This is a genomic window from Streptomyces sp. NPDC048111 (assembly GCF_043202815.1).
GTDB lineage: Bacteria > Actinomycetota > Actinomycetes > Streptomycetales > Streptomycetaceae > Streptomyces.
Map to the genome: position 1 here is coordinate 57,672 of NZ_JBIDBD010000010.1, position 115,343 is coordinate 173,014.

Below are 115,343 nucleotides of genomic sequence, written 5' to 3' on the forward strand. Positions count from 1 at the left end.
CAGGCCGCCGCCCCCGCCCCAGTCGCCCGAGATCTTCCCGATGGCCGGGAAGCGGGCGGTGCGGCCGTCCGGGGTCATGCCCACGCAGTTGATGCCCGCCCCGCACACCACCGCGACGCCGCGCGGCTCGGCGCCGCTGGGCAGCCCGGCGCGCAGGATCGCGAAGGTGTCGTTGTGGACCCGCACCGAGCCGCCCCAGCCGCGCGCCTGAAGGGCCGCCGCCAACTCCCGCTCCTCGACCGGCAGATCGGCGTTGGCCAGGCACGCCGAGACGTGCTCGACCCGCAGCGGGCCGGACCCGCGCGCGGCGAGGTGGGCCTGCTCGACGGTGGTGGCCAGCGTGTGCATGGCCACGTCCACGCCCACCGCGGGCGGCCGGAAGCCCCCGCCGCGCGCGGTGCCGAGCACGGTGCCGTCCGCGCCGATCAGGGCCACATCGGTCTTGCTGTTGCCGGCGTCGATCGCCAGCACACTCATGCCCACGCGAGGTGCTCCCGGTTGTGCGCGATCAGCCGGTCGGTAAGCCCGTCGGCGTAGTCGTACTGCCCGACCAGCGGGTGGGCGAGCAGCGCCCGGAACACCCGGTCGCGCCCGCCGCGCAGGGCGGCTTCGAGGGCCAGGTCCTCATAGGCGCTGACGTGCGCGATCAGACCGGCGTACAGCGGGTCGAGCGCGGGCACCGCGAGCGGCACCGCGCCGCTGCCGTCGACCCGGGCCGGCACCTCGATGACGGCGTCGTCCGCGAGGAAGGGCAGTGTTCCGTTGTTGTACGCGTTGACGACCTGGACCGGGCTCCCGCCCTTGCCGAGCAGCGAGGCCGCGAGGTCCACGGCGGCCTCCGAGTAGAAGGCGCCCCCGCGCCCGGCGAGCAGCTCGGGCTTCTCGTCCAGCGCCGGATCCCCGTACATCGCCAGCAACTGGCGCTCCATCTCGGCGACTTCGGCGGCGCGGGACGGCTTGGTGCCGAGCTCGCGCACCACCTCGTCGTGCGCGTAGTAGTAGCGCAGGTAGTACGAGGGGACCACGCCGAGCCGGTCGAGCACCTGGCGCGGCAGGCGCAGGTCCTCGGCGACGGCCTCGCCGTGCTCGGCGAGCAGCCGGGGCAGGACGTTCTCGCCCGCGGGCCCGCCGAGGCGCACCCCGAGCTCCCAGGTGAGGTGGTTGAGGCCCACGTGGTCGAGGTGCACCTCGGCGGGCGTGACCCCGAGCAGCGCGGCGAACTTGCGCTGGAGCCCGATGGCCACGTTGCACAGGCCGACGGCCCGGTGCCCGGCCTGGAGCAGGGCCCGGGTCACGATGCCCACCGGATTGGTGAAGTCGATGATCCAGGCGTCCGGGTTGCTGCGGCGGACCCGCTCGGCGATGTCCAGGACGACCGGCACGGTGCGCAGCGCCTTGGCGAGGCCGCCCGCGCCGGTGGTCTCCTGACCCACGCAGCCGCACTCCAGCGGCCATGTCTCGTCCTGCTGACGGGCGGCCTGGCCGCCGACGCGCAGCTGGAGCAGCACCGCGTCCGCGCCCTCGACGCCCGCGTCCAGGTCGGAGGTGGTGACGATCCTTCCCGGGTGGCCCTGCTTGGCGAAGATGCGCCGGGCGAGCCCGCCGACGAGCTCCAGACGGTCGGCGGCCGGGTCGACGAGGACCAGCTCACTGACGGGCAGCGTGTCCCGCAACCGGGCGAAACCGTCGATGAGTTCGGGGGTGTAGGTCGAGCCGCCCCCCACTACTGCGAGCTTCATGGTCGATCAGCCCTTCACTCCGGTCAGTGTGACGCCCTCGACGAAGGCCTTCTGTGCGAAGAAGAAGACGAGGATCACAGGGGCCATGACCAGTACGGTCGCGGCCATGGTCAGGTTCCAGTCGGTATGGTGCGCGCCCTTGAAGGACTCCAGGCCGTAGCTCAGCGTCCAGGAGGCGGGCGTGTCGGACGCGTAGATCTGCGGTCCGAAGTAGTCGTTCCAGGCGTAGAAGAACTGGAAGAGCGCGACGGCGGCGATGCCCGGGCGCGCCATGGGCAGCACCACCTTGATCAGCGTGCGCAGCTCCCCGCACCCGTCGACCTTCGCCGCGTCCAGGTACTCGTTGGGGATGGTCATCAGGAACTGCCGCAGCAGGAAGATGGTGAACGCGTCACCGAAGGCCAGCGGGACGATCAGCGGCCACAGCGTGCCGGACAGGTCGAGCTGCTTCGCCCAGAACAGGTACATCGGAATGATGATCACCTGCGGCGGCAGCATCATCATCGAGATCACCAGCATCAGCGACAGATTGCGCCCGCGGAAGCGGAACTTGGCGAGCGCGTACGCCACCGGCACCGAGGACACCACGCTGAGCACGGTGCCGAGCCCGGCGTACAGCAGGGTGTTCTTCCACCAGGTCAAGAAGCCAGGAGTGTCCAGCACCTTGCGGTAGTTGGACCAGGCCCAGTGGTGCGGGACCAGATCGCGGGTCAGCGTCTGCTGGTCGTCCATCAGCGAGGTGAGCAGCAGGAAGACGAACGGCAGCACGAAGAACAGCGCGGCCGCGACCCCCAGCGAGTGCACCGCGATCCACTGGAGCAGGGCCTTGCGCCGGGCCGTCCTGGCGGCCGGGGTCGCGGCCCGGGCCTTGGGTGCCTCCACGACGTAACTCATCTCACTCACCTGCCTGGACGAGTCCGCCGCGGCGCTTCATGAGGAGCGCCGTGAAGACCATGGAGAGGGCGAACAGGACCAGCGCGACCACGCACGCCGAGCCGTAGTCGAAGCGCTGGAAACCGAGGTTGTAGACGAGCTGGGGCAGGGTCAGGGTCGACTTGTCCGGGTAGCCCGGCTCGAACTGCTGGCCCGAGTTGCCGATGTGCCCCGAGGCGACCTTGCCCGCCACCAGCGGCTGGGTGTAGCTCTGCATCGCCTGGATGACGCCGGTGACCACGGCGAACATCACGATGGGCGAGATGTTCGGCAGGGTGACGAAGCGGAACTTCTGCCAGGGGGAGGCGCCGTCCAGCTCGGCGGCCTCGTACTGCTCCTTCGGCACGTCGAGCAGCGCGGCCATGAAGATGACCATGAGGTCGCCGACGCCCCACACCGCGAGCAGGGTGAGCGCGGGCTTGGACCACGCCGGGTCGGTGAACCAGTTCGGCGCCGGGATGCCCAGGTCGCCCAGGAGCGAATTGACCGGCCCGGTACCGGGGTTGAGCAGGAACACGAAGCCGAGCGTGGCCGCGACCGGCGGGGCCAGGTAGGGCAGGTAGAACAGGGTGCGGAAGACGCCCACGCCCGTCTTGATCTTGGTGATCAGCATGCCGACGCCGAGGCCGAACACCACCCGGCAGGCGACCATCACGACCACCAGCCACAGGGTGTTGCGCAGCGCCGGCCAGAACAGCGGGTAGTCCTCGAAGACGTACGACCAGTTCTGGAGGCCGTCGAAGGTGGCCGCACCGAAACCGTCGTAGTGCGTGAAGGAGAAGTAGACCGTGGAGATCAGCGGGTAGGCGAAGAAGACGCAGAACCCGATCAGCCAGGGCGACAGGAACGCCAGGGTGCGCAGGGCCGAGCGGCGGTGCTTGGCGCGCAGTGTGTACGGGGTGCTCATGGCCGGGTTACTTCGCCTGCGCGATCGCGGCGTCGATCTCCTGGGCGGTCTTGGCCAGCCCCGCCTTGATGTCGCCCTGCTTGCCGCTCTCCACGTCGTAGCCGAGGTTCTGGATCGACACCAGGTACTGGCCGCCGTTGACGGAGGCCGGGCTCGTGGTGGAGTGCGGGTTCTGCGCGATGTCCAGGAAGGTCTTGAAGCGCGGGTCGGTCTGGAGCTTCGGCGACGCGAGGGCGGCCAGGGTGGACGGCACGTTGTGGATGGCGTTGGCGAAGTTCACCACCGCGTCCGTGTCGGTGGTCAGGAACTTGACCAGCTCCCACGCGGCGTTCTGCTTCTTCGACGTCGCGGCGATGCCCGCGATGGTGCCGGTCAGATAGCCCTTGCCGTGCGTGGCCCGCTGGTCGTCGGGCACCGGCAGCGGCGCCACCCCGATGTCGAACTTCGGCTTGCCGGCCAGCGCCATGCCGAGCCGCCACTCACCGTCCATGGCCATCGCGACCTGACCGGTGTTGAACGGGTTGGTGCTGCCGTACTCCTCGCCGAAGGACGAGCGGTACTTCTCCAGCTTGGTGAACCCGCCCAGCCCGTCCACGAGTTGCTTCTGGAAGGCGAGACCCTTCTCGAACGCCGGGTCCTTGGCGATGTTCGACTTGCCGCTGGCGTCGAAGTAGGTGGGCGACCACTGTGCGAGGTAGTGCTCGGTCGTCGTCTCGTAGGCGTGGTAGTTCGGCATGAAGCCGAGCTGCTCGTAGGAGTCGCCCTTCGGCTTGGTCAGCAGCTTGGCGTCGGCCTCGAACTCCGACCAGGTGGTGGGCGGCCCGTCGATGCCGGCCGCCTTGAAGGCGTCCTTGTTGTAGTACAGCGCGTAGGAATCCCCGAGCAGCGGGAGCGCGCAACGCCTGCCCTGGAACTGGGTGTACTCGTTCATGGTCTTGGGGAACGTCTTCGCCGGGTCGATGCCGTCCTTCTTCAGGAACGGGGCGAGGTCGACGAAGGCGTTGGAGGAGCAGAACTTGCCGACGTTGTTGGTGGTGAACGACGACACCACGTCCGGGGCGTTGGAACCGCCCGCCCGCAACGCCTGGTTGATCTTGTCGTCGTTGATGTCGCCGACGACCTTGACGTGGATGTTGGGGTGCGCCTTCTGGAAGGCGTCCACATCGGCCTGGATGGCCGCGACCTCGCTGGGGGTGCTCCACCCGTGCCAGAAGGTGATCGTCGTGTCCTTGGACGCGTCGTCCGTCGCGCTGGTGCCGCTCTGGCCCGTACAGGCCGAGGCGAACAGGGCTATGGAGGCGGTCGCGGCCAGTACGGCGGCCGACTTCCGGCGGAATGCGGGCATGGCGGTGTCTCCCGGGGAGGGGGCGGGGGTGCGGGTGGATCGGGGGCGGTGCGAGGGGTTCGGCGGGTGGTGGCGCGGGTGGCTCGGGGGTTCGGCGGGTGGTGGTGCGGGGCGGTTCAGCGGGTGGTGTCGAAGACCTCGTCCCGGGTGGTGGCCAGGGCGGACTCCAACGCGCCGCGCAGCACCGGGAGTTCGGTGACGTCTCCGCTGACGAGCCGCGGCCGTGAGGCGGCCAGCTCGGCCAGTTCGTTCTGTACGAGCGCGCGCAGCGGCTCGCCGCCGGCGGCCAGCAGGGCGCCGGAGAGCACGACGAGTTCGGGATCGAGCACCGCGACCAGGGAGGCGAGACCGGTCGCGAGCGCTGTGGCGAAGGCCTCCAGGAGAGCGTGCTCGGGGCCTGCGGCGGCTGCGGCGCCCCGGGCGATCAGGGCGGCGGCCACCTCGTTGACGGGCCCCGCCGGGATGTCGGCGACGCCCAGCTCACGGGCCAGGCGCGGCAGGGCCTGTCCGCCGGCCAGCTCCTGGAAGCCGCCCGAGTTGGCCTTGGTGACATGGCGTACGAGGGGGGCGCCCGGCACCGGCAGGAAGCCGACCTCACCGGCGCCGCCGGTGAATCCGCGGTGCAGCCGCCCGCCGATCACCAGGGCGGCGCCGAGCCCGCCCTCGTTCCACAGCAGTACGAAGTCCTCGTGGCCGCGGGCGGCGCCCAGGCGCTGCTCGGCGACGGCCGCGAGGTTCACGTCGTTCTCGTACTCGACGGGCATCGGCAGGGCCGCGGCCAACTCGTCGAGCAGGGTGGGGGAGTGCCAGCCCGGCAGGTGGGAGGCGTAGCGCAGCCGCCCGGTGCCGGGGTCGAAGGCGCCGGGGGTGGCGATGACGACGCGGTGCACATCGCAGCGGGCGAGTCCGGCGGCCTTCACCGCGCCGTCGAGCGCCCCGGTCACCTGGTGCACCACGGACTCCGCGCGCCGGCCCGGGGTGGCGACCTCGAACTCCCCGACGACCCCGCCCGCCACATCGGCGACGGCGGCGCGGATCCGCTCGGGGGTCACGTCGAGCCCGGCCACGTGGGCGGCGCCCGCGTTGACCGCGTACAGCTGGGCGTTGGGGCCCGGGCGCCCCTCGGTCGTCCCGGTGGCGACGACGAGCCCGGCGGCTTCGAGCCGCGCCAGCAGCTGGGAGGCGGTCGGCTTGGAGAGCCCGGTGAGCTTGCCGATCCGGGTCCGGGACAGGGGACCGTGCGCCAGGAGCAGATCGAGCGCGGCCCGATCGTTCATGGCGCGGAGTACGCGCGGAGTTCCCGGGGTAGTACCGGCCACGACGGATCCACCTGCCCTTCGGGCGTCCGCTTCCCCACATGACTGTTAGGAAAGTTTCCTATTCGATGGGAGGAACGTAGGCGCGCGTCGGCGGTGCGTCAATGGGCGGGGGCGTGCCGTCTACCAAAGCGTTACCTGGAGTTGGGCCGGAACGCGCGCGCCGCGCGCCGGGGGTTGTGGCCTAAAACGCGATCAAGAATGCGTCCAGAGTCTGTGAGTGGAATCGCTGTGACGGCCCGGCAAGACGTCGGCTCTCTCGGGATGGAGGCACGGCTGACGTTACCGGGCGGCAATTGATAGGAAACCTTCCGGACTTCGTGCGCCCGGTTCGATCATGTATGCCGTTTAGGCGAGTGGCATATCCAGTCAATCGAACATACGTTCCTTTATGGGCGCTGCGTGTAGTCGTAAGGTCGCTCAGCGAGCTCGCTTCCACATCAAGTCCACCAGGGAGAAGACATGACCTCCAAGCACTTGTCCGCTCTGCGTGAGCCTGGCCGCCGCATAGCCACAGCCGGCCTGGGCGCAGTTGCTGTGCTCGGCATCCTCGCCGCGCCCGCACAGGCGTCGAGCTGGTCCAGCCACCTGTCGGGGGCTGCTCCGGGGTTCGAGTCCCGCCGCTGGGCTGACGACGGGGGGCCCACCAACATCAACTTCACGGGTTGCTCCGACGACTACAGCAACCGCGGCGTGGGAGTCACGCTCCGCAAGGACACCTTCGGACCTGACCCGTCCTACACACAGGCGTACTTCACGAACTGCTTCGGGGGCGGTACCTCGTCGGGCAACTGGGACGGCCACGGTTCAGGCGACTACTACTTCGCCGTCAACTATGGTCTGTCAGGCGTCCACGTCTGGGTCAACTCGCTGAGCGTCAACTACTGAAGCCCCGCCTCTCCGGCCGCACCCGCACCCTGCGGGTGCGGCCGGAAGAACGTCATTCCAGCGACGAGGTACCGCCCCATGCCCCTGCACTACCAGTCCTGCACCTTCCGCTACGCCCGCACCGCGCGCCCCGTTCTCGACGGGCTCGACCTGCGCTTCTCGCCCGGCCACACAGTCCTCCTGGGACCCAACGGAGCGGGCAAGAGCACCCTGCTCTCCCTGGGGGCCAGCGCCTCGGCGCCGCAGTCGGGGCACGTCCGCTACGGGGATCTCGATCCCGCCAGCCGCCGGCATGTGCGGGACTACCGGCACAAGGTGTCCTGGCTGCCTCAGCGCCCGGGGTTCCTGCCCGGGCTGACGTGCAGGGAGCACGTGGCCTACATCGGCTGGCTCAAAGGCATGCGGGAGCGGGAGGCTTGGCGTGCCGCGCCCGAAGCGATCGCGCGCGTCGGCCTCGGCGAGAAGCTGAACCACAGGATCAAGACGCTGTCCGGCGGTCAGCAACAGCGCATCGCGATCGCGCAGGCACTCGTGCACGACGCCGAGGTGTTGCTCCTCGATGAACCCACCGTCGGACTCGATCCCCATCAGCGGCGCAGATTCCTGGAGTTGCTGGTTTCGCTGCGCGGCACGGTCCACGCGATCGTCTCGACGCACGACATCGGAGACCTGGACGAGGCGTTCGACGAAGTGGTGGTCCTCGAAGCCGGGCGCCCCCGATTCAAGGGAACGGTAAGGGAGTTCGAGGGCCACGCCCATGCGGAAGCCGTGCCCGGCCGACGGCTGGAAAGCGCCTACGCCGCACTGCTCGAGGTGGCCGAATGATCACGTGGGGCAATCTCCGCGCCTCCGCCGCGCCCTGGCTCCTCCTGCCCGCCCTGCTGTTCGTCTACCTGTACATGGACGACGCCATCCATACCGTGCCCTCGCACTACGCGGTGGAGTCCGGCGAACTCACCGACTACGCCCTCCCCGTGATCGCCCCGGTGGTCGCCGGTGTCGCCGCATGGGAGGCCGGCCGCCACCGGCTCCTGGGCGCGCTTCGGAACATCAGTGCACGCTCCCGCGTCTCCCAGCTCATCCGGGCCGTCACACCGGTCCTGGTCCTGCACGTCCTGCTCATCGCCGCGGCACTCGTCCTGGCACGCCAGGCCGTCGGGGTGTGGCCCGGTGGTGCCGGATGGTTCGGCGTGGCGCACCTGTTCGTGCTTCCCCTGGGCTGGCTGATTGTCGGCTGGAGCCTCGGGGTCCTCATGCCCAAGAGTCTCGCGGCCCCCCTCGTCGCCATCAGCTGTTGGGCGTGGCTGGCCATGCCGCACGCGATGACCAACGCCTGGGTGCGCCACCTCGGAGGATTCATCGACGGCACATCGACCGTCACTGACGTCCGCGCCTCCACCGTGTACACCGTTCCCTGGCTCGTGACCGCAGGCTTCGCGCTCGCCGCCATGTGTCTGACCGGCGTGCGCCGACGCCCCTGGATCGCGGTGATCAGCCTCCTTGTGCCGGTGGCCTGCATCTTCGGCGGACGCGCCCTGGTCAGCGACTGGGGCTTCCAGAACCCCACGCACCCGCGCGACGTCGCCCTCGTCTGCACGGGGGAGGCGCCGACCGTGTGCGTGCCCCCCGAATACGCGCCCTATGCGCAACAGCTGCACCGCGACGCGCTCGCCCCGCTGCGCCGGTTGGAGGCCGCGGGGATACCCGCACCCGAGGTCCTGCGCATCACCTCTCCCGAGGAGCACACGAAGCCGGGCACGTGGCCGCTGTACTGGTCGCTCCCCCTGAAGGGTGCCGGTGACGACCAGGACAAGTTCACGGCGAACCTGGCGGAGTCAGCGGTGGCCGGACAAGCCGCGCGCGCGGGCGTGAGCGACTGCGGTCAGCCGGGTTCACCCGCAGCGGCGTGGGCCGCTCTGGTGGCTGGAGTCGACGAGCAGAGACTGCGGACCTCCATCCCCGCCCCCGGATGGGCGCACCTTCAGGAGATCCGTCAACTCCCCGCCAAGAAGCAGGCCGACTGGTTCGCCAACACGGCCGCCGAACAGAAGCACTGCAGGCAGGGCATCGGCTCGTGAACCTCTATCTCCTCCGTGTTCGCCGCTGGTGGACCCTTCCCCTCGCACTGGCACTGCTCCTGCTGGTGTGCTGGTCGGTAGGTTCGAGCGAGGTACCCGTACCGAATCTCTTCGGGGGCATGGCCGGCGCTCGCCTGGACTACTTCAGCCCGCTCTTCGTCGTCGTCGCGAGCATGTACTGCATGGAACGGCGGCTCCACGAGGCAGAAGCCACGGCGGTGGCCCCCGTCCGGCAGTACGATCGCGGCGCTGTCGTTCTGACCGTGGTCCTCGCGCACATCGCCGGGTTGATGGTGGGCATGGACGTCGCCCGCAACATCACCCTGCTGCTCGCCCTCGCCCTGTGCGCCCGGCGCTTCGCCAACGAGGCCGTCGCCGCGACGGCCGGGCTGATGTTCCTCATCATCAACCTCATACTGGGCCGGACCTTGCAGCCCAACGGCGGTACTGCGCACGCCTGGTGGGCCCTGGCTCTCTACCCGGCCGGAAGCGCGGCCGCCTGGTTGCTGACGATGGGCCTGTTCGCGCTCTCGCTGTGGACGGTGCAGGCGCGGCGGACGACGTAAGGGCGGCCCACACCGCGTCCGGGGTGGAACGCGCGAGGGGCGCCCGCGCGGTGTGCGGCGGGACGCCCCTCGGGGAAACGGGCGGGCCCTACTTCGACAGGTTCGCGTTCGGGTTCGGGATCGGGGTGGTGGCCAGGGACTGGGGGGACGTCGGGTTGGCCAGGGCCGAGGGGGCCGAGACGGCGGCCGACGGGTCGGAGGCGGGGGGCTCCTCCGCCAGCGGCACACCGCCGACGATACGGATGCCGGCCGCGTCCAGGGCCCGCTTGATCCGCCAGCGCAGCTCGCGCTCGACGCTCAGGGCCTTGCCCGGCATGGTCTTCGCGGAGACGCGGACCACCATCGAGTCGATCAGCACCTCGTCCAGGCCGAGGATCTCCACCGGCCCCCACAGGCGCTCGTTCCACGGCTCCTCCTTCGCCATGGACTCGGTCGCCTCGTTGATGACCGTGCGCAGCCGGTCGAGGTCCTCGCTCGCCCGGACCCGGACGTCCACCCCGGCCGTCGCCCAGCCCTGCGACAGGTTGCCGATGCGCTTGATCTCGCCGTTGCGGACGTACCAGATCTCGCCGTCCGCGCCGCGCAGCTTCGTCACGCGCAGGCCGACCTCTATCACCTCGCCGGAGGCCACCCCGGCGTCGATGGAGTCGCCGACGCCGTACTGGTCCTCAAGGATCATGAACACGCCGGACAGGAAGTCGGTGACCAGGTTGCGGGCGCCGAAACCGATCGCCACACCCGCCACACCCGCCGAGGCGAGCAGCGGGGCCAGGTCGATGTTCAGGACGCCCAGGACCATCAGGGCCGCCGTGCCCATGATCAGGAAGGACGCCACCGAGCGCAGCACGGAGCCGATGGCCTCCGAGCGCTGGCGGCGCCGCTCGGCGTTGACCAGGAGTCCGCCGAGCGCGGTGCCTTCAACAGCCTGGGCGCTGCGGTTCATCCGCTCTATGAGCTTGGTCAGGGCCCGGCGGACCAGGACTCTCAGGACCGAGGCGATGACGATGATCAGGAGGATGCGGAATCCGACGTACAGCCACGTCGACCAGTTCTGCTCCACCCAGCCGGCGGCCTCGGTGGCCGACTTCTGGGCGTCCTGGAGCGTCGCGGGTTCGGGGGGCGGCGATCCGTCGGCCAGGACGGCGGACCAGTTCACGGCAGGAACCTCCAGCGGTGCGGTGCCCGAAGGGCGCGGGCAGACCCACCACACTAACGGGGCAAGGGAGGTGCTCCGTTGACGTACGAGGGGGAGAGCGCTCCCGCGACGGGGAAAGAGGGGGGTGTGGTCGAAAACACTTCGAGCCCGTTACCCGGACGTGGTGGCGCTTCGACCAGCCAGGAGGGGAGACTGGAGAACAGATCGTCCCGGCGCGAGCCACGCGCCGCCGGCGTAAGAGGAGGCACCCGTGCCGCACGTCCTGGTCCTCAACGCGTCGTACGAGCCCCTCGGCGTCGTACCGCTCCGCCGCGCGCTCGTCCTCGTCCTCGAAAACAAGGCCGTGAGCCTTGAGGAGTCCGGCGCCTTCCTGCACAGCGCGACCCGTGCCGTAGCCGCCCCCAGTGTGGTGCGGCTCAAACGATTCGTACGGGTCCCCTACCGGGGGCCCGTTCCACTGACCCGCCGTGCCCTGTTCGCCCGGGACGGCGGTCGCTGCATGTACTGCGGTGGCGTCGCAACCAGCGTCGACCACGTCATCCCGCGCAGCCGCGGCGGCCAGCACGCCTGGGAGAACGTCGTCGCCGCCTGCCGGCGCTGCAACCACGTCAAGGCCGACCGCCACCTCCTGGAGCTCGGCTGGCGCCTTCGCCACCAGCCCGCCCCGCCCACCGGCCTCGCCTGGCGGATCATCGGCACCGGGCACCGCGACCCGCGCTGGCTGCCCTACCTCCAGCCCTTCGGCGCGGACGACGCCCTGGCCCGGATCGACGGCATCTCGGCCTGAGCGGCCGGGGCGCCTCGTTCTCCGCGGCCCGGCCTCCCGCAGGACGGGCCGGCCGGCCGAGGACGGTGCATGCCGTCCCTTTCTCACGTGACAGTACGTAATGAGTCGACGATGCTCCATAAGGGAGTGAGGAGGCCGAGTCCGTCACCCGTCTGCCGAAGGTGTCCATGCGCGTGGGCGATGTGTCTGATATGCCTGGTGCGATGGACTGGGTACGAGCTTGTGTGCGGCGATACGTCTGGGCGGCCGTCCGCTGGGTAGGGCATCCCTGTTCCTGCCCCCCATCGAAGACGGAGGCCCCCGTGGTCGCCACCGCCCCCGAGCAGCCGCTGACCAGTGAGCCGCCGATGGCCGACGCCGAGCCCCTCATCAGCGAGCCCCCGATGACCGAGACCGCCACTCCGCTGACCAGCGAGCCGACGCCGGTGGCCGCTGCCGCGGGGTTCTGACGCGATGACCCTGGCCCGGCTCGCCGCCCGGCACGGCGTGGCCACGTCCTACTCGCCGTCGGCGGGCCTCACCGTCGACGTGCCGGACACCACCGTGATCGCCGTCCTCGCCGCGCTCGGTGTGGACGCCTCGACGCCGGCCGCGCAGCGCCGGGCCCTTGCCGACGCCGACGCGGCCGACGCGGGCCGCCTGCTGCCCCCGACGCTGGTGCGCCGGGGCGCGCGGCCGGTGCCGGGCCTCTCCGACGAGCTGACGGTCATCGGCACGCCCGTGGATGAACTCCCGCTCGGCGTGCACGAGTTGACGGTACGTCACCGGGACGGCCGCACCGCGCGGGCGACGCTCGTCGTCGCGCCGGACGCCGTTCCGCAGCCCCCGGGGCGCACCCACGGCTTTCTCGTGCAGCTCTACTCGCTGCTCTCCACCCACTCCTGGGGCATGGGCGACCTCGGCGACCTCGCGGAACTCGCCTCCTGGTCGGGCCGCACGCTCGGCTCCGGGTTCGTGCAGGTCAACCCGCTGCACGCGGCGGTGCCCGGTGCGCCGTCCGACCCGTCGCCCTACCGGCCGTCCTCGCGCCGCTTCCCCGACCCGGTCCACCTGCGCGTCGAGGCCGTGCCCGAGTACGCCCACGTCGCCGAGCGCGCGGCGCTCGACGAGCTGATCGGGCGCGCCGCGAACCTGCGCCAACGAGTGCTCGGCAAGGGCGAGTTGATCGACCGGGACGCCGTGTGGGAGCTGAAGCGCGAGGCGCTGGAACTCGTCCACCGCGTCCCGCTCGGCCCCGGTCGGCGGGCCGCCTACTGCGACTTCCTCGCCGAGCAGGGCCGGGCCCTCGAAGACCACGCCACCTGGTGCGCGCTCGCCGAACGGCACGGTCCGCACTGGCGGCGCTGGCCCGAGGAGCTGCGTGACCCCCGCTCCGCCGCGACCGCCCGGGCCCGGCGCGAGCTCATCGACCGCGTCGACTTCCACTCCTGGCTCGCCTGGCTCACGGACACCCAGCTCGCCGCGGCCCAGCGTGCCGCGCGCGAGGCGGGGATGCCCGTCGGCCTCGTCCACGATCTCGCGGTCGGCGTGCACCCCGAGGGCGCCGACGCCTGGGCGCAGCAGGACGCCTTCGCACCCGGCATGTCCGTCGGGGCGCCCCCGGACGCCTTCAACGCGCACGGCCAGGACTGGGGCCTGCCGCCCTGGCGCCCCGATGTGCTCGCCGCCTCCGGCTACGCCCCCTTCCGCGGACTGCTCCAAGGCCTGCTGCGCACCGCGGGCGCCCTGCGCATCGACCACGTGATGGGCCTGTTCCGGCTGTGGTGGGTGCCCGAGGGGCATCCGCCCACCGACGGGACGTACGTCCACTACGACGCCGAGGCGATGCTCGCCGTGCTCGCCCTGGAGGCCCACCGCGCGGGCGCCGTCGTCATAGGGGAGGACCTCGGCACGGTCGAGCCCGGCGTACGGGAGGCCCTCGCGGAGCGGGGGGTGCTCGGCACCTCGGTGCTCTGGTTCGAGCGGGACTGGGCCGGTACGGGCCGGCCGCTCGCCCCCGAGGACTGGCGCTCCGGGTGCGTGGCCACCGCCACCACCCACGACCTGCCCTCCACCGCGGCTCGCCTGACCGGCGAACACGTCCAGCTGCGCCACCGCCTCGGCCTGCTGGTGAACCCCCTCGCCCAGGAGCAGGGTGCGGCCCGCGCCGAGGTGGCCGAGTGGCTCGCCCATCTGCAACGGCTCGGCCTGCTTCCCGACGCCCCCGGCGACGAGGAGGCCGAGGTGCGCGCCGTCTACCGCTTCCTGCTGCGCACGCCGGCGCGGATGGTCGGGGTGTGGCTGCCGGACGCGGTCGGCGACCGCCGTCCGCAGAACCTTCCCGGTACGTGGGACCAGTACCCCAACTGGCGCCTGCCGGTGGCCGGGCCCGACGCCCAGCCGCTCACCCTGGAGGCGATCACGGCGTCGCCGCGGCTGCACGGGCTGATGCGGGTGTTTCCGGGGGCGGGGGGTGCGGGGGTTGCCGGTGCGGGAGGCGGTGCGGAGCCTGGTGCGGGGTGTGGTGCGGCAAGTGCTGCGAGAGGTGGTGCGGGTCGTGCCGGTCCCCGTACGGCACCCCCGGGCGCGCGGCTCTCTTAGGCGTTCGCTACGTTTGCACCGTGGACAAGAAGAACGCCCTGCGCGCCGGCGCCGTAGCAGCCGGTACGACGCTGATGATGCTGCTCATGTCGTCCCCGGCGCTTGCGCTCACGCGCGATGACGGTGACGATCCGGGGTCCGGTCTGAGTGTGATGGACACGATCGGGCTGTTCGTGATCGCGCCGATCGCGCTGTTCGCGATCATCGCGGGTCTGGTCATGGTGCTGGACAAGTCTCGGAAGGCGCCGAAGAAGGCGTAGCTCGCGCGAGGCTCCTTGGCCCGTTTCGCCCTTCGCGGGCGCGGCGGGCCTGTCTCGTACCCGGGGTGCCGGGGCCCTGGGGCGCTTGCCCGCGCGGCCCCGGCTCCCTGGGGCTGTGCCCCGGGCCCCGAGGGTGCTGCCCACCCGCCCGCCCGTGCAGCGGGTTGGAAGGTGCCTGGCCCTGGGGCTCCGCCCCAGACCCCGGCGGGCTTGCCCACCCACCCGCCCGTGCAAGGGGCTGAAAAGGCTCGGCCCCTGGGGCTGCGCCCCAGACCCCCTGAGGGGCTCCGCCCCTCGGACCCCGGCGGGTTTGCCCACCCGCCCGCCCGTGCGGGGGGTTGGAGGGTTCGGCCCCTGGGGCTGCGCCCCAGACCCGCTGAGGGGCTCCGCCCCTCGGAGCCCGGCGGGGGCTGCGCCCCCTGCACCCCCCTTTCGCGCCTTAAGGGCGCTCGTCCTCAATCGCCGGACGGGCTGAGGTGGCCAGCGCGGGCCAGCACCGGTCCTGCTAGGGGCGCGGGGAACTGCGCGAGAAGCGCCCACGGCCCGCACATGACCGCGGAGTTGAGGGGCGCGGGGAACTGCGCAACCCCCAGGCCAGTCCAGTGCCGCCCAGGGGCGCGGGGAACTGCGCGAGAAGCGAGCACGGCCCGCACATGCCCATGGGGGTTGAGGGGCGCGGGGAACTGCGCAACCCGCGGGCACCCCCAGCACCCCCAGAGGCGCCGCCCGCCTCAATGGGCGGACAGCAGTTTCCTCAGCAGGGCCGACAGGTGCTCCACCTCGGACGGGTCCAGGGCCGCCCCGAGAACCTCCCCCTGCACAGCCAACCCCGCCGACACCGACGCATCCACCAACCGCAACCCCTCCTCCGTGAGGCTCACGCGAAGGCCGCGGCGGTCGTTCGGGTCGGGGCTGCGGCGCAGCAGGCCCGCCCGCTCCAGCTTGTCCAGGCGTCCCGTCATCCCGCCCGTCGTGAGCATCAGCGTGCCCGAGAGCTGGCGCGGGGACAGCGTGTACGGGTCTCCCGCGCGCCGCAGCGTCGCGATGACGTCGAACTCCCCGCGTCCGATGCCGAACCGCGCGTACTCCTTCTCCATCCGGTCGCCCATCGCGCGCGCGATCCGGTAGATCCGTCCGTACACCGCCATCGGGGCCGTTTCGAGGTCCGGGCGGACCGCCGCCCACTGGGCGGTGATGGCGTCCACCGCGTCCGGCTGGACCTCGGCGGGCTCGGGAGGGGGCGTCTTCGCGGCTGTCATGCGGTCAGTATCCGGAACCCTGACGGTCGGATGCAAGAAAGTTGCTTGATGGAAAGTAGCTTAGCTGTAAGCTACTTTCAGCGAAGTGAACCGCACTGCGCACCCCCGCCCGTACGGAGCCCTCATGCGTACGCCCCGCCGCCGCCCCCGCCCCCAGCGCATAGCCGGGGAACGCCGCATGCTCGTCGCCATGGCGGTCGACGCCACCGGCTCCGGGATGTACGTGCCCTTCAGCCTCGTCTTCTTCCACCACGTCACGGGGCTCCCGTTCGCCACCGTCGGGCTCGTGCTCACCGTCGTCGGGCTCATCGGGCTCGGTGCGCTGCCCGTCGCGGGGGCGGCCGTCGACCGGTACGGCGCTCAGCGCGTACAGCTGCTGCTCTACGGCGTGCGGGGCACCGGCTTCCTGCTCTACCCCTTCGCCCACGCGCTGCCCGCCTTCGCGCTCGTCGCGCTCGCCACCGCCTTCGGCGACCGGGCCTTTCCCGCCGTACAGCAGTCGCTGATCGGCGAGGTCGCCCAAGGGGCCGACCGGGACCGGCTCCAGGCCTCCTCGCGCGCCCTGCGCAACGGCGGGCTCGGCGCGGGTTCGCTGCTCGCCTCGCTCGTCATCGGTTTCGCGGGGGGCGCCGGGTTCACCGCGGTGGCCTGGGCCAACGCGGCCAGCTTCGCGCTCGCGGCCCTCCTGATGCGGGGCGTGCGGGGGGTGCGGGGCGAGCGGCGGGTGGCTGCCGGAACCGGCGCGGCCCCGGCCGCCGCCGGCTACCGCCAGGTCTTCGGCGACCGGCCCTTCCTCGGGCTGACCGCCGTCAACTTCCTCAACGCGCTGAGCTATTCGGCCCTCTCCGTCCTCTTCCCGCTGTACATCGCGACCTGGCTGCACGGACCGCAGGCCATCACCGGTACCGCCTTCACGCTCAACACCGTGATGTGCGCGGCGGGCGGGGTCGTGGTCGCCGCCCGGGTCCGTGCCCGCGGCGCCCGCCGCACCCGCACCACGGCGCTCGGCTCACTCCTGTTCGCCGCCTCCTTCGCCGCCCAGGTCGTGCTCGGCACGGTGCGGCCCGGCTCGGGGCTCGTGCTCGGCGGAGCGCTGCTGGTCATCGTCGCGCTGTACACGCTGGGCGAGCTCGTCCACAGCCCTGCCGCCGGCGCCCTGTCCGTCGCCGCCGCGCCCGAGGCGCTGCGCGGTCGCTACCTGGCGGCCTACCAGTTGTCCTGGTCGCTCGCCGCGGCCCTCGCGCCCTCGCTCTTCACCGCGCTGATGTCCGTCGACGGGCGGCTGCCCTGGGGCCTGCTCATCGCCACCTCGCTGCTCGCCGCGGCCGTCGTCGTGCGGCTCGAACGGACGCTGCCCGCGGTGGCGGTACGGGTCGACGCCCGTGAACCTGCCCCTGCCTCCACCTCCGTCAAGGCCCCGGACGCCTCCGCCGTATCGGCCGCCCCGTGCGCCCCGATCGTCCTGGACCGCGGAACGGCCACGACACCGGTGGCCCTGCCGACCGCCGCCCGCTGACCCGCCCGCCGGCCGAGCCGCGAGCCCGCGTCGAGCCGCGAACCCCGGCCCCCCATGCCCCGCGCGCACCGCACACGCAGCAACTCCCCTTCCCTCGACCTCCTCAGGGAGTCTCCATGAACCAGAATCAGAATCAGAACAAGCAGAACCAGAACCAGAATCAGCACCGCAACCGTCTCGCCACCGTCGCGCTCACTGCGCTCGCGCCCGTCTCCTGGGGGTCCACCTACTTCGTCACGACCCAATTCCTGCCCGCCGACCGCCCGTTGTTCACCGGCATGATGCGGGCGCTGCCCGCCGGTCTCGCCCTGCTCGCCGTGACCCGGCGCCTGCCGCGCGGGGACTGGTGGTGGAAGGCGGCGGTGCTCGGCGCGCTCAACATCGGGGCGTTCTTCCCGCTGCTCTTCCTCTCCGCGTACCGCCTGCCGGGCGGCATGGCGGCCGTGATCGGATCGGTCGGGCCGCTGTGGGTGGCAGGGCTCGCCGCCCTCTTCCTCGGCGAGAAGCCCACCCTGCGTACGCTGCTCACCGGTATCGCGGCGGCCCTCGGTGTGAGCCTCGTCGTCCTGAAGGCGGCCGGGTCCTTCGATGCCATCGGGGTGATCGCCGCCCTGGGGTCGTCGGCCTCGATGTCCGCCGGGACCGTGTTCACCAAGCGCTGGGGGCGGCCCGAGGGGGCGGGGCCACTGATCCTCACCGGCTGGCAGCTCACCGCGGGCGGGCTCCTCATCGCACCCGTCGCCTTCTTCGTGGAGGGTGCGCCGCCCGCGCTCGACGGGTCCAACGTCGCCGGTTACGTCTACCTCGCCCTGGTGAACACGGCCGTCGCGTACTGGCTCTGGTTCCGCGGCATCGGCCGGATGACCGCGACCTCGGTCACCTTCCTCGGCCCGCTCTCGCCGCTCACCGCCGCGGTCATCGGCTGGGCCGCGCTCGGTCAGGCACTCGCCCCCGCGCAGCTGCTCGGCATGGCCCTCGCCTTCGGGGCCACCCTCGCCGGACAGGTGGCCGTCGCCCCGAAGGCGCCGGTGGTGGCGGGAGGGGACGGCGCGGCGGCTACCGCTCAATCGTTTAGTTCTTCTGAAGATAGTGCGCTCAAATCTTCGATGGACGTGACTGGTGCTGCGGTGCGACGGTAGGGACACCTCCTCGGACGGGGCGCCTCACGCGCCCCGTCCGTCCCACCGCCCGAAACGGAGTCGTCGTGACCGTCCTGGACCGAGCCCGAGTGCGAGTCGGCAGCGCCCCGCGCGCCACCGCCGCCGCCACTGCCCGCACGCCGGGCGGAACGGGCGGGCTCGGTCTCGTCCTGGCGGCCGTGGCGACGGTCGTCTGGTCCGGGAGCTTCGTCGCCTCACGGGCCCTGCACGACTCGGTGCCGCCGGTGCAGGCAGCGTTCTGGCGGTGGCTCATCGCCATCGCCGCGGTCGCCCCGTTCGCGGTCCGCGAGACCTGGCGCCAACGAGCCCTGATCCGGCGGCACTTGGGCTATCTCGTACTGGCCTCGCTGCTCGGCATCACCGTGTACAACACCCTCGTCAACCAGGCCGGCACCTCCACCTCGGCCGGCAACATGGGCATGATCATGGCGGCCTCGCCGGTCCTGATGGCCGTGCACGAGCGCCTCACCGGCGGACGGCTCGGGACACGCCGCACCCTCGGTCTGCTGGTCGCCGTGGCCGGCGTGCTGTTCCTGGTCAGCAAGGGCTCGCTCGATCTCGACCTCGCACCCGGCGACCTCTGGATGGTCGCCGCCGCCCTCAGCTTCGCCTCGTACAGCGTGCTCCTGCGCCGTCGCCCCGCCGAACTGGGGCCGCTCGCCTTCCTGTTCACCACCTTCGTGCTCGGCGCGCTCCTGCTCGCGCCGGTGTACGGGATCAGCCTCGCCGCGCAGGGCGGCTTCGCCGCGACGCCCGCCACGGTCGGACCGCTCCTCTACGTCGGAGTGCTGTCCTCTGCGGTCGCCTTCTTCGCCTGGAACCGGGCGATCGCGCTCATCGGCGCCGCCCGCGCCGGAGTCGTCTACTACCTCCAGCCGGTCTGCGTGGCCCTGCTCTCCTATCCGCTGCTCGGAGAGGCGATGGGGTCCGGGCAGCTGGTGGCCATGGGGCTCATCCTCGGTGGCGTGGTCCTCGGGTCCCGACGGTGAGCCCTGCGGGTGCGGGCGCGGGTGGGGGTGCCGGCGTCGGGGTCGGTGCCGGGGTCGGCCGCACCGTGCCGGAGGGGTGCCCGTGGTCGGTGAACCCCGCCGGGAGGGCGCCGGTATGTTGCGTCCCATGAGCGAGTGGGACATCAAGAAGCTGCACATCCTGCGGACCCTGCGCGAGCAGGGCACCGTGACCGCGACCGCCGAAGTGCTCCTGATGACGCCCTCGGCGGTCTCGCAGCAGCTGTCCAACCTCGCCCGGCAGCTCGGTGTGACGCTCCTCGAGGCGCACGGCCGCCGGGTGCGGCTCACCGACGCCGCGCATCTCGTGCTGCGCCATGCCGAGGTCGTCTTCGCCCAACTGGAGCGTGCGGACGCCGAGTTGGCGGGGTACTTGCAGGGCGAGGCGGGGGAGGTGCGGATCGGGGCGTTCTCCACCGCCGTGCCCGCGCTCGTCGTGCCGGCCGTACGGGCCCTGCGCCGCAGCCATCCCGCGCTGGAGGTACGGGTGCGGGAGGCCGAGGCGGCCGAGGTGTTCGAGCTGCTGTCGGCCGGGGCGGTCGACCTCGCGCTCTCGCTCGCCGCGCACGCGCCCAGCGCCCGCGACCCGAAGTTCGCCCTCCTGCCGCTCCTCACCGACCCCCTCGACGTGGCCCTGCCCGCCGGGCACCCGCTCGCCGCGGAGCCCGGTCTGCGCCTGGCCGACCTGGCCCACGAGCCGTGGATCTTCGGGGGGAGCGGGCCGTGGTCGGAGATCACCACGGCGGCCTGCGAGGCGGCGGGGTTCGTGCCGGAACAGGCCCACAGTGCGGCGGGGTGGACCGCGATCCTGGCGATGGTCGAGGCGGGGATGGGGGTTGCGCTGGTGCCGCGGATGGCTGTGGGTGGGCGGGGTGAGGGGGTGGTCACGCGGGTCCTCAGTGCGGATCAGCCTCGGCGGCATGTGGTGGCTGCGGTGCGGCGGGGGGCTGAGGAGGGGCCGGCCGTTTCCCGTGTGCTCGGGGCGCTGCGGGATGCCGCCCGCGCTCGGCCCGCGTAGCCCCTTCCGGCGCGGGCCGGGGCCGGGGTTGCCTGTGGTTCGGTGCGGCGTTCCCCGCGCCCCTTTCGGGGGGTGGGTTGCGGTTGGGGAGTTGGGTGCCGGTTGTCTGTGGCTGGGCGCGCAGTTCCCCGCGCCCCTTGGGGGTTGGTGTGCGGGGGGTGTGGGGGCGAGGGGGTTTTGCGCCGTTCCCCGCGCCCCTTCGGGGGTGGCGGTGGGGAGTTGGGTGCCGGTTGTCTGTGGCTGGGCGCGCAGTTCCCCGCGCCCCTTGGGGGTTGGTGTGCGGGGGGTGTGGGGGCCAGGGGGTTTTGCGCCGTTCCCCGCGTCCCTTCGGGGCTCAGCTGGTCGTCAGGTGGGTCAGGTCTGCTGGGGACAGGTGCAGGGCGCCCGCTGCCACGTTGTCCGTCAGGTGGTCGAGGGCGCCCGTGCCGGGGATGGCCAGGACGTGCGGGCCGCGCCGGAGGGTCCAGGCCAGGCGTACGCGGGCGGGGCTCACGCCGTGCTCACGGGCCACCGCCAGCACCCCCTCGTGCTCGCCCCCCGCGAGGTCCGTGCCCCGTTCCCGGCCGGCCCCGGCGATCGCGTAGAACGGTACGAACGCGATGCCCCGCTCGCCGCACAGCCGCAGCATCTCCTCCTGCTCCGCCGAGGCGCCGATGCCGTACGGGTTCTGCACGCACACCACGGGCGCGACGGTCAGCGCCTCCGCCAGCTGGGCCGGGCCGACGTTCGACAGGCCCAGGTGGCGGATGAGGCCGGCCTCGCGCAACTCGGCGAGCGCGCCGAAGCGTTCGGCCACCGAATCGGAGCCGATCACCCGCAGGTTGACCACGTCCAGATGGTCGCGGCCCAGCTGGCGCAGGTTCTCCTCGACCTGCCCGCGCAGCGCCTGGGGCGACCTGGCGTGCTCGCCCCAGTGGCCGTCCGCGGTTCGGTGCGGCCCGACCTTGGTGGTGATGACCAGGTCGTCCGGGTACGGGGCGAGGGCCCGGTTGATCAGTTCGTTCGCGGACAGCAGCGGCGAGAAGTAGAAGGCCGCGGTGTCCAGGTGGTTCACGCCGAGGTCGACGGCCGCGCGCAGCACGGCGACGGCCTGCCCGCGGTCGCGCGGTACGGCGTCGGGCCGCAGCGCCGGGCCCCGCTGGGGCAGCCGCATCGTGCCGAAGCCGATCCGGTTGACGCGGAGGTCGCCGAGCGTCCAGGTGCCGGCCGCGGCGGCGTCGGGAGTCTGCTGGGTGGTGGTCATGGCCTGAGTCTGGCAGCGCGGTGCGGCTCGGCACGGAGGTGGCCACAAGCTGCCGCGGCCCGCGCAACCGTTCAGTATTGGTGAACGGACTGTGCGGAAACTTTCGATGGACGCGAGCGGTGGCCGCGGGCGAAGGTCAGGGCATGACTTCCCCCGCCGAGCACGAGAACGCATCAGCCGCCCACGCCTCCGCCACGGACCCGCACGCGAACGACGCGGCGCCCTACGCGGGCGGCGATCCGTACGCCGACTACCGGACGGGCGACTTCGCTTTCACCGAGCTCGTGGACCTCGCCGACCGCCGGCTCGGCGCGGGCGTCATCGCCGCCAACGACGAGTTCTTCGCCGAGCGCGAGAACCTCCTCGTCCGCGAGCGGGCCGTGTTCGACCCCGAGCACTTCGGCCACAAGGGCAAGATCATGGACGGCTGGGAGACCCGCCGTCGCCGCGGCGCGGACGCCGACCACGTCTTTCCCGCCCCCGAGGACCACGACTGGGCGCTCGTCCGGCTCGGCGCACCCGGGGTGATCAAGGGGATCGTCGTCGACACGGCGCACTTCCGCGGCAACTACCCGCAGCGGATCTCCGTACAGGCGACGTCGGTCGAAGGATCCCCCGGCCCCGAGCAGTTGCTCGCCGACGACGTGAAGTGGGACGAGATCGTGCCGCCCACCCCGGTGCGCGGCCACGCGGAGAACGGCTTCGAGATCACCACGGGGCGCCGCTACACCCACGTCCGGCTCTGCCAGCACCCCGACGGCGGCGTGGCCCGTCTGCGCGTGCACGGCGAGGTCGTGCCGGACCCGGAGTGGCTCGACACGCTCGGCACGATCGACCTCGTGGCGGTCGTCAACGGCGGTTCCTACGAGGACGCCTCGGACAAGTTCTACTCCTCGCCGACGCAGATCATCCTGCCCGGCACCTCGCGCAAGATGGACGACGGCTGGGAGAACCGCCGTCGCCGGGTCCGCGACACCAACGACTGGGTGCGCTTCCGGCTGGTCGCCCAGGCGGCGATCAGGGCGGTCGAGATCGACACGGCGTATCTGAAGGGGAATTCGGCGGGGTGGATCGCGCTCAGCGGGCGGGACGGCGAATCGGGGGAGTGGTTCGAGATCATCCCGCGTACGCGGCTTCAGCCCGACACCCTGCACCGGTTCCGCCTCCCGGCGCAGGCGGTCGCCACCCACGTGCGCCTGGACGCCTTCCCGGACGGCGGAGTGGCCCGGATGCGGCTGCACGGTGCGCCCACGGCGGAGGGGGCCGCCCAACTGCGGCGCCGCTACACCGAGTTGACCGGTTGATCCCGGTCGCCCTCGGGCCCTGGCCCCCGCCCGGCGGAACGGATGCGCGTATGACGCCCGTCCGTCGGGCGGTCTCCATCCCCGCCCCGCCCGTCCAGAAGGCCTGCGGCGGGCGGGGGAGGACATGCATCGTGACGGAGACGCGCCCCGGTGGGGAGAGCGCCCGCGTCGAGGTGCTACGCGGACGCCTCCGCGTCCGCCGCACGGGCCCGCAGGGCTCGCTCGACGCCCGCGCGGGACTCCGAGATCAGGCGGCGCAGGGACGCGTTCGGCCGGGCCTCGGTGAGCCAGGCGTCCGTCGCGTCCAGGGTGTCCTGGGAGACCAGGAGCGTGGGGTAGAGGCCCACGGCGATCTGTTGGGCGATCTCGTGCGAGCGGGACTCCCACACGCCCTTGACCGCGGCGAAGAACTTCTCCGAGTACGGCGCGAGCAGTTCGCGCTGGTCGGTTTGGACGAAGCCGCCGATCACCGCCTCCTGCACCGCGTTCGGCAGGGCGTCGCCCTCGACGACCGACTCCCACGCCTCGGCCTTCGCCTCCGGCGTCGGGCGGGCGGCCCGTGCGGTCGCCGCGTGGCGCTCGCCCGCCGCCGTCCTGTCGCGCTCCAGCTCCGCCGCGATCTCCGACTCGTCGAAGACGCCGGTCGCCGCGAGGCGTTCGACGAACGCCCAGCGCAGCTCGGTGTCCACGGCCAGGCCCTCGATGACCTCCGCGCCCGTCAACAGGGCCTGGAGCAGGTCGAGTTGCTGCGGGGTGCGGGCCGTCGCGGCGAACGCCCGGGCCCACGCCAGCTGGTGGTCGCTGCCCGGCTCCGCGGTGCGCAGGTGCGCCAGCGTCGCGTCCGTCCACTGGGTCAGGCCCGCGTCGCGCCACTCGGGCGCCGCGTACAGGTCGATGGCCAGCTTCACCTGGCGGTGCAGCGACTGCACCACGCCGATGTCGGACTCCTTGGTGATGCCCGACAGGACGAGCGCGAGGTAGTCGCGGGTGGCCAGCTCGCCGTCGCGGGTCATGTCCCAGGCCGAGGCCCAGCACAGGGCGCGCGGCAGCGACTCGGTGAAGTCGCCCAGGTGCTCGGTGACGACCCGCAGCGACTCCTCGTCCAGGCGGACCTTCGCGTAGGAGAGGTCGTCGTCGTTGAGCAGCACGACGGCCGGGCGGCGGGTGCCCGCGGGCAGCGTGACCTCGGTGCGCTCGGCGGCCGCGATGTCCAGCTCGATGCGGTCGGTGCGGACCAGCTTGCCCGCGCCGTCCAGGTCGTAGAAGCCGATCGCGATGCGGTGCGGACGCAGGGTCGGCTCGCCCTGGGCGCCGGCGGGCAGCGCCGGGGCCTCCTGGAGGACGGTGAACGAGGTGATGGCGCCCGCCTCGTCCGTCACGATCTCCGGGCGCAGGATGTTGATGCCGGCCGTCTCGAGCCACGCGCGCGACCAGGTCTTCAGGTCGCGGCCCGAGGTCTTCTCCAGGGCGCCGAGCAGGTCGGAGAGCCGGGTGTTGCCGAAGGCGTGCGCCTTGAAGTAGGCCTGCACGCCCTGGAAGAACTCGTCCATGCCGACGTAGGCGACGAGCTGCTTGAGGACCGAGGCGCCCTTGGCGTAGGTGATGCCGTCGAAGTTGACCAGGACGTCGTCCAGGTCACGGATGTCGGCCATGATCGGGTGCGTCGAGGGAAGCTGGTCCTGGCGGTAGGCCCAGGTCTTCATCGAGTTGGCGAACGTGGTCCACGCGTGCGGCCACTTCGAGCCGTCCGCGTACGCCTGGCAGGCGATGGAGGTGTAGGTGGCGAACGACTCGTTCAGCCACAGGTCGTTCCACCACTCCATGGTCACCAGGTCGCCGAACCACATGTGGGCGAGCTCGTGCAGGATGGTCTCGGCGCGGACCTCGTAGGCGGCGTCCGTCACCTTCGAGCGGAAGACGTACTGGTCGCGGATGGTGACCGCGCCCGCGTTCTCCATCGCGCCCGCGTTGAACTCCGGCACGAAGAGCTGGTCGTACTTGGCGAAGGGGTACGCGAAGTCGAACTTCTCCTGGAACCAGTCGAAGCCCTGCCGGGTCACCGCGAAGATCTCGTCCGCGTCGAGGAACTCGGCGAGCGAGGGACGGCAGTAGATGCCCAGCGGCACCGACTGGCCCTCGGGGCCCTCGTACGAGGAGTGCACCGAGTGGTACGGGCCCACGATCAGCGCGGTGATGTACGAGGAGATGCGCGGCGTCGGCTCGAAGACCCAGACGTCGTCCTTGGGCTCCGGCGTCGGCGAGTTGGAGATGACCGTCCAGCCGCTCGGTGCCTTGACGGTGAACTGGAAGGTCGCCTTCAGGTCGGGCTGCTCGAACGAGGCGAAGACGCGGCGGGCGTCCGGCACCTCGAACTGCGTGTACAGATAAGCCTGTTGGTCCACCGGGTCCACGAAGCGGTGCAGGCCCTCGCCGGTATTGGTGTAGGCGCAGTCGGCGACGACCCGCAGTTCGTTCGGGCCCTCCAGCAGACCGGACAGCGCGATCCGGCTGTCGTCGAACACGGCCGCCGCGTCCAGCGCGGTGCCGTTCAGGACGACCTCGCGCACGGTCGGTGCGACGAGGTCGATGAAGGTCTCCGCCCCGGCCTCGGCGGACGCGAAGCGCACGGTGGTCGCGGACCGGTAGGTGCCGCCTTCCTGCGCGCCGCTCAGGTCGAGCTCGATCTCGTACGAGTCGACGCTGAGCAGGGCCGCGCGCCGCTGCGCCTCTTCACGGGTCAGATTCGTGCCAGGCACCCGGTCATCTCCTTCAGATGCTTCAGTTCCATCAGATCGTGACGTTCCGGCCATCCTTGCACGCGGTGTGCGGGCAGCGCGATGTCCCTTTTTCACCTGCGGAGAGCTGCACCTGGTGCCGGGACGGAGCCCCGCCGACCTCACTGTCACCTGCGGTCCGTGCCCGCTTCTCGCGTGGTTCCCCGCGCCCCTGGAGGGCGCCCCGCGGGTGCGGAGAACCACGCGCCGGGAGGTCAGGCCTTGAGTTCGGCCGCGACCAGTTCCGCGATCTGCACGGCGTTCAGCGCGGCGCCCTTGCGCAGGTTGTCGTTGGACAGGAAGAGCGCGAGCCCGTGCTCCACCGTCTCGTCCACCCGGATGCGGCCCACGTACGAGGCGTCCTTGCCCGCGGCCTGGAGCGGCGTCGGGATCTCGGAGAGCTCGACCCCGGGGGCGTCCTTCAGCAGTTCGTACGCGCGCTCCACGCTGATCGGACGCGCGAAGCGGGCGTTGACCTGGAGCGAGTGGCCCGAGAAGACCGGCACGCGGACGCAGGTGCCGGACACCTTGAGGTCCGGGATCTCCAGGATCTTGCGGGACTCGTTGCGGAGCTTCTGCTCCTCGTCGGTCTCGAAGGACCCGTCGTCCACCAGGTTGCCCGCGAGCGGCAGCACGTTGAAGGCGATGGGACGCTTGTAGACGCCGGGCTCGGGGAACTCCACGGCGTCGCCGTCGAAGGTCAGCCCGTCGGCCTCGGCGACGACCTTCCGCGCCTGGTCGTGCAGCTCGGCCACGCCGGCCAGGCCCGATCCCGAGACGGCCTGGTAGGTGGTGGCGACCAGCGCGGTCAGCCCGGCCTCGTCGTGCAGCGGACGCAGCACCGGCATCGCGGCCATCGTGGTGCAGTTCGGGTTGGCGATGATCCCCTTGGGGCGGTTGCGCGCCGCGTGCGGGTTGACCTCGGAGACCACGAGGGGGACCTCGGGGTGGCCGCGCCAGGCGGAGGAGTTGTCGATCACGACGGCGCCCTGCGAGGCGACCTTCTCAGCCAGCGCGCGCGAGGTGGCGCCGCCCGCCGAGAACAGCACGATGTCCAGGCCCGTGTAGTCGGCGGTGGAGGCGTCCTCGACCGTGACGCCGTCCAGGACGGTGCCCGCGGAGCGCGCGGAGGCGAACAGGCGCAGCTCCTCGACCGGGAAGGCCCGCTCCACGAGGATCTTGCGCATGACTGAGCCGACCTGCCCGGTGGCTCCGACGATTCCGACCCTCACGGTGACTCCTTTGGTGCTCACGTGCTGCTCACGTGGTTGTGTACGGCTCCGGCGCACTCATCATGCGTCGGCCCACGGCGGACCTGCCAATCCATTGTCCGGGGTGTGGGACACCTGCCCAGTTGTGACAAGTCCATGGCATCCGTGTTGCATCCGTCCCGAAATGCCCCGGGGGGCCGTTTTTGCTGGCTACGGTCCTGGCAGGCCGGTCGATCACCGGCGACACCGCACCGCATTCCGGAGGATTTCCCGTGTCCGCATCCCGACGCGTCCGGGCCATAGCGGCCCTGCTCGCCGCCCCGGTGGTCCTCTCCCTCGCGACGCCCGCCGTCGCCCGGGGGAGCCACGACCAGCACCTCGCGAAGAAACTGGTCAAGGAGGCGTCCGGGGAGAGCGCCCACCGCCATCTGGAGGCGTTCCAGAAGATCGCCGACGCCCACGGCGGCAACCGGGCCGCCGGCACCCCCGGCTACGACGCCTCGGCCGCCTATGTCCACGGAGAGCTCAAGCGCGCCGGGTACGACGTCACCTATCAGGACTTCACCTTCCACGAGTCGAGGACCCTGCGCCAGAAGCTGACCGTCCAGGGGCGCCAACTGTCCGTTGCCGCCTATCAGTTCAGCGCCTCGACGCCCGAGGGCGGACTCACCGCGGAGCTGCGGGCGGCCCGCGTGGACGACACCCCGGGGTGCTCGCTCGACGACTACGCGGGCGGCTCGTTCGCGGGCCGGATCGCGCTGGTCAAGCGCGGCAGCTGCACCTTCCAGGAGAAGGAGGCGGTCGCCGCGAAGGCGGGCGCCGCCGGGCTCGTCGTCTACAACCACTCCGGCACCGACCCGGTGCGCGGCACCGTCGAGGCCCCGGCCAACGCCCACGTGCCGGCCGCCGGGATCACCCTGGCCGACGGCGAGGCGCTCGCGGGGCAGCTGGCCAAGGGGCCGGTGCGCATCACCCTGGACGTGGCCACCGAGGCCGTCGCCAAGAAGACCCGCAATGTGATCGCCCAGACGCGCGGCGGCAGCCCGGACCGGGTGGTCGCCCTCGGCAGCCACCTGGACTCGGTCCCGGCCGGCCCCGGCATCAACGACAACGGCTCCGGTTCGGCCGGCCTGCTCGACGTGGCGCTCAAGCTCGCCCAGGAGACCAAGCAGACCAGGAAGCACCCCAAGGAGCTGCCGAACACGGTGCGCTTCGCCTGGTGGTCGGGCGAGGAGCTCGGGCTGCTGGGGTCCGAGCACTACGTGAAGAGCCTCAGCGAGGAACAGCGGCGGCAGATCAAGCTCTATCTGAACTTCGACATGATCGCCTCGCCCAACGCCGCCCAGCTCGTCTATGACGGCGACGACTCCGACAAGAAGGGCGCGGGCGCGGGCCCGGCCGGCTCCGCCGGGATCGAGGGGCTGATCAACCGCTACCTCGACCGCCGGCACGTCCCGCACGAGGGCTACGACTTCGACGGGCGTTCCGACTACGGCCCCTTCATCGCGGTGGGCATCCCGGCCGGGGGCACCTACACCGGCGCCGAGGAGATCAAGACGCCCGAGCAGGCGAAGAAGTGGGGCGGCCGGGCCGGCGAGGCCTTCGACCCCAACTACCACGCGGCGGGCGACACCCTGGACAACATCGACCCCGCGTACTTCGACCTCAACATCGACGTCATCGCGCACGCCGTCGGCACGTACGCCTACGACCTGAGCTCGCTGAACTGAGAACCACGAACAAGCGGGGCGGGCGCTCGTGAAGAGCACCCGCCCCGCCGTGTTCGTACGGACGGTTACGGCGTGACGTTCCCGATGATCACGCTGCCGCTGCCCGCAGCGGTGCCGCGCTCGTTCACCAGCTGCACGGTGCCGAAGAACTGGCGTCCCTCGGGAGCCGCACCGGCCGCGACGACGTCCGCCGTGACCTGGGCGGACGCGCCGCCCGCCAGGGTGACGGTCTTGCTCTCGTCGACCTTCACGGTGCCGAGCGAGGGAGCGAAGTACACGTCCTTGTAGGCGTACGTGGTCGACCCGGCCGGAACCGCGTAGCCGGCCACCTGGATCGTGTAGGTTCCCGCGGCCGGCTTGGCCAGGGTGACCGACTCGTTGGAGCTGCTCGTCGTCGACTGACCCACGGTCTTGCCGTTCTGGTCGATGACGTACAGGTCGAGGTCGGCGCCCGCGTCCGAGGTGCCGCCGATGGAGACGTCCAGGTGCTCGACGCCCGCCCCGATGGTCACCTTGCTGGTCTGGGTCTCACCGGTCTTGATGGTGGGCGTGGCCACCTTCGCCGAACCGAGCGAGCCGCCCTTGAGCCTGCCCACGAGGGCCGCGAAGTCGTTCGTGACCTTCCACTGCACGGGGGCCGGGGTGTTGACCTTCGCCTCGGGCACCGTCTGGGTGGCCGGGTCGAAGGTGACGCCGAGCACCGAGACGTCCAGCTTGTAGGAGTTGTCCAGGTACGGCGACGTGCGCCGCGCCTCGACCTCGATCTCCCAGACACCGGGCTGCGGGTTCGCGTACGAACGCAGGTCCGGGCGGCAGGTGTTGGCCGGGTTGTCGTAGTTCGGGTAGCACAGCGGCGTGCTCGTCGGGTCGAGTGCGACGCCGTAGGGGTGGATCGAGATGAAGCGGGTCTGGCTGCCCGAGCGCAGCGCGCCCATCCGGACCTCCAGGTTCTTCGCGCCCGCCGGGACGTTCACGAAGTACGACCGGGTCGCGTTGCGCTGCACCGTCGCGGACGCCGAGAAGGTGTAGCCCGGGCCCGTGAGAGGGGTCGCGACGATGACCGTGGCCATGATCTGCTGATCGACGCCGACCGTCTTGGCGTCGTCCACCTGGAGGATCGCGCTGTGCACGCCACCGGACTTCGGCTGCGCCTGCACCTTGACGGTGACGGGCTTGCCGAGCGGCAGGTTCACTTCCTTGTCGCCGAGCACCTTGAACGTGCCGTCGTCGTTCTTGAGCGACAGCTTGTGCTTGACGTTCTTGTCCGGGCCCGTGGTGCGGGTGACCGTGACGTCGTACGTCTTCTTCTGCCCGGTCTTCAGGCCGCTCTCGCGGTCGTAGATGCCGGTGCCGACGTTCGGCGTCTTCAGGGCGAAGCCGAGCGCGCTGGAGACCGGCGCGGTGACCGTGTACTCGTGCGCGGGGGCGTGCTTCTTCGCGGTCTGCTCGATCGCGTCCCAGGCGCCCACGATGTTGATGAGGCCGGCGCCCTCGGAGTAGGCCTGAACACCCTTGATGTGCTTGGCCGTTGACGTCAGGGCCGTGCGCAGGTCGGCCGGCGGCAGGTCGATGCCGCGCTGCTTGGCGGCCGAGATGAGCAGTGCCGAGGCGCCCGCGGCCTGCGGGGAGGCCATCGAGGTGCCCTGGAGCATGGAGTACCCGGCCGGCAGGCTGTAGCCCGCCTCCTTGACCGGGCTGCCGGGCAGCCAGGTCTGGGTGGAGTTGATGGCCGCGCCGGGGGCGGTCAGCGTCGGCGTGAAGCCGCCGTCCTCACGCGGACCGCGCGAGGAGAACGGCATCATCTGGTAGTCCGTGGAGACGCCGGAGCCGTAGTTGGCGGCCCAGGTCTCCCTGGAGATGCTCGCGCCCACCGAGATCACGTGGTCGGCGAGGCCGGGGTCGCCGATGGTGTTGACGCCCGGGCCGTCGTTGCCGGCCGAGATGACCAGCTGGACGCCGTAGGTGTCGATGAGGCGCTTGTAGAGCTCGGCGCGCGCGTTGTTGCCGTCGTTGAGCGCCGGCAGGCCGCCGATCGACATGTTCACGATGTCGACGTGGCGGTTGGTGACGAGGTCGATCATGCCCTCGGTCAGCGCGATGTTGGTGCAGCCGCCGCCCCAGTTGCAGGCGCGCGAGGAGACGAGCTTCGCGCCGGGCGCGGCGCCGCTCATCTTCCCGCCGAACAGCCCGTTCGCTGAGGTGATGCCCGCGACGTGGGTGCCGTGCTCGGACTCGATGACGCCGATGTTGACGTAGTCCGAGGTGTGCCCGGCCGCGTCGTAGACGACGTTCTTGCGGATCTCGACGGTGAACGGCACGCGCTCGGCGACATCGGTCGCCGGGTTGTCGGTACCGAAGTAGCCGACCTGGTAGCCGTCCTTGTACGGCTTCAGCGGCGCGTCGTCCGAGAAGTCGTTGTTGTTGTTCAGGTCCACGCGGACCGTGCCGGCGACCGGGTCGTAGAGCACGCCCCAGCTGTCGGTGGTGTCGCCGTCCCGGTTCAGGTCGCCGGCCGCGTCGCCGCCGGCGGTGACCTTCTCGGCGAAGGTGGAGAAGTCGTACGAGCCCGCCGGGGCCGTCCACGTCTTCCCGCCCGCGGTGAACGTCGGCCCGGAGACGGCGGTGTTGGCGCGCAGCCAGGTGCCGTCGTTGTCCTGCACCGGGTCGGTGGCGGTGACCCAGTCGACGATCTTGCGCTCGCCGGTGGTGGTCTTCTGGAGGGCAGGGTGACCGAGGTCGACGCCCGAGTCCAGGATGCCGATGGTGACCCCGCGGCCGTCCGCCTTGGGGTGCTCCTTCACGAAGTCGACCGCACCCGTCTCGAAGCTCGGGTTGTACGGGTTCTTCACGGGCGTGCTCTTGCCCGGCGCCGGATAGCTGCCCGAAGTGCGCAGCTGCCGGGCGGACTTCGTGGTGTCGCCCGAGGGGGTCGGGTCGTCCAGCTGGACGTCCTGCTTGAGGTCGATGCCGTGCACCGAGGGCAGCTTCGCGGCCGCCCTCAGGGCCGCCTCGGCCCTCGCCATCGGCAGGGTGGCGCGGACGTAGCCCAGCTTGTCGTCCTGCTTGCCCACGGTCGCGCCCGCGACCGCGTGCAGCTGCCGGGTGACGTCGGAGGTGTTGCCCGGGGCGGTCGCCACCATGACGGTGACGCTCTTCTGGCCCGTGGCCTGTGCCTCGGCGAGACGCTGCTCGTCGGCCTTGCCGAGCTTGTCCTCGGGCGTCTTGGCCGGTGCGGTCTTGACGGGGGGCGCGGTGGCCGGCCCGTCGCCCGAGGTGGAGGCGAAGGCCGGTGCGGCGCCCGCCGTGACGAGCGCGGCCACCAGGCCGGCCGCCGCCGCTGTGCGGGCGGTGCGTCTCGCCCCGGGTATGGAGCGCGGGGATTCAGTGGTCATCAGCATCCCTGTGAAGTGGGTCAAGGTCCGGCCGCGGGAACGGTTCGGATGTCGGTGCCGGATGACCGCTGAGCATTGCCTATAGGACTGTTGTTTGTGGAGAGTTGACCGTTACGTGATGTGCACATGGCACTTTTCCGCCATCGCGGGCGACCCGCCAGACCGGTCGGGGCGTCGCGGGCCCGGGGCCGCGCGTCGCCCGGGGGGCGGCGCCCGCGCACGCCGACCCGTAATCTCACCAAATGAACACGGAGTTGCGGGTGGCGGCCTACGCCGTATGCGTACGGGAAACCGGAGGCGTCCGGGAGATCCTCCTCGCCCGCTGGGTGGCCCGGGACGGCACCAAGCGGTGGACGCTGCCGGGCGGCGGCATGGACCACGGCGAGGACCCCCTCGACACCGTGGTGCGCGAAGTCGACGAGGAGACCGGCTACGCGGTCGAGCCCGTCCGGCTGCTCGGCATCGACTCCATCAACCGGCGCTACCCGCGCACACTGGGCCGCTTCGCCGACTTCCAGGGGCTGCGCATCGTGTACGAGGGCCGGATCACCGGCGGCGAACTGCGCCACGAGACCAACGGCTCCACCGACCTGGCCGCCTGGCACCCGCTGGACGGCGTCCCGGATCTGGAGCGGGTCGAACTGGTCGACGTGGGCGTGCAGTTGTGGCGCACCCGGCCCGCCACGGGCAAGGCGGATCCGGTCGCGGGCTGAAGCTGGAGTCCGGGTCGTGGGGGGGGGGGGGGGGGGGGGGGGGGGGGGGGGGCGCCCCCCCCCCCCCCCCCCCCCCCCCCCCCCCCCCCCACGGCCGGCGTCAGCGCGGGAGCACCACCACATAGGCGGCGGGCTCGCGCTGGGCGGACGCCATCAGCGCGGTCCGCACCACGGCCGCCTGCTGCTCCAGGCCGTCGCGCAGCTTCTTCGGGGTGAGGTGCACGACGGTGATCCCGAGCCGCTCCAGCGCCTCGCGCTTGCGGGCGCACTCGGAGAAGAGGGCGTCGTCGTCCTGGCGCGAGGCGCGGGTGTCCAGCTCGACGGCCACCGCCTGCTCGGGCCAGTACGCGTCCAGACCCCCGAGGTGCGGGCCGCCGGGCAGGCGCAGGTCCACGTTCCACAGCGGGTCCGGCAGGCCGAAGTCGCGCACGAGGGCGTACAGGCGATCCTCGGCGATCGAACGCCCCTCGGCGAGCAGCGCGTCCACCGCGTCGACCACATGGGGCAGCGACAGCAGCCGGGCCTGCGTCAACTCCCCGACGATCGCGGCCGGTTCGGTGTGCCCGCAGCGCACCGCCTCGGTGAGCAGCCGCCGCACCACCTCGGCGTCGTCGAGGACCGCGACCGCGTCGGCCAGCGCCCGCGGCACCGGGGCCACCGGCACCCCCGAGATCAGCTGCGCGCCCGGCATCACCTGCGCCCGCACGAGCTGGACGAAACCGGTGGAGCGCAGCCGCCGGGTGCGCGGCACCAGGACGTCGATCCGGTCGAGCGAGAGCAGCGGGGGAGCGGCGGAGAAGCGGTGCATGGCGAGCGCCGCGAACCCCGTCACGACGGCCGCCGGCGGCTCGTCGCGCCCCTGGCCCTGGACCGGGATGGCCTTGCCGCGCCCGCCGGCCGGCCACCCCGCGTACAGGAGCGCGGCGTGCAGCCGCTCCTCGCTGGTGACCGGGCCCGGGTGCAGCACGTACACCCCGGGCAGCAGTTGCTGCCAGGGGCCGCCCGGGCGGCACTGGGCGGCGGTCCGGGCGGCCGAAACCCCGTGCGCGCGCAGCTGGTTGGCGCAGAGCACGCGCCGCTGCACATCGGTGAGGTGGCTCAGGGGGCGGGGGGAGAGCGGGGTGTTGTGGTTCATGCCGCAGGGTTTTCCGCAACCGGACCGCCCGCTAACCGCTGTTACACGCCCGTCGACAAACCCGGACAACCCCGTCCTAAAGTACGGGCGTTCGAGTGCCGATCAGGGGGCCCGTCGCCGGGCCCCCCGAAGGCGTGCTCAGACCGTTGCCGACGCCGCGTCGCAGGCCTGGCCGCGCAGGGTGCGGGACAGGTCGTCGCGGGCTTCGAGGACCAGGCGGCGCAGGGCCGGGGGCGCGTCCTCGTGGGTGGTGAGCCACGCGTCGGTCGCCGTCAGGGTGGTCTCGTCGTCCTGGAGGCCGGGGAACAGGCCCTTGACCACGTCGATGCCGATCTGGATCGACCGCTCGGCCCACACCCGTTCGATCACCTCGAAGTACTTCGGGGCGTACGGGGCCGTGAGCGCGCGCTGCGAGGGCTGGTTGAAGCCGGCGATGGTGGCCTCCACCAGTGCGTTGGACAGCGCGTCCGACTCGACGACCTGGGCCCAGGCCTGCGCCTTGACCGCGGCCGACGGGCGCGCCGCCAGACAGCGCACGTGGTGGCGCTTGCCGGAGGCGGTGTCGTCGCGGGCCAGTTCCGCGTCGATCACGCCCTCGTCCGCGACGCCGTGCGAGGCCAGCGGTTCGAGCAGCGACCAGCGCAGCTCCTGGTCCACGTCCAGGCCGTCGATCCTGGCCGTGCCCGCGAGCAGGCCCCGCAGGAGCTGGAAGTCGGCGTCGGTGGTGGCCGTCGCCGCGAAGAAGCGGGCCCAGGTCAGCTGGTGCTGGCTGCCCGGCTCCGCGCGCCGCAGCTCGTTCAGGGCGCCCTCGGCGAGCAGCCGGCCGCCCTCCTCGCGCCAGGCCGGCGCCGCGTAGTGCGTGACCGCCGACTGGGCCCAGGCGTGCAGCATCTGGAGCACGCCGATGTCCGACTCGCGGCCCGCGTGCGCGAGGACCAGCGCCACGAAGTCCCGCGCGGGCATGAGCGCGTCACGCGTCAGGTTCCACAGCGCCGACCAGCACAGCGCGCGGGCCAGCGGGTCGCCGATGTCGCCGAGGTGGGCGCGCAGGGTGGCGAGCGAGTTCTCGTCGAAGCGGATCTTGCAGTAGGTCAGGTCGTCGTCGTTGACCAGGATGAGGTCGGGCCGCTGCGACCCGGCCAGCTCGGCCACCACGGTGCGCGGACCCTGCACATCGGCCTCGGCGCGGGCGTAGCGCACCAGCGTGCCGGCCTCGTTGCGGTACAGACCCACCGCGACCCGGTGCGGGCGCAGTTCCGGGTGGGAGGAGGCCGCCTCCTGCACCACGGCCAGCTCCGTGATGCGGTCGCCGGCATCGTAAGTGGCCACCGGAGTCAGGGAGTTGACGCCGGCCGTCTGGAGCCAGGAGCGCGACCAGGTCGCCATGTCGCGACCCGAGACCTCTTCGAGGACCGACAGCAGGTCGCCGAGGCGGGTGTTGCCGTAGGCGTGCCGCTTGAAGTAGCGCCGGGCCCCTTCGAGGAAGGCGTCCCGGCCGACGTAGGCGACGAGCTGCTTGAGCACCGAGGCGCCCTTGGCGTAGGTGATCCCGTCGAAGTTGAGCTTGGCGTCCTCCAGGTCACGGATGTCGGCCGTGATCGGGTGCGTGGAGGGCAGCTGGTCGGCCCGGTAGGCCCACGCCTTGCGGTTGTTGGCGAAGGTGACCCAGCTGTTGGTGAAGCGCGTCGCCTCGGCCTGCGAGAACGAGCCCATGAAGTCGGCGAAGGACTCCTTCAGCCACAGGTCGTCCCACCACACCATGGTGACCAGGTCGCCGAACCACATGTGCGCCATCTCGTGCAGGATGACGTTGGCCCGGCGCTCGTAGGCGGCCTGGGTCACCTTGCCGCGGTAGATGTACTCCTCGCGGAACGTCACCAGGCCCGGGTTCTCCATCGCGCCCAGGTTGTACTCCGGCACGAACGCCTGGTCGTACTTCCCGAACGGGTAGGGGAAGTCGAAGTGGTCGTGGAAGAAGTCCAGGCCCTGCTTGGTGACCAGGAAGATGTCGTCCGCGTCGAAGTGCCGGGCCAGGCCCTTGCGGCACATCGCGCCGAGCGGGATCTCCAGGGTGCGGCCGTCGTCGAAGGTCCGCGTGTAGGAGTCGGTCACGTAGTGGTAGGGGCCCGCGACCACGCAGGTGATGTACGTGGAGATCGGCTCGGTCGGCGCGAAGCGCCACACCCGGTCGGCCTCCTGGCCGCCAGCGCCGTTGGACCACACCGTCCAGCCCTCGGGGGCCTGGGCCTCGAAGACGTAGCGGGCCTTGAGGTCGGGCTGCTCGAAGTTCGCGAACACCCGGCGGGCGTCGGCGGGCTCGTACTGCGTGTAGAGGTAGACCTCGCCGTCCTCGGGGTCGACGAAGCGGTGCATGCCCTCGCCGGTCCTGCTGTAGGCGCACTGGGCGTCCACCACGAGGACGTTGTCGGCGGCCAGGTCCTCCAGGGCGATCCGGTTGCCGTCGAAGACCTTGGCCGGGTCCAGCTCGCGGCCGTTGAGCGTCACCGAGGTCACCGACGGGGCGATGAGGTCGGCGAACGTCGCGGCGCCGGGGCGCGAGGAGCGGAAGCGGATCGTGGTCAGGGACCGGAACGTGCGGGGCCCGTCCGGGGCGTCCCCGACCGCGGACCGCAGGTCGAGGAAGACGTCGTAGCCCTCGACGGACAGCAGTTCGGCCCGCTCGCGGGCCTCGTCGCGGGACAGATTCTCACCGGGCACGGGCACTCCTTCGTGTCTCGTTCGAACGACCTCGATCCTCCCATGCCGCCGCGGCGGGGACCGAGCGGGAAGCCGGACGGCCGGAACGGGCGGGTGGCGGAATGCTTTCGGCGGTCGGCGGTGTTCCGCCGTAGGGACGCCGGTCCGCCGGCGTCCGTCCGATGTCGCTTGCCGCTGTTGCCCGCCGTTGCCCGCCGTTGCCCGAGGAGAGACATGTCCGAGTCAGCCAAGACCCCCGTCGACTTCTGGTTCGACCCCCTGTGCCCCTGGGCCTGGATGACCTCGCGCTGGATGCTGGAGGTCGAGAAGGTCCGCGACGTCGAGGTGCGCTGGCACGTGATGAGCCTCGCGGTGCTCAACGAGGACCGGCTCGACGAGCTGCCCGAGGAGTACGCCGAGAACATGCGGCCCGGCGGGAAGGCCTGGGGGCCGGTGCGCGTGGTGGTCGCGGCCCGCGAACTGCACGGCGAGCAGGTCGTGGGTGACCTCTACACCGCGCTCGGCACCCGGATCCACAACGAGGGTCTCGGCGTCACGCGTGAGGCGGTCGCCGGTGCGCTGAAGGAGGTCGGGCTGCCGGCCGGGCTCATCGACTACGCCGACCAGGACACCTACGACGTCCAGCTGCGGGCCTCCCACAAGGAGGGGATCGACAAGGTGGGCCAGGACGTCGGGACGCCCGTGATCGCGGTGCCGGGGGCCGATGGTGAGCAGATCGCCTTCTTCGGCCCGGTCGTCACCCCCGCCCCCCGGGGCGAGGACGCGGCCCGGCTGTGGGACGGGACGCTGCTCGTCGCCGCGACCCCCGGGTTCTACGAACTCAAGCGCAGCCGCACCAAGGGGCCGGATTTCGGGAACCTCTGAGGGGGTGCGCTCCGCGGGGCTGGGGCTGATGGGGTGCGGGGTTTAGCCCTGCGGGGCTGGGGCTGATGGGGTGCCGGGTCACTGGGGCTTTGCCCCAGACCCCGGGATGCCCCACCCCGCCCCTTCCCGAAACCCTCCGGGGGTTGGGGGGCCGAGGCACAGGATCCTGGGGCTCCGCCCCAGACCCCGATCGCGCCTGAAGGGCGCTCGTCCTCAATCGCCGGACAGGCTGGGACGCCCCTCACGTCCCCCCGCCGCGGACAGAGCACCCACCCCCGCCAGGACCAGCCCCGCCAGGGGCGCGGGGAACTGCGCAGAGGGGGCCGAGGCAACCGGTCCCGCCGGGGCCAACGCCGCCAGGGGCGCGGGGAACTGCGCAGGTCGGGCCGAGGCGACCGGTCCTGCCAAGTCGAACACCCTCAGGGGCGCGGGGAACTGCGCAGAGGGGGCCGAGGCAACCGGTCCTGCCAGGACCAGCCCTGCCAGGGGCGCGGGGAACTGCGCAGAGAGGGCCGAGGCGACCGGTCCCGCGAAGTTGAACACCCTTAGGGGCGCGGGGAACTGCGCAGGCCGGGCCGAGGCCACCGGTGCTGGCAAGGGCTGGGCGGGCGAGGTGGGGGCGCCGGGGCCGGGCCGGGTGGGGATGCGGGCGGACCCCGCGAGTCATGTCCTCGCGGGGTCCGGCCACTTACTGCCGCCCGCACGTGAAGGGTGAGAAGACGATCACGAGCAGGACGCCGGGGCGCGCCGAAGCGGCGCGGGGTGCTACGGGGCCAGGATCAGGTTGTTGCCGGCCTGCTTGGCGGCGAGGTAACGCTTCGCCACGTCCTGCCAGTTGACGACCCGCCACATCGCTTCGATGAAGTCGACCTTCTGGTTCTTGTACTGGAGGTAGAAGGCGTGCTCCCAGGCATCGAAGACCAGGACCGGGGTCGAGCCCTGCCCCACGTTGCCCTGGTGGTCGTAGATCTGCTCGACGACGAGGCGTCCGCTGATCGGCTCGTAGGCGAGGACGCCCCAGCCCGAACCCTGCGTCGTGGCCGCGGCCTTGGTCAGCTGGGCCTTGAACTTGGCGAAGGAGCCGAAGGACTCGGCGATGGCGTCGGCCAGCTCGCCGGTGCCGTCCTTCTCCAGGGGCTCGCCGCCCCCGTCACCCGTCATGTTGTGCCAGTAGATCGAGTGCAGGATGTGCCCGGAGAGGTGGAACGCGAGGTTCTTCTCCAGCCCGTTGATGGAGCCCCAGGCGTCCTTGTCGCGAGCCTCCGCGAGCTGCTCCAGGGTGTCGTTCGCGCCCTTCACGTACGCCGCGTGGTGCTTGTCGTGATGCAGCTCGATGATCTCCGGGCTGATGACGGGTTCTAGCGCCGCGTAGTCGTACGGAAGTTCAGGAAGCGTGTACATGGCCATGTCCGAGCCCTCCGACTGCTCACCGCACATGCTGACTGCTCACCGCACGTGCTTATTGCAACTGATGTGCAAGTGCACGCTATCAGCAGCAATGTGCTCGCGCAGGTAAGGGTCGCCTCAGTAAAAAGTCCTGCGTCCCCGGGCGTAGGCCGAGGACGCAGGACGGTCGAGCGGAGTGGTGGGCGGTGCGGCGGACGGGTGTCAGGCGTCGAGGGGGGCCTGCGCGGAGGTGCGCTGGCGGACGTAGCCGATGATCGCGAGCACCAGGGTGAGGCCGCCCGTGTAGTAGAGCTGGACCCGTGTGCCGTCCTCGCGCGCCATGAGGACGAAGACCACCGCCATGCCGAGCAGCGCCAGCCAGGTCAGCCACGGGTAGAGCCACATCTTCACGACGAGCTTCTCCGGCGCCTCGCGCTCGATGCGCCGGCGCAGCAGCAGTTGCGAGGCCGCGATGAAGAACCAGACGACCAGGATGATCGCGCCGATGGTGTTCAGGAGCCACTGGAAGATGTCGTCGGGCCGCCAGTAGCTCAGCAGCACGCAGACGAAGCCGAAGGCGGAGGAGGTGAGCACGGCCACCCGCGGCACCCCGCCCGACACCTTGCCGAGCACCTTGGGCCCCTGGCCGCGCGAGACCAGCGAGCCGGCCATGCGCGAGGCGCCGTAGATGTTGGCGTTCATCGCCGAGAGCAGCGCGACCAGCACCACGATGTTCATGATCTGGCCCGCGGCCGGGATGCCGAGCTGGTCGAGCGTGGCGACGTAGGGGCCCTTGGTGGCGATGTCCTTGGCCGTCCACGGCAGCAGCGTGACGACGACCGCCATCGAGCCGACGTAGAAGATCGCGATGCGCCACATCGCGGTGCGCACGGCCTTCGCCACGCCCTCGACGGGGTGTTCGGACTCGGCCGCCGCGATGGTGACCGTCTCCAGACCGCCGTACGCGAAGACCGAGGCGAGCAGTCCGACGATGAGCCCCTCACTGCCGTTGGGCATGAAGCCGCCCTGGCCGGTGAGGTTGGTCAGGCCGGGCGCGCTCGTGTCGGGCAGGACGCCCGTGATCGCCAGGACGCCGATCACCAGGAACAGCGCGATCGCCCCGATCTTCAGGGCGGCGAACCAGAACTCGAACTCGCCGAAGTTCTTCACGGCGGCCAGGTTGGTGCCGCAGAACAGCAGCATGAACACGGCGACCAGCGCCCACTCGGGCACGCCCGGCAGCCAGCCGTGCACGATGCCCGCGGCGCCGATCCCTTCGAGGCCGACCGCCACGCACAGCAGGAACCAGAAGGCCCAGCCCGCGGTGAAGCCGGCCCAGGGGCCGATCGCCCGCTCGGCGTGCACCGAGAAGGAGCCCGACGCGGGGTTGGCCGCCGACATCTCGCCCAGCATGCGCATCACGAGCATGACCAGGGCGCCGGATATCGCGTAGGCCAGGATGATCGAGGGCCCGGCGGCCGCGATGGCGGTGCCGGAGCCGACGAACAGGCCGGCGCCGATGACGCCGCCGAGGGCGATCATCGACAGATGGCGCTGCTTGAGGCCGTGGGTGAGCGGCGAGTCGGTCGAGTGCCGGGTGTCGTCCGGCGCGGGCGTGGTCGTCCGAGACATGGGCAGGCCCTGTTCAGTAGCTGATCCACCGGGTCGGCGGCACGGAGCCCACAGTCTTAGGGCGGCCCCGCTGGGAGGGAACACCTGACCGGTATGCGGACACCTGACTCACACACTGTGAAGAGACGGGCGCGGTTTGTTCACCTGGCGTTCACGCGCGCCGGGCCCGCACCTCTCGTACGCCCGCCACCGCCAGGACCGCGGCCGTCGCCCCCGCCGACCACAGCACCTGCGGCCGGGCGGAGTCGTCGAACAGCATCAGGACGAGCACCGCGGCCATCGCGGCGAGCGCCGTCCAGGTCAGGTAGGGGAAGGCCCACATGCGCAGGGTCAGCGTCTCGGGTGCCTCGCGCTCGATGCGCCGGCGCAGCCGCAACTGCGACAGGGCGATCAGCGCCCACACGAACAGGAGCACCGCGCCGACCGCGTTGAGCATGTAGAGGAAGACCGAATCCGGCCACTTCAGGTTCAGCAGGACGGAGACGAACCCGAACGCCACCGACGCGAGCACCGCCCGGCGCGGCACCCCGCCGCCCGAGACCCGCAGCAGCCCCGCGGGCGCCTCGCCCCGCTCGGCCAGCGAGAAGATCATGCGGGATGAGCCGTAGAGGTTGGCGTTCAGGGCGGAGAGCAGCGCCACGAACACCACGATGTTCATGATCTGGCCGGCCGAGGGGATGCCGATCGCGTCCAGAACGGCGACGTACGGGCTCTGGCCCGGCTTCATCGACGTCCACGGCAGCAGCGTCACGATGACCAGCATCGAGCCCACATAGAAGAAGAGGATGCGCCACACCGCACTGCGCACCGCGCGCCCCACCGCGCGGGCGGGGTCGTCCGACTCGGCCGCGGCGATGGTGACGACCTCGAGGCCGCCGAACGCGAAGATCACCGCGAGCACCCCGGAGACCACCCCGCTCACCCCGGCGGGCAGGAAGCCGCCCTGCCCGGTCAGGTTCGCGAGGCCCACCGCCGAGGTGTCGGGCAGCACCCCGAGGATCGCGAGGAGTCCGAGCACCAGGAAGGCGACGATCGCGAAGATCTTCAGGGCGGCGAACCAGAACTCGAACTCGCCGAAGTTCTTCACCGCCGCGAGGTTGGCGCCGGTGAACACCACCATGAAGATCAGCACCCAGGCCCACTGCGGAACCCCGGGCGCCCAGCCGTTCGCGATCTTCGCGGCGCCGGTCGCCTCGACGGCGAGCACCACCACGAGCAGGAACCAGTACAGCCAGCCCACGCTGAAGCCGGCCCAGCGGCCGAGCGCCCGTTCCGCGTGCACCGAGAACGAACCCGAGGCCGGCATCGCCGCCGACATCTCACCCAGCATCCGCATCACCAGCATCGCGATCGCACCCGCGATCAGATACGAGACGACGATGCCGGGGCCCGCCACCGCGATCCCCGCGCCCGACCCCACGAAGAGCCCCGCGCCGATCACCCCGCCGAGGCCGAGCATGGTCAGATGGCGCTGCTTCAGCCCGTGCGAGAGGGGCTCCGCGGGCAAGGAGTCGTGCATGGCGCTCGTAACTTTCGGTTTATGGGGAACCTACAGTCTCGCCGAGGCACGACCCCGGGCGCAAAAGGGGCAGTCGAGCAGCTCGGCGTAGTGACGAGGGTCACCTCGGCGCGCGCATGGATCCCGCTCTTTGTCCGGACCCCACCAAGGCTTCAACACCCGCTTTGTGGGCGGCTGCTGGTGATCCAGCGAGATTCAGTGGGCTAACGTCACGGTGTCCCCAGCACGTCCCGCTGCCCCACCACCTGCCGGAGTTCCGATGAGCACTGCGTCCGCCGCCCCCCGTACCGGATCGGTCCTCGCCGACCTGCTGCCCGCCTCGCGCACGCGGGACATCGCGCTCGTCGTCGGCGGCGCCGCGCTGACCGGGCTCGCCGCCCAGATCGCGGTGCCGGTCCCCGGCTCGCCCGTTCCGGTCACCGGCCAGACCTTCGCGGCCCTGCTCGTCGGCGCGGGCCTCGGCGCCGGCCGGGGCTTCCTCTCGCTCGCGCTCTACGCCCTGGTCGGCATGGCCGGGATGCCGTGGTTCGCGAACGGCACCTCGGGCGCGGGCGGCGCCTCGTTCGGCTATGTGCTGGGCATGCTGCTGGCCTCCACCGTCGTCGGCGCGCTGGCCCGCCGCGGCGCCGACCGCTCGGTCTGGCGCACCGCGGGCACGATGGTGCTCGGCTCGGCGGTCGTCTACGCGGTGGGCGTGCCCTACCTTGCGCTGTCGACCGGCATGTCGCTGAGCGCCGCGGTCGCCGCCGGGCTCACCCCCTTCCTGCTCGGTGACGCCCTCAAGGCCGCGCTCGCGATGGGCCTCCTGCCCAGCGCCTGGAAGCTCCTCGGCCGCCGCGGCTGACGCCCGGCACGCACGCACCACACGACAGGGGCCCGGCACACGCCGGGCCCCTTTCTCGTCCGGGGGCGAGCAGGAATTCACGGACGCCGAACCCGCCGGGGCCACCGCGGCGCGCCCAGGGATGATGGGGGTCCGGTCATCGCGGGCCGGATCTCGCAACGGAGGTGCACGTGCTGATCACTGTCGCGGACGTGGAAGCCGCGGCCGAGCGGATCGCCGGCCACGTCATCAGGACCCCCACGGTCCCGAGCCCCGGGCTGTCCGCGCTGCTCGGCGCGCAGGTCACCGCGAAACTCGAACTCCTCCAGCGCACCGGCTCGTTCAAGGCGCGCGGAGCGACGGCGAAGCTGCTCGGGCTGAGTGCGGCCGAACATGCCGCCGGGGTCGTGGCGGTGAGCGGCGGCAACCACGGCGTCGCGGTGGCGGTCATGGCGGGCGCGCTGGGTATCGAGGCGACCGTCGTGATGCCGCGGTCCGCCCCGAGCCGCGCCGTGGAGACCGCCGAGGCCGCCGGGGCGAGCGTCGTCCTCGCCGACACCATGGACGGCGCGTTCGCCCTCGTGGACGAGTTCACGACCAAGGGACTCACCCTGGTCCACCCCTTCGACGACCCCGTCGTCATCGCCGCCCAGGGCACGGTCGGGCTGGAGTTCGCGCAGGACGCGGAAGAGCTGACGGACGTACTGGTCAGCATCGGCGGCGGGGGGCTGATCTCCGGCGTCGCAGCCGCACTGCACGGGCTCCGCCCCGGCGTACGGATCTGGGGTGTGGAGACCGAGGGCGCGCGAGCCATGGGGGAGGCCCTGGACGCCGGCGGGCCGGTGCCGGTCGAACTGTCCTCGGTGGTCTCGACGCTGAGTGCCCCCAGTGCCTCGGCGCTCACCTACGAGCATGTCTCGGCGCTGGTCACCGACGTCATCACGGTGACCGACGCCGAGGCCGTGCGGGGCACCCTCGACCTGGCCGACCACGCGAAGGTCTGGGCCGAGCCCGCCGCCGGCTGCCTGCTGCCCGGGGCGCGCCGGGTGGTGGAACGTGTCGGTGAGGGCGCCAGGCTCGGCCTGGTGGTGTGCGGCGGCAACGCGACGACCGCCGACGTGGCCGCCTGGGCCGAACGCTTCGGCCTGCGGTGACCGCACGGGCCGGGAGACCGCCGCCGCATACGCGTGCGTACGCGGCGACGGTCTCGCGGCCCGGTAGCGAACGGCGGAGGGACGGACGCCTCGACGGTTACACCGGGGTGACGTCGTCCCGCACGCCGCTGCCCGCCGGAGCGCGCCGGGCCAGCACCTTCTCCTTCACCACCGCGATCACGATCACGATCGCCGCGACGAGCAGCGACAGGAGCACCTGCTCGCGCCCGGAGTCGTCGAACAGCATGTAGACGAGGACGAAGGAGATCATCCCGATCGTCAGCCAGGTGAGGTAGGGGAAGCCCCACATCTTCACGGTCAGCTTCTCCGGCTGCTCGCGCAGGATGATCCCGCGCATCCGCAGCTGGGTGAAGCAGATGACCAGCCAGACGAACAGGGCGACGGCGCCGGAGGAGTTGAGCAGGAAGGCGAAGACGGTGTCCGGCCACTTGTAGTTGAAGAACACGGCCACGAAGCCGAAGACGACCGACGACAGGATCGCGACCTGCGGCACGCCCCGCTTGTTGGTGCGGGCGAAGGACTTCGGCGCGTCACCGCGCTCACCGAGCGAGAACGCCATGCGGGAGGCCGTGTACAGACCGGAGTTGAGGCAGGACAGGACCGCCGTCAGGACGATCACGTTCATGATCTGGTCGGCGTGCGGGATGCCGATCGTCTTCAGGGCCGCGACGTAGGAGCCGTCCGCGACGATCGAGGGGTCGCTCCACTTCAGCAGGGTGAGCACCACGAAGATCGAACCGAGGTAGAAGACCGCGATGCGCCAGATCACGCTGTTGGTCGCCTTGGTCACCGCACGCCGCGGGTCCTCGGACTCACCGGCGGCGAGCGTGACGATCTCGGAGCCCATGAAGGAGAACACGACCATCAGGACACCGGTGAGGATCGCGCCGTAGCCCTTGGGGAAGAACCCGCCCGCGTCCGTGAGGTGCGCGAACCCGGCGTCCGGGTTGTCGGAGCCCGGCAGCACGCCGAACACGGCGAGCAGACCGATGATCACGAAGCCGCCGATGGCGACGACCTTGATGCCGGCGAACCAGAACTCGAACTCGCCGTAGGAGGAGACGGAGGCCAGGTTGGTGGCGGTCAGGACCACCATCACTATGAGCGCCCAGCCCCACTGCGGGACCCCGGGCACCCAGTCGTGCAGGATCTTCGCGCCGGCCGTTCCCTCGACCGCCAGCACCACGACCCAGAAGAACCAGTAGAGCCAGCCGATCGAGAACCCGGCCCAGCGGCCGAGCGCGCGGTCCGCGTACGCCGAGAACGAGCCCGACGACGGGCGCGCCGCGGCCATCTCGCCCAGCATGCGCATCACGAAGACGACCATGACGCCGACGAGCGCGTACGAGAGCAGGATGGCGGGGCCGGCCGCGGCGATGCCGGAGCCGGAGCCCACGAACAGGCCGGCGCCGATCACGCCACCGATGGCGATCATGGACAGATGGCGGTTCTTCAGACCGGCCTTGAGGCCGCTGTCGGGCACCTGCGAATCACCGGGTTCACCGGGCAGGCGGTCTTCCTTCGCAAGGGACGGCTGCGAGGTCATGAACGCTTCCTTACGTCTACGGAGCACTCGGGTTACGAGCCCGGGTATTCAAACCTGGTCCGCTTCGGGACGGAAGGCCTGAATCCGGATCGTTAGACGGGACCAAAGTCCTCACCCCGCTCAGCCCTGCCCAGCCCCGCGCATGCCACACTCGGGTACATGCGCGTGTACCTCGGCTCCGACCATGCCGGCTTCGAACTCAAGAACCACCTCGTCGAGTGGCTCACGGCCCACGGCCACGAGCCCGTGGACTGCGGTCCGCACATCTACGACGCCCAGGACGACTACCCGCCCTTCTGCCTGCGGGCCGCCGAGCGGACGGCCGCGGACCCGGAGGCGCTCGGCATCGTGATCGGCGGCTCCGGCAACGGCGAGCAGATCGCCGCCAACAAGGTCAAGGGCGTCCGTGCGGCGCTGGCCTGGAGCGAGCAGACCGCGGCCCTCGGCCGTGAGCACAACGACGCCAACGTGATCTCCATCGGCGGCCGGATGCACACGGAGGAGGAGGCGACGAAGTTCGTCGAGATCTTCCTCGCCACCCCGTACTCGGGTGAGGAGCGTCACACCCGGCGCATCGAGATGCTCACCGCGTACGAGACCACCGGCAAGCTCCCCGAGATCCCGGCCCACCACCCCCAGCAGGGCTGACCACGCCCCATGCCCGAGGGCCACACCATCCACCGCCTGGCCGCCGACCACGATCTGAGGTTCGGCGGCCGGCCGCTGCGCGCCTCCAGCCCCCAGGGCAAGTTCTCGGACGGCGCGGCCCTGGTCGACGGCCAGGTGCTGGAAGGGGCCGAGGCCCACGGAAAGCATCTGTTCCTCGGCTTCGGGCCCATCGGCTGGATCCACATCCACCTCGGCCTGTTCGGCAAGTACGGCTTCGGTGACGCCCCGGCCCCGCCGCCCACCGACACCGTCCGCCTGCGCCTGCTCAACGACACCGGCTACGCGGACCTGCGCGGCCCGACGACCTGCGCGCTGATCACGGACGGCGAGAAGCGGGAGATACACGACCGGCTCGGGCCCGACCCGCTGCGGCCCGCCGACACCGGCGAGAAGGCCTGGCAGCGGATCTCCCGCAGCCGCACCACCGTGGCCGCCCTGCTCATGGACCAGAAGGTCATCGCGGGCGTCGGCAACGTCTACCGCGCCGAGGTCCTCTTCCGGCACGGCATCGACCCCTACCGGCCCGGCAAGGACCTGACCCGTGGCGAGTGGGACGCGCTCTGGGCCGACCTGGTGGAGCTGATGCGCGAGGGCGTCCGGCTCAACCGGATCGACACCGTCCGCCCCGAGCACACGCCCGAGGCGATGGGCCGCCCGCCGCGTGTGGACGACCACGGCGGCGAGGTGTACGTCTACCGGCGCGCCCAGCAGCCCTGCCATCTGTGCGGCGGCGAGATCCGCACCGCCGGCCTCGCCGCCCGCAACCTGTTCTGGTGCCCCGGCTGTCAGAAGCCGTGAGGCAGCCAGGGCGCGAGCCCGCTGCCGAACGCCGTCGACGCCTCGGTCAGCGCGCCCGGCCGCAGCTCGCGCACCCGGCCGGCCGCGGCCAGTGAGGCGAGCGTGAACCCGCCGAGGTAGGCGGCCCCCAACTCCCGTACCGACAGGGCGAGTTCGGCGGCGTCCTCGGTGCGGACGCAGGAGGCGCCCTTGGCGTCGCCGGTCAGCCGCCAGCGGCCCGCGTTCCACGGGCAGAACGCGTCCGCCACCTCCAGGACCACGTCCACGGGCGCCGCGTACGTCCGCGCCTCCAGCGCGGCGCCCACCTCGACCAGGCGCACGTGCAGCGAGTCCCGCAGCCGCAGTTGGCAGCGGCGCACGTCGGACACCAGGTGCTGGAAAGGGTCGTCGACCGGGCGGCTCTTCACCCGCAGGGTGTCCGTCAGGTCGATCTCGAAGAGGTAGCGCCACAGCGCCGCGGCCACCGCGGGCTCCTCCGCCTCCAGGGAGTGCAGCGTCACCGTGCCCTTCACGCCCGCCGGGTCCGACGACACCGCGATCCGGTAGCGCGCGTACCCGACGAGCTCCCCGTCCCGCTCGGCGAGCACGCACTGGAGCGGCGAGGCGCCGTCGCGGTACGCCTCGGGGTCGGCCGTGACGAACCGGTCCCAGACCGGCTGCCTCGCCAGCATGCCGGGCCGGCGCGGCACCAGGCGCGCGTACAGCTCCTCGCACCGGGCCAGCGACTCCTTGACGTCCGCGTACCGCAGCCGGACGTCATCGGCGCCCTCCGGCAGCTCCAGGCGCACCCGGGTCGTGTCGATCTCGGCGGACAGCGCCATCGTGGCGACCCCGTATCCGAACCGGCCGTAGATGGCGGGCTCGGATGCGGTCAGGACCGCGAGCGCCTCGCCCCGCTCCCGCACGTCGTCGAGCTGGCGGCGCATCATCGAGGTGAGGACGCCGCGGCGGCGGTGGGTGGGCATGACGCCCACGCCCGTCACACCCGCGGCCGGCACCACGTTGCCGCCGGGCACGCTCAGGCGGAACGGGAAGGTACTGGTGGCGCCCACGCACGCGGATCCGTCCCACACGGCGATGGACCGCTCGGGAACGATCAGCTGCCGCCACAGCTCCACCTCCTCCGGGGCGTCGGGCACGCCGCCGAAGGCCGCTACAAGAGAGGCGTACCACTCGTCCCACCGCGCGGGGTCCAGCGCCCGCAGTTCCGTCGTCATGCACCATGCCTAGCAGCCAGTACGCCGTCCGGGCGACCCGTTTTCCACCGGGGCGCCCGTCCCGGGCGCCGGGGGTCGGCTGCACGTGGCACCCCCGGCTGGATAGGGTCCTCGGCAATGGCACGTGCGATGAGAGCGGACTCGTTCACCGCCCGGTGGCGCAAGGCGCTGCACCGGGTCCGCAACGCGGTGCGCCGATCCGGCGTCGACTACTTCCGCGGTGACGGCTCCGACTGGATCGCCCTGGCCGGCCTGCTCGCCACCGTCCCCGCCATCACCTGCGCCACCCTCATCGCCCCGGTCTGGTGCGCCCCCTCCGCCCTCGTCCTGCCGATCGTGGCGGGCGGCCTGCTGCTGCGCCCGGCCAACCTCCTCGGCCTGTACGCGGCCGCCGCGGCGGCGCTGATCGTGGAGTCGGTGCGGCTCGGCCCCTACACGGCCGGGCCCTCGCGGGTCACCCCGGGCATCGTGCTCGTGGTGGCCGCCTGCGGGCTCTTCGGGCTGCTCATCGCCCAGTTCAGGGCCCGCGTCGGGGTGCCCTGGCGGCGCGGCGGCACCATGCTCTTCGACCTGCGCGAACGCATCCGGGTGCAGAGCGCGCTGCCCTCCCTGCCCAAGGGCTGGCACCGCGAGATGGCGCTGCGGCCGGCGGGCGGCCAGTCCTTCTCCGGGGACTTCGTCGTCGCCGCCCGCACCGGTGGCGGGCGCACCCTGGAGATCGTCCTGACCGACGTCTCGGGCAAGGGCATGGACGCCGGCTCGCGCGCGCTGCTGCTGTCCGGCGCCTTCGGCGGGCTCCTCGGCTCGCTGCCCCCGCACGCCTTCCTGCCCGCGGCCAACGGTTATCTGCTGCGCCAGGACTGGGACGAGGGCTTCGCCACCGCCGTCCACCTCGTCCTCGACCTGGACTCCGGCGACTACGAACTCCTGTCGGCCGGGCACCCCCCGGCCCTCCAGCTCCACGCCGGGTCGGGCCGCTGGCAGGAACGGACCGCCGAGGGCCCCCTGCTCGGGGTCTACGACGGCGCCGAATTCCACCCCGCCAAGGGCTCGCTCGCGCCGGGCGACGTCCTGCTGCTCTTCACGGACGGCCTCGTCGAGACCTCCGAACGCGACATCGGCGAGGGCATCGACCGGCTGACCGGCGAGGCCGACCGCTATGTCTCGACGGGCTTCGCGGGGGCGGCCTGGCACCTCATCGAAGCCGTCGCCAAGGACGTCAACGACGACCGCGCGCTGCTCCTCATCAGGCGCGACGCCTGACCCGCCCCCGTTCCGTGGTGGGGTCAGCCCCACCCCCGATCCACCAGCGGCCGCCATGGCCGCGGCCCCGCCCCGCTCCGTAGGTTCGAAGAGCCGGTGCGAGCGCGCCGGAGGGGACGAACGGAAGGCAGGGGCCATGGCACTGCGACGGGCCAGGAACGCACACCGGACGACCGAGGACCCGGCGCGCGGCCACGACCGGGCCGTCGAACTGCGGGGCCTCAGGCGGCAGTACGGGCGCGGAGCCGCCACCGTGCACGCGCTGCGCGGCATCGACCTCACCCTGTCCCGGGGCAGCTTCACCGCGGTGATGGGGCCCTCCGGCTCCGGCAAGTCCACGTTCCTGCAGTGCGCGGCGGGCCTCGACCGGCCGACCGGGGGCACGGTCCGTCTCGGGGGCACCGAGATCACCGGCATGAGCGAGAACCGGCTCACCGAACTGCGCCGCTCGCGCCTCGGCTTCGTCTTCCAGGCCTTCAACCTGCTGCCCTCGCTCACGGTCGAGCAGAACGTGGTCCTCCCGATGCGGCTCGCGGGGGACCGGCCCGACCGGCGTCGTGCCGCCGAACTCCTCGCCCGGGTCGGCCTCGACGGCAAGGGCGACCGCCGCCCCGGCGAGCTCTCCGGCGGCCAGCAGCAGCGCGTGGCGATCGCCCGCGCGCTCATCACCAACCCCGACGTCATCTTCGCCGACGAGCCGACCGGCGCCCTGGACACCAGCACGGCGGCGGAGGTTCTCGCCCTGCTCCGCGACGCGGTCGACACGCTCGGCGCGACGGTGGTGATGGTCACCCACGACCCGACCGCCGCCGCCCACGCCGACCAGGTCCTGTTCCTCGCCGACGGCGCCCTGGTGGACGCCCTGACCGCGGCCTCCCCGGCACAGATCGCCACCCGCATGACGACCCTGACGGCCCGCCCCGGCTTCGCGAGGGCGGCGGCGTAGCAGCCCCTTCGGCGGGGCCGGGCCACGCCGGCCCGGTCATGCGGCCCGGGCCGGCCATGCGACCCGGCCAGGGTCACGCGAGCCGCCCGGTCATGCGGCCCGGCCCCGCCATGCGACCCGGCCAGGGTCACGCGAGCCGCCCGGTCATGCGGCCCGGCCCCGCCATGCGACCCGGCCAGGGTCACGCGACCCGGCACCGGCCGCACGGCCGGGCGACCCCGCACGCCCAACCCGGGCCCCGCGCCCCGCACCCCCGCACCCCGCACGCCCGCGCCCCGCACTCCATACCCCGCGCCCCGCAGGAGCCCCGCACCATGTTTGCGCCCAACCGTCTCGCCCGCGCAGCCCTGCGCTTCAAACCCTCCGCCTTCGCCGGTACCTTCGTCGCCCTCCTCATGGCCGCGATGATCGTGTCCGCCTGCGGACTCCTGCTCGCCACCGGCCTCACCGCCTCCGTCCCCGCCCAGCGCTACTCCGGCGCCCCGGTCGTCGCCGCCGCCGACCAGCGCCTGCACTACACGATCGGCTCCGGCGAGGACCGCGACGAGGAGTACCTCGCCCTCCCCGACCGGGCCCGCCTCGACAACTCCCTGGTGGCGAAGGCCGCTTCGGCCCCCGGTGCGGCGAACGCCGTGGCCGACGTGGCCGTCCCCGTGCGTACGGTCACCGCCGGCCGGACCGGCGCCGGTACCCTCGCCCACAACTGGTCCTCCACCGCCTTCACCGGCACCGCGCCGGCCTCCGGCACCGCCCCCCGCCGCGGCGAGGCCGTCACCTCGGACGGCGCCGCGGGGGAGCGGATCACCCTCGACACCCCGGGCGGGAAGCGGGAGTTCAGGGTCTCGGGCACCGCGGGCACCCCCGGCTCCGGCGCCATCTGGCTGAACGACGCGGATGCCGACGCCCTGTCCGGCCACCCCGGCAAGGCCGACGCCATCGCCGTCCTGCCGAGGCCCGGCGTCACCCCCGACACCCTCGCCGCCCAGGTCCGCCACGTCCTCGGCGAGCGGGCCCAGGTGCATACCGGCGACGACCGCGCCGGCGTCGAGGACGGCAGCCTCGACCGGGCCAAGGAGGGGCTGATCGGCATCGGCGGCTCGTTCGGCGGCGTGGCCACGATGGTCGCCGTGTTCACCGCCGCCGGCACCGTCGCGCTCTCCGTGGGACAGCGCCGCCGCGAGTACGCCCTGCTGCGCGCCATCGGTGCGACGCCGCGCCAGATCCGCCGCACCATCGCCACCGAGGCCCTCCTGGTGGCCCCGCTCGCCGGGGTCCTCGGCTGTCTGCCCGGCGTCGCGCTCGCGAGCTGGTGGTTCGGCGAGCTCCGCGACAAGGGGGCCGTCCCGGGCACGATCGACCTCGCGATCACCCCGCTCCCGCTGCTCGTCGCCGTCGCGGCCACGGTCTTGACGGCCCTGTGCGCGGGCGCCGCGGCGGCCCGCCGCCCCGCGCGGATCAAGCCCGGTCAGGCGCTCGCGGAGTCCGCCACCGAACGCCTGCGTCCCGGCTGGATCCGTACGGTCGCCGGCGTCGGCGCCCTCGCGGGCGGCTGCGGCTGCGCGGTCCTGGCCGCGGGGGAGACCGGGGAGGACGCCGCCAACGCCGCCCTCGGCGTCGTCATGCTGTTCATGATGGCCGTCGCCCTGCTCGGCCCGCTGCTCGCCCGTGCCTGCGCCGCCGTCCTCGGTCTGCCGCTGCGGGCGGCGGGCGCGCCCGGCTCGCTGGCCGCCGCCAACACCCGTACCAACGCGCGGCGACTGGCCTCCGCGATCACCCCGATCGTCCTGGCCATGGCCTTCTCGTCCGTCCTGGTCTTCCTGCACACCAGCGAGGAGCGCGCAGTCGAGGACCAGCAGCGGGCCGGCATCACCGCGGACCGGGTGGTGACCGACCCCGCGGGGCTGCCCTCCGACGCCGTCGCCCGCGCCGCCGCCACCCCGGGCGTCTCGACGGCCGTCGGCCTCACCCCCACGTCGGTGCTCGTACCGGACGCCGGCTCCGGCCACACCCCGCAGGAGGCGTCCGCCCAGGGCGTCACCGGCACCGGCGCCGACCTCGGCAAGGTCCAGGACCTGGGCGTCCGCAGCGGGTCCCTGGCCGCGCTCGCGCCCGGCACCGTCGCCGTCGACGCCTCCCTGGCCGAGGCCGCGCACGTACGCCCGGGGGACCGTCTCCCGCTGCTGCTCCCCGACGGCACCCGCGCCGCCCCCAGGATCGTGGCCACGTACGAGCGCGGCCTGGGCCTGGCCCAACTCACCTTCCCACAGGCCGACTTGGCGCCGCACCTGTCCGCGCCGGCGTCCACCACCCTGCTCGCCCGGGCCACCCCCGCCGCCACCGCGGGGCTCGCCCGGCTCGGCCACGTCACCGACGCGGCCGGCTACGCCACCGCGCAGAGCGTCGACCGGGAGGTCAACGCCTGGGCCAACACCGTCATGGCCTCGGTGCTGGGCGGCTTCGCGGCCGTCGCCGCCGTCAACACCCTGGTGATGACGGTCTTCGACCGCCGCGGCGAACTCGCCGCCCTGCGCCTGATCGGCACCACCCGCCGCCAGGTCCTGAAGATGATCCGCTGGGAGGCGCTCCTGGTGGTCGCGGCCGGAGTCCTCATCGGCAGCGCCATCGCCCTGGCGACCCTGATCCCGATGGTGAACGGACTGACCGGACGCGGCCCGTGGATACCGCCGCTCCTGTACGGCTCGTTCGCGGGCGCCGTCCTGCTCCTCGGCCTGGGCGCGACGTCCCTCCCGGCCCGCGCGGCACTGCGGTGACCCGCACCCCTCACGCCCCGTGCGTCCTGGCCGGCGGAGGTGAACTCCTCGCGCGGGACTCGCGGTTGGCCGGATCCTTACCCTGGCTGTGCGTCACCCGGGAGCAACCACAGGGGTGTTGGTGGCACGATGGTTCTCGCGGGGGTGTGCGCGGCATGTTCCCGGGCCGGCAAGGCGGACCGACCAAGGGTGTGTGATCAGTTGTGGCCATTTCACTGTCAGCCGTAGTGCTGTTGGCGGTCGTCCTCGTGGTGCTCATCCGCGGCGGCTCCATCAAGGCGGGCCCAGCCATCGTCGCGATACTGTTCGGCTTCTTCCTGGCCTCGACGGGCATGGCCCCCTCGATCCAGCGCTTCCTGAACTCGATAGCGGACACGATCAACCAGATCAAGTTCTGAGCACGCCGAAGGGCCCGGCAGCAAGGCTGCCGGGCCCTTCGGGCTCCGAGAGCGGGCGACGGGAATCGAACCCGCGTAGCTAGTTTGGAAGACTAGGGCTCTACCATTGAGCTACGCCCGCAAGCACCGCGCCGCAGGTCATCGCGACCGCGGCACGTAGAGCATCGTAGCGGGTCGCACCCCGGACGCGCACACCGCGTTTACCGGCCACCGCCGCGAGCCGCGCACGAGCCCCGGCGCACCCCCGCCCGCACCGCACCCCGTGCGCGCCGCCGCCGCGCGCACGCGCCGGGGAAAGGGGCCGACGCGGTCCTCGCGGGCATGTACCCTACGTGTCGCACCGACGGGGTGTGGCGCAGCTTGGTAGCGCGTCCGCTTTGGGAGCGGAAGGCCGTGGGTTCAAATCCCGCCACCCCGACCAGCGTCATCGACGCCGAATCCCCACGCACGGGGCCGCGGTCTCCCCGTACAAGATCACATTGTGGGTGGCATCCCGCTTGCGGTTACTATGCAAGCTGCGTGCCCGTGTGTCTGATGAATGATGTACCGGGCCCCCATCCGCCGGGGACCGATCGGTTTCCGGCAGAACCCCCAGAAGTCAGCCACAAGGAGACCGAACCGTGAAGAGCGCCGTGGAGACCCTGAACCCGACTCGGGTTCGGCTCACTGTCGAGGTGCCCTTCGAGGAGCTCAAGGACAGCCTCGACGCGGCGTACAAGAAGATCAACCAGCAGGTCACGGTCAAGGGCTTCCGCAAGGGCAAGATCCCGGCCCGAGTGATCGACCAGCGGTTCGGTCGTGGCGCCGTGCTCGAAGAGGCCGTCAATGACGCGCTCCCGAAGTTCTACACCGAGGCGATCAACGAGGCGGAGCTGAACCCGCTGGGTCAGCCCGAGGTCGACATCACCGAGCTGAAGGACGGCGAGACGCTGAACTTCACCGCTGAGGTCGACATCCGCCCGACCATCGAGATCCCGGACTACTCCGGCATCGAGGTCACCGTGGACGCCGTCGAGGTCAGCGACGAGGACGTCGAGAAGTCCGTGGAGCAGCTCCGCGAGCGCTTCGCCTCGACCTCCCCGGTCGAGCGTGCCGCCGAGGACGGCGACGTCGTGACGATCGACCTGCAGGCCAAGGTCGACGGCGAGGTCCTGGAGGACGGCGTGGCCGAGGGTGTCTCGTACACCATCGGTTCCGGCGAGCTCCTCGACGGCATCGACGAGGCCGTGAAGGGCCTGGAGGCCGGTGGCGAGGCCACCTTCACCTCCGAGCTCAAGGGCGGCTCGGCCGAGGGCAAGGAGGCCGAGGTCACCGTCAAGGTCACCCAGGTCGCCGCCCGTGAACTGCCCGCCCTGGACGACGACTTCGCGCAGCTCGCGTCGGAGTTCGACACCCTGGACGAGCTCAAGGCCGACAGCCGCAAGCGCCTCGAGAACATGAAGCAGTACGACCAGGCCACCCAGGCCCAGGAGCGCGTCCTCGACGAGCTCCTGAAGCTGGCCGAGGTCCCGATCCCCGAGAAGCTCCTCGCGGACGAGATCCAGACCCGCAAGCACAACCTCGAGCACCACCAGCTCGGCCAGATGGGCATCGACCTCGCCAAGTACCTGGAGATCCAGGGCAAGACCGAGGAAGAGTTCACCGCCGAGACCGAGGAGCAGGCGGTCAAGGGCATCAAGACGCAGTTCATCCTGGACGAGCTCGTCAACAAGGAGAAGCTGAACGTCAACCAGGAGGAGCTCACCGAGCACCTCATGCGGCGTGCGGCCTCCTCCGGCATGAGCCCCGACCAGTTCGCCCAGGCCGTCGTCGAGGGTGGCCAGGTGCCGATGCTCGTCGGCGAGGTCGCCCGCGGCAAGGCGCTCGCCGTCGTCGTCGAGGCCGCCAAGGTCACCGACACCAACGGTGAGGTCGTCGACCTGGAGGACGCCGAGGACGAGACCGGCGAGACGGTCGAGGCCGCGGCCGACGCCGACGCCGAGGAGAAGACCGAGGCCTGAGCCTCCGTCCGACCGTGACGAGGGCCCGTACGCAGCCGCGTACGGGCCCTCGTCCGTAGGGAATTCCGCTTCAACCACCTTGCGCTCCGAGCGAACAGTTCGGGAACCGGGATGGCGTTGTCCCACCTGCGCGTTAGGGTCCATGAATACGAGGGTGGTGGAGTCTGGCGAGCCGGAGTCCGCGCCCCCGGAACGAAGACGCTGAGACGGCCGAAGCCGTCAGAGACGAGCAGGTGGATACGTGACGAATCTGATGCCTTACGCCGCCGGTGAGCCGTCCCTCGGTGGTGGCCTCGGTGACCAGGTCTACAGCCGACTGCTCAACGACCGCATCATCTTCCTCGGCCAGCAGGTCGACGACGAGATCGCCAACAAGATCACCGCCCAGATGCTCCTCCTGGCCGCTGCCGACCAGGACAAGGACATCTACCTCTACATCAACAGCCCCGGTGGCTCGGTGACGGCCGGCATGGCGGTCTACGACACCATGCAGTACATCCAGAACGACGTCGTCACCATCGGCATGGGCATGGCCGCCTCCATGGGCCAGTTCCTGCTGACCGGCGGCACGGCGGGCAAGCGCTTCGCGCTGCCGAACACCGACATCCTGATGCACCAGGGCTCCGCCGGCATCGGTGGCACGGCCTCCGACATCAAGATCCAGGCCGAGTACCTGATCCGTACGAAGAAGCGCATGGCGGAGATCACTGCCGCGCACTCCGGCCAGACCGTCGAGACGATCATCCGCGACGGCGACCGCGACCGCTGGTACACGGCGGAGGAGGCCAAGGAGTACGGCCTCATCGACGAGATCATCTCCGCCGCCTCGGGCGTTCCGGGTGGCGGCGGCACCGGGGCCTGAACCCCGCCGCGCACCGCTTCCCCCGCCCACTGAACGCCACCAGGATGGTGAACACCCGCATGAGCAACTTCTCCGGCCCCTCGGCCAACGCGAGCGGCCTCTACACCGGCCCGCAGGTCGACAACCGCTACATCGTTCCGCGCTTCGTCGAGCGCACCTCGCAGGGCGTGCGCGAGTACGACCCGTACGCGAAGCTCTTCGAGGAGCGCGTGATCTTCCTCGGCGTGCAGATCGACGACGCGTCCGCCAACGACGTGATGGCGCAGCTGCTGTGCCTGGAGTCGATGGACCCGGACCGCGACATCTCCATCTACATCAACAGCCCGGGCGGTTCCTTCACCGCCCTCACGGCGATCTACGACACGATGCAGTTCGTGAAGCCCGACATCCAGACGGTCTGCATGGGCCAGGCGGCCTCCGCCGCCGCCGTCCTGCTCGCCGCCGGCACGCCGGGCAAGCGCATGGCGCTGCCGAACGCCCGCGTCCTGATCCACCAGCCCTCGGGCGGCACCGGCCGCGAGCAGCTCTCCGACCTGGAGATCGCGGCCAACGAGATCCTCCGGATGCGTACGCAGCTGGAGGAACTGCTGGCCAAGCACTCGACGACGCCGATCGAGAAGATCCGCGACGACATCGAGCGCGACAAGATCCTCACGGCCGAGGACGCGCTGGCGTACGGCCTGGTCGACCAGATCGTGTCGACCCGCAAGACGACCACCTCCGCGGCGGCCTGAGCCGCTTCGGCGACCTTGGCGCGGTCCACGGAGAAGTGAACCGCGCCAAGGGGGGCCCGAACGAGGGGCTCGGCAAGGTACCGTCGGTAGGGGGTCTGGGGGTGTCCCCCCGGACAACGCAGTAGGCACCAGGAGGCGGCGCACATGGCGTCTCCCAGGCGAAGGGGAAGCACCTCGTGGCACGCATCGGTGACGGCGGCGACCTGCTCAAGTGCTCGTTCTGCGGAAAGAGCCAGAAGCAGGTGAAGAAGCTCATCGCAGGCCCCGGGGTGTACATCTGCGACGAGTGCATCGACCTCTGCAACGAGATCATCGAGGAGGAGCTCGCCGAGTCCTCCGAGGTGCGGTGGGAGGAACTGCCCAAGCCGCGCGAGATCTACGAGTTCCTCGAGGGGTACGTCGTCGGGCAGGAGCCCGCGAAGAAGGCCCTCTCGGTGGCGGTCTACAACCACTACAAGCGGGTGCAGGCCGGCGAGAACGGCGGCGCCCAGGGCCGGGACGACGCGATCGAGCTCGCCAAGTCCAACATCCTGCTGCTCGGCCCCACCGGCTCCGGCAAGACGCTGCTCGCGCAGACGCTCGCCCGGATGCTCAACGTGCCGTTCGCGATCGCGGACGCCACGGCGCTCACGGAGGCGGGCTACGTCGGCGAGGACGTCGAGAACATCCTCCTCAAGCTGATCCAGGCCGCCGACTACGACGTCAAGAAGGCCGAGACCGGCATCATCTACATCGACGAGATCGACAAGGTCGCCCGCAAGAGCGAGAACCCGTCGATCACGCGCGACGTCAGCGGCGAAGGCGTCCAGCAGGCCCTGCTGAAGATCCTGGAGGGCACCACCGCCTCCGTGCCGCCGCAGGGCGGACGCAAGCACCCGCACCAGGAGTTCATCCAGATCGACACGACGAACGTGCTGTTCATCGTGGGCGGTGCCTTCTCGGGCCTGGAGAAGATCATCGAGTCCCGGGCCGGCGCCAAGGGCATCGGCTTCGGCGCGACGATCCGCTCCAAGCGGGAGATCGAGGCGAGCGACCAGTTCCAGGAGGTCATGCCGGAGGACCTGGTGAAGTTCGGGATGATCCCCGAGTTCATCGGCCGCCTCCCCGTCCTCACCTCGGTCCACAACCTCGACCGCGAGGCGCTCCTCCAGATCCTGGTCGAGCCGCGCAACGCGCTCGTCAAGCAGTACCAGCGCCTGTTCGAACTCGACGGCGTGGAGCTGGACTTCGACCGTCCGGCCCTGGAAGCCATCGCCGACCAGGCGATCCTGCGCGGCACCGGCGCGCGCGGTCTGCGCGCGATCATGGAGGAAGTCCTCCAGTCGGTGATGTACGAGGTCCCCTCCCGCAAGGACGTGGCCCGCGTCGTCATCACCGCCGACGTGGTCCGCAACAACGTCAACCCGACGCTGGTCCCGCGCGAGCCGCGCATCGTCAAGAACGACGGACGGCACGAGAAGAGCGCGTGACGCACGAGCACGACGAAGGGGCGCCCGGTCAACTTCCTTGACCGGGCGCCCCTTTGTGCCGCTGCCGGCCGTCAGATCTTCTGGCGGGCGGTGTTGTACAGCGACGCCGTCAGCTTGGCGGCGTCCTCCTGGCTGGCGCCGCCACCGATGGCGGCCTTGCCGAGGTCCATCAGGATCACCACGCCGTAGGTGCTGTAGTCGGCCCACACGCACGCCGGGGCCGTGAACTCCTTGGGGCCCTTGTCCACCGAGCCGTCGGCCTTGGGGTTGGTGAACTTCATGTCCTGGCACTTCATCAGCGCGCCCTTGAACCCGGCCGGCTTGACGAGCTTGGCGCTGCCGATGAGCTCGACCTTGAAGGCCTTGCTCTTGTTGGTGTTCGCCTCGGCGTTCTTGAACGAGGCGTCGATCACCTTCGCGGGATCGCTGATCTGGCCCCAGTACGTCTCGGCCTGGAGCGACTTGGCGGTCAGCGGGTTCTTCTCCGGGTCACCGGAGTTGTACGAGGCGGAGACCTGCTGGGGGTTCTTGACCCCGGCCGCCTCGGCCTTCTTCTTCTGCTCGTCCGACATCGGGGCCTTCTGGTCGGGCCCGTCCTTCTTGTAGTCCTCGACCGTGGCCGGCAGGACGATCTTGTAGCCCTTGGTGGCGTCCGACACGTCGCTGTTGCTGGCGCCGCCCTTGGTGAGGAACCACGCGCCGCCGCCGATGACCGCGAGCGCCACCACGACGGCGCCGATGATCAGGCCGGTCTTCTTCTTCGGGGCCGGCGGCGGGGGCTGCATCGGACCGCCGTACGGAGGCTGCTGGCCATAGGGGGGCTGCTGGGGCTGCTGCTGCGGGTAGCCGTAGGGCTGCTGCGGCGGCTGCTGACCGTAGGGGCCGGGCTGCTGCGGCGGCACGCCCTGGGGTGCCTGCTGCGGGTAGCCGTAACCGGGCTGCGGCGGACCGGGCTGGCCGTAGGGCTGCTGCTGCGGCTGCTGACCATACGGGCCGGGCTGCTGGGGCTGGCCACCGTACGGTCCCGGCTGGTTGTAACTCATTGCTGGGTTCCCCCTAGGGATGCTGATCCGATTCCGACATCCTGTCCGAAGGGGCACCCGGGCGGTGCATCGGGGGGCTCACCGTTACGAAAACCACCCGTTTCAGTACGGGCCCACGACACCCCTAAACTGGGCCCGTGACCGAGAACACTCAGCAGCAGAACCCAGCGCCCATCACCGAACTGCCGACCCAGTACGCGCCGGCCGAGGTAGAGGGGAAGCTGTACGAGCGCTGGGTGGAGCGCGGTTACTTCACGGCCGACGCCGGGTCCGACAAGGACCCGTACACCATCGTCATCCCGCCGCCCAACGTCACGGGCGCCCTGCACCTGGGGCACGCCTTCCAGGTCACGCTCATGGACGCGCTGACCCGCCGCAAGCGCATGCAGGGCTACGAGACGCTGTGGCTGCCCGGCATGGACCACGCGGGCATCGCCACCCAGAACAAGGTCGAGCAGCAGCTCGCCGAGGAGGGCAAGTCCCGCCACGACCTCGGCCGGGACGCGTTCACCGAGCGGGTGTGGCAGTGGAAGGGCGAGTACGGCGGCCGGATCCTCGGCCAGCTCAAGCGCCTGGGCGCGGGTCTCGACTGGTCGCGCGAGCGCTTCACCATGGACGAGGGCCTGTCCCGCGCCGTCCAGACCATCTTCAAGAACCTGTACGACGACGAGCTCATCTACCGGGCCGAGCGCATCATCAACTGGTGCCCGCGCTGTCTGACGGCCATCTCGGACATCGAGGTGGAGTACCAGGAGGACCCGGGCGAGCTGGTCTCGCTGAAGTACGGCGAGGGGGACGACACCCTGGTCGTCGCCACCACCCGCGCCGAGACGATGCTCGGTGACACCGCGATCGCCGTCCACCCCGACGACGAGCGGTACAAGCACCTGGTCGGCAGGCTCATCAAGCTGCCGCTGACCGACCGCGCCATCCCGGTCGTCGCGGACGCCCACGTCGACCCCGAGTTCGGCACCGGCTGCGTCAAGGTGACGCCGGCGCACGACCCCAACGACTTCGCCATCGGCCAGCGCCACGGCCTGGAGTCGATCACGGTCATGGACGAGCGCGGCGTCATCACGGTCCCCGGCCCCTTCCAGGGCCTGGACCGCTACGAGGCGCGTTCGGCGATCGTCGGCGCGCTCAAGGAGCAGGGCCGCATCGTCGCGGAGAAGCGTCCGTACATGCACTCGGTCGGCCACTGCTCGCGCTGCAAGACGACCGTCGAGCCGCGCCTGTCGATGCAGTGGTGGGTCAAGGTCGGCCCGCTCGCGCAGGCCGCCGGTGACGCGGTCCGCGACGGCCGGGTCAAGATCCACCCCGAGGACATGTCGAAGCGGTACTTCGACTGGGTCGACAACATGCACGACTGGTGCATCTCGCGCCAGCTGTGGTGGGGCCACCGCATCCCGATCTGGTACGGCCCCGAGGGCCAGGTCGTCTGCGTCGGCCCCGACGACGAGGTCCCCACCGGCGAGGGCTGGCACCAGGACCCCGACGTCCTGGACACCTGGTTCTCGTCCGGGCTGTGGCCGTTCTCCACGCTGGGCTGGCCGGAGAAGACCGCCGACCTGGAGAAGTTCTACTCGACCGACGTCCTGCTCACCGGGCACGACATCATCTTCTTCTGGGTCGCCCGGATGATGATGTTCGGCCTGTACGCGATGGACGGCGAAGTCCCGTTCAAGACGGTCGCGTTGACCGGTCTGGTCCGCGACGAGTTCGGCAAGAAGATGTCGAAGTCCAACCCCAACGCGGTCGACCCGCTGGACTGGATGGACAACTACGGCTCGGACGCGGTCCGTTTCACCCTCGCCAAGGGCGCCAACCCCGGCGCGGACGTGCCGATCGGCGAGGACTGGGTCCAGGCGTCCCGCAACTTCGCCAACAAGATCTGGAACGCGACCCGCTTCGCGCTGATGAACGGCGCGACCGTCGAGGGCGAACTCCCGCCCGTGGAACGGCTGTCGGCGACCGACCGGTGGATCCTGTCGCGGCTGAACAAGACCGTGGCCGAGGTCGACGCGTACTACGAGGACTACCAGTTCGCGAAGCTCAGCGAGGCGCTCTACCACTTCGCGTGGGACGAGGTCTTCGACTGGTACGTCGAGCTGTCCAAGACGACGTTCTTCGCGGGCGGCGAGCAGGCGCAGGTCTCGGGCCGGGTCCTCGGCGAGGTCCTCGACGTGATGCTGCGGGTCCTGCACCCGATCGTCCCGTTCGTCACGGACACCCTGTGGACGACGCTGACCGGGGGCGAGTCCCTGGTCGTCGCCGACTGGCCGCGGGACAGCGGGTTCCGCGACGAGGCCGCCGAGCGCGAGATCGAGTTCGTCAAGCAGGTCGTGACCGAGGTCCGCCGCTTCCGCTCCGACCAGGGCCTCCAGCCCGGCCAGAAGGTCCCGGCCGAGCTCACCCTGACCGGCACCGCGCTCGCCCCGCACGAGGCCGCGATCCGTCAGCTGCTCCGGCTCCAGCCGGCCGGCGAGGGCTTCCACGCCACCGCCTCGCTGCCGGTCGCGGGCGCCACGGTCGCGCTCGACCTGTCGGGCACCATCGACGTCGTCGCCGAGCGCAAGCGTCTGGGCAAGGACCTCGCGGCGGCCGAGAAGGAGAAGGCGGACGCCAACAAGAAGCTCGGCAACGAGGCGTTCCTCGCCAAGGCGCCGGACAACGTGGTCGACAAGATCCGCACCCGGCTCGCCAAGGCCGAGGCCGACATCGAGCGCATCGGCAACCAGATCGCGACCCTGCCCCAGGGCTGACCGCATCGGCGTACGGCCGTGAGAAGGCCCCCGGGACCTGGTCCCGGGGGCCTTCTCCGTGCGGGCCCACCCCGGGCCGTGTTGCCGTCCCGAGGCGAGTCGCCCCCTTGGTGCCCTGGGCGCCTCACCACAGCCGGTCGCCGAACTCCGCCCGCACCAGCGCCGCCAGGACCGCGTACAGGGCCAGCGGCACCAGCCAGTGCGGCGCCACCCGGCGCGGCCACGAGCGCGGGCCGGCCACCTCGCGCACCACGTACCAGAACAGCGGGATCATCACCGCCCACACCAGCAGGCACCACGGGCACAGCGCCCCGATGACGTACAGGCACTGCCCGATCAGCCACACCGTGAACGCGAACCCCGCCGTGACCCCGCCCAGGACCGCGAACCACAGCCACCGGGGGAAGGCCGCGCCCGCGAGCAGGGCGAGGCCCAGCGCCGCGAGGGCCGCGAACGCGGCGATGCCGAGCAGCGTGTTGGGGAAGCCGAGCACATCGCTCTGCCAGGCCTCCATCACGTCGCCGCAGCTGAGCACCGCGTTGATGTCGCAGCCGGGGGAGAACGCCGGGTCCTCCAGGGCGCGGACGCGGTCCACGGTCAGGGCCGTCGAGGCGAGGGTGCCGAGCAGGCCGCCGATCAGCAGGAGCAGGGCGGTGCCGCGGGTGGGGCGGCGCGGGGAGAGGTCGGGCATGCCGATCACGCTAAGGATCCGAAGGGTCCGCGGGGCAGGGCCGAAGGACCGCGGCGCACGTGCGACATATCACTGGATGTGGGTCGTTCGGCACGGGCGTCCGGGCCCAAAGACCTTGGATGATGGAGGGCATGCACATCCCGCCCTCCCGCTCCGCGCCACACCGCGCGCTGGCGGCGGCGCGCGCCGCGGGCATCCGCTGGGCGGGTGAGGACCGCGCCCTGGACGTACTGATCGCGCTGAGCTGCTTCGCCCTGATGGTCCTCGACCTGCCGGGCCTGGCCAAGGCGGACAACTCCCTCAACCCCTACACCGCTCCGCCCGTCCTCGCGCTGGGCGCGGCGACCCTGCTGCTGCGCCGCAGCAGGCCGTGGGTGCCGTATCTGGTGTCCCTGCTGTTCCTGGGCTGGTTGCACCAGCTCAACCTGGTGCAGTTCGCGCTGTACTCGATCGGCCGCTTCCGCGGCCGGCGCGCGGGCATCCTCGCCACCTGTGCCTACATCGCGGTGGCGTACGTCCTGTTCAACCTGCCGGGCTGGCCCGACACCCGGGGCGAGACGCTCAGTTCGTTCCTGGCGATCGTGGTGCCGGTGGGGGTGCTCGCCTGCGGCGTCGGCGTCTCGGCCTACCGGCACGACCTCGTCCACGAACTGGAGGCCCAGCGCGCCGAGACGTCGGCGCTCCAGGCGGTGCAGGCCGAGCGGGTCTCGGTGGCCCGCGACGTGCACGACATGGTGGGGCGCGAGCTGACGATGCTCGCCGTGCGCTCGGAGGTGCTCGCGGTGCGGGCCAGGAACGAGCCGCACCACAAGGACTTCGAGGAGCTCGCCGACACCGCGCGCCGAGCCCACCTCATGCTGAACGAGATCATCGTGCGGCGCGCCGACGCACGCACCGCGACCCCCGGCATCGACGGCCTGCACGCCCTGGCCGAGGAGAGCCGGGGGGCCGGCACCCCAGTGGGCCTGGACATAGAGGAGGCCGCGCACCGGCTGTCCCCGCTGCGCCAGGCGGCCGTCTACCGGGTGGTCCAGGAGTGTCTGACCAACGCGGTCAAGCACGCGCAGGGCGAACCCGTCGCCGTGACGATCCGGCTCGCGGGCGGCGACCTCGTGGTCACCGTGCAGAACCCGCTGCCGCGCTCGGCGCCGGTCAAGGCCCCGGTCTCCACCGGGACCGGGACCTTCTCTATGCGCGAGCGCGTGGAGAGCATGGGCGGCTCGCTCGCCACGACCCGCACCGACACCGCCTACGAGGTACGGGCCACGCTGCCGGCGGGGGCAGTGGGGTGAGCTGCGCGGGCGGGCCTGGCTCGGCCCCGCCGCGGGCGCGGGGCCACGGCTCGGGTCTGGCCCCCCCCGGGGGGGCGCGGGGTCATGGCCCGGGCCAGCCCCCCAGGGGCGCGGGAAACTGCGCGCCCAGCCACGCACGGTCTGCGGCCGACCGCTTGGGTCAGCCCCTCAGGGGCGCGGGGAACTGCGCGCTCAGCCACGCACGGTCTGCGGTCGACCGCTTGGGTCAGCCCCCCAGGGGCGCGGGGAACTGCGCGAACGGGCCCCGCGGTCCGCAGACGAACATGGCCCGCACCGGGGTGGCCCGCTTCCGCGTGTGCGTGGATGGGTGCGGGCCGTCGTGGGCTGGGCGCGCAGTTCCCCGCGCCCCTGTAGGTGGGCCGGCGCCCAATACCCTCAGCCTGCCCCGGCAAGGGCACGCTTCCGCAAGTGCGTGGATCGGTGCGGCTCGTCGTGGGCTGGGCGCGCAGTTCCCCGCGCCCCTGATAGGCGGGCCAGGGTTGGGCCGGCTGAGCCCTGGTAGGTGGGCCAGGGTCGGGCCGGGGGGCTAGGCGCTGGCCAGTAGCCTCTGCAGGTGGTCGAAGTCCTCCACGCACTTCCCCGAACCGAGCACCACACAGTCCAGCGGATCGTCCGCAACGAACACCGGGATCCCGGTGGCCGACGCCATGCGCAGGTCAAGACCCGGCAGCAGCGCCCCACCACCGGTCAGCACGATGCCGTGCTCCATCACATCGCCCGACAGCTCCGGCGGGCACTCCTCCAGGGTGACCTTCACCGCCGCGATGATCGACTCGACGGGCTCGTCGAGCGCGGCCCGCACTTCGCGGGCGGTCAGCGAGAGCGTCTTGGGCAGCCCGCGCACCTTCTCGCGGCCCCGCACCGTGAACGTCCGCTCCTCCAGCTCCTCCTGGCCCGGCACCGGCCAGGCCGAGCCGATGGCGCACTTGACGTCCTCGGCGGTGCGCTCGCCGATCAGCAGCGAGTGCTCCTTGCGCACGTAGTCGGTGATCGCCGTGTCGAGCCGGTCGCCGCCCACCCGCAGGGACTGCGAGGTGACGATCCCGCCGAGCGAGATCACGGCGACCTCCGAGGTGCCGCCGCCGATGTCGACCACCATCGAACCGCGCGGCTCGGCCACCGGAAGCCCGGCCCCGATCGCCGCCGCCATCGGCTCCTCGATGAGGTGCACGGCCTTCGCGCCGGAGCGCTGGGCGGCGTGCACGATCGCGCGCCGCTCCACCGGGGTCACCCCGCTCGGCACGCACACCACCATGCGGGTGCGCGGCCTGCGCCCCGGCACAGCCTTCTTCACGAAGTGGCGGATCATTTCCTCGGCCGCCTCGTAGTCGCTGATCACGCCGTCCCGCAGCGGACGGATCGCGGTGATCGAACCGGGAGTGCGGCCGATGGTCTCCTTGGCCTCCGTGCCGACGGCCAGCGCGGTCCGGCCGCCCTCCTTCATCGCCACCACCGACGGCTCGTTGAGCACGATTCCCTGCCCGCGGGCGTACAGCAGCGTATTGGCGGTCCCGAGGTCGATCCCTATGTCCATGATCGCCAAGTTTGCCGGGGGAGCCCGCGGGACCCGGGGGCCGAAGGTCCCGAAAGGGGCGGGTCCAAGGTCCTGTCGGTCCCCCTCCGTAGACTGGTCCCGTGACCGAGCAGCCCGACCCCCGTGAAGCCGATGACTTCGACGACATCGTCGAAGCCGAGACACATCGAGACCCCGATCTGGCGGTGATCGAGGCCGGCAGCCGCACCCTGCGCACCCACGGCGGAGCGCCCCAGGGCGACGCCGTCCCCGGCCGCCCCGCCGACCCCGAGGTGGACGCGGCGCTGCGCGCGGTCGAGACCGAGCTGGCGGGCCGCTGGGGCGAGACCAAACTGGAGCCGTCCGTCCGCCGCATCGCCGCCCTGATGGACGTCCTGGGCGAGCCGCAGCGCGCCTACCCGACGATCCACATCACCGGCACCAACGGCAAGACCTCCACCGCCCGCATGATCGAGGCCCTGCTCGGCGCCTTCGAGCTGCGCACCGGCCGCTACACCTCGCCGCACGTGCAGTCGATCACCGAGCGCATCAGCCTGGACGGCCTCCCGATCCCCGCCGAGCGCTTCATCGAGACGTACCAGGACATCAAGCCGTACGTCGAGATGGTGGACGCGCGCGAGGAGTTCCGGCTCTCCTTCTTCGAGGTCCTCACCGGTATGGCGTACGCGGCCTTCGCGGACGCGCCGGTGGACGTGGCGGTCGTCGAGGTCGGCATGGGCGGCACCTGGGACGCGACGAACGTGATCGAGGCGGGCGTCGCCGTCGTCACCCCCATCGACCTCGACCACACCGACCGGCTGGGCAACACGCCCGCCGAGATCGCCGTCGAGAAGTCCGGGATCATCAAGCAGGACGCGACCGTGATCCTGGCCCAGCAGCCGGTCGACGCGGCGCAGGTCATGCTGAAGAAGGCCGTCGAGACGGACGCGACGGTGGCCCGTGAGGGCATGGAGTTCGGCATCGTCGGCCGCGAGGTCGCCGTCGGCGGCCAGCTCCTGACGCTGCGCGGCCTCGGTGGTCAGTACGAGGAGGTCTTCCTCCCGCTGTACGGCGCCCACCAGGCGCACAACGCGGCCGTCGCCCTCGCCGCCGTCGAGGCGTTCTTCGGCGTCGGCTCCCAGCAGCCGGGCCCGCTCGACATCGACGTCGTCCGCAAGGCGTTCGCCTCCGTCGTCTCGCCCGGCCGCCTCGAAGTGGTGCGCCGCTCGCCGACCGTGGTCCTGGACGCGGCGCACAACCCGGCGGGCGCCCGCGCCACCGCGGACGGCCTGACCGAGGCGTTCGGCTTCTCGCGTCTGATCGGCGTGGTCGCCGCCAGCTCCGACAAGGACGTCAAGGGCCTGCTCGAAGCGTTCGAGCCGGTCTTCGCCGAGATCGTCGTCACCGCCAACGCCTCCGAGCGCTCCATGGACGTGGACGAGCTGGCGGCGCTGGCCGTCGAGGTGTTCGGCGACGAGCGCGTGGTGGTCGAGCCGAGGCTCGACGACGCGATCGAGGCGGCCATCACCCTGGCCGAGGAGGAGGACGAGTACGCGGGCGCGGGCGTCCTCGTCACCGGCTCCGTGTACACGGTCGGCGACGCCCGGCTGCTGCTGAAGAGGGGCTGAAGCGATGCGTACGCTCTGCGCGTCCACCCTGATCGGTGAATTCTTCGTGATCGCCTTCGCGGGCCTGGTCGCGATGAAGGACCCCGATCTCGCCACCACCACCGTGTGGACCGTGTGCGGCATCGGCATGCTGCTGTCGGTGCTGCTCTGCGGGATGCTCGGCCGGCGCGGCGGAGTCGAGCTCGGCTGGGCGCTCCAGATCGCCCTGATCGCGAGCGGTTTCGCGGTGCCGCTGATGTTCTTCATGGGCGCCCTGTTCGGGGCCCTGTGGTGGGCCTCGGTGCACTACGGCCGCAAGATCGACGAGGCGAAGGCGCGCTTCGCGGCCGCCGCGGAGGCCGAGGCGGGCGCCTAGGCGCCGGTGGCGGGACCGGGTGCCGGGCCCTCGGCTACACCCGGTAATCTCGGCGGACCGCACACGTTTGCCAAGGAGCCGTACACCATGACGCAGCGCACCCTCGTCCTCCTCAAGCCGGACGCCGTCCGCCGCTCGCTGGTCGGCGAGATCATCGGCCGCATCGAGCGCAAGGCCGGCTGGCAGATCACCGCCCTCGAACTGCGCTCGCTGGATCAGGACACCCTGGAGCAGCACTACGGCGAGCACAAGGGCAAGCCCTTCTACGAGCCGCTCGTGGACTTCATGTCCTCCGGTCCGGTCGTCGCCCTGGTCGTCGAGGGTGAGCGCGTGATCGAGGGTGTACGCCAGTTGGCGGGTCCCACCGACCCGATCGCGGCGGCGCCCGGTTCGATCCGTGGCGACTTCGGCACCATCGTCCGGGAGAACCTCATCCACGCCTCGGACTCCGAGGAGTCCGCGGAGCGGGAACTGAAGCTTTTCTTCCCGGGCCGCAGCTGACCCATTACTGACGCAATGTCAGCCATATAGCGCTCACGACCTGGGGCGACCGAAGGAATTTCGGTCGTCCCCGGGCATATGCGGAGCGACATCGGGAACGCATCGCCCCGACACGACGTCACCAATATTGAGGTGGACCACCGCGCCGTGTCCGTGCAGGCCGGACTACGATGGGCCCTCACGCTCAACGCACCCACCTCGCCGACCTGAGAAGCCGTCAACGCTCGATTAGGGAAGGCCGGACGCATCCTCATGGGGAGCAACAAAATGTCGTTCATCGGCCGTGACATGGCTGTCGACCTCGGGACCGCCAACACGCTGGTGTACGTCAGGGGCCGCGGAATCGTCCTGAACGAGCCGTCCGTCGTCGCCATCAACACCAACACCGGCGGCATCCTGGCGGTCGGCGCGGAAGCCAAGAAGATGATCGGCCGTACGCCGGGCAACATCGTCGCCGTACGGCCCCTGAAGGACGGCGTGATCGCCGACTTCGAAATCACCGAGCGGATGCTCCGCTACTTCATCCTGAAGATCCACAAGCGCCGGTATCTGGCCCGCCCGCGCGTCGTGGTCTGTGTGCCCTCGGGCATCACGGGAGTCGAGCGCCGCGCCGTCATCGAGGCCTCCACCCAGGCGGGCGCCCGCCAGGTGCACATCATCGAGGAGCCCATGGCCGCGGCCATCGGCTCGGGCCTGCCGGTCCACGAGGCCACCGGCAACATGGTGGTCGACATCGGCGGCGGCACCACCGAGGTCGCCGTGATCTCGCTCGGCGGAATCGTCACGGCGCAGTCCATCCGGGTGGCCGGCGACGAGCTCGACAACGCGATCATCCAGCACATCAAGAAGGAGTACTCGCTCCTGCTCGGTGAGCGGACCGCTGAGCAGATCAAGATCACGATCGGCTCCGCGTACGACCTCGACAAGGACGAGCACACCGAGATCCGCGGCCGCGACCTCGTCTCCGGCCTGCCGAAGACCGTCGTGATCTCCGCGGCCGAGGTGCGCAAGGCGATCGAGGAACCCGTCAACGCGATCGTCGACGCCGTCAAGACCACCCTCGACAAGTGCCCGCCGGAGCTCTCCGGCGACATCATGGACCGCGGCATCGTCCTGACCGGCGGCGGCGCCCTGCTGCGCGGCCTGGACGAGCGGCTGCGCCGCGAGACCGGCATGCCGATCCACATCGCCGAAGACCCGCTCGACTCGGTCGCCCTGGGCTCCGGCAAGTGCGTGGAGGAGTTCGAAGCCCTCCAGCAGGTCCTCGACGCACAGCCCCGCCGATAGCCCTTCGGGGCCTGCTGTCCGCCGTATGGGTCACTGCCAACCCGTACGGCGGATCGTTGGTATACAGATCGAAGAGATCTTGTAGATCACCCACATTCCTACGAGGAAGGCACGGCCGCCGCACGTGAGGGACACACGAGAGAGCCGGCTGCTCCTGGTGCTGCTGATCGCCGTAGCGTTCGCGCTGATCACGGTGGACATCAGAGGCGGGGCGAATTCACCGGTGGACGGCGCCCGGCAGGCCGCCGCCGCGGTCTTCGGACCGGTGGAGAACGGGGTCGCGGCCGCCGTCGACCCGGTCGGCAACGCGATCGGCGCGGTGCGCGACTCCGGCAAGCGCCACGACAGGATCTCCGCGCTCCAGGCCGAGAACGAGGCCCTCAAGCAGAGGCTCGGCAGCGACGCCCGCAACCGCAGCCGCCTGAACCAGCTCGACTCGATGCTGAAGACCGCGGGCGAGGGCCAGTACGGCATCAAGGCCGCGCAGGTCGTCGCCATAGGAGCGGCCCAGGGCTTCTCCTGGACGGTCACCATCGACGCCGGCTCCAACGACGGCATCAAGCGCGACATGACGGTGCTCAACGGAGAGGGCCTGGTCGGCCGGGTCACCACCGTCGGTCCCTCCACCGCGACCGTGCTGCTCGCCAACGACCCCGACTTCACCGTCGGCACCCGGATGGAGAAGAGCGACGAACTCGGCTTCGCCACCGGCCACGGCGACCGGCCGCTGTCGGTCCAGCTCCTCAACGGCAAGGCCAAGGTGAACCCCGGCGACCGCCTGGTGACCTTCGGTTCGCAGGCCGACAAGCCGTTCGTGCCCGGCGTGCCCGTCGGCGAGGTCGTCAAGGTCGACCCCTCGGGCGGCGACCTGACGCGCACCATCTACGTACGCCCCTACGTCGGGTTCACCAAGCTCGACATCGTCGGCGTCGTCGTCCAGGCCCCGCGCACCGACCCGCGCGACCAGGTGCTGCCCGCCAAGCCCAAGCCGACACCGACCCCCACGGTCACCGTCACGGCGACCCCGCCCCAGAACCCGAACGGCCAGGGCAACACCGACATCGCCAACCAGAACGCGAACGCCGACCCGAACGCCAACGGCAACCCCGACCCCAACGCCAGGCCCAACCAGCCGGGCAACGCCAACCCCCCGGCCGGGAACGCCAATCCGCCGAACGGGAACGCCAACGCGAATCCGCCCAACCCGAACGGTGATCCGAACGCCAACGCCAACGCCGACGGCGAGCAGTAGGAGCTGATCCAGATGCGTGTCAACAGGGTCATCCTCTCCGCCGCCCTGGTCGTCCTCGCCCTCGTCGTCCAGGTGAGCGTCCTCGCCCGTCTCCAACTGCCCGGCGCCGTACCGGACCTGGTCCTGCTGACCGTCGTGGGCCTCGCCCTGGTGTACGGCCACCTCGGCGGTGCCTTCGTCGGATTCGGCGCGGGCCTGCTCACCGACCTCGCCCCGCCGGCCGACCACGCCGCCGGCCGCTACGCCCTCGTCCTGTGCGTGATCGGCTACCTCGCGGGCCTGGCCAAGCCCGACCACGGGCGGCTGCGCACCGCGGCCGGCCCGATGCTGGTCGTGGTCGGCGCGGCGATCGGCTCCACGCTCCTGTACGCCACGGTCGGCGCTCTGGTGGGGGACACCGCGGCCCGCCATGTCGGCCTGCCCAGCCTGGTGTTCACGGCCACCCTCTACGACCTGCTGCTCGCGCCGTTCACCGTGCCGCTGATCATGGCCATCGCCCGGCGCGCCGAGAACGACCCGCTCGCCGAGACCGCCGGCCAGGGCGGGGCACCGGGCAACATCACCTCCGGCTGGCTCTCCGGTGGCACCGGACTGCGCATCGGCGGCCAGCGCGGCGGGCTGCGGGTCAAGGCGGCCCGCAACAGAGCGGCCCGGGCCGGCCGCATCAAGGGCGTCAAGCGACTGTGAACCTGGGGGTCGTCACAGCATGAGCAACATTCCCGAGACCGGCCGCACCCCCCGGGTGCAGATCCGCCTCATCATCATCCAGGTCCTCGTCTTCTCGCTCCTGCTCACGCTGGGCGGACGCCTGTGGTACCTGCAGATCCGCAACGGCCAGGAGTACGAGGACGAGGCCAAGAACAACCACGTCCAGCAGGTCGTCCAGCCCGCGGTGCGCGGCTCGATCCTGGACGCCCGCGGTGTGCCGCTCGCCGACAACGAGACCCGCCTGGTGGTGTCCGCCTCGCGCACCGACCTGTCGAAGATGCCCGACAAGGGCAAGGCCGTCCTGACCCGGCTCGCCGCCGTGCTCGGCATGAAGCCGCAGGACGTCATGGACAAGGTGCGGCTGTGCGACGCCAAGACGCCCAAGCCCTGCTGGAACGGCTCTCCGTACCAACCGATCCCGGTCACCGACAAGGCCACGACCCAGCAGGCCCTGCAGATCCGCGAGCGCTCCGAGGACTTCCCCGGCATCACCGCCGACCCCACCGCGGTGCGCCGCTATCCGGCGCCCGGCAAGGCCAACACCGCCCAGGTGCTCGGCTACCTCTCGCCCGTCACCGACGACGAGATCACCAAGGCCAAGGACACCGACTCGCCCTATCTGCGCTCCGACCAGGTCGGCCGCTCCGGCCTTGAGCGCACCTACGACAGGCAGCTGCGCGGCAAGGCCGGCATCACCCGCTACGAGGTCGACAACCTCGGCCGCGTGATCGGCCAGGCCCAGAGCGACAAGGCGCAGCCCGGGGCCAATGTCGTCACCTCGATAGACGCACGCGTGCAGGCCGTCGCCGAGTACGAGCTCAACAACGCGATGGTCGAGGCCCGCAAGCAGTACGACAAGATCACCAACGAGAACTACAAGGCGGACTCCGGCGCCGTCGTCGTCATGGAGGCCAAGACCGGCCGGATCGTCGCCATGGCCTCGGCGCCCACCTACGACCCGAACGTCTGGGTCGGCGGCATCTCCGGCAAGGACTACCAGCAGCTCACCGGCAAGGACAGCGACTACCCGCTGCTCAACCGGGCCATACAGGGTCAGGCCGCGCCCGGCTCGACGTTCAAGGTGGTCTCCACGGCCGCCGCCGTCGAGGCCGGCTACAAGTGGGACGGCGGATACCCCTGCACCAGCTCGTACTCCGTGGGCGGTCAGGTCTTCCGCAACTTCGAGGGCGAGAACTTCGGCCCCATCTCGCTCGGCCGCGCCCTCGAGGTCTCCTGCGACACCGTCTTCTACGGCCTCGCCGACAACGAGTGGAAGAAGGACGGCGGGATCAACCCGAAGAAGGGCCAGCCCAAGGACTACTTCTACAAGGCGGCCCACCAGTTCGGCCTCGGCAAGATCACCGGCGTGGACCTGCCCAACGAGGTCACCGGCCGCGTCCCGGACCGCCAGTGGAAGGAGAACTACTGGACGGCCAACAAGGACGGCTGGTGCAAGACCGGCAAGAAGGACGGCAGTTACGTCGAGAAGATCGCGTACGAGAACTGCCTCGAAGGCAACAAGATGCGCGAGGGCGACTCGATCAACTACTCCATCGGCCAGGGCGACACCCTCGTCACGCCGATCCAGGAGGCCATGATCTACGGTGCCATCGCCAACGGCGGCACCATGCACGCCCCGACCATCGGCAAGGCGATCATCAGCGCCGACGGCAAGTCGGTCCAGGAGATCAAGCCGAAGGTCAACGGGAAGCTCCCGGTCACCCAGGCCACCCTCGACGGCTTCAACAAGGCGCTCGCGGGCGTGGTCACCAGCGGCACCGCCGCCTGGAAGTTCCAGGGCTGGCCGCAGGACAAGGTCGAGCTGCACGCCAAGACCGGCACCGCCGAGGTCTACGGCAAGCAGACCACCTCCTGGCTCGCCACGTACTCCAAGGACTACACGGTCGTGATGACGATCGCCCAGGCCGGTACGGGTTCCGGCGCCTCCGGTGAGGCCGTGCGCAAGATCTACGAGGCGATGTACGGCATCGACGACGCCGGCAACCAGGACCTCAAGCGCGCCCTGCTCCCGCAGCCCGAGCAGTCCCTGCCCAAGATCCAGGCCGACGGCTCCATCGACGCGCCGGCCGTCGCCGACTACGACCCGAACGCGGGCAAGACCAAGGAAAAGCAGCTCGCCGACGGCCAGCAGCCCGCAGGCCAGCAGCCCGCAGGCCAGCAGCCCGCGGGTCAGCAGCAGCCGAACAACCCCCCGGCCACCGACGTCGACAACCGCAACCCCCGGAGGGACTAGCGTCATGGCAGGTTTCTCCGTCCAGCGCTACGCGCCCAAGGAACGCGGGGCGCTGGCCCGGCTGACCGCTCGGGACTCGGTGCTGCGCCGGCTCGACTGGCCGCTGCTGCTCTCGGCCCTCGCGCTCTGCTTCATCGGCTCGCTCCTGGTGTGGTCCGCGACCCGCAACCGCACCGCCATCAACCAGGGCGACCCGTACTACTTCCTGATCCGGCACGCCATGAACGCCGGCATCGGGGTCTGCCTGATGATCGGCACCATCTGGCTCGGCCACCGCACCCTGCGCGGCGCGGTGCCCATCCTGTACGGGCTCTCCATCCTGCTGCTGCTCGCGGTGCTCTCGCCGCTGGGCGCCACCGTCAACGGCGCGCACTCCTGGATCGTGCTCGGCGGCGGATTCTCCCTCCAGCCCTCCGAGTTCGCGAAGATCGCGATCATCCTGTGCATGGCGATGCTGCTCGCCGCCCGCGTCGACGCGGGCGACCAGCCGCACCCCGACCACCGCACCGTGATGAAGGCCCTCGGCCTCGCGACCATCCCGATCGGCTGCATCATGCTGATGCCCGACCTCGGCTCCACCATGGTCATCGTGGTGATCATCCTCGGCGTGCTGCTGTCCTCCGGGGCGTCCAACCGCTGGATCTTCGGGCTGATCGGCGCGGGCATCATCGGCGCGGTCCTCGTCGCCGCGCTCGGGATACTGGACAAGTACCAGATCAACCGCTTCGCCGCGTTCGCGAACCCCAACCTCGACCCGGCCGGCGTCGGCTACAACACCGGACAGGCCAGGATCGCGATCGGCTCCGGCGGCCTGACCGGCACCGGGCTCTTCAAGGGCTCCCAGACCACCGGCCAGTTCGTGCCCGAACAGCAGACGGACTTCGTCTTCACCGTGGCCGGGGAAGAGCTCGGCTTCGTCGGCGCGGGCCTGATCATCGTGCTGATCGGCGTCATCCTGTGGCGGGCCTGCCGCATCGCCCGTGAGACGACCGAGCTGTACGGCACGATCGTGGCGGCGGGCATCATCGCCTGGTTCGCCTTCCAGTCCTTCGAGAACATCGGCATGACGCTCGGCATCATGCCGGTCGCCGGCATCCCGCTGCCCTTCGTCTCCTACGGAGGGTCCTCGATGTTCGCGGTGTGGGTCGCCATAGGGCTGCTCCAGTCGATCCGGGTCCAGCGGCCCATAACGGCCTAGCGGCCCATGACGGCTCGGCGGCGCCGCCACGGCTCCCTCCCGCCGGGCGGCGTTCGCGTCTAGATTCGGGGTATGGCGGACACGAAGCGCGAGATCGAGCGGAAATTCGAGTTCACCGCCCGGGCGGGCGCGGCGCACCCCGGCGCCGACGCCCCGGGCCCCGGCGCCGACCGGGCCCGGCTGCCCGACCTGACGGCCGTGCCCGGCATCGCCGCCGTCGAGGACCGGGGCGCCGTCGACCTCGACGCGGTCTACTACGACACCCCCGACCTGCGCCTGGACGCGGACTCCCTCACCCTGCGCCGCAGGACCGGCGGCGCCGACGCGGGCTGGCACCTCAAGTTCCCCGTCGCCCCCGGCGTCCGTGACGAGGTCCGCGCCCCGCTCGCCGACACGGTCCCGCCCGCGCTGTCCGCACTGCTGCGCTCCCGCGTCCGCGACGCCCAACTCGTCCCCGTCGTACGCCTGTTGTCGTCCCGCGACGTCCAGCACCTGCTGGCCGAGGACGGCACCCTGCTCGCCGAGCTCAGCATCGACACCGTGCGCGCCGAGGGGCTGCGCGCCGGCTCCCGTGCCACCACCTGGACCGAGATCGAGGTCGAACTCGCCGACGGCGTCCAGGACGAGAGCCTCCTGGACGGCGTGGCGGACCAGCTGCGCACCGCGGGCGTCGAGCCCGCGACGAGCACCTCCAAGGTCGCCCGCGCCCTGCGCGAGACCGCCCCGCCCGGGCCGGACGGCGCCGCCCGGACGGCCGGGGCGGACGAGCCCGCCGAGGGCACCGCGGGCGCGCACGTCCTGGCGTATCTGCGCGCCCAGCGCGACGCACTCGTCGCCCTCGACCCCGCCGTACGGCGCGAGGTGCCCGACTCGGTGCACCGGATGCGGGTCGCCACCCGCCGGCTGCGCAGCGCGTTCAGGACGTACGCCAAGGTCGTCGACCGGGCCGTGACCGACCCCATCGGCGCCGAGCTCAAATGGCTCGCCGCCGAACTCGGCGTCGACCGCGACCAGGAGGTCCTCACCGAGCGCCTGCGCGACCGGCTCGACGCCCTGCCCGCCCCCCTGCTCCTCGGCCCGGTCCGCGCCCGGCTCCGTATCCGCACCGCGGTCCGCCGCACCGGCTCCCGGCGCCGGATCACCGCCGTCCTCGACAGCAGGCGCCACCTCGCCCTCCTCGACGCCCTCGACACCCTGCTCGCGGACCCGCCCCTGCGGCCGGCCGCCGAGCGTCCCGCCGCGGGCGTACTGGCCCGTGCCGTCCTCAAGGACCACAGGCGCCTGGCCCGCCGCGTCGCCGCCGCCCTCGACCTGGCCCCCGGCCACGACCGCGACCTCGCCCTGCACCGGGCCCGCAAGGCCGCCAAGCGCGCCCGGTACGCGGCCGAGGCCGCCGCCCCCGCGCTCGGCGGGCCCGCCCGGAAACTGGCCAAGCGGCTCAAGGCCGTCCAGAACGTCCTCGGCGACCACCAGGACGGCGTCGTCGCGCGCGAGGCCCTGCGCACCCTGGCCGCCCAGGCCGACGTCGCGGGGGAGTCCGCCTTCACCTGGGGGCTCCTGTACGGCCAGGAGCAGGCGAGCGCGGCCCGGCGCGAGAGCGAGCTGCCCGGGGTGTGGGCCCGCGCCCGCCGGCCCAAGCCGCTCCGGCGCCTCAGGGCGGCCCGGTGATCGTCGTGCGAAGGGGCGACCCGGCTCGCGTTACGCTAGAGAGTCGCCCCCTGCCAGCCCACGAAGGTCGAGATGTCTGCCGAGTCCGTCTTCCCACAGCTCGAAGCGCTGCTCCCGCATGTGCAGAAGCCGATCCAGTACGTCGGCGGTGAGCTCAACTCCACCGTCAAGGCCTGGGACGAGTGTGACGTCCGCTGGGCGCTCATGTACCCGGACGCGTACGAGGTCGGGCTGCCCAACCAGGGCGTCATGATCCTCTACGAGGTACTGAACGAGCGCGAGGGCGTCCTCGCCGAGCGCACCTACAGCGTGTGGCCGGACATGGAAGCCCTGATGCGCGAGCACCAGGTGCCGCAGTTCACGGTGGACTCGCACCGCCCGCTGCGCGCGTTCGACGTGTTCGGGCTCAGCTTCTCCACCGAGCTGGGCTACACCAACATGCTCACGGCCCTGGACCTCGCGGGCATCCCGCTGGAGTCGAAGGACCGCGGCCTGGACGACCCCATCGTCCTGGCCGGCGGGCACGCGGCCTTCAACCCGGAGCCGATCGCCGACTTCATCGACTGCGCCGTCATCGGCGACGGCGAGCAGGCCGTCCTCGACATGACGGAGATCATCCGCGGCTGGAAGGCCGAGGGGTGCCCCGGCGGTCGCGAGGAAGTGCTCTTCCGCCTCGCCCGGACCGGCTCGGTCTACGTCCCCGGCTTCTACGACGTCGAGTACCTGCCGGACGGCCGCATCGCGCGTGTCGTGCCGAACCGGTCGGGCGTGCCGTGGCGGGTCTCCAAGCACACCGTCATGGACCTGGACGAGTGGCCCTACCCCAAGCAGCCCCTGGTCCCGCTCGCCGAGACCGTCCACGAGCGCATGTCCGTGGAGATCTTCCGCGGCTGCACCCGCGGCTGCCGCTTCTGCCAGGCCGGCATGATCACGCGCCCCGTGCGGGAGCGAAGCATCACCGGCATCGGCGAGATGGTGGAGAAGGGCCTCAAGGCGACCGGCTTCGAGGAGGTCGGCCTGCTCTCGCTGTCCTCCGCCGACCACACCGAGATCGGCGACATCGCCAAGGGCCTCGCGGACCGCTACACCGACGACAAGATCGGCCTGTCGCTGCCCTCGACCCGGGTGGACGCCTTCAACGTCGACCTGGCCAACGAGCTGACCCGCAACGGCCGCCGCTCGGGCCTCACCTTCGCCCCCGAGGGCGGCTCCGAGCGCATGCGCAAGGTCATCAACAAGATGGTGTCCGAAGAGGACCTCATCCGGACGGTGGCGACGGCGTACGGCAACGGCTGGCGCCAGGTGAAGCTGTACTTCATGTGCGGCCTGCCCACCGAGACCGACGAGGACGTCCTCCAGATCGGCGACATGGCGGTCAACGTCATCGCCAAGGGGCGCGAGGTCTCCGGCCAGAACGACATCCGCTGCACCGTCTCCATCGGCGGATTCGTGCCCAAGCCGCACACCCCGTTCCAGTGGGCCCCGCAGCTCAGCGCCGAGGACACCGACGCCCGGCTGACCAAGCTCCGCGACAAGATCCGCGGCGACAAGAAGTACGGCCGCTCCATCGGCTTCCGCTACCACGACGGCAAGCCCGGCATCGTCGAGGGCCTGCTCTCGCGCGGCGACCGCCGGGTGGGCGCCGTCATCCGCGCCGTGTACGAGGACGGCGGCCGCTTCGACGGCTGGCGCGAGCACTTCAGCTACGACCGCTGGATGGCCTGCGCCGACAAGACGCTGCCCGCCTTCGGCGTGGACGTCGACTGGTACACCACCCGCGAGCGCACCTACGAGGAAGTCCTGCCCTGGGACCACCTCGACTCGGGCCTCGACAAGGACTGGCTGTGGGAGGACTGGCAGGACTCGCTCGACGAGACCGAGGTCGAGGACTGCCGCTGGACGCCGTGCTTCGACTGCGGTGTCTGCCCCCAGATGGACACCAGCATCCAGATCGGCCCCACCGGCAAGAAGCTGCTGCCGCTCACGGTCAAGAACTGACCCCGGCGCGGCTCTCCGGCCGTATAACCGCCTGATCACGAAGGGCCTCCTGACGCAACGTCAGGAGGCCCTTCGTGCGTCCTTGTCCGCATGGAGAACCGGCCCGCCCCGCGCGACCCCGAAGGCTGCCTCACCGTCGCGATCCGCGTCCCGGTACGCATCGTGGTGCTGGTCCTGGTCGTCCCCGTCCGCATGGTCTGGGACGTGATCGCGCTCGGCGCGAAGGCCCTGCGCCGGGTCGTCCTGGTGCCGCTGTGGCGAGGCCTCGTGGTGATCCCGTCCGAGTGGACGTACCGCCACGTCCTGACCCCGCTCGTCCGGGCAACTGCCGTGCTGGCGCGGGCGGTTGGGGCCGCGGTGTGTGCCGTGGGCCGGGGTGTCGCATGGGCCTGGGTGAACCTGGTCGTGGCTCCGGCGGCGTGGGCGGCGGTGCATCTGGTGGCCGTTCCGGTGGCGTGGGTGTGGGTGCATCTGATCGTGCGGCCGGCGGCTTGGGTATGGGTGCAGCTGATTGCGCGGCCGGTGGCGTGGGTGGCGGTGAACCTGGTGGCCGTTCCGGTGGCCTGGGTGTGGGTGAACCTGATCGTTCGGCCGGTGGTGTGGGTCGCGGTCAACCTGGTGGCCGTTCCAGTGGCGTGGGTCGCGGTCCATCTCGTCGCGGCTCCGCTGGTCTGGCTGTGGCGGCAGGTGCTCCGGCCGTTCGGGCGGGCCCTCGGGCGCGGCGGTCGGCTCGCCCGCGCCGGGGTCGGGTGGGTGCTGAAGGCGTTCTTCGTCAGGGCGCCCGCCCTGCTGTGGCGACGGGTCCTCGCACCGCTGCTGCGCTACGGACTGGTCGTCCCGGCCGCCCTGCTCCACCGATGGGTGCTCGCTCCGGTCGGCCGGGGCATCGCCTCGGCCGCCGCGCTCGCCGCCGCCGGGTGCGCCGCGCTGGTGCGGGGACTGGCCGCACTGGCCGTGCTGCTGCTGGTGGTACCGGCGGTGTGGGTGCTGCGCCGGGTGCTGGCGCCGATCGGGCGCGCTCTGGTCGTCGTCGTGGTCGTCGTCCTGCGCGAGGTCCAACACGCCGTCCAACACGCCTGGCGCATCGCCGGATTCCTCACCCGCGCCGTCGGCCGGGCGCTGGCCCGGATCGCCCGCACGCTCATCGTCCGGCCGCTGCGCTGGGCCTACACCAGGGTCCTCACGCCGGCCGGGCACTGGGTGCGGGACGCGGTCCTGCGGCCCGCCGGACGGGCCGCGCGCGAGGCGGGCCGCGCCGTGCGACAGGCGCTCGCGACGGCCCGCGAGAGCGTACGCACGGCCCGGCAGGAGGCCTGGCGGGCCCTGGTCGGCGGGCCGCCCCGGGAACGGGCCGGGCACCGGGCGCGTACTCTGGGTAGTACAACTACTGCCTCCGGCGCGGTGCCCGCCCCCGAGATCTCCCTTCGCAAGCCGCGGGGATGAGCCGGGTGGCGCACCGGCCGTGACCGGAGGGGCCCCCACAGGACGGTGGGCGGCGCTCACCGCGCCCGCCCCGCACCGAGGAGAAGAACCACTGGGCAAGCGACAGCCCGAAGGCCCGCCGCCCGCACCCGCGGTGCAGCGCATTCGCCTGCGCTACACCAAGCGCGGCCGCCTCCGGTTCACCAGCCACCGCGACTTCCAGCGCGCCTTCGAGCGGGCCCTGCGCCGCGCCGAGGTGCCGATGGCCTACTCGGCGGGCTTCACCCCGCACCCCAAGGTCTCGTACGCCAACGCCGCACCCACCGGTGTCGGCTCCGAGGCCGAGTACCTGGAGATCGCCCTCACCGCGCAGCGCGACCCCGACACCCTGCGCGCCCTGCTCGACGAGTCGCTGCCCACCGGGCTCGACATCGTCGACGCGGTCGAGGCCCGTACCTCGGGCCTGGCCGACCGGCTCACCGCCTCCGTCTGGGAGCTGCGCCTGGACGGCGTCACCCTCGACGAGGCCGCCAAGGCCGTCGAGACGTTCCTCGCCGCCGAGAGCGTCGAGGTGCAGCGCAAGACCAAGAACGGCATGCGCACCTTCGACACCAGAGGCGCGGTCGCCGAACTCCAGGCGCTTCCTCCACAGGCCGGTGGGCCTCTGGGCGACGCCTGTGCGATACTGCGCCTGGTAGTGCGGCACCTGACACCTGCCGTGCGACCCGACGACGTCCTGTCCGGTCTCCGAGCCGTGGCCGACCTGGCGCCGCCCGTCCCCGCTGCGGTGACCAGGCTGGCGCAGGGGCTCTTCGACGAGGAGTCCGGCACGGTGACAGACCCGCTCGCGCCCGACCGCGAGGCAGCCCCGGCCGCTCCACAAACAGCCGCCGGGACCGTCTCAGCGACGGCGCCGGAAGGTCCCGCCGCGTAAGGGCGGTCGTCGTAGCGCAGCCCTGGCACTCGGGAGCCACCTGGGTCGGGCGGCGCACAGACCTAAAAGACTTTCGCCAGGCCGTACGCACACCGCGTAGGGAACCGGCGAGCCAGACATAAACAGCTCCCGTGCGGCGCCCGCGCCCCGGACGGCGGCACCCGCGCACATCACGCGGGACGTGCCGCCGGACCGGAACAGGCGCGGCGCCCGGGAGCGTGACGGGAGCTACGCCCGCATGCTTGAGCAGAACGAGCCCGGTACCACCGGGGACAACGAACAGAACAGCCCCAGCGACACGCTGCCGCCGCGCCGCAGGCGCCGCGCCGCGTCCCGGCCCGCCGGGCCGCCGACGGGCGCGCAGGCCGAGGGCGCACAGCCCGAGGCCCCGGCCTCGGAGCCGGCCGCACCGGCCGCCGTGGAGGAGCCCGCCGAGGCTCCCGCGCCGCGTACTCGTCGTCGGGCGACGCGTAAGGCGACGGCTCCGGCTGGTGCGCCGCAGGTCGGCGAAGAGGTCGTGGAGGAGGCTCCGGCCGTGGTGGCCGAGGTGCCTGCCGTGGAGGAGGCCGTCGAGGCTCCCGCGCCGCGTACTCGTCGTCGGGCGACGCGTAAGGCGACGGCTCCGGCTGGTGCGCCGCAGGTCGCCGAGGAGATCGTGGAGGAGGCTCCGGCCGTGGTGGCCGAGGTGCCTGCCGTGGAGGAGGCCGTCGAGGCCCCTGCGCCGCGTACTCGTCGTCGTGCGACGCGTAAGGCGACGGCTCCGGCTGGTGCGCCGCAGGTCGCCGAGGAGATCGTGGAGGAGGCTCCGGCCGTGGTGGCCGAGGTGCCTGTCGCGGAGGAGGCCGCCGAGGCCCCTGCGCCGCGTACCCGCCGCCGTGCGACCCGTAAGGCGACCGCGCCGCAGACCACCGTCGCGGCCCCGGCCGTCGCCGAACTCGTCGAGGACGAAGAGTCCGACGAGACCGAAGCGGCCGAAGAGGCCGAGGAGACCGCCGTCGTCGCGGAGCCCGTCGAGGCCCCCGCGCCGCGCACCCGCCGCCGGGCCACCCGCCAGGTGAGCGCCCCCGCCGGCGCCCCCCGGGCCGCCGAGGAGCCCGCCCGCACCGAGGCCCCGGCCGCCGAGGCCCCGGTCGCCGAGACCCCCGCGGCCGAGGACGAGGCGCCCCGTGGTGGCCGCAGCCGCCGCCGCGCCGCCCGGCCCGTGTCGACCCCGCAGTTCACCCCGGTCGAGCCGGAGGCCAAGCCCGAGCCGAAGGCCGAGGAGCCCGCCACCGGCAGGTCCCGCCGTCGCGCCGCGCGCCCCGCCGTCGCCGTCTTCCAGGCGCCGGTCTTCACCGAGCCCATGTTCCAGACGCCCGAGACGGCGGCGGCCGCCGCTGCCGCCGCCCGCGTCGAGGAGCCCGAGGAGACCGACTCCGCGGCCGACGCCGCCGTGGAGCCGGCCGCCGAGTCCGCCGCCGAGCCCCAGGGCCGCTCGCGCCGTCGCCGCCGTCGTGGCGAGAGCGCCGAGCCGGTGCAGGAGCGGGTCGCCGAGGAGCCGGTCGAGGACAGCGTCGAGGAGGCCGCCGAGGCCGAGACCGACGCGGAGTCCGATGACACCGACGACGACCGCCCCTCGCGCCGTCGCCGCCGCGGTGGCCGTCGCCGTCGCCGGGGCGAGAGCGCCGAGGCGGACGACGCCGCCGATGAGCAGTCCGACGACCGGCCCGAGCAGTCCGGCCCGTCCGACCGGACCGAGGCCGCCGAGGCCGAGCCCGAGGCCGAGTCCGACGATGAGGACGACGAGGACGAGGACGGCACCCCCTCCGCCGCCGGAACCAGCAGCAGCCGTCGCCGGCGCCGCCGCCGCCGTCGCTCCGGCGACGCGGGCCCCGAGGCCGAGCAGGGCGGCGACGACCCGGAGCGCACCGTCGTCAAGGTCCGCGAGCCGCGCCCGGCCCGCGAGCGCGCCGAGTCCGCCTCCACCTCCTCCGACGAGGTCCAGTCCATCAAGGGCTCGACGCGTCTCGAGGCCAAGAAGCAGCGCCGCCGCGAAGGCCGCGAGCAGGGCCGCCGCCGCGTCCCGATCATCACCGAGGCCGAGTTCCTGGCCCGCCGCGAGGCCGTCGAGCGCGTGATGGTCGTGCGGCAGAGCGGCGAGCGCACCCAGATCGGCGTCCTGGAAGACAACGTGCTCGTCGAGCACTACGTCAACAAGGAGCAGGCCACCTCGTACGTCGGCAACGTCTACCTGGGCAAGGTCCAGAACGTGCTGCCGTCCATGGAGGCCGCGTTCGTCGACATCGGCAAGGGCCGCAACGCCGTCCTGTACGCGGGCGAGGTCAACTTCGAGTCGCTCGGCATGGGCAACGGCCCGCGCCGCATCGAGGCCGCCCTCAAGTCCGGCCAGTCCGTGCTGGTCCAGGTCACCAAGGACCCGATCGGCCACAAGGGCGCCCGCCTGACCAGCCAGGTCTCGCTGCCGGGCCGCTACCTGGTCTACGTGCCCGAGGGCTCGATGACCGGCATCAGCCGCAAGCTGCCCGACACCGAGCGCGCGCGTCTGAAGACCATCCTCAAGAAGATCGTCCCCGAGGACGCGGGCGTCATCGTGCGCACCGCCGCCGAGGGCGCGAGCGAGGACGAGCTGCGCCGTGACGTCGAGCGCCTCCAGGCGCAGTGGGCCGACATCCAGAAGAAGGCCAACCAGATCTCGACGTCCTCGCCGTCGCTGCTCTACGGCGAGCCGGACATGACGGTCCGGGTCGTCCGCGACATCTTCAACGAGGACTTCTCCAAGGTCATCGTCAGCGGTGACGAGGCGTGGGAGACCATCCACGGCTACGTCGCGCACGTCGCCCCCGACCTCACCGAGCGCCTCTCGCGCTGGACCAGCGAGGTCGACGTCTTCGCGACGTACCGGATCGACGAGCAGCTGGCCAAGGCACTCGACCGCAAGGTCTGGCTGCCCTCGGGCGGTTCGCTGGTGATCGACAAGACCGAGGCGATGATCGTCGTCGACGTCAACACCGGCAAGTTCACCGGCCAGGGCGGCAACCTCGAAGAGACCGTGACGAGGAACAACCTCGAAGCGGCCGAGGAGATCGTGCGCCAGCTGCGGCTGCGCGACCTCGGCGGCATCGTCGTCATCGACTTCATCGACATGGTCCTGGAGTCCAACCGCGACCTGGTCCTGCGCCGCCTGCTCGAATGCCTGGGCCGCGACCGCACCAAGCACCAGGTGGCGGAGGTCACCTCGCTCGGCCTGGTCCAGATGACCCGCAAGCGGGTCGGCCAGGGCCTGCTGGAGTCGTTCTCGGAGACCTGCGTCCACTGCAACGGGCGCGGCGTGATCGTGCACATGGAGCAGCCGACCGCGGTCGGCGGCGGTGCGGGCAAGCGCGGCAAGAAGCGCGGCCGCGGCGGTGCCGAGCACGACCAGCACACCCACGAGCACGAGGGCCACGAGGCCCTTGAGGCCGACGACATCGAGCCCGTCGAGGCCGTCGAGTCCGAGGCCGAGCTCGCCGCGGAGGTCGCCGCCCCGGTGGCGCTCGCCGAGCCCGCGTTCGTGCCCGACGAGGAGCTGTACGGCAGCGTCGCCGAGGCGGAGGCCGCGGCCCGCGGCGGACGCTCCCGGCGCCGCGCCACCCGCAAGGCCTCGGCCCCGGCCGGTGCGCCGCGCGCGGCGGCCGTCGAGTCCCCGGCCCCGGTGGCCGAGGAGCCCGCGGCCGAGCAGGCTCCGGCCGCGGTGACCGTCGCCTCGTTCATCGAGGACGACGCGCCGCGCGGCCGTACCCGCCGCCGCGCCACCCGCAAGGCGACCGCCCCCGCGGGCGCCCCGGCCTCGGCCGCCGCCGAGCCGGTGGTCGTCGTGACGGAGCCCGAGCCGAAGGCCGAGGAGGCCCCGGCGCAGACGCAGGAGCCGGTGGCCGAAAGCGCCGCGTCCGCCGTCGAGGAGGCGCCCGTCGCCGCCCCGCCGCGGGCCCGCCGCAGGGCGACCCGCAAGGCCACGGCTCCGGCGGGTTCGCCCACCGGCGCCGAGGACGCCGCGGTCGTCGTCGTGGTCGCCGCCCCGGCGGTCGAGCCGGCCCAGTCCGCCGGACCGGTCGAGTCGTCCGAGCCGGCTGAGTCGTCCGAGTCCGCCGAGGAGGCCGCACCGGCCAAGAAGGCGGCCCGCAAGACGGCGAAGAAGGCCACCGCCAAGAAGGCCGCCACGAAGAAGACGGCAGCCAAGAAGACCGCTGCGAAGAAGACGACCGCCAAGAAGGCCACGGCCAAGAAGACCGCGGCGGCCGAACAGCAGCAGTCCTCCGTCTCGGCGTCCACCGACAGCTGACCGACGGCTGACGGACCGCCCGCGCTCAATCGGCGTGCGTCCGGCGGCAGTTGGCTGACGTACGGCTCAGGAGCCCGCCCCCGTGACCACGGGGGCGGGCTTCGTCGTACCGGGCCGAACCCGGTCCGGATGTCGGGTGCGGCGGCGCGGTTTCGTCGCCGAGCAGTGCGGGTAATGACGCTGGTTTGACCCACCACGCCCGGCCCCGTAGCCTTGACCTTCGGCGTGTTTGTCTACGCGCCTGCCCCTGAGCACCTCACCTCCCGGTCCGCCGGGGGAGGCCGCCTGCGCTTCCGCGGGACGGCTGGCTTCAAGGGTTCCGTATCGAGCGAGAGAGAGATCCGCGTGTACGCCATCGTGCGCAGCGGTGGTCGCCAGCACAAGGTTGCTGTCGGCGACATCGTTGAGGTTGACAAGATTTCCACTGCCAAGGTTGGCGACACGGTCGAGCTCTCGACCCTGCTCGTTGTCGACGGCGACGCCGTGACCAGCGACCCGTGGGTGCTCGACGGCATCAAGGTCACCGCCGAGGTCGTGGACCACCACAAGGGTGCCAAGATCGACATCCTTCGGTACAAGAACAAGACCGGTTACCGCCGTCGCCAGGGCCACCGCCAGCAGTACACGGCGATCAAGGTCACCGGCATCCCCACGGCTGCGAAGTAAGGGACTGAGGAGACATGGCACACAAGAAGGGCGCATCGTCCACTCGGAACGGTCGCGACTCCAACGCTCAGCGGCTCGGTGTGAAGCGCTTCGGCGGTCAGACCGTGCTCGCCGGTGAGATCCTGGTCCGCCAGCGCGGCACCCACTTCCACCCGGGTGCGGGCGTCGGTCGCGGTGGCGACGACACCCTGTTCGCGCTGCTGCCCGGCGCGGTGCAGTTCGGCACCCACCGTGGCCGCAAGGTCGTGAACATCGTTCCGGTCGCCTGATCACTCAGGCACCGTAGAGCGGTTTCAGCGGAGGCGGACCTCACTTCCCTCACGGGGAAGCGGGTCCGCCTTTCGCGTGTTACTAGAGAGACATTCCCGTACTTTCCCTCAGTCTCGGCCGAGGGACTCAGGAGGCACATCCCATGACCACCTTCGTGGACCGCGTCGAGTTGCACGTCGCCGCGGGTAACGGAGGCCACGGCTGCGCCTCCGTCCACCGTGAGAAGTTCAAGCCGCTCGGCGGTCCGGACGGCGGCAACGGCGGCCGTGGCGGCGACGTCACCCTGGTCGTCGACCAGTCCGTGACCACGCTTCTCGAATACCACCACTCGCCGCACCGCAAGGCCACCAACGGCCAGCCCGGCGCCGGTGACAACCGCTCCGGCAAGGACGGCCAGGACCTGATCCTGCCCGTGCCCGACGGCACCGTCGTCCTCGACAAGCAGGGCAACGTGCTGGCCGACCTGGTCGGCGAGGGCACCACCTACATCGCGGGCCAGGGCGGCCGCGGCGGCCTCGGCAACGCGGCGCTGGCCTCCGCCCGCCGCAAGGCCCCCGGCTTCGCGCTGCTCGGCGTGCCCGGCGAGTCCGCCGACATCGTCCTGGAGCTCAAGACCGTCGCCGACGTGGCCCTGGTGGGCTACCCGAGCGCCGGAAAGTCCTCGCTGATCTCGGTGCTCTCGGCGGCCAAGCCGAAGATCGCGGACTACCCGTTCACGACCCTGGTCCCCAACCTCGGCGTGGTCACGGCCGGCTCGACCGTCTACACCATCGCGGACGTCCCCGGCCTGATCCCCGGCGCCAGCCAGGGCAAGGGCCTCGGCCTGGAATTCCTGCGCCACGTCGAGCGCTGCTCGGTCCTGGTGCACGTCCTGGACACCGCCACCCTGGAGTCCGACCGCGACCCGGTCTCCGACCTCGACATCATCGAGGAGGAGCTCGCGCAGTACGGCGGGCTAGACGACCGGCCCCGCATCGTCGTCCTCAACAAGATCGACATCCCGGACGGGCAGGACCTCGCGGACATGATCCGCCCCGACCTGGAGGCCCGCGGCTACCAGGTCTTCGAGGCCTCCGCCGTCGCCCGTACGGGTCTGAAGGAGCTGTCCTTCGCGCTGGCCGGGATCGTCGCCGAGGCGCGCGCCGCCAAGCCGAAGGAGGAGGCGACCCGAATCGTCATCCGGCCGAAGGCCGTCGACGACGCGGGCTTCACCGTCGCCTTCGACGAGGCGAACGAGGTCTACCGGGTGCGCGGCGAGAAGCCGGAGCGCTGGATCCGCCAGACCGACTTCAACAACGACGAGGCCGTCGGCTACCTCGCGGACCGCCTCAACCGCCTCGGCGTCGAGGAGGCCCTGATGAAGGCCGGCGCCCGCTCGGGCGACGGCGTGGCCATCGGCCCCGAGGAGAACGCGGTCGTCTTCGACTGGGAGCCGACGATGATGGCGGGCGCGGAGATGCTGGGCCGCCGCGGCGAGGACCACCGCATGGAGGCGCCGAGGCCTGCGGCGCAGCGGAGGCGGGATCGGGAGGCGGAGCGGGACGAGGCGGACCGCGAGTTCAAGGAATTCGGCCCGTTCTGACCCGTTCCCGCCTTGGGGTGCGGGGCGCCCTGTCGGGTGGGGTGCGGGTCGTGGTCGCTTTTTGCGCAGTTCCCCGCGCCCCTGGCGGTGCTGGGGGTGCCCGGGGTTTGCGCAGTTCCCCGCGCCCCCTCAACCCCGGCCGTCTGCGGACCGTGCTCGCTTCTCGCGCAGTTCCTCGCGCCCCTGGCAGGGTTGGTGCCGGCCCGCACGTGAATCCCGGCCCGCTTTGCGCAGTTCCCCGCGCCCCTGGACCCTCGGTCGTGTGCGGGTCGTGGTCGCTTCTCGCGCAGTTCCCCGCGCCCCTTAACTGCTCGGTGCTGGCCCGCACCGGGCATTTCAGCCCGTCCGGCGTTTGAGGACGAGCGCCCTTAAGGCGCGACAGGGGGGTGCAGGGGGCGAAGCCCCGCCGGGGTTCGAGGGGCGGAGCCCCTCAGGGGGTCTGGGGCGGAGCCCCAGGGCCAGGCACCCTCCAACCTCCTCCACGGGCGGGTGGGTGGGCAAACCCGCCGGGGTTCGAGGGGCGGAGCCCCTCGGGGGGTCTGGGGCGCAGCCCCAGGGAGCCGGGCCCTTCGACTCCCTGCACGGGCGGGTGGGTGGGACAGCCCGTTGGGGGTCTGGGGCGCAGCCCCAGGGCCCGGTGTCATCCAACCCGCTGCACGGGTGGGTGGGCGGGCAGCCCCCAGGGAGCCGGGCCAGCCAAGGGGTGGGCAAGCGCCCCTGGGGCGGGCCCCCAAGGCAGGGGGCCGGGCCTGTGAGGGGGCCGGGGCGTGGGCCCCGGGGGTTGGGGGTCCCGTAGGATTCCTGGGTGAGTCAGCGTGCTACCTCCCCGAACCCCAGCGCCAGCGCCAGCACCAGCGTCGTCGTCATCGCCTACAACGACGCCCACCTGGTCGAGGAGGCCGTACGGTCGGCGCTCGCACAGGGCCCCGCCGTCAGCGAGGTCGTAGCCGTCGACGACTGCTCGGACGACGGCACGGCCGACGTGCTGGACCGCCTCGCCGCCACCGAACCCCGCCTGCGCGTACTGCGCCGCACGACCAACAGCGGCGGCTGCGGAACCCCGCGCAACGACGGGATCGCCGCCGCCACCGCCCCGTACGTGATGTTCCTGGACAGCGACGACGTGCTGCCCCCCGGCGCCGTCCCCGCCCTGCTGGCCGCCGCCGAGGAACACGGCGCCGAGGTCACCGTCGGCCGCGCCGTGCGCCGTGAGCTGCCCGCCGGGCGCGACGTGCCCTGGCAGCCGGGTCTGTACGGGGAGGCGGCCGTGTACGAGTCGCCCGAGGCCGAACCGCGGTTGCTGCACGACACGCTCTGCGTGAACAAGCTCTACCGCCGCGACTTCCTGAGCGACCGTCAACTGCGGTTCCCCGACGGCAGGTTCACCTACGAGGACTTCGTCTTCACGGCCCGGGTGTACGCCGCGGCCCCCCGTGTCGCGGTGGTGCCCGACCTCGTCTACGTCTGGCACGTGCGCCGCGCCGCCGCCCAGGTGTCCATCTCGCTGGCCCGCGCCGACATCGCCAACTGGCAGGCCAGGATCGCCGCCCACACCCAGGCCGTCGAGGCGTTCCGGGCGGCCGACCGCAAGGCGCTCGCGGCGGCCTGCCGCACCAAGTTCGCCGACTACGACCTGTGTCTGTACCTGCGCGAGCTGAAGGTGCGCGACGCCGGCTACCGCGAACAGTGGTGGCAGCTGACCCGCGCCCACCTCGCCGGCTTCGAGCCCGCCGAACTGGCCGCCGCCGCGGCCCCGGCCCGCTGGCTCGCCCGGGTGGTGCTCGCCGGCGACGCCCCGCGCGACCTGGACCGGCTCTCCCAGCTCGCCGCCGACCCGGCCCGTCTGATCCCGCCGTACGCGAGCGCCGAGGGCGCCCCCGTCTGGGCGGACGACCTCCCCGTACCCCTGGACGGCCTCGACGCGCTGCCCGCCGACCGGCTGCCCGTCACCGTCGACGCGAAGCTCAGGGCCGCACGCCAGGGCGTCCTCACGCTGCGCGTGCGCGAACTGTACGGGCGGCTCGCCGCCACCGGCGCCCCGGTGAGCGCCGACGTCTCGTTCGTGCCCCGGGCCGGCGGCGAGAGCGTCCTGACCGTCACCGTGCCGCTCGGCCCCGCCGAGGACGGCTGGAGCGGCCGGGCCCCGGTGCCGCTCGCACGGCTCGCGGCCGGCGGCGGGCGCGGCACCCAGATCTGGGACCTGAGGGTCCGCCTGAACACCTCCCGGGGAACGGGCGCGCACACCGCGCTGCGGGCCCAGGCCGCCGGGCTGCGGCGCACGGCCGTCCCCGGCAGCCGGTACGGTGTTCTGCTGGTGCAGCCCTACCGGACGTCGAGCGGATCGCTCGCGGTGCGGCTCGCACCGGGAGTGCAGGGTGCCTTCGGGGTGGTCGGCGGGAAGCTGCGCAGACTGCTCCGGACGGCCCGGTCGAGGCAACGATGAGGACGTGGACGCGCATATGACTTTTCTGATCACTGGCGGCGCCGGGTACATCGGGTCCCATGTCGTGAGGGCCATGACGGCGGCCCAGGAGCGCGTCGTCGTCCTCGACGACCTCTCCACGGGCGACGCGGCCCGGCTGCCGCGGGGAGTGCCGCTGGTGGTCGGCTCCGTCCTGGACCGTGAGCTCGTCGACCGCACCCTGGCCGAGCACGCCGTGACCGGCGTCGTCCACCTCGCGGGCAAGAAGCAGGTCGGCGAGTCCGTCGAGATCCCGCTGCACTACTACCGGGAGAACGTGTTCGGCCTGACCGTGCTCCTGGAGGCCGTCGCCGCGGCGGGCGTGCGCACCTTCCTGTTCTCGTCCTCCGCGTCCGTCTACGGCATGCCGGACGTCGACCTCGTCACCGAGGACACCCCCTGCCTGCCGATGAGCCCGTACGGCGAGACCAAGCTGGCCGGTGAGTGGCTGGTGCGCGCGGCGGGCAAGGCGCACGGCATCGCCACCGGCTGCCTGCGCTACTTCAACGTGGCCGGCGCCGCGACGCCCGAGCTCTCCGACACCGGTGTCTTCAACCTCGTCCCGATGGTCTTCGAGAAGCTGGAGGACGGGCAGCCGCCGCGCGTCTTCGGCGACGACTACGCGACCCCCGACGGCACCTGCGTGCGCGACTACATCCACGTCGAGGACCTCGCCGACGCCCACCTGGCCGCCGCCCGCAAGCTCGCCGAGTCGGCGCGGGCCGGCCAGTACGGCGACCTGACGGTCAACATCGGCCGCGGCGAAGGCGTTTCGGTGCACGAGATGATCGCCCTGATCAACGAGATCAGCGGCCGGGGCATCGCCCCCGAGGTCCACCCGCGCCGCGCGGGCGACCCGGCGCGCGTGGTCGCCTCCGCCGACCGCATCGCCGCCGAGCTCGGCTGGAAGGCCCGCCACGACGTGCGCTCGATGATCTCCTCGGCGTGGGACGGCTGGCGCCACCACCGCGACGGCTGACCCGGCGGACCGTGTACGACGAAGGAGGGGCGCCCCCGGCCCGGGGGCGCCCCTCCTTCGTCGTGCGGCCCGGCTACGGGCGGTGGATGCGGTCCACGCCGTAGAACTTCGAGGTGCACTGGGCGACCCAGTCACGCTGGTAGTTCTTGGTGAAGAACGGCTCCGCGAGCGAACCGATGTACATCGGCTTGTACGCCACGTCCGTCTCGCCCTTGGCGATCTGGGAGCGGATCTTGGCGTTCTGCTTGTCCCAGGCGATGCTGCGGTACACCGTCGAGACGGCGAGCTTCTGCACCGGCGGAACCAGCGCCGCGGTCGCCGACAGGGCGAACGCGCCGACGAGGACCGTGGCGATCACCGGCGTCAGACGCGGCACGCGGCGCTCGGCGATCCGCCGGCCGGCCCAGTGGCCGAGCAGCACGCCGTAACCGCACAGCGCGATCACCAGCGGGATCATGAAGTTCATCCAGGTCCGCGCGTACGTCCAGCCCGTCGGGCCGTAGCCGCTGCGCAGCGCGTAGGCCACCAGCAGCGTGCACAGCGCCATCAGCGGCACCGGGAGCACGGCGATCACCCGCAGCATCACGGCCGGCGGGCGCGGGGTGGCCGGCGCCTCGCGGCGCGGCGCGAGCAGCGCCACCGCGAGGCCGAGGAGCAGGCCGACGGCGACGGCACCCAGGTAGATCCACTGGTGGAGGATCGTGTCCCAGATGTGGAAGTAGTCCTTGAGCACGTCGCCGACGCTCATCTCGGTCGGCGGCGTCTGCGCGCGGCGCCAGCGGGCGCCCGGCGAGGTGTACAGGAAGACCAGGCCGATGACGGCGGCCGCGCAGTACACCGCGGACCACGTGAACGGGTACCAGCTGCGCGCCACCTTCAACCGGGGCAGGCACACCAGGGCGGCCGTGCCGACCAGCACACAGCTGACCACGGTGAACGGCTCGCTGAGCGTGCCGATCGCGAAGCCGACCACCGCCGTCAGGACGAGGGCGGTGTTGCGCAGCGCGGGCCGGCCGGTGCGGAACGCCCAGATCCCGAACAGCAGCGCCCACAGCGCGATGATGAACGGCATCGTGTGCGAGATCGTCGCCGGGGTCCACAGCAGCACCTGGTAGGAGCGGGTGCCGGCGAAGAACAGCAGGGCTTCGAGGACCATCGCCACGGCGACGAGCAGCAGCAGCGGCGCGCGCGTGCCGAAGGCCCGCAGGATCTCGCGGCCCAGCAGGACCAGGCCCGCGCCCATGGTGATCACCAGGATCACCGGGAGCACCTTGATGCCGGCCAGGCCGTCGGAGTAGATGATCCCGCTCAGGAAGGCGTTGGTGACCCGCCCGTTCTGGGTGTTGTAGAAGTCGGAGGTTATGCCGAAGACGCCCATGTCCCGGGACTTCCAGGCGGCACACCAGTCGTCCGACGTCGGCCGGACGTACAGGCCGAGGAAGGAGCCGACGGCCAGGAGTATGCCGGAGGCGGCGGTGAGGATCCCCGCGGTCCACAGCAGGGCTCTTCGGGCCCCCGACCGCTCGGGGCGGTCCGCGACGGAGTGCGGCGCCGGGGCCGCGCTGTCGTCCGCGGCCACAGTGGTCGATGAGTTCATGATTCCAGGGGTTCGTCGGGACGGACGGTCAGCGCTGGAGCAGGTCGAACAGGGACTCCCAGCGGCGGACGATCTCCTCGGTCCGGTACCGCTGGATGTTCTCGCGGGCCGCCTCGCCGAGACGGTCGCGCAGGTCCTGGTCGGCCAGCAGGCTGCCCAGGCGGCGTGCGAAGACGTTGGTGTTGCCGGGGGGCGCGAGCAGACCGTCCTCGCCGTCCCGGATGATCTCGTGGATGCCGGGGGCGACGTCGAAGGCCACGCACGGCACACCGGTGGCCATCGCCTCCATGAGGGACAGCGGGAAGCCCTCGCCGCGCGAGGCGAGCGTGAACACCGAGCCGTCGCGCAGCGCGCCCGCCGGGTCGTCGGTGCGGCCCATCCACTCCACGGAGCCGTCCAGGCCGAGCTCGGTGCACTGCCGGCGCAGCGCCTCCTCGTCGGAACCCGAACCGTAGATCCGCAGCGTCCAATCGGGGTGCACCGGCGCCACTTCGGACCAGGCGTCCAGGAGCAGGTCGGTGCCCTTCTCCTCGTGCAGGCGGCCGATGCTGACCACGTGCTTCTCGGAGCGCGGGGACGGCACCTCGGGGAAGAACGGCAGCGGGTTGGGCATGAAGCCGACGTTGTCCAGGCGCTGCAGCGCCCACAGGTCGGCGTCCTCGCGGGTCAGCGCGAGCATCCGGTCGACGTCCTTGTAGAACCGCTTGACCCGGCCGAAGCGCGAGGACCTGCGGCACGTCTCGAACGACTCGTGGGTCATGCCGATGACGGTCACGTTGGAGGTGTCGGCGAGCGCCACCCACTCCATCGCCCACACCTGGGTGACGATGACGATCGCACCCGGCCGGGCCTGGCGGAACAGCCGGGACAGCTTCGCGGCCTGCGCGTGCATGCCCGCGGTCCTGGCCGCCTGGCGGCGGTGCTCGGCGACGTTCAGCCGGCCCTTGAGGCCGCGCGAACGGCCGCCGGACGGCGGGTGCGCGTCGTACAGCGTCGTCGTCGCGTACGGCAGGTCGTCGTCCAGCTCGTGCACGACCGAGGGCGGGGTGATGCCGATGACGTGGACGGCGTTGCCGCGCTCCACGAAGAGGCGGGCCATCTGGTGCGACCAGGTGGTCACGCCGCCCAGTTCGTTGACGGCGTTGGACACGAGGAAGATGTCACGGCCGCCGCCCGTGGCGGTCACTTCAGTCACTTACCGCTCCCGGGAGTGAAGAACTTGGAGACGATCTGCTGGGCCGCGGTGCCCTGGTCGTACTCGCCGAACTCGGTGGCGAACCGTTCGCGGGCCGCCGCGTAGTCGGCGTCCGCCGCCTTGAGGCCGTCCACCGTCGTGAACAGCTCGCTCTCGGTGGCCACCACCGGTCCCGGCGCCTTGTCGCGCAGGTCGAAGTAGGTGCCGCGGGTCTCGTTCGCGTACTCCTCGTAGTCGTACGCGAAGAAGATCATGGGGCGGTCGAGCAGGGCGTAGTCGAACATCAGCGACGAGTAGTCGGTGATCAGGCCGTCCGCCAGGGCGAGCAGCGGGGTGATGTCGTGGCCCTGCGAGACGTCGATGACCCGGCCGCGCACCGAGGGCGGCAGCACGACCTGGTTGAGGTAGTGCGAGCGGACGAGCAGGACGTACCGGTCGCCGAAGCGGTCCGCGAACTCCTCGACGTCAAAGGGCAGTTCGAAGTTCTTCACCGCGCCCGACGCCGCGGCCCGGAAGGTCGGCGCGTACAGCAGCACCTTCTTGTCCGGGTCGATGCCGAGCTGCTCGGCGATCGGGCCGCGGGTGCGCTCGCCGGTCCGCGCCTCGTCCTCGCGCGCCGCGACGAGCGCGTCGTTGCGCGGGTAGCCGACCCGCAGCAGCACCTCGTCCTTGAGCCGGAAGCCGGCCGCCAGGGTGCGCACGTCGTGCTCGGAGCGGACCAGGAAGTGGTCGAACCGGTCCAGGACCTTCTGGTGGCTGGCCTGTCCCGCCCGGTTGAGCAGCTTCATCTGCGGCACGTCGAAGCCCATGCGCTTGAGTGCGCTGCCGTGCCACGTCTGGATGTAGGTGGTGCCGGGACGCTTGGTCAGCTTCATCGGGAAGCCCTGGTTGTCGACCCAGAACTCGGCCTGCGCCAGCGCCCGCAGATACGGGTAGCTCCACCGTTTGGCGAGCGTGGCGTCCTCGGGGAAGCCGGTCGGCTTGGCGCCGTCGTAGCCCCACACCGCCTCGAACTGCACGCCCCGGCGGCGCATCTCCTCGTAGATCGCCCGCGGGCTGTCGCTGTACTGCTTGCCCATGTGGCTCTCGAAGACCACCAGACCCTTGCGGATCGGCAGCTTGGAGAACACCTCGTGGTACACGCGGATCTTGGTGTCGCCCGAACTGAGGTCCTTCTTGGCCTTCTTGGCCTTGCGCAGGCCCTTCTTGGCCAGCGAGGCCGCCTTGCTCTGCAGCGCCTCGCCGATCAGCTCCTGGGTGCGGACCGTGGCCTGCCCCTCGGCGGTCAGCAGGTACGACAGGTTGCCCTTGGCGGAGATCTCCGGCACCAGGCGGTCGGCGACCAGCCGCGTCAGGCGCGGGCGGATGCGCAGCGGACGGGCCGCCTCCAGCGCGATGCGGTTCGCACCGAGCCGCGTCGACACCTTCTCGCCGTCGATGTCCAGGTTGACCCACACGTCCCAGACCACGTCGATGATGCCGAGCGGACGCAGCTTGCGCGCCAGATCGGCCTCGGCCGTCCAGTCGAGGGTCTGGCCCGCGTGCCGGAGCGAGGTCAGCGGGAACTTGAAGGACTGCAGGCTGGTGCGGCGGGCCCGGAACTCCAGGGTGCCGTTCAGCTTGGCCTGCGCGCCGACCCGGCCCAGCGGATTGACGACCGAACCGCCCAGCCGCACCTTGCCGCGGCCGTCGTCCGCGTACGAGGTGAGCCGGTTGCCGAGGGCCAGCCGGCCCAGCGGACGCGTGTGGTAGCCGAGGCCCGTCACATCGAGGAACTTCGGGCCCTCGGGAGTGTCGAGGTGCTCGCCGCACCAGTAGATGCGGCCGTCCCGCTCGATCAGGGGCGAGGTCACCGTGTTGCGGCGGATCAGCGCGTCCACCGCGGGCAGCAGGTTGTCCCAGTCGCCCTGCTGGAGCAGGTAGGAGCAGATCGCCTGGATCGGCAGCACGCTGTCGTACGCCTCGGGGGAGAGGTCCGCCAGGTACTCGCGCGACAGCTCGGCGAACTCCGCCCGGTACTCCTCGTCGCGGTGCGGCAGGTCCCGCAGGTGCAGCACCAGGTCGTGCTTGAGGAACTTGACGTCCTTGGCGAGCCGCAGCCCGTGCAGGTCGTTGCGCTCCAGGAGCGCCTCGATCCGCCGGTGGATCTCCAGGCGGTGCTCGTAGTTGGTCATCTCGTGGCGCCGGTTGGTGACCGACTTCACGGCCGCCTTCTCGTGCACGTTCCAGAAATAGACCTGGTTGGGGATGAGGGTGATGCGCTCCGCGGCGAGGTAGGCCTCGGCGATGAACATCAGGTCCTCGTAGAACATCCCCTTGGGGAAGCGAAGATCGTTGTCGAGGAGGAACTCGCGGCGGTAGCACTTGTTCGTGGAGAGGGTGTCCCAGACGAACAGGTCGGGGAGCTCGGTGATCGACTCCAGGGTGCGCGTGGTCCGGTAGAGCCACGGGTACCACTCGGTGCGCTTGACGGTGCGGGTGCCCTGCGTGAGGCGTACGCAAAGACCCGAGACGATGTCCGCCCGCGACTGCTCGGCCGCCTCCAGGAGGTTCCGGCAGGCGTTGTGCTCCAGGACGTCGTCGCTGTCCAGGAACATCACGTAACGGCCCGTGGCGTGGCCGATGCCCACGTTGCGCGGTTCACCGCCCGCGCCGCTGTTCTCCGGCAGCTGGAAGGCGCGCACCCGGCCGGGGTGGGCCGCCTCCATCGCCTGGGCGACCTGGAAGGAGGAGTCGGTGCTGCAGTCGTCGACGATCAGGACCTCGACACTGCCCAGTGTCTGGTCCAGGACCGATTGGACAGCCGTCGGCAGGCGATCTGCGTCATTGTAGACGATCACGATCACGGAGACGTCAGGCACTGGCACCTCAATCCACTTGTTCTACTCGCAGGCGCTTTTAACGCTACCTGGTATTCGCGGCGCGCTGTGCAGCCGCCCGCCGCCGCCCCGCCGCCCGGCAAAAGGGACATCTTCCGGCCGGCCGCCGTCCGTCACCCGAATGTGTGGCCCCAGGGCAACCTTCGCGCACCCCCACCGCTCTAAAGGAGGAGACATCGGCGCGGCGGGTTCCGCCCGCCGACGGCTTCCCCCACCGGTCCCACGTCCCGCGCCATGGGACACTCGACACGGCGGTTGACGTCCCGACGGTCACCGGCCCGCCTCGGACCACGCCCGGTTCGCGTTCGCTCACGGGCGGTCGTGCCGCGGAGGCGGCCCCGGGTGGCCGCCGCGTCGCCTGCTCGTACCATACTTCCGGGCTGACACCCGGACCGGTCACGAGCGGTCCGCCACCCGCCACCCCCGCTCGCCGTCGCCATCGGTGGAGCGCTCCGCACGCTCCTGCCGCTCCTCTACTGGAAAGCACTGATGATGAAGCTGTCGGTCGTCGTCCCCTGTTACAACGAAGAAGCGGTCATCGACCAATTCGACGCCAAGACCCGCAGCGTGCTCGACGCCCTCCCGATCGAGTACGAGATCTGCTACGTGGACGACGGCAGCCGGGACAAGACGCTCCTGCACTTGCGGGCGCTCGCCGACCGGCACCCCGACGCGACCCGCTACGTCTCCTTCAGCCGCAACTTCGGCAAGGAGGCCGGCATGCTCGCCGGCCTGCGCGAGGCCACCGGCGACGCCGTGGTGATCATGGACGCCGACCTCCAGCACCCGCCGGAGCTCATCCAGCGGATGCTCGACCTCTACCAGCTCGGCCACGACCAGATCATCGCCCGCCGCACCCGCGAAGGCGACAAGAAGGTCCGCTCCGCCCTGAGCCGCGTGTACTACCGCGCCGTCAACAAGTGGGTCGACGTCGAACTCACCGACGGCGTCGGCGACTTCCGCATGCTGTCGCGGCCCGCCGTGGACGCGCTGCTCTCGCTCGGCGAGTACAACCGCTTCTCCAAGGGCCTGTTCTCCTGGATCGGCTTCGACACCGTCACCTTCGACTACCAGAACGCCCAGCGCGAGGCCGGCGAGACCAAGTGGAAGTTCGGCTCCCTGCTGAACTACGGCATGGACGGCCTGATCTCGTTCAACAACCGGCCGCTGCGCCTGGCGATCTGGCTCGGCATGCTCCTGACCGGGATAGGCGCCGCCTACGCGCTGTGGATCGTCATCGACGCCATCACCAACGGCCCCGGCCAGCCGGGCTACACCACCCTCGTCGCCATCATCGTGGGCCTAGGCGGTGTGCAGATGGTGATGCTGGGCCTCATCGGCGAGTACATCGGCCGCATCTACTACGAGACCAAGCGCCGCCCGCACTTCCTGGTCAAGGAGGCCCACGGCTTCCCGGGCAAGCCCGAGGGCGTCGAGCACCGCGACGTCTACCACGACGAGCCGCAGCGCAGGGCCGTCTGATGTCCGGCCAGCTCGGGCAGGTGATCAGATTCGGCTTCGTCGGCGGAGTCAACACCTGCACCTTCTACGCCTTCTACTGGCCGCTGCTGCACCTGGCGAAGCTGCCGTACTTCGTCGCGTACACCATCGCCTTCCTGCTCAGCATGGTCGGCTCGTTCTTCCTGAACACCTACTTCACCTACCGCACCAAGCCCAGCTGGAAGAAGTTCCTGCTCTTCCCGCTGACCAACGTCACCAACTTCGTGGTGCAGAGCGCCGGACTGTTCGCCCTGGTGCACTGGGTCGGCATGAACAAGACGATCGCCCCGCTGGTCGCCGCCGTGGTCGCCATCCCGTTCACCTATCTGCTCTCGCGCCGCATCCTGGTGCCAGGACACCGCACGGCCCAGGCCGAACAGACGGCTCCGCCCAAGGTGCCCGTCGACTGACCGGCCCGTCGCCGCCCGCGCCGTCGGCGCGCGACGACCGGCCGCACACGCCCGGGGGCGGACACCGCACGGTGTCCGCCCCCGGGCACGTGTGGGCCGGACCGGCCCTACACGCGGCCTCCGGCGCCCTCGTGCGCCGCGGCGGTCCACTCCCCGAAGCGGGCGCCCGGCCGGGTCTGGCGGGAGGCGTACAGCAGGCTGTCCGTCCCGATCACCGCGAGCACGGCCCGCCCCGCCACGTCCTGCGCCGCGCCCGGTATCCCCACGAACTGCACCCCCGGCGTCTCCCAGGCCGCTGTCGCGCCCGAGCCGTCCGCGACCGGCACCACCCGGCCGCCGTCGTTGCGGCCCGCCAGCACCAGCGCGCCGCCGCCCCCGCTCAGCCGGTGGGCCGCCACCCGCCCGTAGCCGCCCGCCGGAGCCTGCCGCGCCACCTTCCAGGCCGCGTCCGAGACACCCGGGGAGCCGCCCGGCGACGCCACCGTCACCTGCGCGGTGCCCGCGCCGCGGTACACCGCCAGCACGCCGCCCTTGCCGTCGGCCACCAGACTCACCGCGCTGCCCGACGGCGTCAGACCCGTCGGCGCCGACAGCGTCGGCAGCTCACCCGGCTCCGGCGACACCCAGTGCAGGACCGTCTTGGCCACCGGCGCCGCCACGTGCAGCCGGCCCGACGGGTCCACCAGCGCGTCGATGCCCTCCACCACCAGCGGATGCGGCGGCTGCTTGCCCGGCGGGTGCTCCAGCAGGCGCCACGCACCCCAGTTCTTCCCATGGCGCCCGCTGCGCAGGGCGACATCGCCCGCCCAGTTCCGCGCCACCACGTGCACCGTGCCGTCCGGGGCGACCGCCGTCGCCGGATAGCCCGTCTCCAGCGACTTCTCCGGCGCCGCGTCCGGCGTACCGAGCGACACCCACGCGCCGAACTTCGGCACCCCGTCGCCGCCCACCCCGCTCTGCAGCGCGCACACCAGCTCCTTGTGGTGCTTGTTGCCCTTGAACGGCAGCACCGTGCGCGTCGCGAACAGCTGAAGCGTTCCGTCGGGCAGCCGAGCGACCTCCACCTGCGGATCCAGCGGCCCGCCCGCGCTGCCCACCACGTCGAACGGCCCCGCCCACGGCCCCTTGCCCGCCGCCTGCTCCACCCAGCCGCGCACCGCGCCGTTGAGCACCGCGAACGCCGCCAGCCTGCCGTCCTTCAACGGCGCCAGCCACCGCGAGGTGCCCGGGGTGCGCGTACGGGTGCCGCGCGCCCAGCCCGCGCCGCCCGCCTTCAGTCCGTTCGGCCCGACCTTCAGGTCACCGCAGCCCGACGGATCCCCGCAGTCCCGCCGGTCCACCCACCCGTACGCGTTCAGGAGCTGCGCCGTCCGCCGCGTGGTCGCCGCGTCGAGCGACGGCGGCGTGTAGTTCGTCGGATAGCCGAAATAGTTCGTCACCGACGCCGGACGGCCCCGGCCCCCGCCCCAGTACCGCTCCATCGCGGCCTGCATGAAACGCGCCGACGCCGTGTGGTCCTGATGGTCCAGATAGCTCAGCCCGCGCAGTATCGTCGGCGCGCTCATCATCGCCACCGTCTCGCGCGGCGCGTGCAGCGGCGTCGGATCGAGAGTCCGTATCACCGTCGGATTGATCCGCGCGATCGCCCCCACCAGCGCGTCCGTGAGCTGATCGCGCGTATAGCCGCGCGGCATCCCCACGGTGCTGCCCTTGCCCGGCAGCGTCGGCAGCTCCTTGATGGCGCCCAGCCACAGACCCCGCATGCTCACCGGGCGCGGCACACTCACGTACCGCGCCTCGCACAGCCCCATGTAGATCAGCTGGACGTGCGGCGCCGCCTGCAGATAGTGCAGCTCCGAACGGAACCCCGGCAGCAGCTCCACCGGCTCCACCGACCACGGGCTGTTGTCGTCCCCCGTCGCCATCAGCGCGTGAGCCGCCCGCAGACCGTTGATACGCGCCCGCGCGAACGCCGGGCGGTCCGTCGGCATCGCCTTGAACTCCGGGGTCTTCGGCACCGCGTTGCGGCCGTCCGACTCCCCACTGGTCATGCACACCGTCACCGACAGGGCGCCGCTGCGGATCGACTGCTCCAGATCCGGGTTCATGAAGTAGATGCCGTCGTCCGCGTGCGCGATCACATGCAGATACGCCTGCTCGGGCGCCGACGACGTCGGCCGGCCCGTCGTCGTCCCCGACGAAGGGCCCTGGGCCCCCGCCCCCGACCGCGGTGCCAGCCACTGCCATCCCCCGTAGGCCAAAGGCGCCGCCACGAGACCGCCACCGGCGACCTGCAACAGGCGTCTACGAGACGGCGACGACGGCATCCGGCACGCTCCTTGGGGCATCCACGCGGGCCGGATCCTGCTCGAACCCACCGTGGAGTTGTTCGACTGGTCATGAGAAGGGAGGGACAAGCGGCTGCGGAGGTTTCACTTCAGACGCGAAATTTGCCCGGCTGGTATCAAACCGCACGGTGCGACCACGTGCGCCTCCGCCCCCCGACGGACCATCACTTCCCCAGCCCTCCCGGCCTTTCGCACCCTACGGCTCGTCCCACGGCCGCCAGGAGACTGTCCGCCGATTGGTCCTTCCAAGCGCCCGGCCCCTCTCCTGGCATAGATTTCACCGTGTGACAGTGGCAAGGCAGCAGGTGGCACAGGCCCGCAGGATCGTGGTCAAGGTCGGTTCGTCCTCCCTCACCACCGCCTCGGGCGGACTCGACGCGGACCGGGTCGACGCGCTCGTGGACGTACTCGCGAAGGCGCGCAGCGGCGGCGAGAAGGAGTTCGTGCTGGTCTCCTCCGGCGCCATCGCCGCCGGTCTCGCCCCCCTCGGGCTGCGCCGCCGGCCCAAGGACCTCGCCCGCCAACAGGCCGCCGCCAGCGTCGGCCAGGGCCTCCTCGTCGCCCGCTACACGGCTTCCTTCGCCCGCTACGGCGTACGCGTCGGACAGGTCCTGCTCACCGCCGACGACACCAGCCGCCGCGCCCACTACCGCAACGCCTACCGCACCCTGGACCAACTGCTCGCCATGGGCGCGCTCCCCGTCGTCAACGAGAACGACACCGTCGCCACCGACGAGATCCGCTTCGGCGACAACGACCGCCTCGCCGCCCTGGTCGCCCACCTCGTCCGCGCCGACCTGCTCGTCCTGCTCTCCGACGTCGACGGCCTCTACGACGGCGACCCCGCCACACCCGGCACCTCGCGCATAGAGGAGGTCCACGGCCCCGAGGACATCGCCCACGTCCAGATCGGCAGCGCCGGCAAGGCCGGAGTGGGCACCGGCGGCATGGTCACCAAGGTCGAGGCCGCCCGCATCGCCGCCGCCGCTGGCATCCCCGTCGTCCTCACCTCCGCCAGCCAGGCCGCCGACGCCCTCGCCGGCCGCGCCACCGGCACCCACTTCCACCGCACCGGACGCCGCTCCGCCGACCGCCTCCTGTGGCTGGCCCACGCCTCCACCCCCCGGGGCGCCCTCGTCCTCGACGACGGCGCCGTACGCGCCGTCGTGGACGGCCACAAATCGCTGCTGCCCGCCGGAATCGCCGCCGTCGAGGGCGAGTTCGCCGCCGGAGACCCCGTCGAACTGCGCGACCTCCAGGGCCGCGCCATCGCCCGCGGCCTCGTCAACTTCGACGCCAAGGAGATCCCCCAGCTGCTCGGCCGCTCCACCCACGACCTCGCCCGCGAACTCGGCCCCGGCTACGAACGCGAAGTCGTACACAGGGACGATCTGGTCGTCCTGCACCCCTGAAACGGCTGAAAGTCCAGCCATAAGACAGACACCTTCAGGAAAACCGCCACGCGCCCGGCCTCGGGCTGGTCAACTTTGAAGCGGGGTACACGCGGACCCCGATCCGCTCAGTACCGCACCGCATCGCACACAGCAGCACAGGAGGCCGCCGGTGAGACGAGCGCGCCCGGGCGCGGCGCCCCGAGGGACGACGGCTGAGCGGACCCTGACCAGTGTGGGGACGGGGGCCGACGTCGAACGCACCGAAGCAGTCGAAAAGCCGGGGGACACCCCCAGGCTGTGGCACATCACACTCAGCGTCTCCGGAGCCGAGGCCCCGCTGGCGGAGGTGCGCCGCGGCCTCGAACAGCTCGCCCACGACCACCCGTTCCTGCTGACCAGCCGCTACGCCAACGACCACGCCGAAATCCGGTACTGGGAAGAGGCCCGCGACCTGCACGACGCGGCCGCCGTCGCCCTGCGCCTGTGGGGCGAACACCGCTCCACCGCCAGACTGCCGCCCTGGGAGATCGTCGGGCTCGAAGTCATCGACCGGGGCACCTACCACCAGCGCCTAGCCGAGGGCTACGGTCCGCCCCCGGCCGCGCCTGTGGGAGTCCACCCCTTCTGACCCCGGGCGCGCACGCCCCGGCCCGGGGCCCCTCGACCTCCGCACGCCCCGGCCCGGGGGCGTCTCGGCCAGTGGAAGCAGGGCGAAACGGCCGGCCGCCGCGCATTAGTCTGCGCACATGGCTTCGCACACCTCGCCCTCCACGTCCCCGTACGACGACATGTCCCCGGTCACCCGGACCGCCTACCGGGCCCGCGCCGCCGCCGCCGAGATCGCGCCACTTCCGCGGGCGGTCAAGGACGAGGTGCTGCTCGCCATCGCGGACGCCCTCGAAGTACGGACCGCCGAGATCATCGAGGCCAACGCCGTCGACGTCGCCAAGGCCCGCGAGGCCGGCACCAGCGAGACCGTCATCGACCGGCTCACCCTGACCCCCGAACGCATCCGCGCCATCGCCTCCGACGTGCGCGACGTGGCCGCCCTGCCCGACCCGGTCGGCGAAGTCGTCCGCGGCTCCACCCTGCCCAACGGCATCGACCTGCGCCAGATCCGCGTCCCGCTCGGCGTCGTCGGCATCATCTACGAGGCCCGGCCCAACGTCACCGTGGACGCCGCGGCCCTCTGCCTCAAGTCCGGCAACGCGGTCCTGCTGCGCGGCTCGTCCTCCGCGTACGCCTCCAACACCGCCCTCGTCCGCGTCCTGCGCGACGCCGTCGGCGGCGCCGGGCTGCCCGCCGACGCCGTGCAGCTCGTCCCCGGCGAATCCCGCGACTCGGTGACCGAGCTGATGCGCGCCCGCGGCCTGGTGGACGTCCTCATCCCGCGCGGCGGCGCCTCCCTCATCCGCACCGTCGTCGAACAGTCCACCGTCCCCGTCATCGAGACCGGCACCGGCAACTGCCACGTCTACGTCGACGCTCAGGCCGACCTCGACATGGCCGTCGCCATCCTCATCAACTCCAAGGCGCAGCGCCCCTCCGTCTGCAACTCCGCGGAGACCCTCCTGGTCCACCAGGACATCGCGGACGCCTTCCTGCCGCGCGCCCTGGACGCCCTCGCCGAGGCCGGCGTCACCGTCCACGCCGACGACCGCGTACGGGCCTACGCCGCCGCCTCCAAGGCCACCGTCGTCGAGGCCACCCCCGAGGACTGGGAGACCGAGTACCTCTCGTACGACATCGCCGCCGCGGTCGTCGACTCCCTGGACGCCGCCGTCGCCCACATCCGGCTGTGGACCTCCGGGCACACCGAGGCCATCGTCACCACCTCCCAGGCCGCGGCCCGCCGCTTCACCCAGCTGGTCGACTCCACGACCGTCGCCGTCAACGCCTCCACCCGCTTCACCGATGGCGGTCAATTCGGCTTCGGCGCGGAGATCGGCATCTCCACCCAGAAGCTGCACGCCCGCGGCCCCATGGGCCTGCCGGAACTCACCTCCACCAAGTACATCGTGACCGGCGACGGTCACACTCGGTAACCACGGACAACTGCGCTCCCCGGGCGCGGAGTTCACCCACCGGCTGCCCAAACCGCCCGTCCGGGGCTACGCTGAACCCGTGCCGGACGACGTAGGGGGCGAGCCGTTCCCGGACGGCTGGGAGCCCGACGACGACCGCGGAGGCGCGGACGATGACTTCGCCTCCGTGGTGTTCGACGAGGACTTCGTACGCGCCGCCGCCATCCACGAACCCAGCGCCGTCGAGCGCCTGCTCGCCGCCGCCCAGGCCCGCGCCGACGCGGAGGCCGCCCGGACCCGCGCAGGCGGCGGAGCCCCGGACGACGAGCTCTACGACGACGGCTACGACCTCTACCGCCCCGGCCGGGACCGGGACGACCTGGGCGGCCCGGGTCTGCCCGGCGGCGCCGAGGCCGGCCCCTACGGCCGTTTCGGCGGGGCCCTGCGGCCCTACCGGGGCCGCGCCCGCTGGCACCGGCCGGTCGCCTGGCTGCTCGCCGTCGTGATGGGCATCGGCATGGTGGCCCTCGCCTTCTCCGCGGTCTACCGGGGCGCCTCCTCCGACCACGAGGACAAGGTCCCCGCCCCCGCCACGAGCAACCTCGACAACCCGGCGAACGCGGTGGCCCCCGTCACGAGCAGCCCCGACAACGCGGCGAACGCGGTGGCCCCCGCCGTCCCGGGCCCCCCGGTGAGCAGCCCATGAACCCCGGCGTCGGAAATCGCCGGAAGTTGTCACGTACCAGCGCGTTTACCTTTCCCCCGCCAGACCTACCCTGAAGGTATGGCAGGGCGTGGAGTGCCACCCGAGGGGACACCTGAGGGCCTCCCCGGCGGAGGTGACGACGAGTACCGGTCCGTCGTCTTCGACGAGTCGTTCGTCCGCGCTGCCCGTCTTCAGGAGTACTCCGCCCAGGAGCGGATGCGCGAGCACGCCCGCGCCGTGCGCTCCCGTCCCGGCTGGTCCCTCAGATCGTCCTCCAAATCCGCCGTCGCTCTGGTGCTGCTGCTCCTCATCGCCTTCAGTACCGCCATCTACATGGGCGTCCGGCACCCCTATCAGCCGCCCGCCACCAGCCGCCCCGAGCCGGCCCGGGTGACCGTGGTCCCGCTGGCCCCGCAGGGCCCCGTACCGGGCGGTGACGCCGAGCAGCTCTTCGCGCACAGCCCCGCCGCCCAGTTCCGCACCGGCGGCTCCGGCATCAACCTGCCGCCGGCCACCAGGACCGAGCACTTCTCCGAGGCGCAGGTCATGAACGCCCTGTCCATCGCCAAGGACTACCTGATCAAGTCGTCCCTGGACCCGGACGTCCTGGCGGGCGGCCCCGACCACCAGATCCGCGTGCTGCTCGACCCCGATCTGATGGCCCAGTTCGACCAGAGCCTGGCCGGCCCCGCCAATGACGGGCGCCATTCCGCCACCGGCTGGCTCGTGCGCTTCGATCCGGCCAAGGTGGCCCTCGCCGATCCCCGCATCCGCGTCCAGGGCTCGATGAGCTACTCCGAGGCCGGTTCGGACGCCTTGGCCATCGCCACCGACTACGTCTTCGTGTACGCCCTGCGCCCGGCCGGCAGCGGCCCGCACGCGGGCGGTGCCTCGCTGTTCACCGTCCGCCGCGAACTCCATTTCCGGCTCGACCGCGACGACCTGCGGCTGAACCGCACGGAGATCCAGGCCAGCACCGTGGAGGCCGGCCCGCAGGCCTGCTCGGCCGATGTCGCCGGCCGCCTGCAGCCGCTGCTCGCGGGGGAGCGGGCGGACGCGCAGGGCCCGGTGGCCACCGACCCGTACGCGACCGGCCCCGCCCCCGAAGCGGTCTGCGGCACCCTGGCCACCGACGCCCAGCCGTCCCCCGCCACCCCGGCCACCCACTGACCGCCGGGCCGCCGGGCCCGGGGCCCCGTACCGCGGACCTCTGCGCACCGTGCCCCGGGGGCGTCCAGGAGCCGCCGAACCCGAGCCGTCCGAGCATCCCCCCAAGAAGCCCTTCCTGGTCAGCCCTCCCCGTTGTCGTTCTGCCCCGGCTTTCCGTCCGCCCGGCCGCTCCCGTTCGCCTCTCCGTTCCCGTTCCCGTCTCCGCTCCGGTTCCCGTGCTCAGAGCCGGGTGCCTTGTCCGAGGCAGAGGGGCGCGTGCCCGTGCCCGTGAACCGGTCGCGCAGCTTGCCGCCCAGGTCCGCCGTGCCGCCGGCGATGTCGCCGACCAGCTTCATCAGCGGGTCCTTGCTGGTCCTGACCGCGTCGGCGTACGAGGCGGCGGACTGGCGGAAGGAGTCGGTCACCGAGGTGTCCGCGTCCTCGTCGCGGCGCGGGTAGTGGCCGTCCATGATCCGCTGGTAGTCGCGGCTCTCCGCCCACTTCTTCAGCTCGGCCGCCCGCACCGTGGTGAAGGGGTGGGAGCGGGGCAGCACGTTGAGGATCTTCAGTACGGAGTCGCGCAGATCGCCCCCGGACTCGTACTCCTCCGCCTGCTCCAGGAACGCGTCCACGTTCATCTCGTGCAGGTGGTTGCCGCCCGCTATCTTCATCAGCCCCCGCATCGAGGCCTTCAGGTCCTGGCCCACCAGGAGCCCGGCCCGGTCGGCGGAGAGCTCCGACTTGCGGAACCATTCGCGCAGCGCCGTCACGATCGCCATGATCGCGACGTTGCCCAGGGGGATCCAGGCGACCTTCAGGGCCAGGTTCGTCAGGAAGAGCAGGATCGTGCGGTAGACGGAGTGGCCCGAGAGGGCGTGGCCGACCTCGTGGCCGACGACCGCGCGCATCTCTTCCTCGTCGAGCAGCTCGACCAAGCCTGTCGTCACCACGATGATCGGCTCGTCGAGACCGATGCACATGGCGTTGGGCTGCGGGTTCTGCGTGACGTACATCGGGGGGACCTTCTCCAGGTCCAGGATGTAACAGGCGTCCCGCAGCATCGAGTTGAGGTGCGCGAACTGGGCGTCGCTCACCCGAACGGAGTCGGACAGGAAGAGCAGTCTCAGGCTGCGCTCGGGCAGCAGACCGCTGAGCGCCTTGAAGACGGTGTCGAAGCCCGACAGCTTGCGCAGGGCGACCAGCGCCGAGCGGTCCGCGGGGTGTTCGTAGGCCCGGGAGGAGATCCCGGGGAACCTGCGCCGCTGCCTGCTCGGCACGTGGTCGTTGATGTCGTTCGTCATGGGTGCCCCCTGTCGTTCGAGTCGTCGGCTCGTCCCCCTGACGACATCCACATTAGGCGGTGGCGATACCGTGGCCCGGGGGCCTGTGGATAACTCTCGAGGAGACCTGAAATGCCGGACGTTACGCCGGATGTCGTCACCGCTCTCGCAGCCGCCTCCGGCCAGGGGCCGGGCGCGCTGCTGAGGATCCTGCTGCTGGCCTCCATGGTCGGTGCGGCCCTGCTGGCCTGGCTCCTGCTGCGTGGGTACCGCTCGAACGGCGGCGACGACAGCAACAACGACTGAGTCGGCGTGAGCGTGCCCGGACCGCCCGCATACGATGTGGGCGAAGTCTCCGCCCCGACTCCCGGATAGGTCCTGCCGAAGATGAGCCTCCACAGCACCGCCGCCAACCTGGTCTCGCTCGCCGAAGGCGCCGAGCACGGTGGCAACCACAACAGCCTGCAGCCCTGGTTGACGGGCGGCGGCGCGCTGTTCGCCCTGCTCCTGCTGCTCTGGATCACCACCCGCTTCAACCGCGACCGCTGAGTCGGGGCCGAAAGCCGGGCCAGTAGGCTCTGCACGCATGGGAGAGCAGGAAGTGCCTACCGGTCCGGTGAAGCGACGCATCGGTGTGATGGGCGGAACGTTTGATCCGATCCATCACGGACACCTCGTGGCCGCCAGTGAGGTGGCCTCGCAGTTCCATCTGGACGAGGTCGTGTTCGTACCGACCGGGCAGCCGTGGCAGAAGAGCCACAAGCTGGTGTCCCCGGCCGAGGACCGCTATCTGATGACGGTCATCGCCACCGCGTCCAACCCGCAGTTCTCGGTCAGCCGTACCGACATCGACCGGGCGGGGGCGACGTACACGATCGACACCCTGCGCGAGCTGAGCGAGCGCAACAGCGACGCGGACCTCTTCTTCATCACCGGCGCCGACGCGCTCGCCCAGATTCTGACCTGGCGCGACGCCGAGGAGCTGTTCTCCCTGGCCCACTTCATCGGCGTGACCAGGCCCGGTCACGTCCTGACGGACGACGGGCTCCCCGAGGGCGGCGTCTCGCTGGTGGAGGTGCCGGCCCTGGCGATCTCCTCGACGGACTGCCGCGCACGGGTCGCGCAGGGCGACCCGGTCTGGTATCTGGTTCCCGACGGTGTGGTCCGCTACATCGACAAGCGCCAGCTGTATCGCGGCGAGTGAGTCCCGCCGTAGCGCCCGTACGTCGGCGAGTGAGAGAAGGCCACCGGTGAACGACCGCCAGTACGACCCGTACGCGCCCCAGATGCAACTGGTGGGGTACGACGAGTACGGCCGTCCGGTGTACCAGCAGGTCCCGCCGCAGCAGCAGGCCTATGACCCGTACGCGCAGCCCCAGGAGCCCCAGCAGCAACAGCAGCAGGGGTACGGGTACGACCAGCGCCAGACCTATGTGCCGCAGCAGCAGACGGGTACCGGGTACGACCCGTACGCCCAGCAGCCGCCGCAGCAACAGCAACCCTCAGAGCAACAGCAACACCCGCAGCATCAGGCCCCACAGCAGCCGCAGCCGGACCAGCAGCACCAACAGGCCCCGCAGCAGCGGCAGTTCACCGCAACCCAGCCGTTCCCGCAGCAGGACCACGGGCAGGGCCGCCCCGAGCAGCAGGACGCGCCCGTGGTGCCCCAGCAGCGGCGGGAGAAGAACGGTGACGGCGCCGACGGCGGTGAACGCGACTACCGCACCGAGCAGTTCTCGTTCATCGAGGAGCCCGACGAGGACTCCGAGGACGTCATCGACTGGCTCAAGTTCAGCGAGAGCCGCAGCGAGCGCCGCGAGGAGGCCAAGCGGCGCGGCCGCAACCGCGTCGTCGCGCTGATCGTGGCCGTCGTCCTGGTCGTGGCGGGCGGCGTCGGCTACTTGTGGTTCGCCGGGAAGCTGCCCGGCCTCTCGTCCTCCCCGGACGCGAAGAAGGGCGGCGCCGTCCCCGTCGAGGCGCAGAAGCGCGACGTCATCGTCGTCCATCTGCACAACACCAAGGCGGGCGGTACCTCCACCGTCCTGCTCGTCAACAACGTGACCACCCAGCGGGGCACCACGGTGCTGCTGCCCAACACGCTCGCCGTCACCGACGACGACGGCAACCGCACCACCCTGGGCAAGTCGGTGGACGCCGACGGCTCCCAGGGCACCCGTGACTCGCTCTCCACCCTCCTCGGCGCCAAGATCACCGGTACCTGGCGGCTCGACACTCCCTACCTGGAGAACCTCGTCGACCTCGTCGGCAACATCGACATCACCACGGACGTCGAGGTGCCCGCCGCCAAGCAGGGCGGCGACGCGGTGGTGAAGAAGGGCGACGACCAGACCCTCACCGGTCAGATGGCCGTCGCCTACGCCACCTACCGCGCCCCCGGCGAGGCCGAGAACAAGCAGCTCCAGCGGTTCGGCACGGTGATGTACGGGGTGCTGCGCAAGATCTCCGACGATCCGAAGGCGGCGACCGTCACCGTCCAGACGCTCGCCCAGATCCTCGACCCGTCGCTGCCCGAGGGCGACCTCGGAGCGTCTCTGGCCAAGCTCGCCGAACACGCCAAGATCGGCGCGTACCAGACGGCGCTCCTTCCCGTGCAGCCGGACGGCACGCTCAGCCAGCAGGCCGCCGACAGCGTGATCAAGGACGTACTGGGCGGACGCCTCGGGGGCGGCGGGAGCGAACAGGGCGGTGCGGTGCGGGTCGGCATCAAGAACGCCAGCGGCAACACCAAGTCCGGCGAGGCCGCCAAGATCGCCGTGGTCAACGGCGGCTACTCGTTCGTGGACGCCGGGAGCGCCGGCGCGCAGGCCGTCTCGCAGGTCCTGTACGCGGACGCCTCGAACAAGGGCAGCGCCGTCGAGGTCGCCAAGACGCTCGGCCTGCCGGACAGCTCGGTCAAGCAGGGCAGGGCGGCTGCCAACGCCGATGTGTCGGTCGTGATCGGCAAGGACTACAAGGGGGCGAAGTGAGCGGTGGTGTGGGCGCCCCGGGGTAATCCTTTCGGGGCTGTCGGCGGTCCGTGAGATCCTGGAAATCGATCTGATCCGATCTGACCGCCGACGAAAGCCTGCTTGTGACCGCCACGGACCGTTCCATCGAGCTCATCACCGCCGCCGCTCAGGCGGCCGCCGACCGGCTCGCGCACGACATCATCGCGTACGACGTCAGCGACGTGCTGTCGATCACCGACGCCTTCCTGCTCGCCTCCGCGCCCAACGACCGCCAGGTCAAGTCGATCGTCGACGAGATCGAGGAGCGGCTCAACAAGGAGCTCGGCGCCAAGCCGGTGCGCCGCGAGGGCGACCGCGACGCCCGCTGGATCCTGCTCGACTACGTCGACATCGTCGTGCACGTCCAGCACAGCGAGGAGCGCGTCTTCTACGCCCTGGAGCGCCTGTGGAAGGACTGCCCCGAGCTGCCCCTCCCGGACGACGCCCTGAAGACCCGCGGCAAGGCGGCCGAGCACGCCGCGCTGACCGGCGCCGACGAGACGGACGGTGAGCTGAGCTGAACGGCACCAAGGGCGGCCGGGGCCGCCGCATCGTCCTGTGGCGGCACGGCCAGACGGCCTGGAACCTGGAGCGCCGCTTCCAGGGCTCCACGGACATCGAGCTGACCGAGACGGGCCTCGGCCAGGCGCACCGGGCCGCGCGCCTGCTCGCCGCCCTCAAGCCGGACGCGATCATCGCGTCCGACCTTAAGCGGGCCGCCGCCACCGCCGCCGAGCTGGCGGCCGTGACGGGTCTGCCGGTAGAGCACGACTCGGGGCTGCGGGAGACGTACGCGGGCGCCTGGCAGGGGCTCACGCACGAGGAGATCGTCGCCCGGTACGGCGAGCAGTACGCCGCGTGGAAGCGCGGCGAGCCGGTGCGCCGGGGCGGCGGCGAGCTGGAGACCGAGGTCGCCGACCGGGCCGCCCCGGTCGTGCTGCGCCATGCCGACAAGCTGCCCGACGGCGGCACCCTCGTCGTCGTCAGCCACGGCGGCACCATCCGCACCACCATCGGCCGGCTGCTCGGTCTCGAGGCGCACCACTGGGAGGGCCTGGGCGGCCTGACCAACTGCTGCTGGTCCGTCCTCGGCGAGGGCGCGCGCGGCTGGCGCCTGCTGGAGCACAACGCCGGCACGCTCCCCGAGCCGGTCCTCGGCGACGACGACTAACCGCTGCTCAGAGGCGGTGGGGGCCGGATTTCACTTTCCGGCAGGTCACAGGCTAAAGTTCTTCTTGTTCGCAGCGAAGAACCGCCGAAGAGGCGGGGAGACCAGCGGACAGCGGGGCTATAGCTCAGTTGGTAGAGCGCCTGCATGGCATGCAGGAGGTCAGGAGTTCAATTCTCCTTAGCTCCACAATCGGATCCCGTCCCCTCGTGGGGGCGGGATCTTCTTGTTGGGATCCTGGCGTCGGAATCTCCGCGGTGTCGATCGCTGCCCGCTGCGGGCGTGCGCGCTCCGCATCGCGCCGCCGACGCGCTCCTTCACACCGGCGGTCGCGTCCCTCCCGCGCGTGGTGGCCGGTCTCGTACGGTGACGGCACTGACCCTCTTGCGAGGACATGGCAGAATCGGGACGGCCGGAGGGGGACGACGGACCGAACGGGAGGGAGCGCGCGATGCCCGCGAGTCGCGAACCATTCCCGCAGCCGTCCGGCGGACCGCACACCCCGGTGTCCAGCACCCGCCTGAGCTGTCCCTCCTGTGGCTCCGGTCATGTCGCGCAGATGCTCGGCGACAACGGCGGAGTGTCCTACGTGTGCACGGCCTGCGGCCACAGCTGGAGCTGAACATGGGTGCACACAGGCGGAAATGCGACTGGTGCGGCAGTGGTACGCCCATCGTCAGGGACATGGATCCGGTCAACACCGACTACCAGTACTGGTGCGAGGAATGCGCCCGGGCGCTGATCATAAAAGGCGACCCGATCGAGACCTACCGCGAGTTGGAGGGGGAGCCGATCTACGGCCGGCTCCTGGAGGCGCACTGCACGCTCAAGCGCTTCTACTCCTTCGCCACGGCCTGAGCGCCGCGAGCACCAGGAAGCCGGCCCCGGCCAGTGGATAGAGCGCCGAGAGCGCCATCTGGCCGCCGCCCTGGGCGAGTTCGGGCCGGCTGGTGCCGTGCGGGACCCACCACAGCGCGTACGAGCAGAAGACGGCGCCCAGCACCGCCCAGCGCGAGCGCTCGGCCGCGAGCAGCACCACCACCGGCACGCACCACACCCAGTGGTGCGACCAGGAGACGGGGCTCACCAGAAGTGCGGTCACCGCGCAGGCCAGGGCCGCCCACGCCCGCTCACCGCGCAGTTCGGCGCGCACGGCGACGGTCAGCCCCAGGGCCGCGGTGACGGCCGCCGCCACCGCCCACCACGGCCCCGGGTCGCCGGTGTGCAGCAGCCTGGCCAGGACCCCGCGCAGGGACTGGTTGGCGGTGTCCTCGGCGTTCCCGACCCGGCCCGCCTCGAACACCATCGACGTCCAAAAACGCAGCGAGTCGTGCGGCAGGGCCAGCGCGGCCGCCCCTGTGGCCGCGCAGAACACCGTGCCCGCCCTGAGGGCGAGGGCGAGCGGAAAGTTCCCGGCGCCGCGCCTCGTCCGGGTGAACGACGCGATCAGCAGGAACAGCGCGAACAGCGCGGGCGTGAGCTTGAGGGCGGCGGCGAGCCCGATGCCCGCGCCCGCCCAGCGGTGGCCCGGAGCGCGCGTCAGGTCCCACAGCACCGCGACGGCGAGCAGCAGATTGATCTGGCCGTAGCGCAGCGTGGTCCACACCGGCTCGCACCAGACGGCGAGCGCGGCGACCCACAGCACGGCCCCCGGCCGCCGTACCCCCGCCAGTCGCAGGGACAGCTGCGCGAGCGCGAGCAGCAGCCCCAGGTTCGCCGCGGTCGCGAGCGTGCGCAGCGCCGGGACGCCGAACAGGGTGAGTGGGGTGAACACCAGGGCGGCGAAGGGCGGGTAGGTCGTGGGCAGCCGCGCCTCGGTCGCCCGCATCGCGTAGAGGTCGGCGCCGGCCCGCACCGTCTGCCCCTCGGCCCGGTAGACCAGCAGGTCGATCATCGAGACCCCGGCGGCCCGCTGAGCGGCCCAGAACGCGGCGAACGACAGCAGGCAGACGGCGGCGGCGAGCGGCAGGGGGCGGCGGGCCGGGGGCAGGAGGGCAGGGGCGGGCGCGAACACCTTCACGGTCACAAAGGGGGACGTTATCGCCCGTGTCCGTACGGAACGGAAACCGATTTGGTGAAGCACCGGGGGGAGCGTGTAATGTTCTCGATGTCGCCGCGGGAAACCGGGACGACATCACAGCAAGGGGCTATAGCTCAGTTGGTAGAGCGCCTGCATGGCATGCAGGAGGTCAGGAGTTCAATTCTCCTTAGCTCCACAGTGAAGGAGGCGGGCCATCCGAATCGGATGGCCCGCCTTTCTCGTTGCCTTTCCTTCCCGTTCGGTGCGCCGCCCTCACAGGGCGGCGCACCGAACGGAAGCGGTCAACTCCGGCCGCTGCCCAGGGCCTTGCGGCTGATCTGGGGAAGCGCTGCCGGAGCCTGCTCGATCCGGAGCGCCAGCGCGGGACAGCGGCGCACGGCCCGCTGGGCGCGCCCCCGCAGATGCATCGGCACGGTGGCGTCCGCGACGAGGGGGTAACCGTCCGGGCCGAGCCGGATCAGCTCCGGCACGATGTCCGCGCAGAGCCCGTGGCCCTCGCACAGCGTCCAGTCGACCAGGACCTTCTCGCCGCTCGGCACGCCCTCCTCCTGGTAGCCGGCGGCGGGCAGCGGAAGCACCCCCGCCGTCGGCCGGCCGCAGCCGCCGCCGAGCACGTGCGCGGCGAGGTCGTCGGTGAACGCCGCCAGCGTCGAGGCGAGGAAGCGGGCCGAGCCGTCCGGATGCTTGCAGGCGCCCCGGCCCTTGACCGCCCGGGTCACCTCGCGCAGCGCCTCAAGTGCGGCCGGCCCGCCGCCGTTGAGCACGTCGGCCAGCCCTCCGGCCGCGGCCGGAAGGCCGAGCCTGCACGGGCCGCACTGGCCCGCCGTCTCGGCCGCGAGCCAGTTGGCCACCCGCAGCGCCTCGCCGAGCGCACAGGTGCCCGGGCCGATCGGCAGGATCGCACCGGCCCCGAGGGCGCCGCCGAGCGCCGAGAGCGAGGCCCGCGAGACGGCCGCGTCGTGCGCGGCCACCGAATTGAGCCAGCTGCCGTGGTAGCCGCCGGTCAGCACGCCCTGGGGCAGTGACGGGGCCCC

General features: G+C 71.6%; 92 protein-coding genes and 4 tRNA genes (2 of these 96 cut by a window edge). 66 read left to right on the plus strand and 30 right to left on the minus strand.

Annotated elements, in window-relative coordinates; translation table 11 throughout:
* The 6 genes from ACGF3I_RS18530 to ACGF3I_RS18555 form a co-directional block, all read right to left on the minus strand.
* Positions 1-477 carry the 5' portion of an N-acetylglucosamine kinase gene (locus tag ACGF3I_RS18530; protein WP_393133273.1) on the minus strand. 597 nt of this gene lie to the left of the window's left edge, so only the first 477 of its 1,074 coding nucleotides appear in the window; the start codon lies at positions 475-477; the stop codon falls past the left edge of the window.
* Positions 474-1,739: a 6-phospho-beta-glucosidase gene (locus ACGF3I_RS18535; protein WP_393133275.1), complete on the minus strand. Its 1,266-nt coding sequence runs from the start codon at positions 1,737-1,739 to the stop codon at positions 474-476. Before ACGF3I_RS18535 ends, ACGF3I_RS18530 begins: the two co-directional genes overlap by 4 nt.
* A gap of 6 nt (positions 1,740-1,745) precedes the next feature.
* A complete protein-coding gene (locus ACGF3I_RS18540) occupies positions 1,746-2,633 on the minus strand; it encodes a carbohydrate ABC transporter permease (protein ID WP_393133277.1) in 888 nt (295 codons plus the stop codon).
* 1 nt (position 2,634) lies between these two features.
* The gene (locus ACGF3I_RS18545; RefSeq protein WP_393133279.1) at positions 2,635-3,579 is read right to left on the minus strand and encodes a carbohydrate ABC transporter permease; all 945 of its coding nucleotides are present in this window, start codon (positions 3,577-3,579) and stop codon (positions 2,635-2,637) included.
* A 7-nt stretch (positions 3,580-3,586) separates the two neighbouring features.
* The gene (locus tag ACGF3I_RS18550; protein WP_393133281.1) at positions 3,587-4,924 is read right to left on the minus strand and encodes an ABC transporter substrate-binding protein; all 1,338 of its coding nucleotides are present in this window, start codon (positions 4,922-4,924) and stop codon (positions 3,587-3,589) included.
* A 116-nt stretch (positions 4,925-5,040) separates the two neighbouring features.
* The gene (locus tag ACGF3I_RS18555; RefSeq protein WP_393133283.1) at positions 5,041-6,243 is read right to left on the minus strand and encodes an ROK family protein; all 1,203 of its coding nucleotides are present in this window, start codon (positions 6,241-6,243) and stop codon (positions 5,041-5,043) included.
* A 459-nt stretch (positions 6,244-6,702) separates the two neighbouring features.
* Between ACGF3I_RS18555 and ACGF3I_RS18560 the strand changes: the two genes are divergently transcribed.
* The 4 genes from ACGF3I_RS18560 to ACGF3I_RS18575 all read left to right on the plus strand — a co-directional run bounded on the left by ACGF3I_RS18560 (position 6,703) and on the right by ACGF3I_RS18575 (position 9,772).
* Entirely contained in the window at positions 6,703-7,128 is a 426-nt protein-coding gene (locus ACGF3I_RS18560; RefSeq protein WP_393133285.1) for a hypothetical protein, read from the plus strand.
* Positions 7,129-7,206: 78 nt separating this feature from the next.
* Positions 7,207-7,953, plus strand: coding sequence for an ABC transporter ATP-binding protein (locus ACGF3I_RS18565; protein WP_393133287.1), 747 nt, complete (start codon positions 7,207-7,209; stop codon positions 7,951-7,953).
* On the plus strand, positions 7,950-9,206 hold the full coding sequence (locus tag ACGF3I_RS18570) for a hypothetical protein (RefSeq protein WP_393133289.1): 1,257 nt from the start codon (positions 7,950-7,952) through the stop codon (positions 9,204-9,206). The genes ACGF3I_RS18565 and ACGF3I_RS18570 overlap by 4 nt, the downstream gene beginning before the upstream one ends.
* Positions 9,203-9,772: a hypothetical protein gene (locus tag ACGF3I_RS18575; protein WP_393133291.1), complete on the plus strand. Its 570-nt coding sequence runs from the start codon at positions 9,203-9,205 to the stop codon at positions 9,770-9,772. Before ACGF3I_RS18570 ends, ACGF3I_RS18575 begins: the two co-directional genes overlap by 4 nt.
* Positions 9,773-9,860: 88 nt before the next feature.
* Here ACGF3I_RS18575 and ACGF3I_RS18580 read toward each other — a convergent pair whose 3' ends face one another.
* Positions 9,861-10,928, minus strand: a complete 1,068-nt coding sequence (locus ACGF3I_RS18580; protein WP_393133293.1) for a mechanosensitive ion channel family protein — start codon at positions 10,926-10,928, stop codon at positions 9,861-9,863.
* A 250-nt stretch (positions 10,929-11,178) separates the two neighbouring features.
* Between ACGF3I_RS18580 and ACGF3I_RS18585 the strand changes: the two genes are divergently transcribed.
* The 4 genes from ACGF3I_RS18585 (at position 11,179) to ACGF3I_RS18600 (ending at position 14,555) form a co-directional block, all read left to right on the plus strand.
* A complete protein-coding gene (locus tag ACGF3I_RS18585) occupies positions 11,179-11,715 on the plus strand; it encodes an HNH endonuclease (RefSeq protein WP_100579663.1) in 537 nt (178 codons plus the stop codon).
* A gap of 302 nt (positions 11,716-12,017) precedes the next feature.
* A complete protein-coding gene (locus tag ACGF3I_RS18590) occupies positions 12,018-12,164 on the plus strand; it encodes a hypothetical protein (protein WP_393133295.1) in 147 nt (48 codons plus the stop codon).
* 4 nt (positions 12,165-12,168) lie between these two features.
* The gene (malQ, locus tag ACGF3I_RS18595; protein WP_393133297.1) at positions 12,169-14,295 is read left to right on the plus strand and encodes a 4-alpha-glucanotransferase; all 2,127 of its coding nucleotides are present in this window, start codon (positions 12,169-12,171) and stop codon (positions 14,293-14,295) included.
* Positions 14,296-14,315: 20 nt separating this feature from the next.
* Entirely contained in the window at positions 14,316-14,555 is a 240-nt protein-coding gene (locus ACGF3I_RS18600) for a hypothetical protein (protein ID WP_393133299.1), read from the plus strand.
* 731 nt (positions 14,556-15,286) lie between these two features.
* Here ACGF3I_RS18600 and ACGF3I_RS18605 read toward each other — a convergent pair.
* Positions 15,287-15,814, minus strand: a complete 528-nt coding sequence (locus ACGF3I_RS18605; RefSeq protein ID WP_393133301.1) for a MarR family winged helix-turn-helix transcriptional regulator — start codon at positions 15,812-15,814, stop codon at positions 15,287-15,289.
* A 124-nt stretch (positions 15,815-15,938) separates the two neighbouring features.
* On the opposite strand from ACGF3I_RS18605, the gene ACGF3I_RS18610 reads away from it, so the two are divergent.
* The 4 genes from ACGF3I_RS18610 (at position 15,939) to ACGF3I_RS18625 (ending at position 20,515) form a co-directional block, all read left to right on the plus strand.
* Positions 15,939-17,330 (plus strand): MFS transporter, encoded by a 1,392-nt coding sequence (locus tag ACGF3I_RS18610; protein WP_393133303.1) that lies wholly within the window; start codon positions 15,939-15,941, stop codon positions 17,328-17,330.
* 116 nt (positions 17,331-17,446) lie between these two features.
* Positions 17,447-18,469: an EamA family transporter gene (locus ACGF3I_RS18615; protein WP_393133305.1), complete on the plus strand. Its 1,023-nt coding sequence runs from the start codon at positions 17,447-17,449 to the stop codon at positions 18,467-18,469.
* Between the two features lie 65 nt (positions 18,470-18,534).
* Positions 18,535-19,479: a DMT family transporter gene (locus ACGF3I_RS18620; RefSeq protein ID WP_393133307.1), complete on the plus strand. Its 945-nt coding sequence runs from the start codon at positions 18,535-18,537 to the stop codon at positions 19,477-19,479.
* Between the two features lie 127 nt (positions 19,480-19,606).
* On the plus strand, positions 19,607-20,515 hold the full coding sequence (locus ACGF3I_RS18625) for a LysR substrate-binding domain-containing protein (RefSeq protein ID WP_393133309.1): 909 nt from the start codon (positions 19,607-19,609) through the stop codon (positions 20,513-20,515).
* Positions 20,516-20,849: 334 nt separating this feature from the next.
* Here ACGF3I_RS18625 and ACGF3I_RS18630 read toward each other — a convergent pair whose 3' ends face one another.
* Entirely contained in the window at positions 20,850-21,758 is a 909-nt protein-coding gene (locus tag ACGF3I_RS18630) for an aldo/keto reductase (protein WP_393133311.1), read from the minus strand.
* A 143-nt stretch (positions 21,759-21,901) separates the two neighbouring features.
* Here ACGF3I_RS18630 and alc point away from each other — a divergent pair, with 143 nt between their 5' ends.
* A complete protein-coding gene (gene alc, locus ACGF3I_RS18635; RefSeq protein ID WP_393133313.1) occupies positions 21,902-23,062 on the plus strand; it encodes an allantoicase in 1,161 nt (386 codons plus the stop codon).
* Between the two features lie 176 nt (positions 23,063-23,238).
* Here alc and pepN (ACGF3I_RS18640) read toward each other — a convergent pair whose 3' ends face one another.
* Complete coding sequence (pepN, locus tag ACGF3I_RS18640) at positions 23,239-25,818, minus strand: aminopeptidase N (RefSeq protein WP_393133315.1); 2,580 nt, start codon at positions 25,816-25,818, stop codon at positions 23,239-23,241.
* A gap of 233 nt (positions 25,819-26,051) precedes the next feature.
* Positions 26,052-27,068: an aspartate-semialdehyde dehydrogenase gene (locus tag ACGF3I_RS18645; RefSeq protein ID WP_393133317.1), complete on the minus strand. Its 1,017-nt coding sequence runs from the start codon at positions 27,066-27,068 to the stop codon at positions 26,052-26,054.
* A 251-nt stretch (positions 27,069-27,319) separates the two neighbouring features.
* Between ACGF3I_RS18645 and ACGF3I_RS18650 the strand changes: the two genes are divergently transcribed.
* On the plus strand, positions 27,320-28,777 hold the full coding sequence (locus tag ACGF3I_RS18650) for a M28 family metallopeptidase (protein ID WP_393133319.1): 1,458 nt from the start codon (positions 27,320-27,322) through the stop codon (positions 28,775-28,777).
* 65 nt (positions 28,778-28,842) lie between these two features.
* On the opposite strand, the gene ACGF3I_RS18655 is transcribed toward ACGF3I_RS18650, so the two are convergent.
* Entirely contained in the window at positions 28,843-32,175 is a 3,333-nt protein-coding gene (locus ACGF3I_RS18655) for a S8 family serine peptidase (RefSeq protein ID WP_393133321.1), read from the minus strand.
* 236 nt (positions 32,176-32,411) lie between these two features.
* On the opposite strand from ACGF3I_RS18655, the gene ACGF3I_RS18660 reads away from it, so the two are divergent.
* A complete protein-coding gene (locus tag ACGF3I_RS18660) occupies positions 32,412-32,882 on the plus strand; it encodes an NUDIX hydrolase (protein WP_393133323.1) in 471 nt (156 codons plus the stop codon).
* Positions 32,883-32,982: 100 nt separating this feature from the next.
* Here the strand turns inward: ACGF3I_RS18660 and ACGF3I_RS18665 are convergent, their stop codons facing one another.
* A complete protein-coding gene (locus ACGF3I_RS18665) occupies positions 32,983-34,017 on the minus strand; it encodes a hypothetical protein (RefSeq protein WP_393133325.1) in 1,035 nt (344 codons plus the stop codon).
* Between the two features lie 138 nt (positions 34,018-34,155).
* Complete coding sequence (pepN, locus tag ACGF3I_RS18670; protein WP_393133327.1) at positions 34,156-36,735, minus strand: aminopeptidase N; 2,580 nt, start codon at positions 36,733-36,735, stop codon at positions 34,156-34,158.
* A 213-nt stretch (positions 36,736-36,948) separates the two neighbouring features.
* Between pepN (ACGF3I_RS18670) and ACGF3I_RS18675 the strand changes: the two genes are divergently transcribed.
* The gene (locus ACGF3I_RS18675; RefSeq protein ID WP_393133329.1) at positions 36,949-37,599 is read left to right on the plus strand and encodes a DsbA family protein; all 651 of its coding nucleotides are present in this window, start codon (positions 36,949-36,951) and stop codon (positions 37,597-37,599) included.
* Between the two features lie 765 nt (positions 37,600-38,364).
* On the opposite strand, the gene ACGF3I_RS18680 is transcribed toward ACGF3I_RS18675, so the two are convergent.
* The 3 genes from ACGF3I_RS18680 to ACGF3I_RS18690 all read right to left on the minus strand — a co-directional run bounded on the left by ACGF3I_RS18680 (position 38,365) and on the right by ACGF3I_RS18690 (position 42,136).
* The gene (locus ACGF3I_RS18680; protein WP_393133331.1) at positions 38,365-39,006 is read right to left on the minus strand and encodes a superoxide dismutase; all 642 of its coding nucleotides are present in this window, start codon (positions 39,004-39,006) and stop codon (positions 38,365-38,367) included.
* A 201-nt stretch (positions 39,007-39,207) separates the two neighbouring features.
* Positions 39,208-40,617 (minus strand): amino acid permease, encoded by a 1,410-nt coding sequence (locus ACGF3I_RS18685; protein ID WP_393133333.1) that lies wholly within the window; start codon positions 40,615-40,617, stop codon positions 39,208-39,210.
* A gap of 151 nt (positions 40,618-40,768) precedes the next feature.
* Positions 40,769-42,136: an amino acid permease gene (locus ACGF3I_RS18690; RefSeq protein ID WP_393133335.1), complete on the minus strand. Its 1,368-nt coding sequence runs from the start codon at positions 42,134-42,136 to the stop codon at positions 40,769-40,771.
* A gap of 259 nt (positions 42,137-42,395) precedes the next feature.
* On the opposite strand from ACGF3I_RS18690, the gene ACGF3I_RS18695 reads away from it, so the two are divergent.
* Positions 42,396-42,980 carry a biotin transporter BioY gene (locus ACGF3I_RS18695; RefSeq protein ID WP_393133337.1) on the plus strand — a complete coding sequence of 195 codons (585 nt, stop codon included), beginning with the start codon at positions 42,396-42,398 and terminating at the stop codon, positions 42,978-42,980.
* A 173-nt stretch (positions 42,981-43,153) separates the two neighbouring features.
* A complete protein-coding gene (locus ACGF3I_RS18700) occupies positions 43,154-44,113 on the plus strand; it encodes a threonine/serine dehydratase (protein WP_393133516.1) in 960 nt (319 codons plus the stop codon).
* 97 nt (positions 44,114-44,210) lie between these two features.
* Here ACGF3I_RS18700 and ACGF3I_RS18705 read toward each other — a convergent pair whose 3' ends face one another.
* A complete protein-coding gene (locus tag ACGF3I_RS18705) occupies positions 44,211-45,680 on the minus strand; it encodes an amino acid permease (RefSeq protein ID WP_393133339.1) in 1,470 nt (489 codons plus the stop codon).
* A 159-nt stretch (positions 45,681-45,839) separates the two neighbouring features.
* On the opposite strand from ACGF3I_RS18705, the gene ACGF3I_RS18710 reads away from it, so the two are divergent.
* Together ACGF3I_RS18710 and ACGF3I_RS18715 are read left to right on the plus strand one after the other, a co-directional pair.
* Positions 45,840-46,328, plus strand: coding sequence for a ribose-5-phosphate isomerase (locus ACGF3I_RS18710; protein ID WP_393133341.1), 489 nt, complete (start codon positions 45,840-45,842; stop codon positions 46,326-46,328).
* 9 nt (positions 46,329-46,337) lie between these two features.
* Positions 46,338-47,147: an Fpg/Nei family DNA glycosylase gene (locus ACGF3I_RS18715; protein WP_393133343.1), complete on the plus strand. Its 810-nt coding sequence runs from the start codon at positions 46,338-46,340 to the stop codon at positions 47,145-47,147.
* Here the strand turns inward: ACGF3I_RS18715 and ACGF3I_RS18720 are convergent.
* A complete protein-coding gene (locus ACGF3I_RS18720) occupies positions 47,135-48,364 on the minus strand; it encodes a GNAT family N-acetyltransferase (RefSeq protein WP_393133345.1) in 1,230 nt (409 codons plus the stop codon). The genes ACGF3I_RS18715 and ACGF3I_RS18720 overlap by 13 nt on opposite strands.
* 117 nt (positions 48,365-48,481) lie before the next feature.
* Here ACGF3I_RS18720 and ACGF3I_RS18725 point away from each other — a divergent pair, with 117 nt between their 5' ends.
* From ACGF3I_RS18725 to ACGF3I_RS18740, 4 genes are all read left to right on the plus strand, one after another.
* A complete protein-coding gene (locus tag ACGF3I_RS18725) occupies positions 48,482-49,627 on the plus strand; it encodes a PP2C family protein-serine/threonine phosphatase (RefSeq protein WP_393133347.1) in 1,146 nt (381 codons plus the stop codon).
* 136 nt (positions 49,628-49,763) lie between these two features.
* Positions 49,764-50,573 carry an ABC transporter ATP-binding protein gene (locus ACGF3I_RS18730; protein ID WP_393133349.1) on the plus strand — a complete coding sequence of 270 codons (810 nt, stop codon included), beginning with the start codon at positions 49,764-49,766 and terminating at the stop codon, positions 50,571-50,573.
* Positions 50,574-50,887: 314 nt separating this feature from the next.
* Complete coding sequence (locus ACGF3I_RS18735; RefSeq protein ID WP_393133351.1) at positions 50,888-53,344, plus strand: FtsX-like permease family protein; 2,457 nt, start codon at positions 50,888-50,890, stop codon at positions 53,342-53,344.
* A 203-nt stretch (positions 53,345-53,547) separates the two neighbouring features.
* Positions 53,548-53,742, plus strand: a complete 195-nt coding sequence (locus ACGF3I_RS18740) for a hypothetical protein (protein ID WP_100579694.1) — start codon at positions 53,548-53,550, stop codon at positions 53,740-53,742.
* 50 nt (positions 53,743-53,792) lie between these two features.
* Here the strand turns inward: ACGF3I_RS18740 and ACGF3I_RS18745 are convergent.
* A tRNA-Gly gene (locus ACGF3I_RS18745) sits at positions 53,793-53,863 on the minus strand.
* A gap of 223 nt (positions 53,864-54,086) precedes the next feature.
* Between ACGF3I_RS18745 and ACGF3I_RS18750 the strand changes: the two genes are divergently transcribed.
* The 5 genes from ACGF3I_RS18750 to clpX all read left to right on the plus strand — a co-directional run bounded on the left by ACGF3I_RS18750 (position 54,087) and on the right by clpX (position 58,807).
* Positions 54,087-54,163, plus strand: a tRNA-Pro gene (locus ACGF3I_RS18750).
* Between the two features lie 199 nt (positions 54,164-54,362).
* A complete protein-coding gene (tig, locus tag ACGF3I_RS18755; RefSeq protein ID WP_393133353.1) occupies positions 54,363-55,742 on the plus strand; it encodes a trigger factor in 1,380 nt (459 codons plus the stop codon).
* Between the two features lie 253 nt (positions 55,743-55,995).
* Positions 55,996-56,604 (plus strand): ATP-dependent Clp protease proteolytic subunit, encoded by a 609-nt coding sequence (locus ACGF3I_RS18760; RefSeq protein WP_114036843.1) that lies wholly within the window; start codon positions 55,996-55,998, stop codon positions 56,602-56,604.
* 44 nt (positions 56,605-56,648) lie between these two features.
* On the plus strand, positions 56,649-57,338 hold the full coding sequence (locus tag ACGF3I_RS18765; RefSeq protein ID WP_393133355.1) for an ATP-dependent Clp protease proteolytic subunit: 690 nt from the start codon (positions 56,649-56,651) through the stop codon (positions 57,336-57,338).
* A 176-nt stretch (positions 57,339-57,514) separates the two neighbouring features.
* Entirely contained in the window at positions 57,515-58,807 is a 1,293-nt protein-coding gene (gene clpX, locus ACGF3I_RS18770) for an ATP-dependent Clp protease ATP-binding subunit ClpX (RefSeq protein ID WP_120723397.1), read from the plus strand.
* Between the two features lie 71 nt (positions 58,808-58,878).
* Here clpX and ACGF3I_RS18775 read toward each other — a convergent pair whose 3' ends face one another.
* On the minus strand, positions 58,879-59,850 hold the full coding sequence (locus ACGF3I_RS18775; protein ID WP_393133357.1) for a hypothetical protein: 972 nt from the start codon (positions 59,848-59,850) through the stop codon (positions 58,879-58,881).
* A 137-nt stretch (positions 59,851-59,987) separates the two neighbouring features.
* Between ACGF3I_RS18775 and ACGF3I_RS18780 the strand changes: the two genes are divergently transcribed.
* Complete coding sequence (locus ACGF3I_RS18780) at positions 59,988-62,612, plus strand: valine--tRNA ligase (protein ID WP_393133359.1); 2,625 nt, start codon at positions 59,988-59,990, stop codon at positions 62,610-62,612.
* 124 nt (positions 62,613-62,736) lie between these two features.
* On the opposite strand, the gene ACGF3I_RS18785 is transcribed toward ACGF3I_RS18780, so the two are convergent.
* Entirely contained in the window at positions 62,737-63,303 is a 567-nt protein-coding gene (locus ACGF3I_RS18785; protein WP_393133361.1) for a vitamin K epoxide reductase family protein, read from the minus strand.
* 131 nt (positions 63,304-63,434) lie between these two features.
* Between ACGF3I_RS18785 and ACGF3I_RS18790 the strand changes: the two genes are divergently transcribed.
* Positions 63,435-64,595, plus strand: a complete 1,161-nt coding sequence (locus tag ACGF3I_RS18790; RefSeq protein WP_393133363.1) for a sensor histidine kinase — start codon at positions 63,435-63,437, stop codon at positions 64,593-64,595.
* A 547-nt stretch (positions 64,596-65,142) separates the two neighbouring features.
* Here ACGF3I_RS18790 and ACGF3I_RS18795 read toward each other — a convergent pair.
* A complete protein-coding gene (locus tag ACGF3I_RS18795; RefSeq protein WP_393133365.1) occupies positions 65,143-66,150 on the minus strand; it encodes a rod shape-determining protein in 1,008 nt (335 codons plus the stop codon).
* A 101-nt stretch (positions 66,151-66,251) separates the two neighbouring features.
* On the opposite strand from ACGF3I_RS18795, the gene ACGF3I_RS18800 reads away from it, so the two are divergent.
* The 18 genes from ACGF3I_RS18800 (at position 66,252) to galE (ending at position 91,610) form a co-directional block, all read left to right on the plus strand.
* The gene (locus tag ACGF3I_RS18800; RefSeq protein WP_393133367.1) at positions 66,252-67,757 is read left to right on the plus strand and encodes a glutamate ligase domain-containing protein; all 1,506 of its coding nucleotides are present in this window, start codon (positions 66,252-66,254) and stop codon (positions 67,755-67,757) included.
* Between the two features lie 4 nt (positions 67,758-67,761).
* The gene (locus tag ACGF3I_RS18805) at positions 67,762-68,112 is read left to right on the plus strand and encodes a DUF4233 domain-containing protein (protein ID WP_393133369.1); all 351 of its coding nucleotides are present in this window, start codon (positions 67,762-67,764) and stop codon (positions 68,110-68,112) included.
* Between the two features lie 87 nt (positions 68,113-68,199).
* Complete coding sequence (gene ndk, locus ACGF3I_RS18810) at positions 68,200-68,613, plus strand: nucleoside-diphosphate kinase (protein WP_393133371.1); 414 nt, start codon at positions 68,200-68,202, stop codon at positions 68,611-68,613.
* A 267-nt stretch (positions 68,614-68,880) separates the two neighbouring features.
* Positions 68,881-69,900, plus strand: coding sequence for a rod shape-determining protein (locus ACGF3I_RS18815; protein WP_053727412.1), 1,020 nt, complete (start codon positions 68,881-68,883; stop codon positions 69,898-69,900).
* 124 nt (positions 69,901-70,024) lie between these two features.
* Positions 70,025-71,152: a rod shape-determining protein MreC gene (gene mreC, locus ACGF3I_RS18820; RefSeq protein ID WP_393133373.1), complete on the plus strand. Its 1,128-nt coding sequence runs from the start codon at positions 70,025-70,027 to the stop codon at positions 71,150-71,152.
* Positions 71,153-71,164: 12 nt separating this feature from the next.
* Positions 71,165-71,839 carry a rod shape-determining protein MreD gene (mreD, locus tag ACGF3I_RS18825; RefSeq protein ID WP_393133374.1) on the plus strand — a complete coding sequence of 225 codons (675 nt, stop codon included), beginning with the start codon at positions 71,165-71,167 and terminating at the stop codon, positions 71,837-71,839.
* A gap of 19 nt (positions 71,840-71,858) precedes the next feature.
* On the plus strand, positions 71,859-74,114 hold the full coding sequence (gene mrdA / locus ACGF3I_RS18830) for a penicillin-binding protein 2 (RefSeq protein WP_393133376.1): 2,256 nt from the start codon (positions 71,859-71,861) through the stop codon (positions 74,112-74,114).
* Positions 74,115-74,118: 4 nt separating this feature from the next.
* On the plus strand, positions 74,119-75,312 hold the full coding sequence (gene rodA, locus ACGF3I_RS18835) for a rod shape-determining protein RodA (RefSeq protein WP_393133378.1): 1,194 nt from the start codon (positions 74,119-74,121) through the stop codon (positions 75,310-75,312).
* 72 nt (positions 75,313-75,384) lie between these two features.
* Complete coding sequence (locus ACGF3I_RS18840; protein WP_393133380.1) at positions 75,385-76,980, plus strand: CHAD domain-containing protein; 1,596 nt, start codon at positions 75,385-75,387, stop codon at positions 76,978-76,980.
* A gap of 72 nt (positions 76,981-77,052) precedes the next feature.
* The gene (locus tag ACGF3I_RS18845; RefSeq protein WP_393133382.1) at positions 77,053-78,978 is read left to right on the plus strand and encodes a TIGR03960 family B12-binding radical SAM protein; all 1,926 of its coding nucleotides are present in this window, start codon (positions 77,053-77,055) and stop codon (positions 78,976-78,978) included.
* 90 nt (positions 78,979-79,068) lie between these two features.
* Positions 79,069-80,421: a hypothetical protein gene (locus ACGF3I_RS18850; protein WP_393133384.1), complete on the plus strand. Its 1,353-nt coding sequence runs from the start codon at positions 79,069-79,071 to the stop codon at positions 80,419-80,421.
* 133 nt (positions 80,422-80,554) lie between these two features.
* Positions 80,555-81,334: a TIGR03936 family radical SAM-associated protein gene (locus tag ACGF3I_RS18855; protein WP_393133386.1), complete on the plus strand. Its 780-nt coding sequence runs from the start codon at positions 80,555-80,557 to the stop codon at positions 81,332-81,334.
* 238 nt (positions 81,335-81,572) lie between these two features.
* Positions 81,573-85,652 (plus strand): Rne/Rng family ribonuclease, encoded by a 4,080-nt coding sequence (locus tag ACGF3I_RS18860; RefSeq protein ID WP_393133388.1) that lies wholly within the window; start codon positions 81,573-81,575, stop codon positions 85,650-85,652.
* Between the two features lie 345 nt (positions 85,653-85,997).
* Positions 85,998-86,318, plus strand: coding sequence for a 50S ribosomal protein L21 (gene rplU, locus ACGF3I_RS18865; protein WP_018846647.1), 321 nt, complete (start codon positions 85,998-86,000; stop codon positions 86,316-86,318).
* A 14-nt stretch (positions 86,319-86,332) separates the two neighbouring features.
* Positions 86,333-86,587: a 50S ribosomal protein L27 gene (gene rpmA, locus ACGF3I_RS18870; RefSeq protein ID WP_189964347.1), complete on the plus strand. Its 255-nt coding sequence runs from the start codon at positions 86,333-86,335 to the stop codon at positions 86,585-86,587.
* A 143-nt stretch (positions 86,588-86,730) separates the two neighbouring features.
* Positions 86,731-88,170, plus strand: coding sequence for a GTPase ObgE (obgE, locus tag ACGF3I_RS18875; protein ID WP_393133390.1), 1,440 nt, complete (start codon positions 86,731-86,733; stop codon positions 88,168-88,170).
* A gap of 805 nt (positions 88,171-88,975) precedes the next feature.
* Complete coding sequence (locus ACGF3I_RS18880) at positions 88,976-90,613, plus strand: glycosyltransferase family 2 protein (protein WP_393133392.1); 1,638 nt, start codon at positions 88,976-88,978, stop codon at positions 90,611-90,613.
* Positions 90,614-90,629: 16 nt separating this feature from the next.
* Positions 90,630-91,610, plus strand: a complete 981-nt coding sequence (gene galE / locus ACGF3I_RS18885; RefSeq protein ID WP_393133393.1) for a UDP-glucose 4-epimerase GalE — start codon at positions 90,630-90,632, stop codon at positions 91,608-91,610.
* A 73-nt stretch (positions 91,611-91,683) separates the two neighbouring features.
* On the opposite strand, the gene ACGF3I_RS18890 is transcribed toward galE, so the two are convergent.
* The 3 genes from ACGF3I_RS18890 to ACGF3I_RS18900 are packed head-to-tail and all read right to left on the minus strand — an operon-like array spanning position 91,684 to position 97,269.
* Positions 91,684-93,207 (minus strand): DUF6056 family protein, encoded by a 1,524-nt coding sequence (locus ACGF3I_RS18890; protein WP_393133394.1) that lies wholly within the window; start codon positions 93,205-93,207, stop codon positions 91,684-91,686.
* Positions 93,208-93,235: 28 nt separating this feature from the next.
* Positions 93,236-94,402, minus strand: coding sequence for a glycosyltransferase (locus ACGF3I_RS18895; RefSeq protein ID WP_393133395.1), 1,167 nt, complete (start codon positions 94,400-94,402; stop codon positions 93,236-93,238).
* Entirely contained in the window at positions 94,399-97,269 is a 2,871-nt protein-coding gene (locus ACGF3I_RS18900) for a CDP-glycerol glycerophosphotransferase family protein (protein ID WP_393133396.1), read from the minus strand. Before ACGF3I_RS18900 ends, ACGF3I_RS18895 begins: the two co-directional genes overlap by 4 nt.
* Before the next feature lie 504 nt (positions 97,270-97,773).
* Between ACGF3I_RS18900 and ACGF3I_RS18905 the strand changes: the two genes are divergently transcribed.
* Positions 97,774-98,763, plus strand: a complete 990-nt coding sequence (locus ACGF3I_RS18905) for a glycosyltransferase family 2 protein (RefSeq protein WP_393133519.1) — start codon at positions 97,774-97,776, stop codon at positions 98,761-98,763.
* Positions 98,763-99,191 carry a GtrA family protein gene (locus ACGF3I_RS18910; RefSeq protein ID WP_393133397.1) on the plus strand — a complete coding sequence of 143 codons (429 nt, stop codon included), beginning with the start codon at positions 98,763-98,765 and terminating at the stop codon, positions 99,189-99,191. Before ACGF3I_RS18905 ends, ACGF3I_RS18910 begins: the two co-directional genes overlap by 1 nt.
* Positions 99,192-99,298: 107 nt before the next feature.
* On the opposite strand, the gene ACGF3I_RS18915 is transcribed toward ACGF3I_RS18910, so the two are convergent.
* Positions 99,299-101,518, minus strand: coding sequence for a PIG-L family deacetylase (locus ACGF3I_RS18915; RefSeq protein WP_393133399.1), 2,220 nt, complete (start codon positions 101,516-101,518; stop codon positions 99,299-99,301).
* Between the two features lie 305 nt (positions 101,519-101,823).
* Between ACGF3I_RS18915 and proB the strand changes: the two genes are divergently transcribed.
* The 5 genes from proB (at position 101,824) to ACGF3I_RS18940 (ending at position 106,833) form a co-directional block, all read left to right on the plus strand.
* The gene (gene proB / locus ACGF3I_RS18920) at positions 101,824-102,951 is read left to right on the plus strand and encodes a glutamate 5-kinase (RefSeq protein WP_393133401.1); all 1,128 of its coding nucleotides are present in this window, start codon (positions 101,824-101,826) and stop codon (positions 102,949-102,951) included.
* A 151-nt stretch (positions 102,952-103,102) separates the two neighbouring features.
* Positions 103,103-103,561: a hypothetical protein gene (locus tag ACGF3I_RS18925; RefSeq protein WP_393133403.1), complete on the plus strand. Its 459-nt coding sequence runs from the start codon at positions 103,103-103,105 to the stop codon at positions 103,559-103,561.
* A gap of 118 nt (positions 103,562-103,679) precedes the next feature.
* Positions 103,680-104,978, plus strand: a complete 1,299-nt coding sequence (locus tag ACGF3I_RS18930; RefSeq protein WP_393133405.1) for a glutamate-5-semialdehyde dehydrogenase — start codon at positions 103,680-103,682, stop codon at positions 104,976-104,978.
* Between the two features lie 79 nt (positions 104,979-105,057).
* On the plus strand, positions 105,058-105,663 hold the full coding sequence (locus tag ACGF3I_RS18935) for a hypothetical protein (RefSeq protein WP_393133407.1): 606 nt from the start codon (positions 105,058-105,060) through the stop codon (positions 105,661-105,663).
* 78 nt (positions 105,664-105,741) lie between these two features.
* Positions 105,742-106,833, plus strand: coding sequence for a hypothetical protein (locus ACGF3I_RS18940; protein ID WP_393133409.1), 1,092 nt, complete (start codon positions 105,742-105,744; stop codon positions 106,831-106,833).
* Positions 106,834-106,952: 119 nt separating this feature from the next.
* On the opposite strand, the gene ACGF3I_RS18945 is transcribed toward ACGF3I_RS18940, so the two are convergent.
* Positions 106,953-108,113 carry a M48 family metallopeptidase gene (locus ACGF3I_RS18945; protein WP_393133411.1) on the minus strand — a complete coding sequence of 387 codons (1,161 nt, stop codon included), beginning with the start codon at positions 108,111-108,113 and terminating at the stop codon, positions 106,953-106,955.
* A gap of 111 nt (positions 108,114-108,224) precedes the next feature.
* Between ACGF3I_RS18945 and ACGF3I_RS18950 the strand changes: the two genes are divergently transcribed.
* From ACGF3I_RS18950 to ACGF3I_RS18990, 9 genes are all read left to right on the plus strand, one after another.
* Complete coding sequence (locus ACGF3I_RS18950) at positions 108,225-108,398, plus strand: hypothetical protein (protein WP_393133413.1); 174 nt, start codon at positions 108,225-108,227, stop codon at positions 108,396-108,398.
* Positions 108,399-108,479: 81 nt separating this feature from the next.
* Positions 108,480-108,641, plus strand: a complete 162-nt coding sequence (locus tag ACGF3I_RS18955) for a hypothetical protein (protein WP_328312858.1) — start codon at positions 108,480-108,482, stop codon at positions 108,639-108,641.
* 37 nt (positions 108,642-108,678) lie between these two features.
* Positions 108,679-109,296, plus strand: a complete 618-nt coding sequence (gene nadD / locus ACGF3I_RS18960; protein ID WP_393133415.1) for a nicotinate-nucleotide adenylyltransferase — start codon at positions 108,679-108,681, stop codon at positions 109,294-109,296.
* Positions 109,297-109,342: 46 nt separating this feature from the next.
* On the plus strand, positions 109,343-111,079 hold the full coding sequence (locus ACGF3I_RS18965) for an LCP family protein (protein ID WP_393133417.1): 1,737 nt from the start codon (positions 109,343-109,345) through the stop codon (positions 111,077-111,079).
* Between the two features lie 104 nt (positions 111,080-111,183).
* Positions 111,184-111,621 carry a ribosome silencing factor gene (gene rsfS / locus ACGF3I_RS18970; RefSeq protein WP_393133419.1) on the plus strand — a complete coding sequence of 146 codons (438 nt, stop codon included), beginning with the start codon at positions 111,184-111,186 and terminating at the stop codon, positions 111,619-111,621.
* Complete coding sequence (locus tag ACGF3I_RS18975) at positions 111,618-112,271, plus strand: histidine phosphatase family protein (protein ID WP_393133521.1); 654 nt, start codon at positions 111,618-111,620, stop codon at positions 112,269-112,271. Before rsfS ends, ACGF3I_RS18975 begins: the two co-directional genes overlap by 4 nt.
* Before the next feature lie 113 nt (positions 112,272-112,384).
* Positions 112,385-112,457 (plus strand) — tRNA-Ala (locus ACGF3I_RS18980).
* Between the two features lie 262 nt (positions 112,458-112,719).
* A complete protein-coding gene (locus ACGF3I_RS18985; protein ID WP_393133421.1) occupies positions 112,720-112,890 on the plus strand; it encodes a hypothetical protein in 171 nt (56 codons plus the stop codon).
* Between the two features lie 2 nt (positions 112,891-112,892).
* Positions 112,893-113,126: a hypothetical protein gene (locus tag ACGF3I_RS18990; RefSeq protein ID WP_053726163.1), complete on the plus strand. Its 234-nt coding sequence runs from the start codon at positions 112,893-112,895 to the stop codon at positions 113,124-113,126.
* On the opposite strand, the gene ACGF3I_RS18995 is transcribed toward ACGF3I_RS18990, so the two are convergent.
* A complete protein-coding gene (locus tag ACGF3I_RS18995; RefSeq protein WP_393133423.1) occupies positions 113,095-114,294 on the minus strand; it encodes a glycosyltransferase 87 family protein in 1,200 nt (399 codons plus the stop codon). The two genes, ACGF3I_RS18990 and ACGF3I_RS18995, sit on opposite strands and share 32 nt — an antisense overlap.
* A gap of 117 nt (positions 114,295-114,411) precedes the next feature.
* Between ACGF3I_RS18995 and ACGF3I_RS19000 the strand changes: the two genes are divergently transcribed.
* A tRNA-Ala gene (locus ACGF3I_RS19000) sits at positions 114,412-114,484 on the plus strand.
* Between the two features lie 106 nt (positions 114,485-114,590).
* On the opposite strand, the gene ACGF3I_RS19005 is transcribed toward ACGF3I_RS19000, so the two are convergent.
* Positions 114,591-115,343 carry the 3' end of an NADH-ubiquinone oxidoreductase-F iron-sulfur binding region domain-containing protein gene (locus ACGF3I_RS19005; RefSeq protein WP_393133425.1) on the minus strand. The gene runs 807 nt beyond the window's last position, so only the last 753 of its 1,560 coding nucleotides appear in the window; its start codon lies beyond the right edge, outside the window; the stop codon is at positions 114,591-114,593.

Bases quoted from the DNA above. Each gene is read 5' to 3' on its own strand.
- ACGF3I_RS18535 (WP_393133275.1), bottom strand. From the start codon at position 1,739: ATGAAGCTCGCAGTAGTGGGGGGCGGCTCGACCTACACCCCCGAACTC.
- ACGF3I_RS18540 (WP_393133277.1), bottom strand. From the start codon at position 2,633: ATGAGTTACGTCGTGGAGGCACCCAAGGCCCGGGCCGCGACCCCGGCC.
- ACGF3I_RS18545 (WP_393133279.1), bottom strand. From the start codon at position 3,579: ATGAGCACCCCGTACACACTGCGCGCCAAGCACCGCCGCTCGGCCCTG.
- ACGF3I_RS18550 (WP_393133281.1), bottom strand. From the start codon at position 4,924: ATGCCCGCATTCCGCCGGAAGTCGGCCGCCGTACTGGCCGCGACCGCC.
- ACGF3I_RS18560 (WP_393133285.1), top strand. From the start codon at position 6,703: ATGACCTCCAAGCACTTGTCCGCTCTGCGTGAGCCTGGCCGCCGCATA.
- ACGF3I_RS18565 (WP_393133287.1), top strand. From the start codon at position 7,207: ATGCCCCTGCACTACCAGTCCTGCACCTTCCGCTACGCCCGCACCGCG.
- ACGF3I_RS18570 (WP_393133289.1), top strand. From the start codon at position 7,950: ATGATCACGTGGGGCAATCTCCGCGCCTCCGCCGCGCCCTGGCTCCTC.
- malQ (WP_393133297.1), top strand. From the start codon at position 12,169: ATGACCCTGGCCCGGCTCGCCGCCCGGCACGGCGTGGCCACGTCCTAC.
- ACGF3I_RS18605 (WP_393133301.1), bottom strand. From the start codon at position 15,814: ATGACAGCCGCGAAGACGCCCCCTCCCGAGCCCGCCGAGGTCCAGCCG.
- ACGF3I_RS18610 (WP_393133303.1), top strand. From the start codon at position 15,939: ATGCGTACGCCCCGCCGCCGCCCCCGCCCCCAGCGCATAGCCGGGGAA.
- ACGF3I_RS18615 (WP_393133305.1), top strand. From the start codon at position 17,447: ATGAACCAGAATCAGAATCAGAACAAGCAGAACCAGAACCAGAATCAG.
- ACGF3I_RS18625 (WP_393133309.1), top strand. From the start codon at position 19,607: ATGAGCGAGTGGGACATCAAGAAGCTGCACATCCTGCGGACCCTGCGC.
- ACGF3I_RS18630 (WP_393133311.1), bottom strand. From the start codon at position 21,758: ATGACCACCACCCAGCAGACTCCCGACGCCGCCGCGGCCGGCACCTGG.
- alc (WP_393133313.1), top strand. From the start codon at position 21,902: ATGACTTCCCCCGCCGAGCACGAGAACGCATCAGCCGCCCACGCCTCC.
- ACGF3I_RS18655 (WP_393133321.1), bottom strand. From the start codon at position 32,175: ATGCTGATGACCACTGAATCCCCGCGCTCCATACCCGGGGCGAGACGC.
- ACGF3I_RS18660 (WP_393133323.1), top strand. From the start codon at position 32,412: ATGAACACGGAGTTGCGGGTGGCGGCCTACGCCGTATGCGTACGGGAA.
- ACGF3I_RS18665 (WP_393133325.1), bottom strand. From the start codon at position 34,017: ATGAACCACAACACCCCGCTCTCCCCCCGCCCCCTGAGCCACCTCACC.
- ACGF3I_RS18675 (WP_393133329.1), top strand. From the start codon at position 36,949: ATGTCCGAGTCAGCCAAGACCCCCGTCGACTTCTGGTTCGACCCCCTG.
- ACGF3I_RS18680 (WP_393133331.1), bottom strand. From the start codon at position 39,006: ATGGCCATGTACACGCTTCCTGAACTTCCGTACGACTACGCGGCGCTA.
- ACGF3I_RS18685 (WP_393133333.1), bottom strand. From the start codon at position 40,617: ATGTCTCGGACGACCACGCCCGCGCCGGACGACACCCGGCACTCGACC.
- ACGF3I_RS18690 (WP_393133335.1), bottom strand. From the start codon at position 42,136: ATGCACGACTCCTTGCCCGCGGAGCCCCTCTCGCACGGGCTGAAGCAG.
- ACGF3I_RS18695 (WP_393133337.1), top strand. From the start codon at position 42,396: ATGAGCACTGCGTCCGCCGCCCCCCGTACCGGATCGGTCCTCGCCGAC.
- ACGF3I_RS18705 (WP_393133339.1), bottom strand. From the start codon at position 45,680: ATGACCTCGCAGCCGTCCCTTGCGAAGGAAGACCGCCTGCCCGGTGAA.
- ACGF3I_RS18710 (WP_393133341.1), top strand. From the start codon at position 45,840: ATGCGCGTGTACCTCGGCTCCGACCATGCCGGCTTCGAACTCAAGAAC.
- ACGF3I_RS18715 (WP_393133343.1), top strand. From the start codon at position 46,338: ATGCCCGAGGGCCACACCATCCACCGCCTGGCCGCCGACCACGATCTG.
- ACGF3I_RS18720 (WP_393133345.1), bottom strand. From the start codon at position 48,364: ATGACGACGGAACTGCGGGCGCTGGACCCCGCGCGGTGGGACGAGTGG.
- ACGF3I_RS18725 (WP_393133347.1), top strand. From the start codon at position 48,482: ATGGCACGTGCGATGAGAGCGGACTCGTTCACCGCCCGGTGGCGCAAG.
- ACGF3I_RS18730 (WP_393133349.1), top strand. From the start codon at position 49,764: ATGGCACTGCGACGGGCCAGGAACGCACACCGGACGACCGAGGACCCG.
- ACGF3I_RS18735 (WP_393133351.1), top strand. From the start codon at position 50,888: ATGTTTGCGCCCAACCGTCTCGCCCGCGCAGCCCTGCGCTTCAAACCC.
- ACGF3I_RS18760 (WP_114036843.1), top strand. From the start codon at position 55,996: ATGCCTTACGCCGCCGGTGAGCCGTCCCTCGGTGGTGGCCTCGGTGAC.
- ACGF3I_RS18765 (WP_393133355.1), top strand. From the start codon at position 56,649: ATGGTGAACACCCGCATGAGCAACTTCTCCGGCCCCTCGGCCAACGCG.
- ACGF3I_RS18775 (WP_393133357.1), bottom strand. From the start codon at position 59,850: ATGAGTTACAACCAGCCGGGACCGTACGGTGGCCAGCCCCAGCAGCCC.
- ACGF3I_RS18785 (WP_393133361.1), bottom strand. From the start codon at position 63,303: ATGCCCGACCTCTCCCCGCGCCGCCCCACCCGCGGCACCGCCCTGCTC.
- ACGF3I_RS18790 (WP_393133363.1), top strand. From the start codon at position 63,435: ATGCACATCCCGCCCTCCCGCTCCGCGCCACACCGCGCGCTGGCGGCG.
- ACGF3I_RS18795 (WP_393133365.1), bottom strand. From the start codon at position 66,150: ATGGACATAGGGATCGACCTCGGGACCGCCAATACGCTGCTGTACGCC.
- ACGF3I_RS18805 (WP_393133369.1), top strand. From the start codon at position 67,762: ATGCGTACGCTCTGCGCGTCCACCCTGATCGGTGAATTCTTCGTGATC.
- ndk (WP_393133371.1), top strand. From the start codon at position 68,200: ATGACGCAGCGCACCCTCGTCCTCCTCAAGCCGGACGCCGTCCGCCGC.
- ACGF3I_RS18815 (WP_053727412.1), top strand. From the start codon at position 68,881: ATGTCGTTCATCGGCCGTGACATGGCTGTCGACCTCGGGACCGCCAAC.
- mreD (WP_393133374.1), top strand. From the start codon at position 71,165: ATGCGTGTCAACAGGGTCATCCTCTCCGCCGCCCTGGTCGTCCTCGCC.
- mrdA (WP_393133376.1), top strand. From the start codon at position 71,859: ATGAGCAACATTCCCGAGACCGGCCGCACCCCCCGGGTGCAGATCCGC.
- rodA (WP_393133378.1), top strand. From the start codon at position 74,119: ATGGCAGGTTTCTCCGTCCAGCGCTACGCGCCCAAGGAACGCGGGGCG.
- ACGF3I_RS18840 (WP_393133380.1), top strand. From the start codon at position 75,385: ATGGCGGACACGAAGCGCGAGATCGAGCGGAAATTCGAGTTCACCGCC.
- ACGF3I_RS18845 (WP_393133382.1), top strand. From the start codon at position 77,053: ATGTCTGCCGAGTCCGTCTTCCCACAGCTCGAAGCGCTGCTCCCGCAT.
- ACGF3I_RS18850 (WP_393133384.1), top strand. From the start codon at position 79,069: ATGGAGAACCGGCCCGCCCCGCGCGACCCCGAAGGCTGCCTCACCGTC.
- ACGF3I_RS18860 (WP_393133388.1), top strand. From the start codon at position 81,573: ATGCTTGAGCAGAACGAGCCCGGTACCACCGGGGACAACGAACAGAAC.
- rpmA (WP_189964347.1), top strand. From the start codon at position 86,333: ATGGCACACAAGAAGGGCGCATCGTCCACTCGGAACGGTCGCGACTCC.
- obgE (WP_393133390.1), top strand. From the start codon at position 86,731: ATGACCACCTTCGTGGACCGCGTCGAGTTGCACGTCGCCGCGGGTAAC.
- galE (WP_393133393.1), top strand. From the start codon at position 90,630: ATGACTTTTCTGATCACTGGCGGCGCCGGGTACATCGGGTCCCATGTC.
- ACGF3I_RS18890 (WP_393133394.1), bottom strand. From the start codon at position 93,207: ATGAACTCATCGACCACTGTGGCCGCGGACGACAGCGCGGCCCCGGCG.
- ACGF3I_RS18905 (WP_393133519.1), top strand. From the start codon at position 97,774: ATGAAGCTGTCGGTCGTCGTCCCCTGTTACAACGAAGAAGCGGTCATC.
- ACGF3I_RS18910 (WP_393133397.1), top strand. From the start codon at position 98,763: ATGTCCGGCCAGCTCGGGCAGGTGATCAGATTCGGCTTCGTCGGCGGA.
- ACGF3I_RS18915 (WP_393133399.1), bottom strand. From the start codon at position 101,518: ATGCCGTCGTCGCCGTCTCGTAGACGCCTGTTGCAGGTCGCCGGTGGC.
- ACGF3I_RS18930 (WP_393133405.1), top strand. From the start codon at position 103,680: ATGGCTTCGCACACCTCGCCCTCCACGTCCCCGTACGACGACATGTCC.
- ACGF3I_RS18940 (WP_393133409.1), top strand. From the start codon at position 105,742: ATGGCAGGGCGTGGAGTGCCACCCGAGGGGACACCTGAGGGCCTCCCC.
- ACGF3I_RS18945 (WP_393133411.1), bottom strand. From the start codon at position 108,113: ATGACGAACGACATCAACGACCACGTGCCGAGCAGGCAGCGGCGCAGG.
- ACGF3I_RS18950 (WP_393133413.1), top strand. From the start codon at position 108,225: ATGCCGGACGTTACGCCGGATGTCGTCACCGCTCTCGCAGCCGCCTCC.
- ACGF3I_RS18955 (WP_328312858.1), top strand. From the start codon at position 108,480: ATGAGCCTCCACAGCACCGCCGCCAACCTGGTCTCGCTCGCCGAAGGC.
- nadD (WP_393133415.1), top strand. From the start codon at position 108,679: ATGGGAGAGCAGGAAGTGCCTACCGGTCCGGTGAAGCGACGCATCGGT.
- ACGF3I_RS18985 (WP_393133421.1), top strand. From the start codon at position 112,720: ATGCCCGCGAGTCGCGAACCATTCCCGCAGCCGTCCGGCGGACCGCAC.
- ACGF3I_RS18990 (WP_053726163.1), top strand. From the start codon at position 112,893: ATGGGTGCACACAGGCGGAAATGCGACTGGTGCGGCAGTGGTACGCCC.